The sequence below is a fragment of the Embleya australiensis genome (assembly GCF_051903075.1).
Lineage (GTDB): Bacteria > Actinomycetota > Actinomycetes > Streptomycetales > Streptomycetaceae > Embleya.
The window spans coordinates 3,497,442-3,610,610 of record NZ_CP182422.1 but is presented as its reverse complement, the minus strand read 5'-3'; the positions used below and the strand labels follow the sequence as shown (position 1 = coordinate 3,610,610).

Here is a 113,169-nt window from a genome sequence, read left to right as displayed (position 1 = left end):
GCGCACGATGACCGAGCGGGTCAGGATCGTGTCCGGCAGCGAGCCGAGCCCGGCGACGGCGACGGCGCAATACGAGGGGAACGCGACCACGGTCTGATTCGACCCGTCGCCCACGCACCGGTAGGTGACGCCGGACCGTCGGTGTCCTGCGTTGATCCAGCCGCGCAGTTCCTCGTTGTCCCCGGCCTTGGGACCGAACACGGTGTCGATCTCATCGAACAGGATGGTCGGCTTGCTCTCCCCGGCGGACACAGCACGAAAGAGCGCTGCGGCGGACGCGTTCACAGCGGGCATCGGGCTGGGCACGAGCGTTTCCACGATTTCCAACGCACGGGTTTTTCCGCTGCCAGGCTCGGGAGAGAGGAACGCGATGCGCGGCGTGGAGTCGAAGCACTCCAGCAGATGTGCGTGCGCGTCCCACAACGCCACGGCGACGAACGCCGCTTCAACCGGAAACACGTTGAACCGCCGGTGGAACGCCTCGACTTCGTCCAGCAACGCCGCGCCTTCCCCTCCCGGTTCGGGGGCGGACGGGATGCTCTTAAGGGTGGGGGTCTGGATGCTCATGCGGCCCTCGTGACGTTGTGGGCGATCGACCAGTTCAGTGCGCTGGTGATGGCCGGGACGCTCTCTCGCTCGGTCAGGCCGGCCCCCGATGCTCCCGCCTTAAGAGCGTCTTCGACCACACCGCGCGGCAGGTCGCCGGACGCCACGAACCGGCCCAGCGCCCGCGCGGCCCGAACGAGAGTCGCGTTACGCATGCCTTCCGGGGCACCGGCGACGTTCGCGGTCTCGTTGTGCAGCGCGGCGGCGGCGTAACCGGACCCGTGGTGGGCGAGCGGGATCGCCACCGGGCCGCGCCCGATCGGTGCGGGCCGCAGACGTTCGAGCAACCACGCCGGGAGCGGCACCGGTGGGACGTCGTTGACGACGCGGTACGAGGCGGCGCCGGTGACGCTGCCGGGAGCGACGACGTAGCCGCCGTGCGCGCGGGTGTCGATCTTCCACCCGAGCTTGCCGGTGCTGTTGCGCAGTTCGATTCCGTCGGGCGCGAGGAAGTACAGGTGTTGGCCGCCGCTCGCGGTGGCGACGGTGAACGTGCCACCGGGGTAGGGCTGTTCGGCCTGGGCAGCGAGCAGGTAGAGCACGTCGAACCCGTCGGCGACTTCCTGCTCGGCCCATTCGGCGGGCGGGGCGTCGGTGTCGGACTTGGGCTTGTCGAGGTCGACCACGACCAGCCCGGACGGACCGGTGGCGATGCCGACGTTGTACCGGCCGTGGTCCCAGCATCGTGCGATGCGGTCCGGGTCGGTGGTCGCCCGGTGCTCCCAGTCGCGCACCACGGGCGGCTTCTTGCTGCCGGGCGTGATGGGGAAAACGCTCCAACCGCGCCCGGCGAGCATGAGCGCGGTGGCCTTCAACGGGTTGTCGGCGGGCGCGGACGACCGTGCTTCCTGCCGGGCCGGTCCGGTGGGGGAGGCGGGTGCGTGGGTGGGGCAGAAGTAGCCGTGCATGTAGCGGCGCACTCCCTCGGTGGCCGGGCACGGGTCGGCCGACCAGCGCGAGCAAACCGCAGCGGGCTTGGTCGGCGGGTTCGGGAGGGGGCGGTTCGAGTGGGCATGGGCCATGCTGGGTGTCTCCTGCTTCCTGCTTGGGGTGTGGGAGCCCGGGGCGACCGGCGACTTGGCGGTAGACGGTCGCCCCGGGGCGGGGCTAGAACGGCGGTTCGTTGCTGTACTCGGTGCGCGGACGGCGCCCGTACGGGATGCGGATGCGCGGCCCGTCGTTGCACGGGCAGGCGACCATGTCGGGGTCTTCCGGATGGGTGGCGCTGCCTTCCCACCAGCCGCCTTCGCCGAAGCAGAGGTCACACTTCGGGTCGGCGCCGCGTTCGATGTGGACGGTGCGGTGGGCGCGGTAGATGAACCAGCGGCGGATGCGCACGCGGTGTGTGGTCTCCGTTCAGCCGATGGCGGATGCGAACGCGTCGACGGCGCCCGCGACGAACGTTCCGGTGGAGTTGCTGAGCGAGGCGGCGAACGCGGTCCCGGAGAGGTTGACTCCGGCGACGAACAGGCAGAACCCGGCGAGCTTCGGGGCCTTGTTGTTGGCGAGCAGGCCGAAGGCGGCGAGCAGGAGAATCAGGGGCAGGCCGATGGTGACGGTGGATCCACCGGCGGCGAGGGTGGTCATGTCGGTCTCCTGACGGGTGGTCGGAGCGCGGTTCAGCGGGTGCCGTCGGCGTGGATCCGGCGGGCGTGGTTGTGGATGCGGCGACCGATCCGCAGCCGGGCGCCGGTGCCCTTGCAGCGGCGGCACGGCTTGCGGATGCTGCGGCGCTTGGGCCTGCTCGGCGTGCCGTTCGCGGCCCGGCGCTTGTCCCGCCAAGAGATGTGGTTGCCGGTTCCGTCGCAGCGTCGGCACGGGCCGAACGGCGAGACGAGGCACAACAGGCTGTAACCGAGAGCGTAGGCGGCGACGGCCGCCGCGACGAGCATCGTGAGGGTCACGAGGTGCCTCCCAGAGGGGTTTTTGCTGGTTCCGGGCATGGCGGTGCTAGGGACTAGTGCTCTGGTCAGTGCGGGAATGGGTCGCTAGCGGGGTCGCTAGGTCTAGCAGGCGCCCCCGCTAGACCTAGCGACGAATCCGACTCAGTCCCCGGCGCGCTTCTCGTCACGCTTGGTGACAGCGGCGGCGATGTCGTCGCGGGTGATGCCGCGCCGGTTCGCGCCCTTCCCGCCGTCGATCGGGGTGCCCCAGACCTGCCCCGTCGCGATGCCGAACGGCTTGAGCGCGGTGGTCAGTTGTGCGGGCTTGGCCTTGCTGTCGAGCGTGGCCCACGGCCCGTAGACCTCCGGCCGCAACTCGGCGAGCCGGTCGACCACCAGTTCGTTCCACACCTTTACCTCACCCGGCTCGACCACGGCCAGCACGTCGGCGAGCAGGTCGTGAGCCGGTGTGCGATCGATCTCGGTGTTCTCTCCGGCGGCGTGTCCGGCGAGCGTTCCGGCGGCGATCCGCGCGGCGCGGGCGCGGGTGCAGATTGCTTCGGCCCCGGGGTTGTCGACGTAGAACGAGCGGCCGATCTGTGCTTCGGGACCGGCGCCCACCAGGTAGCCGATGCCTCGGTCCCTGAGCGTGAACGTCGACGCGCGCAGCCCGTTCTTGTAGGACGACGTGCCGAGGATCATGTCGTTCTCGGTCTGGCCCATGACCTTGAGGCAGAACCGGATGCCGACGTTCGCGCTGATCGCGGTGGGCAACGAGTCCTTGTCGGGGCGTTGGGTGGCCAGCAGGAGGATGATGCCCAGCGCCCGCCCGCGCTTGATGATCGCGGTGAGCTTGGTGTCGGCTTCCTTGCCGAACTTCTCGTGCGTGAACAGCTCTTGGCACTCGTCCACCGCGAGCACGAGCGGGTGCAGCCGCAGGCTCTTCCTGGCGGCGAGTTCCGGGGTGACCTTGTTCTCCGGGCACACATCGCGCGGCAGGCCGGAGATCACCTTTGCCCGGCGCTCAAGCTCGGTGTGGACGTAGCGGATCGAGTCCATCGTCCCGGCGATCGTGTCGTCGTCCGCGCCGGAGCCGTACGCGTGGGCGACCTGTTCGAGCGGCGACAGGTCGCCGGTGCCCTTGAGTTCCCACACGTGCAGCTCGGCGGTGGTGTCGAGTGCGGCGGCGAGCAGGGCGATGCGCAGGGCGAACGTCTTGCCCATGCCGGGCATCGCGCCGATCAGCATGTTCGCGTACATCAGGCTCATCAACACGACGCGCCCGCGCTGGTCCGTGGCGTACGGGATCGGGTCGAACAGCGACACCGAACCCGATGTCGCGAGTGGCCACACGGCGGGCGGAGCCTGCGACATGTCCTGATCCCCGACCCACAACACCAGCCGTCCGGCGTGCTGGTCGTATGCCGGTTCCGGCCACACGCAGCCCATCGGGCGGCGCAGGCCGGACGCGAGCCGGTCGCGTCGCTCGATGATGTCGACGGCCGTCACGCCGTACGGCAGGTCGATGTCAGCCCGCCACCCGGGCCCGTCGCGGGTGATCGGGGCGACGAACGCGCGCGGTCCCCAACCCTTGGCCACGGCCTTGTTGATCTCGGCGATCCCCAGCGCGCCGAGCGCCCGCAGCACCATGCCGCTCGACAGCTTCTCGGCCTGCGGCTTGACCACCGCAGGACCGATCACCGGCCGATCCTCCGGCGCACCCGCCCACCCCAACCCGGCCACCACACCGAGCAGGGTGACTACCAGCGCCCACGTCGGTCCGGCGAGCAGCAGCGCGGTGAGCAGGACACCGGCGGCGAGGACAGCCGCGGCGAGGATGGTCCCGCGCAGCCTCACCTTTCCGTCGCGGTGCTTGGCGAGCTTCAGGTACTCGGCCGCGTCCGCCTTGCGGACCGCTTCGGCGCGGACCGGGCGCCCGTCGGCGTCGGACACCCACCGCAACGCGCCACCCACCAGACGCGCGGCACCGAGCGGGGAACGCAGCGCGAGCGTCCCGGCGTAGACGGGGGTGCGCACCGCGTGGAACGCGAACACGTGCTTGTAATGGTCGAGCACCCACGCGCTCTGCTCGCCCAGCGCCTCACGCGAGCGCAGCCATACAGGGAGTACGTCCCGGCGCTGTTCGCCCCGAACGGATTCGCTCCACGTGGGGCGGCCCCGGCCGGGCGGGTCGACCGGTACCCGATCCTCGGTGTCCTCGTCCTGCTCGGCCCAGGTGTCGGTGTCGTCGTCCCGGTTGTGGTCGATCTCGGCGTCGGGGTCGGGGTCGACGGTGGTCTCGCGGGGGAAGGGGATCACCTCGCCGCCGGGCGGGGTGTCGTCGTCACGGGTCGATTCGTCGTCCTCGATGTCGGGACGGTCGAAGGTGTCGTGCGTCATGCTGAACCTCTCCTCTTAAGAGTGGAGAGCGGGCACCGGCGGAAGCTGCCAGGCGTGGCCGGTGCCCGCACGATCAAGCGGTGGCGCTGTACTCGAAGCCGTCCGCGCACGGCACGCACGCGCCGAGTCGGACGGAGATCACGTAGGTCTGTTCGATGCGACAGGCCGGGCACGTTCGGCGGGCGCGCATCGCTGCGGCGAGCGCCCGACGGCGGCCGACGGTCATCGGCCGCACCGTTCGGGCCCGGTCGACCCGGTACAGGTACGCGACCCGCAGACCACGCGCCCGGGACTGCCACATCAGTTGCGCGACCGGTTCCTGCCCGCCGGGCCGCAGCCCCTCGGTACGGAGCTGACGGCGGGTCATCAAGCCGTCGGGCGCGGCCCGCCACGGGTAGGTGGGGATGCCGTGGCGGGCGCCGGTCGGGTCCCAGAAGCGCGCCCGGAATCGGGCCATCAGCTCTCGGCCGCAGTGTCGGGGTCGACCACCAGGCGCAGCCCGGCGGCCGATCGCTCGGCCAGCAGCGCATCCCGCAGCGTGCGGCCCTTGGCCGACGAAGTGCGGACCGCCTTGCGCACCGCCTCACCGGTCAACCGGTCGACCGGCCAATCGGCCGTCACCTTCCTTGCCACGGTGAGGAGTTCATCGGTCGTGCGCGCCCGCTCGGTCGACTTCGCTGCCGTCGGGACCTTGCCGGTCGACCTGCGCGGACGCGCACCGGTCGACCGGGCCGCGCCCGACTCGGCCTTGTCGTTTTGAGATGAAATGCCCTGATCAGGGGTCGACTGGTCGGCGTCGGTCGGGTCGGTCGACCGGACCTTGCCGAGTAGTTCGGCGACCGGTCGCGCGGAGTCGAACGCGAGGATGAGCGCGTCCCGGACGGCCTTGTCGGAGTCGAGCACCGACCCGCCCGGAGCGATGTCGGCGAGCGTCGCGGTCGGGGTCTGGACCACCGACAACGCGACCGGTTCGATACCCGACTCGGGCGCGGCGGCGAGCAGTTCGCCCACCTGCCGAACCGCCTTGTGGTGACGCTTGAGCGTCCGGCGGGTCACCCCGGGGTCGGCCCCATGGATCGCCCGCCACGCGATGATCCATGCAGCGTCGTCGGTCAGTCCAGGCACGGACGCGAGCAGGTCGCGCATGCGCCGACTCACTCGCCGGAACCGCGCCGAGCGGTACAGCTCGGCCCGCAGTTGCGCGCCGGTCTTGCCGCTCGTGTGCTCGGTCCGGCTGTGTGCGTAGGACTCCCACAGCAGCACGCCGAGCATCGACGCGATCCCGAGCACGATGGCGAGCGGAACGCTCCGGTGAATCGTGTGGGCGACGTTCAGAGCAGCGGCGGCGAGCGCCGAGCCCCACGTGATCGCCCGGTAGAGCCCGGCGGGGCGACCGTCCTCGATCGCCCGGGAGGCCATTGCCGCCCCGGCCCACGCGGCGCCTTCCGACATCGCGGTCACCAGCACGGCGAGCGCGGGGTTCATCCCGAGCGCGAGATAGAACGACATCTGCGCGGGCCACGCCGTGCCCACCGACGCGACCATGATGGCGGTCACCATCACGAAGTCGCGCCGGGCGAGCACCGCGTCGAACCGCGTGCGCCACCGGCGGTTGCGCTCCGCGCGGGCAGCGGCCTTGTCCTGCTCGGCGCCCGCACGCTCGGCCCGCTGGGCGTCGCGCTGAACGGCGGCGATCCGCGCGGCGGCTTCCGCCTGCTTGAGCGCCGTTTCCGCCTGAACGGCCTGCGCGGCGGCCTGCGCTTCGGCGACCTTGGCCTTGTCGAGTTGTCGGCTGGCGCGCATCGAGTAGACGGTGTCGGTCATGACGTCACCCCCGTGACGATCAGGGCGGCGACGAACAGCCACCCGATGTGCCAGGACTGATCGAGCAGGTACGGAGCCTGCGGATCGCGCTCCCACCACGTGCCCTTGCCGACCCGCCGGGCCAATCCGGCGAGGGTGTGCCTGCGGTCCGCCCACCAGTGCGACAACGCGTCCACCACCAGGCCGACGACGACCGCGAACGGGTTCAGCGCCAACGCGAACACCAGCCACACGGCGGCGAGGAACACCACCTTGACCAGCGTCAACGACACGACGTGCCGCGCGGCCCAGAAGCGACCGGACCAACCGGCCGCACCCTTGCCCAGCGCCTCCCGATCCGACTGCACCCAGTGGTCACCCACCATGTGCGCGGCATACAACGCGAACCCGATGGCAGCGAACACGCCCGGATCGGCGCTCACGCGGCCCACCGCCGAGCAACGAAGCGACGACTCGGCATGACCAGCACCCGAGCGGACTCGCACAGCAACTGCTCGGCGTACTCGGCCAACTCGGGCTCCTCGCGCCGCAGCACGGTCAGGATGTCGCACGCGGCATCGACCCGGGCCGCCTGCTCCTCGGCGGACTCCCCGTCGACTCCGAGGAACAGTTCCGGGTCGACGCCCAGCGCCAACTCGGTGAACTCGAAGCTGGTCACGGCCAGACGGCCGTTCACAATGGTTCTCACGGTCGTACTCCCCATGTCGGAGTTGCGACCCACGGGGCGCTCGCCTTCCGGCAAGTCGTCGGGCGCCCCGGCACACGTCGGTGTGCCCCGTCTTCAGAGACGAGTGGCCGTGGCCCCCGACGCACCCGTCATGGCGCGCGCCGAGGACCAAAAACACTCGTTTCGATCTCGTTCGTCACTCTGTTGAGTTCTCAAGGACCGAGCTGTCCCGGCGCTTACGGGCGTACGGCCGAAGCCGTCTTCCCTGGCAGATCGCGTGTTCTGACGTGCATAGTTCTGTGGCTCACTGCTTCACTAGTGAGGCAGTGGTGTGACAGTAGCGCCACGGAGTGCGAGACCGCAATACCTCACTAGTGAAGTCGCCTAGGATGGCGTGCATGGCCATTGATCCGACCGACCCGCGCTCTCCGTCGCGGCAGATCGCTGACGAACTCAGGGAAGAGATCACGAGCGGGCGTCTGGCGCCCGGTGACGCGCTTCCCTCGGAAAAGATGCTGGTAGGACGCTTCGGAACGGCTCCGGCCACGGCGCGGCAGGCCGTGCGGCTCCTGAAGGAAGAGGGCCTTGTGGTCGCCGAGAGGGGGAAGGGCGTCTACGTGAAGCGGCAGCCGCCCACCATCCGACTCGGGTCCCACCGGTTCTCGCGCCAGACCCGCGCCGACGGCAAGGCGGCTTTCGAAGCCGAGATCGAGCGGCAGGGGTTGAAGTGGGGGCAGGAGGTTCTTGAGCTTGCCGACGTGCCGGCACCCGAGTGGATCGCCGAGTGGCTTGGCGTGGATGCAGGCGCCACGGTCTTCGTGCGCCGACGCCGCAACTGGGTGGGCGACACGCCGACTCAGCTTGCCGACAGCTACTACCGTCTGGACATCGTTGAAGACACGGCGATCCGGACGCCGGACACCGGACCGGGCGGCAGTTACGCCCGGCTGGAGGAGAAGGGGCTCACACTTGAGCGCTTCCGGGAAGAGATCCGAATCCGGATGCCCACACCGGCCGAGGTGCAGGGGCTGCGGCTCACTCCTGGGACGCCCGTCGCCGAGCTGCGGCGCATCGCCTTCGGGGCAAGCGGGCCGCTCGAAGTGCTTGAGTCCGTGGTGTCCGGAGACAGCCACGTGTTCTGCTACGAATTCGCCGCACCCGAGTAGACGGGAAGAACCTTGCAGGTCAGCCACATCAGTGAGCCGTCCCCCGGCGGCATCAACGATGACTATGTCGTGGCCAGCGAACGATTCGTCATCGTGCTCGACGGCGCGACCGCGAACGGCCTGGACACCGGTTGCATCCACGACGTCCCGTGGGTGGTGAGCCGGCTAGCCGCCCAACTTTCGGCCCGGCTCATCACGGACGACGGCGCACCGCTGAGCGAGATCCTGGCCGACGCCATCGCAGCCATCTGCGACCTTCATAGCGATACCTGCGACCTGTCCAACCCCAACAGTCCATCATCTACCGTAGCCCTGCTCCGCAACCGCAGCGGCTTGGTTGACTACCTCGTGCTGTGCGACTCCCCGATCGTGATCGAGACGACGTCGGGCGATGTTCGCCCCATCAACGACGACGCGACCGCGCACCTCCCGGGGTACACTCGCGAAATCCTCCAAGAGGTCCGTAATCAGCCGGGCGGTTTCTGGGTCGCGAGTACGAAACCAGAAGCAGCGAAGCACGCGGTCACCGGATCTGTTTCGGCAACCGACGTGCACCGTGTCGCGGTTATGACGGACGGCATTTCGCGCCTTGTCGAGCGATACGGATGGGGGTGGAGTCAACTCCTTGACGAACTTGAGACAGCTGGCCCTTCCGCCGTTGTCGCAGCAGTTCGGGAAGCCGAGCAGCAGACACCGACAGGTAAGTTCAGAGGCAAGCCACACGATGACGCCACCGTCGCATATTGCTCTCTCTTCGGCTTTGGAGAATGACGATGCCCGCGCTCCACTCCGTGAGCGTGGCCGGTGTCCTCGTTGACGAAGCGGGTCGTTGTCTGCTTATTAAGCGTCGGGACAATGGCGAATGGCAGGCCCCTGGCGGTGTGCTTGAATTGCACGAGACCATCGAGCGTGGTCTTGTGCGTGAGATGCGCGAGGAAACAGGGCTGGAAGTCGAGCCAATCGCTCTCACAGGGGTCTACAAGAACATGGCGCTGGGCGTGGTGGCCCTGGTCTTCCGCTGTCGAAACCTTGGTGGTGATCTTACCCTGAATGACGAAGTCAGTGACTTCCGATGGGCGCATCCTGCTGAGATGCCCAGTCTGATGCCTGAGGCATTTGCTGTTCGGATTTCAGATGCACTCGCAAAGGGGCCTGCTCCTGTGATCCGCGCTCATGATGGAAAGCAGTTGTTCTGAACTGTCGAGACCGTAAATGCTCGCGAGAGAAAGCGAGCGCTATTTGAAACCTTGCTGAGACCAAATAGCAATCCTATGAGATTTGCTCCATTGCGATCTTCAAAAACGGGTCAACGGATGGCGACCCTCTTAGCATGGCGCAGACATAATAGGTTCCCTCCGCCGGTACTTCGACTGGTGTTTGCGCGTTTTGATGAGCACGAGCAATTGCCGGAAGTGTTTCCAGTTCAATCCAGTTCGGCAATGGGGTATCTGAAAGGCGCTCTGGTAGGAATGATGCTATGAGCTCGATTCCTAGGGGATTGTACGAAAAAGTGCAGGAGCCACGCTCGGGCCCGTGATTGGAGCGGAACTCAAAATCGATGATAGGAGTCAATAGGCCGGATGTGCCCTTCAGAAACCACCACATCACCTCACGGTAGTCATCGCATTCGTCAAGTGTGGGCGGTTGTGCGCCATCGTGCTCGACCGAATTACGTAGGCGCCGTAGGCGTCGCAAGGTCCGCTGCTTAATGAAACCCCAGCTTTCCAGCAGTGCCAACCATCCGTGGCTTCTTGCGGTCGGATACTGGGAGAATCCGTAGATCGAATCTAGGTGCCCTAGGCGCGTATCCATGGCCCGCTTTAGAGCTAGTACTGCATCGATCCGATCATACTCATTCTGATTGTTGTCGAGGCGGTACTCCGCATGCTCGAAAGATTTATTAGAGCGCGCGATTAATTCTCGGTCGGCATCATTTATTGGGTGCCACCCGCATCCATCTACAGATATCTCGTTCAAGTCTCCGTCAAGCCACCATTGGCTAGCTTTCTTGGTCACACCGCAAGGATAGCCGGGGTTCTGTGAAGCTCGTCCGGCATTTATGGATGCTGACGTCGTGCGACCATTCGGTTCACAGAGGGCGGGTACATCGGACGGTCGAACACCCGTGTCAGTCACAGTGGTCTCAGTTGCGGTCTCATTCGTGGGCGTTCAGCGGCGTTCAGCGTGGCCCGGTCGGGGTGGTTCCGGGTAGGTGGGGAGGACCCTGGCCTGCGGCGGACGGCCGGACGCAGACCTCGAAAGCGTGTGATGGTGCAAGCTATCCGTGGGTTCAAATCCCACCGCTACCGCTCTTGTAAGACGAAGGCGCCATCCGGATTCCGGGTGGCGCCTTTGGCGTTTTCGGGGGCCTGGCGGGGCTGCCGCCCCTTTGGGGTGGGGCGGCAGCGGGGCTTCGGGTCAGCAGCCGGGGGTTTGGCTGGGCGGGGGCGGGGGTGGCGGGGACAGGATGGCCGCGGCGGCCTCCGGGGTGGCCAGGTCGGTCCACGCGTCGCCGATGGCCAGGTCCACCGAGCCGTCGGTGCGCTGGTCCTCCTTGTCGGTGGAGCCCGCGACCTGGGCGGCGACGACCTTCGCGGGGGTGGCGCCGGGGAAGCCGTGGCGGATTTCGGCGGTGGCCGCGATCGGCGCGTTCAGCGGGTCGTTGGTGACCTTGCCGATGGTGAATCCGCGCGTCTTGAGCGCTTCGGCGACGGTCTTGGCCAGGCCGGTGCGCTTGGTGGCGTTGTAGACGTTCACCGTGATCGTCTTGGGCTCGGGCAGGGGCGCGGCCTGGGTGGGCGGCGGGGCCGAGGCGGTGGGCGAGGGGCAGGCCGCGGCGGTGCCGCCGTCGTCGGACGTGAAGTGGTACACACCCCAGCCGGCGGTCGCCAGGACCACCAGGCCGACCACGATCGCGATCACCACGGGCATGCGTCGCCTGCGCCGCGTCATCCGCGGATACAGCTTGCCAGTGATCTTGTACTGGCCTCCCATGCCGCGGGGAGTGAGCATGCTCATCGGTGTGCCCCCGTCCTCCTCCTGCACGGCATGGCCGTGGTCCCGGTCGCCATGGAGTCGAGGTTAGCGCCGACCTGGCACCTTGCGTATCCGGGCACGGCCGTACTCGTGACGACCACCTGATCGGGCCGCCGAGGTTGCGTGCTCAGCCGAGTTCGAGCACGCGCGCGTGCAGCACCTGGCGTTGTTGGAGGGCGGCTCGGACCGCGCGATGCAGGCCGTCCTCCAGATACAGGTCGCCCTGCCATTTCACGACGTGCGCGAAGAGATCGCCGTAGAAGGTCGAGTCCTCGGCGAGCAGCGTGTCGAGGTCGAGTTGCCGCTTCGTCGTGATGAGTTGGTCCAGACGCACGGGCCGCGGGGCGATGTCGGCCCATTGCCGGGCACCCGACCTCCCGTGGTCCGGGTACGGTTTGCCGTCACCGATCCGCTTGAAGATCACAGGCTCAGCCTACCGGGATCGTGGTCCCCGAACCCCCACCCCGTGCCGAAGCGAGGGAGCGGCGTCGCGGATCGGGTCGGCTCGGATGGCCGATCCGCCGGGGCAATCGGGATATTTCTTGCGCTATCGGTGTATTCGCTTCCCGGATCCCGGTGAGCGGAGGAGCGCATGACCGAGCAGGACGACACCGTCGCGACCATCACAGCCGGGTACACCTTCACCGGACCCGCGGTGGAGTTGGGCGCCGTCGTCGTCGCGGGCACCGCGTACCCGCGGGCGGGGGTGCGTGTCCCGCTCGGGGTGCTCAACCGGCACGGGCTGGTCGCGGGCGCGACCGGCACCGGCAAGACCAAGACGCTGCAACTGATCGCGGAGCAACTGTCCGCGCAGGGCGTCCCGGTCTTCCTCGCCGACGTCAAGGGCGACCTCTCCGGCATCTCCGCGCCGGGGGAGCCCGGGGAGCGGGTCGCCGCGCGGGCGGCCGAGGTCGGTCAGGACTGGCAACCCGGCGGATGCCCGGCCGAGTTCTACGCGCTCGGCGGGATCGGTACCGGGGTGCCGATCCGGGCCACGATCACCGACTTCGGGCCGACGCTGCTCGCGAAGGTGCTGGATCTGAACGAGACGCAGGAATCCTCGCTCGGGCTGATCTTCCATTTCGCCGATCAACGCGGCCTGGAACTGGTGGATCTGAAGGACCTGCGCGCGGTGATCCAGTTCCTGACGGACGATCAGGGCAAGGCGGAGCTCAAGCGGATCGGCGGTCTATCCGCCGCCACCGCCGGGGTGATCCTGCGTGCGCTGATCACGTTGGAGAACAACGGCGGCGCGGCGTTCTTCGGCGAACCGGCCTTCGACACCGCCGATCTGCTGCGCACCACCTCCGACGGGCAGGGCGTGGTCTCGCTGCTCGAACTCGCGGCGGTACAGGACAAGCCGCAGTTGTTCTCCACCTTTCTGATGTGGCTGCTCGCCGACCTGTTCCACGATCTGCCCGAGGTCGGCGACCCGGATCGACCGCGCCTGGTCTTCTTCTTCGACGAGGCGCATCTGCTGTTCACGGGCGCGTCGAAGGCGTTTTTGACCGCGATCACCCAGACCGTGCGGCTGATCCGGTCGAAGGGGGTCGGGATTTTCTTTGTCACGCAGACGCCGCGTGACGTGCCCGCCGACGTGCTGTCCCAGTTGGGCAATCGGGTCCAGCACGCGCTGCGCGCCTTCACGCCGGAGGACGCGAAGGCGCTCAAGGCCACCGTGTCCACGTTCCCGCGCTCGTCCTACGACCTGGAGCAGGTGCTCACGCAGGCCGGCACCGGCGAGGCGGTGGTGACCGTGCTCGGCGAGAAGGGTGCGCCGACGCCGGTGGCCTGGACCCGGCTGCGGGCGCCGCGGTCGCTGATGGCGCCGATCCCGGAGGAGGCGATGCGGACGTTGGTGGCGAACTCGCCGCTGTTCCCCACGTACGGCACCGCCGTCGACCGCGAGTCGGCGTTCGAGAAGCTGACGGCAGCTCAGGCCCAGGCCCAGGCGCCCGCGGAACCCGCGGAGGCGTCCGAGCCCGACGAACCCGCGCGCGGGCGAGCCCGGGAGGAGAAGCCGAAGCCCGGGATGGTCGAGCAGATGATGGGCAACTCCGCGGTGAAGTCGATGTTGCGCTCGATGGGCACCCAGATCGGCCGGGAGATCACCCGCAGCCTGTTCGGCACCGCCCGCCGCAAACGCTGACGGGCGGGCCGACGAGGGGCCGGGTTCAGCGGCGCGGCATCTTCGCGAACGCCTCGATCCAGAAGCGCTGTTTGTCCACCGATTGGCCGACCAGATAGCTGGAGCGCAGCTTGGGCGGCAGGCCGGCGAGCAACTGCGCGACGGTGTCCATGTGTTCGCGCAGCTGGGACAACTCGGCGTTGGCCAGCACCTGGTGCACGATGTCGGTGTCGTCGGTGCCCTCGCCGGATTCCTCGTTGGCCGCGTCGAGTCGGCGTACCCATTCGTCGAGGTTGGCGGAGATGTCGCCGAGGCCGGTGGCCGGGTTCTCCGCGAACCTGGCTTCCAGGGCGTTCAGCGGCACGGGCGCGTATTCGCCGTCGCCGAGGTAGACCTTGGCCATCTCCAGCGGCAGGTCGCGTTGGTGCAGCTTGATCAGCCGCTCCAGGGTGCGCTTGGTGATCCAGTCGCGGCCCTCGTCGTCGATGTCGTTCTTCCACCACTCCAGTACCGTCTCGGCGACCGGGCCGTAGGTGGCGATCAACCACTCGTTGGCCGGGATGTCCTCGGGACGAATGGTCAGCGACGCGGTGAAGCGGGTGGCCTGGGCGATGTTGTTGCGCGAGACGAGCATCTTGCGGCCGAGGTGGTACGGCGGGTTCTGCAGGGCTATCTGGGCGCGCAGGCCGGGGATCGGGCGGCCGGCGATGGACCACTCCTGGGTGACCTCCATCAGCTTGGCGAAGGTGGACTTGTCCTTGGGCCGGTTGTATTCGTCCCAGACGATCACCTTGGCGCCGGGATCGGTGAACTTGGCCGCCAGCAGGTTCTCCAGCGAGCCGTCGGGGGTGGGCACGGGCGCGCACAGGTCCTCGACGTTGGTCACCGGCAGCGAGAAGTAGAGCGGGTCGTGGCCGAGTTCGGCGCGCACCACCTCGCGCACCACCTCGGTCTTGCCACAGCCGGGCGGACCCTGGATCAGCACCGACCAGCGGCGGTGGATCGCCTCGCGGACGATCCGGCGCACCGCGTCGGGGGTCTGGTCGGGGTTGCGCACGCCCAGGCCGGAGGCGATCCGGTCGAGCACCTCGTCGGTGCGGTCCGGGCCGGGGGAGCCGTCCTTCTTGGTCTCGGTCAGCGCCAGCCGCTCGCCGTTGACCAGCGGCAGCCCCCACACCAGCGGGAAGCCGGCCAGCGCGCAGTCGATCACGTGCTCCAGCGTGCGCGGGGACATCAGTTGGCGCAGCGCCGGGGACAGGCTGGTCCACACCTGGAAGACCTGGGTCAGGTCGGTGCCGGCGAAGCGCTCGGCGAGCTTGTAGCGCCACGCGGTGTCGGTCGCGGTGATCTTGACGGTGACCATGCGGTCCAGGATGGCCAGGTCGGTACGCCGGGTCGCGGTCTCGGCCAGCGACTCGTTGTCGGTGAGGAAGACGCCCACGCAGCCGAGTTCGCGCAGGTCGTGTTCGCCGAGCGTCCAGTTGCAGGCGATCTGCATGAGCTGGGACTGGATCGTCTCGCCCGCCTGCAACGCGTCGTCGATCAGCAGCACGAAGCGTTTCCCGGGCCGCAGTTGACGCATGATCAGCTGACGCAGCACCAGTTCGCCGGTGCGCGCGTCCCGGACGGGCGCGTTGATCAGCAGGTCGTCGGGGGTCAGGTTGGCGGCCGGGACGAAGACCAGGACCGTGTCCTCGTGCCGGTCCGGGATGTGGCTGAAGAACGTGGCGGTCTTGCCGATGCCGTGTTCGCCGAAGATCTGCCCGGTCTGGCCGAGGTCGATCATCGCGTCGATGAACTCCTCGAGCTTGGACACGCCCTTCCAGCCCTTGGGGCGCTCGGGAAAGGTGGCGGTGACCTTCCACTTGGGCTCGGACACGGGTCGGCCGGCGCGCGTGGTGTCAGCGGTGATCGTCATGGTTCCTTCCGGGGGCGGCCGCACGGCGTGCTGCCGCGGAGGGCTCTTCGGCCGGGGGCGTCGGTCGGCGCGGGCATCGGTCGGCGAGGTGTGTCGGCATCGGCGGCCCCGATCAGTGGTCGCCGGTGACGACGCGGTGACAGTCCATGGGCGGGTCGTGCCGCTCGGGCCAGTCGTCGCCGCCCTCGGTGATCAGCCAGATCCACTTGTCGGGGTCGGCGGGGGTGATCGGTGGCGCGTAGCCGTCGGTGAGCATCACCACCGCGTCCACCGATTCCTCGAACCGGCCCGATCCCTCGATCGCCAGCCGGCCCTCGACGTAGTCGGCGACGTTTTGGAAGTTCGTCCCGCCGCCGCCGAGCACCCGCTCGCCCGGCTTGAACGGCATCACCGTGCCGTCGAAGCTGAGCCAGTGCGTCTCCACGCCCTCGGCCTTGCCGACCAGTTCGGTCAACCAGCCCACCACGTGGTCGGGCATCGAGCCCGAGGTGTCGTAGGCGATCACCACGACCTTGGTGCGCTCCAGGCCGCGCCGGGCGAGCATCGGGTCGTGGCCCAGCGCCGCGAGCAGCGCGCCGCGCTTCTTCGGATACACCAGCCGCTCGCCCTCGCGCAGCTTGGACGCCAGCACGTCGACCAGCCACTGCTGCCACCACTCGACCCGACGGGTGCGCTGGGTCTCGCCGCGCAGGAAGCCGGCCCCCAGATCGCCCCAGAGCTTGGAGGTGCGGTCGGTGGCGCCGTCGGTGCGGGAGAGCAGGTCGAGCAGTTCCCGCCGGGCCAGCCGCTCGCCTCGCCGCGCCGCCAGCAGCACGCTGCGCAGCACCTCCGAGGCCACCCGGTCGACCGTCTCGCCGTCCATGCCGTCGTGGAGCCCGGTGCCCTCGCCCAGGATCACGTGTACGCACAGCGGGGGCGGTACCGGCGGGTGCTTCATGCGCTTGAGTTCGGCGTAGACGGTCGCGTCGGTGTCCACGAAGTCGTCGTAGGGCAGCGACTCCAGACCCTGGTCCTGTAGGTCCTTGACGTAGGCGCGGTGGATTTCGCGCGGGTCGATGCCGGTCGGCTCGCCGATCTGCGCGCCGGTGTCCGGGTCGACCCGCCGCACGATCGGCAGCGACGTGCGGCCGAGGCGGGTCATCGCGACGTGGTTGATGGTCACCTCGGCGGCGAGCGTGAACACCGGGTCGGCGCGCAGGTCGGCCTCGGCGAACAGGTGCCGCTGGATCAGGTGCCGTGCCTCGTGGAAGAGCACGAACTTGACGCCGTCCAGGCCCAGATCGCAGAAGAACCGCGGGTTGTAGAGCAGCAGGCAGGTGCCGTCGCCGGAGGCCATCACGGCGGCCGTGTCGATCGCGGTGGTCGGGATGTGGTGGTGGCACTTGGTGTACAACCACGAGGCGATGACCGACAGTTCCATGCCGAAGTCGAGCAGCGCCTCTTCCTTGAGCTTGCGGGCCCGCGCGATCACCTCGTCGTCGGCCGGTCGCCATGCCTCCAGCGCCCGACGGTCGGTCAGGCTCACGATCGGCGCCTGCGGGGCACGTTCGCCGTACGCCACGTCCGTCACCTCCCCTCGGTGTCCCTCGATGATCCCAGTGCCGACCGACACCCGCTCGGGTGGTCCGGACACCGCCGTCGGTTCCACATTGTGGGCCGCACCGGGGGCGAGGGTCAGGGGGTTTTCCCGCGTTCGCGCCTCACTCGGCGGCGATGAACTCGCGGACCCTCGCGACGAACTCGTCCTGCTTCTCGAACATCACCACGTGTCCGGAGTCGATCTCGACGTACGAGCTGCCCGCGATCGCGTCGTGCAGGGCCCGGCTGTGCTCCACCGGGATGGTGGCGTCCTGCGCGCAGCCGACGACCAGCGTCCGGGTCCGGATTCGCGGCAGCAGCGGACGGATGTCGAGGGCCACGTCGTAGTCCACGTGCCGCAGCGTGCCCGGGGTCGGCGTCATGTTCCGCGTCATCGCCTCGACCGCGTCGCGACCGATCGAGTTCAAAAAGCCCCGGCCGAAGCCGGTCATCGTGACGAACCGGGAGAACGACTCGGCGTCGGTGTCCCCGAGCCGGCGCCACAGCGCGAAGGTGTTGCGCAGGTATTCGTCGCCCTCGGTGTACGCCCACCCGGCGACCAGGATCAGCCGACGCACCAGGTCCGGCCGCAGCGCGGCGACCGCGGCGACCACGGTCGCGCCCATCGAGAAGCCGAGCAGGTCCACGGGGCCGAGGTCGGCGTCCTCGATCACCGCGATCACCTGGTCGGTCAGGATCTCGACGGTCAGCGCGCCGCCGTCGTCGACGGTGGCGTCGGTCCCGGACAGGTCCGGGGCGATGACCACCCGGTCCCCGTCGAGGAGGGGGATGGTCGAGCCCCAGTTCACCGGCGCTCCCACGGACCCGGTCCCGTGCACGAGCAGCAGCGCGGGGCCGGCGCCGGAACCGGAGACGGCGTAGTGGACCTGGGCGTCGGCGACCTTGACGACGGGCATGGCGAACTCCTTCACGAAACGGCGGGTGTCGAACGACGAACGGCCGGTGTCGAACGACGTCGGGCATCGGCTTGGACACCCGAACCCTGCCGCCGGGGCCTTCGGCCCGGGAGAGCATCGCCGACCCTGGGATCGGCGGTCCCAGTCTGGCGATGCGGCGATGCGCGACGATGGGCGCATGAAGATTGTTCGGGACCAGCTCGCCGACTTCCTGCGGCGCTCCCGGGAGCGGGTCTCGCCCCAGGAGGTGGGGTTGCCCGCCGGGCCTCGGCGGCGTACGCCCGGCCTGCGCCGGGAGGAGGTGGCGCAGCTCACCGGGATGTCGGCCGACTACTACATCCGCCTGGAGCAGGCCCGCGGGCCGCAGCCGTCCACGCAGATGCTCGGCGCGCTGGCGCGGGCGTTGCGGTTGAGCGACGACGAGCGGGATCACCTGTACCTGCTGGCCGGGCATCGCCCGCCCGCGGCGCTGACCGCCGGCGACGAGGTGGCGCCGGCGCTGCTGCATCTGCTGGACCAGATGGACGCCACGCCCGCGCAGGTGCTCGACGACCTCGGTGACGTGTTGGCGCAGAACGCGATGGCGCAGGCCCTGCTCGGCGGGGTGTGTACGGTCTCGGAGCACGGTCGCAACGTGGTGTGGCGGTGGTTTGCCGACGCCCGGCAGCGGGCCGCGTATCCGGCCGAGGAGCACGAGTACTACAGCCGTCTGCACGTGGCCGACCTGCGGGCCGCCGCCGCGCACCGGCCGGGCGACGCGGCGGTGACGCGGCTGGTGAGCCGGTTGCGCGAGGCAAGCGACGAGTTCGCCGAATTGTGGGATCGGCACGAGGTGGCGGTGCGGCGGCACAGCCGGATGCGGGTGCTGCACCCGGTGCTCGGTCTGGTGGAGGTGGACTGCCAGGTCCTGATCACCCCCGAGGACAACCGCCGAGTGGTGCTGTACACCCCGGCCCCGGGCGATGACCTGGCCGGTCGGCTGGCCCTGCTGCGCCGACCGGCGGGCGGCGACACCCTGGCGTTCGGCTGAGTCGGCGGCGGCCGGCCCGGGGTGGGCCGGGCCGCCGTCGAAGGGTCAGCGGGCGAGCAGCGCGTTGAGGTCGCCGTACGGGATCGCGTCGGCGAGGCCGGTGTAGGTGCCGCTGTCGTACAGCTCCCGCGCCGCGCGGCGGACCACCGCGTAGGCGGCCTCGGCGACGGCGGAGCCCAGGCTGACCCGGGCCACGCCGAGCCGGCCGAGTTCGGCGACGTCGGGGGCGCCGGGGCCGACCAGGATGTTGAGCGGGGCGGTCAGGGACGCGGTGAGCGCGGCGATGGTGGGCGGGTCGACCACGCCGGGGACGAAGATGCCGTCGGCGCCGGCGGCGAGGTAGGCGCTCGCCCGGTCGAGCGTCTCGCGCAGGCGGTCGGCGGGCTCGCCGGTGCCTCGGAGGTAGGTGTCCACCCGGGCGTTGAGGTAGAGCGGGACGTCGGCGGCGTCGGCGGCGGCCCGGGCGGCGGCGATGCGCTCGGCCTGGTCGGCGATCGGGCGCAGCGGTGTCGGGCCGCCGTGCGAGGCGTCCTCCAGGTTGATCCCGACGGCGCCGGCCGCGAGCACGCCGCGCACGGTCTCGGCGACGCCGTCCGGGTCGACGCCGAAGCCGCTTTCGATGTCCGCGGTGACCGGTACCTCGACCGCGGCCACCACGCGGGCGATCAGTTCGAGGGCCCGGTCGCGGCCGAGGAGGTCGCCGTCGGCGGCGCCCAGGCCCCAGGCGACGCCCGCGCTGGTGGTGGCCACCGCGCGGGCGCCGGCCTCGACGACCAGGCGGGCGCCGGCGGCGTCCCAGACGTTGGCCAGGGCGAGGGGCGCGGAACCGGTGTGCAGGGCGCGGAAGGTCAGGGCGGTGTCACGCGGGCTCGTCATGGCTCCACTCCATCAGCCCGACCGGGCCGCGGCCGGCGGTTTTCCGCCGGCATCCCCCTCGTGTGGTGGGTTGCCTATCGGGCCACGCGGGCGCAGATGTCGTCGGTGCCGCCGTGGAGCATGGTCAGGGTCTTGGTGCGGTCGGCGGTGATGTCCAGGATGTACACGCCGTCGATGGTGTAGACGCCGCGCGGCATGTTGCCGCCGTTCGCGCGGAAGGTGGTGAGTACGGGGCCGAGCGCCAGCCAGCGTTGGGAGCCGTCGAGGCGATAGTCGACGACGGCGCTGCCACCGGCGTCGGCGTCGAAGTGGGTGCCGGTGTCGGTGTTGGTCACCCGCATGACCAGGGGACCCTTGTACGCGACCCGTTTCGGGGTGCCGTCGGGGTGGGTTTTGAGGACCCGTTGCACCACCTCGTCGAGGATCGCCTCCGCGTGTACGGGGAAGTCGCAGCGGGCACCGGCCGGGTAGTCGAACGGCGGGGTGGGCGGGGCGGGTTCCCAGGCGGAGGGGGCTTCGGTCGTGGTCTCGGCCGCGGCCGGGGTGGGGTCGGCGGCCGATGCGGGTGCCGTTGCGGCGGTGCCGAGGAGGGCGGCAAGTACCGTCAGGGTGACGAAGGTTCGGCGCATGGGGTTCCTTTGCGAGGTGGGGTGCGGTCGACCCGCCCGATTCGGGGGCCGTCGCCCAGCCTCCGCTCCCGCGCTGACCGGATTCTCACCACGCGGGGCCGGTGGAGGTGGTCATGGAGTTTCGGTTGCTCGGTGCCTTCGAGGCGTGCCACGAGGGGCGGAGCGTGCTGGTGGGCACGCGCCGTCAGGAACGGCGTCTGCTGGCCCTGCTGCTCCTCGACGCCGGGCGCGTGGTGGGCACGGAGCGGCTGATCGACCTGATGTGGCAGGGGAGTTCGCCTGCCTCGGCGCGTGGCACGGTGCACACCTACATCGGTCGGCTGCGGGCCCGGCTCGCGCCGTACGGGCTGCGGGTGCGGACCCGGCACGGCGGTTACACGGTGGACGCCGACGCGCATGCCGTGGATGTGCGGGAGTTCCTGGACCTGGTCGGACGGTCGGGGCGCGCCGCGGATCCGGCGGAGCGTTTGAGGTGTCAGGATCGGGCGCTGGCGCTGTGGCGGGGGCCGCTGCTCGCGGATGTGATCGACGATCGGCTGCGCGGTCGGCTGGCCGGGCGGCTGGACGAACTGCGCGTGTCCGTGCTGGAACAGCGTGCCGAGGCTCGGCTCGCGATGGGGTTGCACGATCGGGTCCTGGCCGATCTGGCGCCGGTGGCCGACGAGTTCCCGACTCGGGAGCGGCTGGTGGCGGCCCGGATGACCGCGCTGAGTCGCGCCGGTCGGCGGGCCGAGGCGCTGGAGGCGTACCGGCGTACCCACAAGGTGCTGGTGAGCGAACTGGGCATCGAGCCGGGGGCGACGCTGACCACGCTGCACGAGCGCATCCTGCGCGGTGACCCGAGCCTGGATCGGCCCTCGGCGCCGGTGTACGCGGTGCGGGTCGGGGAGGAGTGGCTGCCCTGGAACACGAGCGGGGATCCGGCGCTGGAGTTCTGCAACACGTACGCGGGCTGGGGTGGCCCCGAGCGCCCGGGCGCGGACTGGTTGCGCGGCTACGCCACGCTCGCGGTGTGGACGGGGCATCTGGACCTGGCCGACGAGCGGCTGGTCGCGTGGCTGCGTCGGCGGGCGAAGGAGCGGCCCGACGAGGCCGCCGCAGCACTGGCGCGGGCGCGGGAGTTTCGGGCCGATCTGTACGCCTGCCTGACCGATCCGCAGGACGTGCGCGCGTTCAACGCGGTGGCCGAGACGGCTCGGGAGGCGGCCGGGGCGGCGGTGTTCCGGCGCGGCGAGGACGGGCTGGGGCGGTGGCGGTTGTCGCCGGCGGCGGGGTTGGCGCTGCCGATCTACGCGGTGGCCCGCAGCGCGGCCGAACTCCTGGCGGATCCGCGCCGGTTCCTCGTCCGCAGGTGTCCGGACGAGGCGTGCGGCTGGCTGTTCCTGGATGCGAGCGGGCGGCGTCGCTGGTGCAGCCTGGCGATCTGCGGCAACCGCTGTCGGGGCGCGCAGTGATCGTCGGCGGCCGGAACCGTGTGTGATGGCGGCGTTTCGGCTGGTGAGGGTGTTGCGGGATGGGGCCTGGGGGTGCGGTGGTGGGGCGCCGCGGTGTGGCGGTTCGCCCCTGAATTGCGCGTCGCCGGGGGCGGCGGGACGCTGGACGGGTAAGCCCTGCGGCGTTCGGCGAGTCCTGCAGGCCCGGCGGCGCCGGGGAATCGGCGCATGATTGCTTCCCGAGGGCCGGTCGGCGCGCGACCGGGCGGGTTCGCGGTCCGCGTCCCGTCAGGGAGATGGTCATGGACGGCAAAACTCTCGAAGACATGCGCACCGCGCTGCGCGGGCCGGTGATCGGGCCGCACGACGCGGAGTACGACGCGGCGCGCGGTATCTACAACGCGATGATCGATCGGCGTCCGGCGGCCGTCGTGCGGTGCACGGACGCGGCGGACGTGATGGCCGCGGTGGACTTCATCCGCGACCACGACCTCGAACTCGCGGTGCGCGGCGGCGGCCACAGCGGTGGCGGGCTGTGTGTGGCCGACGACGCGGTGACCGTGGATCTGCGGCCGATGCGCTGGGTACGGGTCGATCCCACCGGGCGCACCGCCCGGGTCGGCGGCGGCAGCCTGCTCGGCGATCTCGACCACGCCACGCACGCGTTCGGCCTGGGCACCCCCACCGGGATCATGTCGACGACGGGTGTCGGCGGGCTCACCCTGGGCGGTGGGCACGGCTATCTGACCCGCCGGTACGGGCTGACCGTGGACAATCTGGTGGCCGCGGACGTGGTGCTCGCCGACGGCGGCTTCGTGACCGCGAGCGAGAGTGAACACCCGGACCTGTTCTGGGCGTTGCGCGGTGGCGGGGGCAACTTCGGGGTGGTCACCTCGTTCCGCTTCCGGTTGCACGCGGTGAATATGGTGACCGGCGGCGTCACCGTGTGGCCGGCCGAGCGCACGCGCGAAGTGCTGCGGTGGTACCGCGAGTTCCTGCCGCAGGCGCCCGAGGAGCTGTACGGCTTCTTCGCGCTGCTGACGGTGCCGCCCGGGCCGCCGTTCCCGGAGGAGATCCACGGGCGCGCGATGTGCGGCGTGGTGTGGTGCTGGAGCGGCGATCCGGACGCGGCCGAGCGGGTACTCGCCGTGACGCGCGAACCCGGTGCGCCGGCCTTCCACTTCGCCGCGCCGATGCCGTACCCGGCGTTCCAGTCGATGTTCGACGAGCTGATCCCCGCCGGCCTCCAGTGGTACTGGCGCGGGGATTTCTTCGATCGCATCACGGACGACGCGATCGACGTGCACGCCGGGTACGCGGAGAACCTGCCGACGGCGCTGTCCACGATGCACCTGTATCCGATCGACGGGGCGGCGCATCGGGTGGATCGCGACGACACCGCGTGGGACTACCGGGACGCGGTCTGGTCCGGGGTCATCGGCGGTGTCGATCCGGACCCGGCCAACGCGGAGACGATTCGGCGGTGGTGCGTGGACTACTGGCAAGACCTGCATCCGCACTCGATGGGTGGCGCGTACGTCAACTTCATCGGTGAGGGGGAGGGCCACGATCGGGTCGAGGCGACGTATCGCGGGCACTACGACCGGCTGGCCGAGATCAAGCGGAAGTACGACCCGGGGAACCTCTTCCACGCGAATCAGAACATCGTGCCGGCGCGATAGGACCGGCTTTCGCGGATTCGGGCCGACGGGGGCGTCTGGGGGTGTGCCCTACCCCCGGGGTCCGGAATACCCGCTGGGCGCGGTCGTTTCCGGCGGCGAGGATGTGGTCATGACCCAGACGACCACATCATCCCCGGCGGCGGCCGTGCCGCGCGAAATTCCGCAGGAGCCAGGAGTGTTTCGGCTCTTTTTGCGCCGGCTCGGGTTCGTGCTGGGCGGGCTGCCGCTGGGTGTCGCCGCGTTCGTGGTCGGGCTCGGCGGGTTCGCGATCGGCGCGGTGGGCTCGGTCCTGGTGTTCGGGATCCCGGTCCTGGTCGGGGTGTTTGCCGCGGCCGGGTGGTTCGCCTCGGTGGAGCGGCGGCGGGTGGAGGCGGTGACCGGTCGGGCGCTGCCGCCGCACGGCTACCGGGCGTCGACGGGTACGGGCTTCAAGGCGTGGCTGCGCGCGCTGCGCGACCCGCAGTCCTGGCGCGATCTGACGCACGCGGTGGTGTCCTTCCCGCTGCGGGTGGTGGGCTTTTGCCTCGCGCTGACCTGGACCGTGGGCGGGCTGGGGGAGGTGCTGTATGCCGCGTGGTCGTGGCCGATCCCGCGCGACGAGGGCAAGCAGGGTCTGCTCGACCTGATGTTCGGCGTCTCGTCGCGGGCCGCCGACATCGCGTTCAACACCGGGATCGGTGTGGTGCTGCTCGCCACGGCGGCGCCGATGACGCGGGCGCTGGTGGCGATCCAGGCCGGACTGGCCCGGGTGTTGCTGACCAACGAGACGGCGGCGTTGCAGCTGCGTACCGAGCAGCTCGCCCAGGGTCGGCGCAGTGCGGTGGCGGCCGAGGCGAACACGCTGCGCCGGCTCGAACGGGACCTGCACGACGGGCCGCAGCAGCGGCTGGTGCGGCTCACCATGGACCTGGAGACGGTGGCCCGTCGGCTCGACGACGACCCCGACCGGGCCCGGCCGCTGGTCGCCGACATGATCTCGCAGAGCCACGAGGCGTTGACCGAACTGCGGGCGTTGTCCCGGGGGATCGCGCCGCCGATCCTGGCCGACCGGGGCCTGGTGCCGGCGCTGACCGCGGCGGCGGCGCGGTGTCCGGTCCCGGTGACGCTGACGGCCGAGTTGCCGGAGGGGCGGCGGTTCGCCCCGGCGGTGGAGAATACGGCGTACTTCGTGGTGACCGAGGCGCTGACGAACGTCGCCAAGCATGCCGGGGCCGAGCGGTGTCGGGTGCGGGTGCGGATGGACGAGCGGGCGTTGTCGGTGGAGGTTCGCGACGACGGGCGCGGCGGGGCGCATCCCGGCAAGGGACACGGCCTGGCCGGGCTGGTCGATCGGTTGGCCGCGGTGGAGGGTCGGCTCGACGTGGTGAGCCCGGTCGGTGGGCCGACCACGCTGACCGCGGAGATTCCGTTGAGTGGGGTGGGGGAGCGTTGATGCGGGTGGTGCTGGCGGAGGATTCGCTGCTGCTGCGGGAGGGCCTGGTGCGCCTGCTCGAGGAGACCGGCGCGGAGGTGGTCGCGGCGGTCGGCGACGGCCCGTCCCTGGTGGAGGCGGTGACCGCGCACCGGCCGGACGTGGCGGTGGTCGACGTCCGGATGCCGCCGACCTTCACCGACGAGGGCCTGCGGGCGGCCCTGCGGATCCGTCGCGAGGTGCCGGGGACGGCGATCCTGGTGCTGTCCCAGTACGTCGAGGAGAGCTACGCCGGCGACCTGCTGGCCGACGGCGGCGGCGTTGGCTACCTGCTCAAGGATCGCGTCTCCCGCCTGGACGAACTCTCCGACGCGCTCACCCGCGTCGCGGCCGGCGGTACCGTCCTGGACTCGGAGGTCGTCTCCGCCCTGTTCACCCGCCGCCGCGACGACCCACTGGCCGCCCTCACCCCGCGCGAACGCGAAGTCCTCGCCCTGATGGCCGAGGGCCGCCGCAACACCGCCATCGGCCGCACCCTGTCCCTCACCCAGGGCACCATCGAAAAACACATCTCCGCCATCTTCGACAAACTCGCCCTCCCCCCATCCGACGACGACCACCGCCGAGTCCTCGCAGTCCTCACCTGGCTCCGCACCAACCCCTGACCCTCGCGCGGCAACTCCCGAATGAGAATTGATCATTCCGGTACCGGTCGGGTGGCAACGGGCAACCTTGAAATGTCTTCGGATCCAGCGCGACGACGAGGGTCGGGTGGGGTTCGAGCGGCTTGCCTACGCCGGAGCGGTTCGGGCTCACTTCTGGGTCAACTTTCCCGACCTTCGGGATGGGGTGCGGGACTGGGTCGGTCATGGTGAACGGGGCACACGTTCCCTTTTTTCGACCCGAACGTTGCCGGGTTCACCACTACAGGGCGGCGGCGCCGCCGACTCCTGCGGCGCGCGAATGCCGAATCCCTCGGTGTTGTTCGACCGGCAGTACGAAACATCGGGTGGTTATGGGTTTCTGACAGGTTTCTGACATGGGGCGGCGAGGGTGGTTCGTGGGTGCCGGTTGGTGCTCGGATGGCTCCGCTGGTGGCGGATTTTGTCGAGGAGTGCCTCGCGTATGGCGATATCCACTCGTGTTCGGCGTAGTGCCGGAGTGTTTGGGTTCTGTGTGGTTTTGTCGGCCGTGCCTGCCGCCGGATCGGCTGCGGGTGCGGCGACGGTTGCGCCGCGGGTGCCTGGTGTGACGACCGCGCAGGTCATGCCGCATCTTTGGGCGTTGCAGGCGATCGCGGATCGCAGTGGTGGCCATCGGGCGAACGGCACGGTGGGGTTTCGGCGGTCGTTGGCGTATGTGAAGGGGGTTTTGGACGAGGCGGGCTTTCGGACCAGTCTTCGGCCCTTCACCCACAACGGCACCCTCGGCTACAACCTCGTCGCCGACTGGCCGGGCGGCGACCCGAACCACGTCGTACTCGTCGGCGCCCACCTCGACAGCGTCGCGACCGGGCCCGGGATGAACGACAACGGCTCGGGCGCGGCCGCCGTGCTCGCCGCCGCCGTCGCGATGGCGAAGTCGGGCGAAGCACCCCGGAGCCACCTGCGGTTCGCGTGGTGGGGCGCCGAGGAGGAGGGCCTGGTCGGGTCGAAGGCCTATGTACAGCAGCTCTCCCCGGCCGAGCACCGGAAGATCGACGTCTATCTCAACTTCGACATGACCGGCACCAAGAGCGTGCAGCAGTGGCTGGTCGTCCACGACGACCCCCGGGCCACGGACGCGTTCGAGACGTACTTCGCGGCCAAGGGCCTGCCCACCTTCGACATCGGCATCGGCGGCTCGGACCACGTGTCCTTCAACGCCGCCGGCATCCCGGTCTCCGGCTTCACCAGCGGTGTCGGCGATTGTTACCACAAGGCCTGCGACCGCATCGAGAACGTGGACCCCGAGACCGAGACGGTCAGTGCCAACGCCGTCCTCGCCGTGACCCGGCAACTCGCCGCCCGCTGAGCACCGGCCGCTCGACCGCTTGGCTACTCGGGGGCTTGGCCACCCGACCACTCGACCACGTCTGGGAGCCGGACAGTTGCGCATCGCACGTACAAGCCACCGCCCCTCCGTTCCTGCCGTTCTCCTCGCGGCCTGCGCGCTGCTGACGGCCGTGCCCGCCTCGGCCGCCGCCGGCCCCGGCGGCGGATCCGGTGTGGGCGACCCGTACTTCCCCGACGACGGCAACCCCGGGTACGACGTCCTCGACTACGACGTGCGGGTTGCCTATGACCCGGCCCGCCCCGACCACCTCTCCGGCGACACCACCGTGACCGCGACGGCCACCGGTCGGCTCGACCGCTTCAACCTGGACCTGGAGGGCTTCGAGGTCGCCTCGGTCACCGTCGACGGCAAGCCCGCGAGATCCTTTTCCCGCAGCGGGGCCCACGAGTTGGTGATCACCCCGGCCCGGCGGATCGCCAAGGGCACGAGGTTCGCGGTACGCGTGCGCTACTTTGGCAAGCCCGTCGGCGAGAGTTGGCACCGCCTGCCCGACGGCGCGGCGAACGTCACCGGCGAGCCGCACTCGGCCACCGCCTGGTATCCGGCCAACGACCACCCGTCCGACAAGGCGACCTTCCGGCTCACCGCGACCGTCCCCGAGGCGTGGACGGTGATCGGCAACGGCCGCCCGGGGCCCACCACTTCACCGGGCAAAGGGCTGAAGACGTACCGCTGGTACGAGGACAGTCCGCTCACCACGTACGTCAGCACCATCGCCATCGACAAGTTCACGGTCCGCACGTCCCAACTTGCCGACGGCACGCCGGTGATCAACGCGTACAGCCCCGGCATCCCGATCGACCCCGCGGCCGAGGCCCAACTGCCGGAGATCATCGACTTCCTGGCCTCGAAGTTCGGCCCGTACCCCTTCTCCTCGGCCGGAATCCTCGCGGTCAACGGCGACCCCTCCGCCCCGGGCAAGTCCGGCGCGATCGAGACGCAGAGCCGCCCGACATTCATCGGCCCGCCCTTCGACAGTTCGCTGGTCCACGAGTACACCCACCAGTGGTTCGGCAACAGCGTCTCGTTCACCGACTGGCGCGACGGCTGCCTGGCCGAGTGCGTCGCCCAGTACGCCAACCAACTCTGGGACGAGCATGGTGGTGCCGACCTGGACACCGGCTTCTACCCGGCCATGCTCGAACAGAGCCGAAACGACCCGGAGTTCTGGTCCACGAAGCTGTACGACCCGGGCCAGGGCCGGGAGCTCGACGGCGCGTTGTACTTCAAGGGCTCGATGATGATGCACGCGCTACGCCGAACCGTCGGCGACACGGCCTTCTTCGACACCCTGCGCCGATGGCAACAGGCCCACCGCAACGGCAACGCCTCCTGGCCCCAATTCGAGGCGCTGGCCCGGCACATCGCCCCGAACCACGACCTGACGGGCTTCTTCGACGCCTGGGCCCACGGCACGATGGCCCCTGCGGACAAGTACCTCTACCCGGGCACCCTCGGCCCCTTGAAGCCGAACCGGCCCTGAACCGAGCGGCTTTCGGACGAGCCGAGGTAGGCCAGGACGGCGAGCACGCGGCGGTTGGTGTCGTCGTCGGGCGGGAGGCCGAGCTTGGTGAGGATGTTGCGGACGTGCTTGCCGACGGCCGGTTCGGAGATGTCCAGGACGCGCATGATCGCGGCGTTGGACAGGCCTTCGGCGATCAACGCGAGGACCTGGCGTTCGCGCGGGGAGAGCGCGGCGACGGGTTCGGCGCGGCGGCGCAGGAGACGGGTGACGACCTGGGGGTCGACGGCGGTGCCGCCCGCGGCGACGCGACGCAGGGTGGCGGCGAAGTCCTCGACGTCGACGATGCGGTCCTTGAGGAGGTAGCCGATCGCGCGTCCGCCGCCACCGGCGAGCAGTTCGGCGGCGCCGTCGGGCTCGATGTACTGGCTGAGGACGACGATCGGCAGGGCCGGGAACGTGGCGCGCAGCGCGAGTGCGGCGCGCAGGCCCTCGTCGGCGAACGCCGGGGGCATGCGGACGTCGGTCAGTACGAGATCGGGGACCCGCTCGTGGACGGCGGCGGTCAGTGCCGCGCCGTCCGCGACGGCGGTCACCTCGAAGCCGAGGCGCTCAAGGAGTCCGGTGAGGCTTGCCCGGAGCAGGACGGTGTCCTCGGCCAGGATCAGGCGCAGCGGGTTCACCGGTCGTCCTCCTGTGGATGGGGCGGGCACGGGATCGTCACCCGCACGAGGGTCGGCCCGCCCGGTGGACTGGACACCCGGATCGTGCCGTCGACGACCGCGACCCGGTCGGCGAGCCCGGTCAGCCCGGTGCCGTCGGCGAGGCGGGCGCCGCCGCGTCCGTCGTCCTCGACGTCGACGGTCAGCCGGCCGTGCCGTACGCGGGCGGTGAGCCGGATGTTGTCGGCCGCGCTGTGGCGGAGCGCGTTGGCCAGCGCCTCGGCGGCGGCGAAGTACGCGGCGGTCTCGACCGCTCGCGGTGGGCGGTGCGGCAGGTCGATGTCCGTGCCGACGGGCAGCGGGCAGAACTCGGCGAGTTCGTACAGGGCCGCGCCCAGCCCCCGGTCGGTCAGCACCTGGGGGTGGATGCCGCGGATCAGTTCGCGCAGGTCGGCCATCAGGGTCTTGGCCTGGTCGTGCGCCCTGGCGACGGCCTGACCCGCGGGGGAGTCGGCGGGCAGGTCCATCCGGGCGAGGCCCAATTGCAGGGTCAGGCCGAGGAGTTGCTGCTGGGCGCCGTCGTGCAGGTCGCGTTCGATGCGGCGGCGCTCGGCGGCGAAGCCGTCCGCGAGGCGGGACCGGGAGCGGGTGACCTCGACGAGGCGGGTGGCGAGCGGGTCGGGGCGGGGCTCGACCAGGGTCCGGGACAGGGCGGCCTGCGCGCGGACGAGGGTGGTGAGAACCACGAGGCCCAGGACGCCTGCGGCGAGCCCGGCGGCGCAGTACGGAAGCGCGTCGGGGACGCTGTGCGCGTGGCCGATGCCGAGCGCCACCGGGCCGCCGCTGCTGCGCGCGACCACGAGCGGCGCGGCGAGCCATACCGGGCTCAGCACGGCCCAGGTCGCCGCGAGCAGCACCAGCCCGGGCCCGGCGACGGCGACCAGGTACCCGGCGGCGACCTCGCGCCAGGCGCGGGCCGTGGTGTACCTCGCGCGGAATCGAACGGCGCGGGGGCTCGGCTCGGGCTCGGGCTCGGCCGGCTCGGCCGGCGCGGATGCCAGTACGCGCAGCCGGCGGCGTTCCAGGGCGGCCAGCGGAGCCGCGGCCAGGGGCGCGACACCGACGGTCAGGAGGATGCCGAACAGCAGGAGCGCCGCCCGGCGGACGGCGTCCGCCCACGAGGAGATGTCGGTGGGCCGGGTGCACGCCATCAGCACCGGCGTCGCGAATGTGCCGAGGACGACCAGGGCGAGGAGGCCGACGGGCAGGCCGAGGGCGAGGTAGGCGAGCCCGCGTCGCAGCCGTCGCAGCCGTCGCCGCAGGCCCGCGCCGGCGCTGCTGTCGGCAGGCGCATCGTCGGCGGTCGCGCGGCCCCCGGACCGTCGGCTGCGGAGCAGGGCGGACGATGGCACGGCGGTCCTCTCGTGATCGTTGGCGGCGGCGCACAAACCGTACCTACCGAGCCGTCGAGCGCGCCTGGCCTTCCGGTCGCGCGCCCGGCGGCCGTCGACGCGGCTCGCGCGGTTCGAACGGCCCGCTGCGACGGACCGTGGCCCTCACGTACGCGCCCCGGCGACTCGCACCGGCCGCTCCCGCGTCGCCTTCCGCGTGGTCACCACGGCGGCCACCACCGTCACGGCGAACGCGCCCAACACGGTGGTCGCCACCATGCCCCACGGCACCACCACGATCGCCGTCCCCGTCGCGGCCGCCGTGCTCCTGGCCGTGCCGGCCATCCCCGCCGCCGCGACGAGACCGCCGAGCAGGAGGCCGATCGTGGTCACGGCACAGGCTTCGACGAGCGCCATCCGTACCACCTGCGGGCGTTCGAGGCCGCCGAGCCGGACGACCGCGAACTCGGTGCGGCGTTCGGCCGTGGCGATGACCAGCGCGTTGACCACGCCGATCAGGGCGTAGACGCCCGCGAGTGCGAGCAGTACCGCGAAGATCTTGTCGTTGCCGTCCTGCTGCGCATCGGCTCTGCCCTGCGCCCATCGCGCCACGCTGGTCGACGTGCCGAGACCCGCCGCGCGGATCCGCTTCGCGACCTCGGCGACGGACACGCCCGGCGCGACCGTCAGTACGGATTCCGCCGGCGCGGCGGCGACGAGGTCGGCGGGCAGCGCCTCGCGCGGAATCAGGAACTCGTCGCCGATGTCCAGCGTTTCCGGCAGTACCGCGACCACTCGCAGGGTGCGCTCGTGCCCCGCGACGTCGACGCTCACCGTGTCGCCGACGCGCGGGGGACGGTAGCCCTCGGCGGGCACCGCGGAGCCGACGGCCACGGTGTCGCCGCGCAGGTCCGCCAGCGAGCCGGACGCGGGCGCGAGCGTACGGGCCCGTGCGTAGGCGGCCGGGTCGATGGCGATCACCCGCTCGTCGAAGACGTGCGGCCGGGCGGCCCCGGGGCCGTCCCGGCGCACCTCGGCGGTCACGGGCACCGGTACGGTCAGCCGGGTCGACACATCCGCGACGCCCGGGATCCCCGCCAGCCGCGCCGCCCGCGCGCCGTCCGCCGACGTGACGACGAGGTCGCCGCGGGTGAGTTGTTCCTGCTCGACACCGATCGACCGCGCCAATACCCCCAACGCGCCCGACAATCCGAGGACGAGCGAGACAAGGGTGATCAGCGGCGCCGCGACGGCCGCGTTGCGACGCGCGCCGTCGCGGATGTTCGCCTCGGCCAGCGCACCCAGCGCGCTGCGCCGCAACATCAGCCCGAACACCCGTGCCACGAGCGGCACGACCAGCGGAGCGAGCGCCGACAGCGCCACCGCGCCGACGACCGCGAGCGCCATCGCGATGGTGACCGCGCCGATCATGTCGGCGGCCTGCGCACCGACGGCGAGCACGATCGACAGGGCCAGGCACGACAGGCCGATGCACCACCGGCCCGGCGTCATCACGCGAGCCGCCGCGCCGGTGTCGTGCATGGCCTCCAAGGGGCGGATGCGCCCCGCGCGCCGAGCCGCGTTCCATGAGCCGAGCAGGGCGATGCCGGTTCCGGTGGCGCCCGCGACGAGTACGGCCTTCCAGTCCCAGTACGTCGGTCGGAACCCGGCCGGCACGAAGCCGACGTGTTCCAGCAGTCGTACCTGGACCCACGTGGCGATCAGCCCCAGCGGAGCGCCGCACAGCGCACCGACGACACCCAGCAGCAGCGACTCGGCCGCGAGCAACCGCCGCACCTGGCCGCGGCCGCCACCCAGCACGCGCAGCAGCGCGAGGTCCCGACGACGTTGGGCGACCGCGAACGCGCAGGTCGAGCCGACGACGAAGATCGCGAGGAACACCACGAGCGGGACCTGAAGCCCCATCAGCATCGCCGCGCCGACGAAGCCTTCGCGCATCTCGTTGCGTTCGGCGTGCGGCAGGTCGGACGGGATGACCGGATCGGACACCGACATCAACACCAGCAGCGAGGCCTGGACGAGCGCGACGCCCAGCGCGATGGCGACCAGCGCCCCCGCGAACAACTGCTTGCGGTCGCGCAGTGTGCTCCAGGAGAGCGTGAACATCGGCTCACACCTCCAGCGACACGAGGCGATCGGCGATGTGCCGCGCCGACGGTCGCTCGATGCGATCGACCACCCGCCCGTCCGCGAGGAACACCACGGTGTCGGCGGCCGCGGCGGCGACCGGATCGTGCGTGACCATGACGATCGTCTGTCCCGCGTCGTCGCACATGTCCCGCAGCAGCCCCAACACGGCTCGGGCGGACGCCGAATCGAGCGCGCCCGTCGGCTCGTCCGCGAACAGCACCCTGGGCCGGGTGACCATCGCCCGCGCCAGCGCGACGCGCTGCTGTTGCCCACCCGACAATTCGCGGGGACGATGCCGCCCCCGGTCCGCGAGCCCGACGTCGGCGAGCGCGGACCGGACGTCCTCGCGCCGCATCCTGCGCCCCGCCAGCCGCAGCGGCAGCGCCACGTTCTGTTCGGCGGTCAGGGACGCGACCAGGTTGAAGTTCTGGAACACGAACCCGACCGTGCCGCGCCGCAGTCGGGTCAGCCGCCGGTCGTCCGCGTCGGTCAGGTCCTCACCGAGGAGGGTGACGCGACCCGAGTCGACCGTGTCGAGCCCGGCTGCGCAGTGCAGCAGCGTCGACTTGCCCGATCCCGACGGCCCCATCACCGCGACCCAGGCGCCAGCCGCGAGCGACAGGTCCACACCGTTCAGCGCTCGCACCCGCGCGTCGCCGTTGCCGTACCCGCGCACCACCTGCCGCATCTCCAGGACCGGTACATCGGGCCGCGCCGCACCGGGCCGTACCGGCTCCGAACCCCTCGGCGCGTACTCCACTTCGCCACCCGTGCCGCCCACTTCGTCCTCCCGGCCCCGCTCGCCGCCACGGTTCGGGCGGTATTCGAAGTCCATCAGCACGGGCGGCCGGGGGCACTCCGGGAGGCAGGCGGATCCCGGGTATCCCTAGGCATACCCGGGGTACCGACGGTCCGCGTTGCCGATGCGTCGGCGTTCCCGCCGCCGTACTACCGGTGCGCGCCGTGCACGATCAGCGCCCAGGCCAGGCAGGCGAAGGCCGCCGTGTGCAGGAGCGCGCGGACGATGTTCCAGGTGACCCACGTGCCCTCGAACTCCGCGCGGATCGCGGCCGATTGCCCGGCCCGGTCGGGACCACCGGCCTGCGCGAGTCGGTTGTTGAGGGGCACGTTGACGCCGGCCGTGACCACGAAGGCGACCAGGTACAGCGCGAGGGCCGCGAGCACCCAGGGCAACACGGGCCGACCCTGGTCGCGCCAGGCCTGGACGGCGGCCAGACCGAGGAGGGGGATCGTGCCCATGAACGGAAGCATGAAGACCGGGTTGAGGATGGCCTTGTTGATGCCCCGCATCGCCTCGACGAACGTGTGGTCGGACGACCGGCCGAGACCCGGCATGACCGAGTAGGAGAAGGCGGCGAACAGTCCGGCCATCAGCCCCGCGGTGACGAGGGCGGTGAGCAGCACACCGGTCTGCAGGTGTTCCATGGCGCGTCCTCCTGGTTGCGAGTCACCTCGACGACGCGGCCACGAGGCCGTCGCCGCAGGTCAACCATCGGATCCCGGGCGGATCGCCGGCAACGCCCATTTCCGCAAGGCGCGTTAACCCGACGGTTAACGCCCGGCAGTCTCGCCGGCAAGTCTCGCCAGTCCGCTACGGCGCGCCATGTGAGCTGTGCGACGCATTCCTTGCAGAGCGCCTATTACAGCGCCGCTGCCGGCGGGTGCGTCTCGGACAACCCCACGCCGGTACACGTGAGCGCGCATCCGGTTCGGTCACGTCGCCTGGGCGAGCCGGACGGCGTCGGGGCCGGCCGGGAAACGCAGTTGGCCGGTCGTGTCGTGGGCGGCGCGCCAGACCGTCTCGGCGACGTCGCTCTCCTGGGTGAACAGATCCTGGCCGGTGAAGTCGGCCATGGCCTTCCTTGCGAACGGCGCGTAGGGCGGCGGGACCAGCTCGTCCAGTGGCCCGCCGTCCATGGCCCTCCCCGCGAAGTTCGTCGTCAGACAGGCGCCCGGCTGGACCGTCTTGGCCCGTACACCGAAGGGTGCGAGTTCGAGCGCGAGGGACGAAGTGAACCCCTCGACGGCCGCCTTGCTCGCCTTGTAGACGGCCGAGAGGGGCATGTGGCCCAGCACCACGCTGGAGGTCACATTGACCACCACGCCGGATCCGCGCTCGCGGAACTGGGGCAGTACCGCCTGCGTTGTGGCCATCACGCCGAACGTATTGGTCTCGAAGACCTCCCGCACGCGGGCCATCGGGGTGCCCTCGAACACGCTGATCGAGGGGATGCCCGCGTTGTTGACCAGGGCGTCGATCGGCCCGGCGGCCTCGAGCGCGGTGGTGATCGTGTCGGGCTTGGTCACGTCCAGTTCGACGATGCGAAGCCGGTCCGACTCTGGCAGGACATCCGGACGCCGGCTTCGCATCGTCGCGATGACGTTCCACCCCTGCGCGTGGAAGTGGAGGGCGGTCGCGCGGCCGTACCCGGACGAGGTCCCGGTGATCAGAACGGTGTTCATGCTGTGCCCCTTGCGATGCGGTGGGATCCGCGAACCGGAATGTTCATTCCTGCTCGGCGGGGGTTTCAGTGATCCCATTGAATCGCTCTGAACTGGGAAAACAGTAGAACTATCCTCGCCCCTCCTTACACGATTCTCCCATTCTGTGCGACCGCACTCAGGGCATGACGCTTGCCGGGCCGCAGGCGGCGTCCCGCAGGCGGACCGCGTCCCGGCCCGGAGGCGCGCCGAACCGGCGGCGGTATTCGCGGCTGAACTGCGACGGGTTGTCGTAGCCGACGCGCCGGCCGACCCCGGCGACGTCGCCCGGGTGGGTGGCCAGCAGCAGCCGCGCTTCCTGTAGCCGGATCTGCTTCTGGAACTGGATGGGGCTCATCGCGGTCACCGCCTGGAAGTTGCGGTAGAACGCGGAGGCGCTCATGCCGGACAGGCGGGCCACGTCCTCGACCCGGAAGGGCTCGGCGTAATGCTCACGGATCCAGCGTGCGGCATGTGAGACATGACTGAGGCCGCTGTCGGCGATGCCCAGTTGGCGCACCGTCGCACCCTGCTCGCCGGTGATCACACGCCACAGGATCTCGCGTTTGACCAGCGGGGCCAGCACGGCGCGGTCGCGGGGTTCGTCGAGCAGGCGCAGCAGCCGGACCACCGCGTCCAGGAGGGCGGGCGGGGCATTGCTGACGGCGATCCCCGACGGCGGGCCGCCGCCGGTGCGGGGCATGTCTCCGGGGCCAGCCTCCAGCAGGAGCTCGGCAACGGCGGACGGTTCGAGAACGAGCCCGAAACCCAGCGCCGGGCGGCCGGGGTCGGCCTGGGTGAACTGTCCGGTGACCGGCAGGTCGACGGAGGCGACCAGGTACTGCCCCGGGCCGTACTCGTAGACCCGGTCGCCCAGCGCGAGCCGTTTGGCGCCTTGGGCGATGACCGCCAGGACCGTGCCGGACATGGAGGGCGCGGGCGGGTCGGGCCGGTCGACCTTCGAGATCAGGACGCCGTCGACGGCGGTGGTCCAGTCGGGTCGGGCGTGCCGGGCCAGCAGGTCGCGGAACTCATCGAGGGGCATGCGCCCATTTCAGCAGCAACGCGCGGTAGTACTCCCGGAGTCGCGAGGATCATGCAAGAGCGCGAGAGAATCGTTCTAACATTCCCGCAGGTCAGGGGCATTGAATGGAAGCAGTCCACTCCACTGAAACGAAGAAGGCTCCCCATGATTGCCAACTACGGATTCAACGCCACTCTGACCGCCGCGCCCGGAATGGGCGACCGGCTGGTCGCTCTGTTGTCGACCGGCCTGGACGAGGGCAGCCCCGGCGCGAGCGAGCACTGCGTCGTCTACCTGGTCTCGCGTTCCGCTTCCGACCCCGACGTCGTACACGTCACCGAGGGATGGACCACCGAGGAGGACCACCACCGGACGTTCGCCGGCGAGGCCGCCCAGGCGATCGTGGCGCGGATCGGCGGACTGCTGGCCAAGGAGCCGGAGAACACCGACTACGTCCCGGTCTGCGGCAAGGCCGCCTTGTAGGCCCCGGGGTGGCCGCCCCGGCGCCTGCCGAGGCGGCCCTCACCCCACCCGAAATCCCCGCCCGAACGCCCCCGCACCATCCCGCGAAAGACCGACGACCATGACCACAGCGCGCCCCGCCCTGGACCCCGAACTTCGCGACCTGCTCTCCGAGATGCCGCTGATGTCCGAGCTGACCATGGAATTGCTCGCACAACTGCGGCAGTACCCCTCGACGCCCGTCGAGTCCCTGCTCGCCGACCGGCGGGTCGACCGGCGCGAGGTCACCGTGCCCGCCAAGGACGGCACTCCGATACCCCTGTCGGTCTTCACCCCCGGGAGCGCCGACCGCACCACCGCCGCGCCCTGCGTGTACTGGATCCACGGCGGCGGAATGGTGATGGGTGACCGCTTCTCGCAGATCGACATTCCGCTGGAGTGGCTCGACGCGTTCGGCGCGGTCGTGGTGTCCGTGGACTACCGGCCGGCGCCCGAGGCCACCGGCACCGTCCCCGTCGACGACTGCTACCAGGGACTGCTCTGGGTGGCCGAACACGCCCAGGAACTGGGCGTCGATCCCGCCCGGATCATCGTCGCGGGAGCCAGCGCGGGCGGTGGCCTGGCGGCCGGCGTCACCCTGCTGGCCCGCGACCTCGGCACTCCGGCGATCGCCGCGCAGATACTGACCTGCCCCATGCTCGACCACCGCAACAACAGCACCTCCAGCCGCCAGTACTCCGGCGGGCCCGGCGTCTGGACCCGCGAGATGAACGACTTCGGCCGGCGCTGCGTTCTCGGCGACCTCACCGATGACGACGTGCCCGCGTACGTCTCACCCTCGCCGGCCGACGATCTCTCGAACCTGCCGACCACCTACATCGACACCGGCTCCGCCGAAGTGTTCCGCGACGAGGACACCGACTACGCCACCCGGATCTGGGCGGCCGGCGGACAGGCCGAACTCCACGTCTGGGCAGGCGGCTTCCACGGCTTCGACGCCCTGTACCCGCAGGCGCACATCTCGGCCACGGCCCGCCGCACCCGCACCGACTGGCTCGCCCGGCTCCTGCACGCCGCATAACGCCGCAACCCGCAGCGCCGCCACCGCGCCCGCCACCGCCTCGGCACACGAAGGCCAGGCACGGAAGCGAGGGCCAGATGCGCCGCAACCAGACCAGAACCGAGACCCACAACGACGTTGCCCCCGGCCGCAGGGCGACCGGGGGCAACGTTTTGCCTGTTCAGGCCGGCGGAGGATACGAGATTCGAACTCGTGAGGGGTGAACCCAACACGCTTTTCAAATGTTCGTCTGGGGGTCGGGGCCCAGCCGGGGGCGTCCTGACCTGCGGCGGAACCGGTGGCTGTGGAGGTTTCGGACGGTGCTGAACGAAGGTGAATGCAACCAGAACTGCAACCATGGGATTCCAGCCGCTGCTCACCCCCTGCGCCAGGGCCTGAGCAGATCCTCTGAGCCGTACGCCGCCTGGAGCCCGGAACAGCTGACTCCGTTGCGGGGGACCGCGATCAGCGGTACGGGCTCGTCGGTGATCGCCGCCCGGTGCTTGTGCAGCGCGGCCAGGTCGTGGCTGTCGGACCCGGAGTTCTCCAGCCACTTGACCGAGCCGAGAAAGAGCAACTGCTTGGCTACCGGCTGCCGATCGGCGCGCCCACCAGGTCGATTTCCACGTGATTGCCGCGGGTCCAGTAGCCGCCGATCGCCGAGGTGGCGGGCAGGAACTCGTCATGCAGGAGGCGGGCGAGAGATTCCCGGACCATCGGCTCGACAGCACGTCCCCGCCAACTCGTCCACTGCTCCTTGATCCAGCTCAGAGTGAGATCCCCGCGCATTCGCTCGATCTCCGCCATGTGCGGATCCAGAAACGCGAGCCAGAACCGCAGGTAAGGGTCGGCCACCCGGTAGCGGCGCTCCCTCGACGGCCGCAGTGAGAGCGGCAGCTCGGTGGCCACGACACGTTTCTCGGTCAGGACATCAGTGGCCCGGGTGAGAGTGGTGTGGGCGATGCCGCCCGCGGCACGCGCGATGTTGGTGAAGGTCCGCTCCCCGCTTCCGATGGCCCGCAGGACCTCCCTGCTCATCGCCTGCGGTGGAAACTCGGCGGCCAGTGAGCGCTCGGCCGAGACCAGCAGCGCCCCGAGGCTGCCGTACTCGGGGTCCTCCAGATAGAGCTTCCACAGGGCGCGCTCACTGCGGGCGATCCTGGGACCGTGACCGGCCTTGCGCATGGTGCGGAAGAGCGTGTCGACATCGGTCCACTCACTGGGTGCACAGTCGGACAGGGCCGCGCCGGCCTGGGCTCGGCGCGGCTTGACGGCGGTGAGGACGTTCGCCGCGCGTTGGCCCTTGATCGCTTCGACCCGGGAGAACTCGTCGATCACGCCGCGGCTGAGCCAGCGCCGCCACAGCAAGGGCGAGCGTGTCGTGTGCCGGTTTGGTCAGCGCCGCCCTGCCGCGTGCGGTCAGTGCGAGTTTTCCGGAGGTGAGTTCGGCGAGTCCGCCGGCCTGGAGCAGCAGCGGCCAGGCGAAGGACGCGATCGGCTCCTCGGCGTAGAAATCGCCGCCGTCGAGTGCTTCCGCAACCGCCTTGACCGTCGCCGCGGACGGGCGGAGCGTCTTCTTACTGCAGCGCAGCCGGCCTGCCGCGCACAGCTGGAGCACCGCCTTCAGGTGGCCTGCGCCTCGTGCTCGATCGTGCGTACCCGCCGCTCGTCGTGGTTGCCGGTCACAGAGACCCCGTCCCCACGACGTAGTCGTAGTCGCCCGCGCCGCAGGTGCGCTCCAGCGTGCGTACGATCTTTTGGGCGTCGTCGCGTGGGCCGTTGATGTAGAACGGCTTCCCCTGGCGACCGAAGCCGATTCGCGGGGCGGCCGGGCCGGGCTCGCCGAGGTGTACGGAGATCTGTGCGAAGTCCGGCGCGGGCTCGAAGCCGAGGGCGCGGGCGTAGGCCACACCACCGTGCACGATGCTCTGCGCCTGATCCAGGCTGATCCGCAGCGGAGGCCGGCCGAACGCCCGGTAGTAGTCGCGTACGTAGGCGTCCAGCGATCCCCCGCCCATCACCTGTGGGCCGCCGGTGTCCTTGACGCCGAGGCAGTAGACGTCGACCAGGAACCCGCAGACGGTGACCCGGCTGGCCCGCTCCTGGCGGGCGATCAGGACCTGGGCGAAACCGGCGGCCTCGGGATCCCCGGCGCCCTCGGCGTCGGCGCGCGCCCAGTCGGGGGCCTCGGACAGCTCCAGGTCCGTGCTCCAACCGGCGTTCACCCAGCAGCCCACCGCCGGGCGCTCGGCCGGCTCGGCCGTGGTCTGCTGTTCGTGGGCCACCTGGCGCACCAGCGCGCTCGCCCGGGCCGGTTTCAGCCCGAGGGCCCGCGCGATCTGCTTCGGTCCGCTGCCCTTCTCCCGCAGCGACCGTACCTGGTACAGCAGTTGAGCATCGTCGTCGTGCACGGGGCCATTGTGCCGCAGCGCCGGGGCGTCAGACGCCGGGATCGGCTGTTCCCGTTGTCCCCGGACGGGGGACGTGCGTGGGCATGCGGGCCCGATCCGGGCGTTTCCCGGCCGCCCGTCCGTGCCGGGGAAGGCGTTCCCGTACGGGTGAGACGGCTACCTGCGGCCCCGCCGCTCCGTAAAGTCGGGGCGAGGCGGCACGGCCGTGGGAACAGGGAGGGCGCAGCGATGGCCAAGAGTGCGAGGGAGCGGCTGGGGATGCTGCTGGGCGGGTCGAAGGCGGCGGAGTTCAGCGCCCGGCTCGAAGCACCGGCCGACGGTGTCGGCCTTGAGGTGGCCGGGGTCGGACCGGTGCGCCTGCCGCTGCGTGCGCCGCAGGTGAAGAAGCTCATCGCGGTGGCGCGTCCGGCGCTGTTCGGCCGGGGGGAGGACACCCTGAGCGACAGCAGTGTGCGCGACACGTGGCAGATCCCGCCGGGCCAGGTCACGCTGGGCGGCCCGGCCTGGCCGACGCTGCTCGACGGCGCGCTGGAGTACTTCCGGAGCGAGCTCGGGCTGCCCACCCGGAGCAGGCTGAGGGCCGAGCCGCACGCGCTTCTCGTGTACGGCAAGGGGCAGTTCTTCCTCCCCCACCAGGACTCGGAGAAGGACGACGCCATGGTGGGCACGCTGGTGCTGTCGCTGCCCTCGGCACACACCGGCGGCGAGCTGGTCATCGGGCACGCCGGGCAGAACCGGACCTACCGTGCGTCGAAGACGGAGCTGAGCCTGGTGGCCTTCTACGCCGACTGCCCGCACGAGGTGACACGGGTCAGGAGCGGCTACCGGGTGACCCTCACGTTCAACCTGCTGGTCGAGCGAGGGGCCCCGGAGCAGGAGTCCGGCCCGCTCGACGACATTGCGCACTGCCTGGAGCAGCACTTCAACGCTCCGGCCAGGCCCCGCTATGGCGGCCAGGACCTCGATCCGCCCCGTCGGCTTGTCTACCTGCTCGATCACGAGTACACCCAACGGGGTCTCGGTTGGGACCGGCTCAAGGGCGCCGACGCGGAGCGTGCCGCGCTGCTGCGCGCCGCGGCGACCCAGGCGGAGTGCGAGGCCGTACTCGCCCTCGCCGAGGTGAAGGAGACCTGGGACGCCAATCCGGCCGGGTACGACCCCTGGGACGACTACGGCTACGACGACGAAGAGGAGGACGAAGACGGAGAGGGAGAGGGCGCAGCCGCGGTCGAGGCCGCTGGTGCCGACGAGGACTACGAGCTCGGCGAGCTCATCGACGACGAGATCACCCTCGGCTGGTGGACCGGTCCGGACGGCGCCGGCGGCGAGCAGATTTCGCTGTACGTCCGCGACTACGAGAGCTGCGCCAGTACCCCGAGCGCGGACCTGAAGCCCTATGACTCCCAGTACGAGGGCTACATGGGCAACTACGGCAACACGCTGGACCGCTGGTATCGGCGGGCCGCAGTCGTGGTGTGGCCACGAGAGCGGGCCTTCGCGGCGCGCGGCGAGGCCGGATCGCGGTGGGCACTCGAGGAACTGCAGGCCCGTATCACGACGGGTGACCAGGAGAGCGCACGCGCCGCGGCCGAGTCCCTCGCACCGTTCTGGAAGGGCAGTGGCGTACAGCCCGGGCAACTGGGGAGCGCGCTGCGGGTGGCCGAGGGCCTTCAGACGCCCGGGACCGCCGCGATGCTCCTTGAGCCGTTCCGGATCGACGCGCTCACTCCGGAACACACGGGCGGCCTGGCCGCGGTGGCGAAGCGGTACGGCGTCCCCTGGCTGGGCCAGGTCACCGAGGGCTGGTTCGGTGGCGCGCACAGCCACTTCGAGGAACACCGGTACGGCTGGACCGAGCGGCTTCCCCGGCTGTGCGCGGCGCTGTGCTCCGCCGGGAGTCCGGAGGTGGCCCAGCTGCTGTCGACCGGGGCCTGGACCCAGGTGGACGGTGAGCTGCGGCTGTGGACCGAAACCGGGCCGGCCGAGATCCGCCGCGCGCGGTTGGAGCGGCTGAGCCTGCCGCTGCTGCGCATCCTGGAAGCGGCCGACGCTCGGCTGCGCGGCCGGATCATGGCGGCGTTGCGTTCCTGCCCGGACACGGTCCTCGAGTGCCTGCTGCCGATGCTGAGCCACGCGGCGCGGGAACAGACGGAGTGCGAGCCCCGGGCAGCGGGGCTTGCGGCGGTGGCACGGGAGTGCGGGGACCGGCTCGGCGCGCTCGCGCGACGGGTGCCACGCGCCGCAGACGACTGGTCGGTGGCGTGGACCGGGTGCGGCTGCGATCTGTGCGGCACCCTGGGTGCCTTTCTCGGCTCCCGTTCGCGGCGGACGCTGGAGTGGCCGCTGGCGAAGGACGGGCGGCGGCACGTGCACAGCAGGATCGACGCGGCCGAGTTGCCTGTGGACCATCGGACCAGGCGGCAGGGACGTCCGTACACGCTGGTGCTGACGAAGACCGAGGAGCTGTTCTCGCGCGAGCGGGCGATCCGTCGTCAGGCCGGAGCCGACCTGGCCTGGTTGGCCTCGACATGGAACCTTTCCGGCGAGGCCGGAGTCGACACGAGGCCGTGACACGAAGCGCCGGGCGCGGGAGTGGCGCCGGTGAAGGCCGTCAAGGCGTCCGGCGAGGCGAACTCCTCCCAGCCGCCGCCGACCGCGAGAAACCCCGCGCCCAGGACGGCGCCGATGCCGGGGACGCTCTGGACTGTCAGCGAGTTCGTGTGCGCGAGCCCGGCCTTCGACGAGTCTGTCCAACTCGGGGATCTACTCGTTGAGGGCCATCACTTTCCTGGCCGGGGTTGGTGACCACTGCGTTGTCCACACCGCTGAGGACCGTCAGCTGAGCGTGTGGGTCCTGGCCGTCGGCAACCGCCGCGACATCCACAGCCAGGTTCCGCAGGACCTCCGCAGTGCAGGTCGGTGCCGACTGCCCGCAGCGGGTGACGGGCGTGCGCCTGCTTGCCCGTCGAGATGTCCTTGATGTCGCCTGTAAATGCAACCAGAACTGCAACCAGCGCACACCGAAGAGCCGAGCCGCATTCGCGGCTCGGCTCTTCGTTTTCGCCTGTTCAGGCGGCTGCGGAGGATACGAGATTCGAACTCGTGAGGGTGTGAACCCAACACGCTTTCCAAGCGTGCGCCCTAGGCCACTAGGCGAATCCTCCGTGCGGAAGCTTACAGGAGGTCCGTGGGTGCTCGCGCACCCCTATTCGAGTGGGGGTGGGATGCAGTGAACCCCCCGTGCACCCGGCAGAGCCTCCCTATCCTTGCTGCCTTCCGGCCCTGGGGAGGTTCAGGAGGGATACCGCCGCACGGGGGGTCCGGCGCCTACAGTACCCGACTCGGGGTGGGGTTCGGGTACGGGCGGGGGTGGTGGGGGTGGTCGGGCGTTCCGCGTCTGTCGTTCGGCCCGGCTATCGTCGGGGGCGTGTCGCTCGCCCTCTACCGTCGCTATCGACCCGAGACCTACGCAGAGGTCATCGGGCAGGAGCACGTGACGGAACCCCTGATGCAGGCCCTGCGCAATAATCGCGTCAATCACGCCTACCTCTTCAGTGGGCCGCGGGGGTGTGGCAAGACCACCAGTGCGCGCATTCTCGCCCGGTGTCTCAACTGTGAGCAGGGGCCTACCCCGACGCCCTGTGGCGAGTGTCAGTCGTGTCGGGATCTGGGGCTCGGTGGGCCCGGCAGCATCGACGTGATCGAGATCGACGCGGCGTCGCACGGTGGTGTGGACGACGCGCGCGACCTGCGCGAGAAGGCGCACTTCTCGCCGGTGAGTTCGCGCTACAAGATCTACATCATCGACGAGGCGCACATGGTCACGTCGGCGGGCTTCAACGCGTTGCTCAAGGTGGTCGAGGAGCCGCCGGAGCACCTGAAGTTCATTTTTGCCACCACCGAGCCGGAGAAGGTCATCGGGACCATTCGGTCCAGGACGCACCACTATCCGTTCCGGTTGGTGCCGCCCGGCGTGCTGCGCGATCACCTGGCGTCGGTGTGCGAGGCCGAGGGGATCAAGGTCGAGCCGACCGTGCTGCCGCTGGTCGTGCGGGCGGGGGCCGGCTCGGTCCGGGACTCGATGTCGGTGATGGACCAGTTGCTGGCGGGGGCCGCCGACGACGGGGTCACCTATGCGATGGCCACCTCCCTGCTCGGATTCACCGACCGGTCGTTGCTGGACGACGTGGTCGAGGCGTTCGTCGCGCAGGACGGCGGGGCCGCGTTCGAGTTGGTCGACCGGGTGATCGAGGGGGGCTACGACCCGCGCCGGTTCGTGGCCGACCTGCTGGAGCGGCTGCGCGACCTGGTGATCCTGGCCGCGGTGCCCGACGCGGCCGACAAGGGCCTGATCGATGTGCCGGCCGATCAGTTGGCGAGGATGGTCCGGCACGCCGCCGAGTTCGGCCGGGCCGGGCTCACCCGGGCCGCGGACATCGTCAACACCGGGCTCACCGAGATGCGCGGGGCCACCGCGCCGCGGCTGCAGTTGGAGCTGATCTGCGCCCGCGTCCTGCTGCCCGCCGTGGACTCCGGTGAGCAGGGTCTGCAGACGCGCCTGGAACGCCTCGAGCGCCGCGTCTCCGTCGGCGGCCTCCCCGCCGCGCCGGCCGCGCCCGCCGGCCCGGAGCCCGCCCGCGCCGACGCGCCCGCGCCCGCCGCCCGACAGCAGGCCGCCGCCCCGGCGCCGCCCCAGGCCCCGCCCCCCGTACAACAGCCGCAGCAGCAGCCCCAACACCCGCAGCCCCAACAGCCCGGCGCCTGGCCCCAGGCTCGCGCCGCCGGCTCCGGCCTGCCCCCCGCCCAGGGCCGCCCGCCGGCTCCCCAACACCCGCAGCCCCAGCAGCCCCAGGCCCAACAGCCCCAAACCCAGCAGCCCACACCCCAGGCACCCCCCGCCCCCGCCGGCGACCTGACCCGCGTCCACGAGATGTGGCCGCAGATCCTCGACGCCGTCCGAGCCCGCAACCGGGTCGCCTGGATGATGCTCCAGACCGTCACCGTCGCCGGCTTCGACGGCACCACGCTCACCCTCGCGTTCGAGCAGGCCGGCACCCGCGAGGGCTTCCGCAGCAGCGGGCGCGACGAGATCGTGCGCCAGGCCGTCCTGGACGCGTTCGGCCTCGACTGGCGGATCGACTGCGTCGTCGCCGGCGAGGGCACCGCCGCCCCCACCCACCGCCCGGCCCCCGCACCGACCCCGACCCCGATGCCCCCGGCCGACCGGCAGCCCACCGCCCCGGCCGCCCCCGCGCCCGGCGCCTGGCCCGGCACCCCGCCGCCGGCGCCCGCGAGCACCCCCGCCCCGCCGCACGCCCCGACCCAGGCCGCGACCCAGCCCCGCCCCGCCACCCCCTCGCCGCAGCCGCCCGCCCGCCCGCAACCCCAGCAACCCCAGCAGCCCCAACAGGCCCCACCCCCGCCGCCCCCCGAACCGGACTTCGACATCCCCGAGGACTTCGGCCGCTACGACGACGAGGACCTCGCCGACGACGGCGGCCAGTCCACCCACGAACTGCTCGCCCGCGAGCTGGGCGCGACCATCATCGACGAGTCGCCGACCACCTGACCCGGCGAACCGTGCCGTCGCCGCGCGTCCGCCCCGCCCGGAGCCGTAGGCTCGACCGCAGGACGGGCACGCTGAAGCGGGCCGCCCGAGGCGGTGCGAGGCCGCGTGCGAGCGACGAAGGGTGTCCAGGTGTTTCCCGGTGGTGGCCAGCCCGACATGCAGCAGCTGCTGCAGCAGGCGCAGAAGATGCAGCAGGACCTGATGGCGGCGCAGGACGAACTCGCCCGCACCCAGGTGACCGGGAGCGCCGGTGGCGGCCTGGTGACCGCGACCGTATCCGGGGCCGGCGAGCTGCTGGCTCTGGAGATCTCGCCGTCCGCGGTGGATCCTGAGGACACGGAGACCCTCGGCGACCTGATCGTCGCCGCGGTGCGCGACGCGAACCGTGCCGCCCTGGAGATGCAGTCCCAGCTGATGGGCCCGCTCGCCCAGGGCATGGGTGCCGGCGGCCCGCTGGGCCTGCCCGGCATGTGAGCCGGATCCGCCCGACCGAAAGCCGAACCCACCGACAAGAACCCACCGACAAGAACCCACCGACAAGAACCCACCGACAAGAACCCACCGACAAGAACCCATCGACAACGAATCCACCGACGAACCCATCGACAAAAAACGAGCCCGACGAACCCACCGACAACGAACCCACCCACAACCAGAGCGAGCAGGGAGACGGTAGGTGTACGAAGGCGTCGTACAGGACCTCATCGACGAGCTGGGCCGACTGCCCGGTGTAGGGCCGAAGAGCGCGCAACGCATCGCCTTCCACCTCCTGGCGGCCGACCCGGCCGACGTCCGGCGCCTCGTGCACGCGCTCACCGAGGTCAAGGACAAGGTGCGGTTCTGCGTCACATGCGGCAACGTGGCGGAATCGGAGCAGTGCCGAATCTGCCGCGATCCGCGACGCGACGTCGCGGTGATCTGCGTGGTCGAGGAGTCCAAGGATGTCGTGGCGATCGAGAAGACCCGCGAGTTCCGGGGCCGCTACCACGTGCTCGGCGGCGCGATCAGCCCGATCGAGGGTGTGGGCCCCGACGACCTGCGGATCCGTGAGCTGATGACCCGGCTCGCGGACGGCACGGTGACCGAGTTGATCCTGGCCACCGACCCGAACCTGGAAGGAGAGGCGACCGCGACGTATCTGGCTCGCCTGTGCAAGCCGATGGGTCTGCGGGTGACCCGGTTGGCCAGCGGGCTGCCGGTGGGGGGCGACCTGGAGTACGCCGACGAGGTCACGCTCGGGCGTGCCTTCGAGGGGAGACGACTGCTCGATGTCTGACGACCTGAACGAATTCACCAGTGAGATCGCCGACCAGATCGACAGCTTCGTCCTGGCCGTCACCGAGGTGGCCAAGGGCGAGGAGCCGGAGCAGGCGGTGTCGATGCTGCTCCTGGAGGTCTCGCAGCTGATGCTCGCGGGCGGCCGGCTCGGCGCGATCGCCGACGTGGTGCCCGACGACCGATTCGAACCCGACTCGGGCCCGGACCCCGACGTCGACGCGCTGCGCTCGGCGCTGTCCCGGCTGCTGGAGCCGATCGACGTCTACTACGAGGTCTTCGACCCGTATGTGCCCAAGTCCAAGCCGGTCGCCGCGCGGCTGTCCGACGACGTCGCCGACGTGGTCGCCGACCTCGCGCACGGGCTCGCCCATCACCGGGCCGGGCGCGACCGCGAGGCGCTGTGGTGGTGGCAGTTCTCGTACCTGTCCAACTGGGGCGCCACCGCGAGCGCCGTACTGCGCGCGCTGCAGTCGGTGGTCTCGCACGCGCGGCTGGACGATCCGATCATGGAGAGTCTGGACCCGGCCGGACAGGCGCTGGCCGACGAATTGGTCGACGAACTCGCCGAACAGCTCGACGAGGCCGTGGTCCTCGGCGGCCCGCACACCTGAACACCACCCCTGAACGCGGACAAACGCGCAGCCGCAACCAGCCCGCGCACGGGGGGAGTCCCACCCCGGGCCCGGCGTACGGCGGCCGCCGCCACCCCGGCGCCCCGACATGGGCGTTCGGTTCCGACTGCCCGCTTAGTGATACGTACGTCTCACAATGTGAATAAAGCTTTGACCACTGTGCGGCCTAGTTAGACTGAGCCGACCGCACAGATATCAAGCGAGGAGCGCACGTGGGCCTTGTCGTGCAGAAGTACGGCGGCTCCTCCGTCGCCGATGCCGAGGGCATCAAGCGCGTGGCCAAGCGAATCGTCGACACCAAGAAGCAGGGCCACGAAGTGGTCGTGGTGGTGTCCGCGATGGGCGACACGACGGACGAGCTGATCGATCTGGCGCAGCAGGTGAGCCCCATCCCTTCCGGGCGCGAGCTCGACATGCTGCTCACCGCGGGTGAGCGGATGTCGATGGCGCTGCTGGCGATGGCGATCAAAAACCTGGGCGTCGACGCACGGTCGTTCACCGGCAGCCAAGCCGGTGTGATCACCGACGCGGTCCACAACAAAGCGCGCATCATCGATGTGACGCCGGGTCGGATCCGCTCCGCGCTCGACGAGGGCGCGATCGCGATCGTGGCCGGATTCCAGGGCGTGTCCCAGGACACCAAGGACATCACCACGCTCGGCCGCGGCGGCTCGGACACCACCGCCGTCGCGCTGGCCGCCGCGCTCGACGCCGAGGTCTGCGAGATCTACACGGACGTGGACGGCATCTTCACCGCCGACCCCCGCGTGGTGAAGAAGGCCCGGAAGATTTCCCGGATCAGCTACCAGGAGATGCTGGAGCTGGCCGCGAGCGGATCCAAGGTGCTGCACCTGCGGTGTGTGGAATACGCCCGCCGCTACGACATGCCCGTGCACGTGCGGTCGTCCTTCTCGGGACTCGTCGGCACTTGGGTGACGGATGAACCCGAAGGGGACGACATGGAGCACGCGATCATCTCCGGGGTCGCCCACGACACCAGCGAAGCGAAGATCACGGTGGTCGGGGTCCCGGACAAGCCGGGCGAGGCGGCCAAGATCTTCCGCCTGGTGGCGGACAACGAGATCAACATCGACATGATCGTGCAGAACGTCTCCGCGGCCTCCACCGGCCGCACCGACATCTCCTTCACGCTGCCGATGTCGGACGGCCAGAACGCGATGACCGCGCTGACCAAGGCCCAGGCCGAGATCGGCTTCGAGTCGCTGCGCTACGACGACCAGATCGGCAAGATCTCGCTGGTCGGCGCCGGCATGCGCTCGCACCCGGGCGTGACCGCCAAGTTCTTCGAATCGCTCACCGGCGCGGGGGTGAACATCGAGCTGATCTCGACCTCCGAGATCCGGATCTCGGTGGTCTGCCGTGCCGACGGCGTTCCGGCCGCCGTGCAGGCCGTGCACACCGCGTTCGGCCTGGACGACCAGTCCGGCGAAGCCGTCGTCTACGGAGGTACCGGCCGATGACCCGCAAGGACAAGCCCACCCTGGCCGTCGTCGGCGCCACCGGCGCGGTCGGCACGGTGATGCTCGAACTGCTCTCCACCCGCCAGGACGTGTGGGGCGAGATCCGCCTGATCGCGTCGGCGCGCAGCGCGGGCAAGAAGCTCGTCGTGCGCGGCGAGGAGGTCGAGGTGATCGCGCTGAGCGAGGAGTGCTTCGACGGCGTCGACGTCGCGATGTTCGACGTGCCCGACGAGGTCTCCGCGCACTGGGCGCCGATCGCCGCGAGCAAGGGCGCGGTCGCGGTGGACAACTCCGGCGCGTTCCGGATGGACCCCGAGGTCCCGCTCGTGGTGCCCGAGGTCAACGCCGCCGCGGCGCGCGTACGGCCGCGCGGCATCATCTCCAACCCGAACTGCACGACGCTGACCATGGTCGTCGCCCTCGGCGCGCTGCACGCCGAACTGGGCCTCAAGGAGCTGGTGGTCGCCTCGTACCAGGCCGCCTCCGGCGCCGGTCAGCCCGGTGTCGACGCGCTGCGCGAGCAGATCGCCAAGGTCGCCGACAGCCGTACGCTGGGCACCCAGCCCGGCGATGTGCGCCGCGCGGTGGGCGACTTCGGCCCGTTCCCGGCGCCGCTCGCGCTCAACGTGGTGCCGTGGGCCGGCTCGCTCAAGGACGACGGCTGGTCGTCCGAGGAGCTGAAGGTCCGCAACGAGTCCCGCAAGATCCTGGGTCTGCCCGACCTCAAGGTGCACACGACCTGCGTGCGCGTCCCGGTGATCACCACGCACTCCCTCGCGGTGCACGCCGTGTTCGAGAACGAGGTGTCGGTGGCCCGGGCGCACGAGATCCTGGACGGCGCCCCCGGCGTCGTGCTGTGCGACGACCCGGAGAACGGCGAGTTCCCGACGCCGGCCGACGTGGTCGGTACCGACCCGACCTGGGTCGGCCGGGTGCGTCGTTCGATCGACGACCCGTTCGCGCTGGACATGTTCATGTGCGGGGACAACCTGCGCAAGGGCGCGGCGCTGAACACCGCCCAGATCGCCGAGGTCGTCGCCGCCGAGCTGACCGAGCGCGACTAGGCCCGTCCGCGAACCGACGCGGCAGCCGGCGCTCCCCGGGTGGGGACGCCGGCTGCCGTGCGTGCGGCTGCGGGTCGTGACCGCCGCCGCCACGGCAAGCGCGCCACGAGCCTCTCCGCCACGAACCTCTCCGTAGCGGACGTTTCCGTCACGAACCTTTCCGCAACGGACCGTCCCGTCGCGGACGTTCCCCGCCCCGAGTAGCTGACTGCATGTCATCCGGCCCACTACGGTGGGCGGACGCGTGGCTGAAGCCGACGACCGTCCCCGGATCGCAGGCGCATACAACCTTCCCGGGGGGTCGGGTGTCCAACAGTCGTGGCAGAAATGGTCGTGAGGGTGGAACCGGTGCTGCGCCCGGTTCGCATGCCCGTGGTCGGTGCGCTGGAACCGGACGTTTCGGGAGCTTCCGTGTCCTCTGACGCGGGCGTCTCCATCGACGTCCTCACCGAGACCTACCGCGCGCACTATGGTTCGTTGTTGCGCTTGGCTTCCCTGTTGCTCGACGACACCGATTCGTGTGAGGACGTGGTGCAGGAGTCGTTCGTCCGGGTGCACACCGCCCGGCACCGGTTGCGCGAGGCCGACAAGACGCTGGCCTACCTGCGGCAGACCGTGGTGAACCTGTCCCGGTCGACGCTGCGGCGGCGGATCATGGGCATGCGGCTACTCTCCAAACCGGAACCGAACTCGACGAGTACCGAGGACGGTTCGCGACACGTAGCGGAACGCGACGTGCTGGTACGGGCGTTGCGCGAATTGCAACGGCGGCAGCGGGAAGTGATCGTGCTGCGCTATTACGCTGATCTGACAGAGGCTCAGGTGGCCGATCTGCTCGGGCTGTCGGTCGGCTCGGTGAAGGCGTACGCCTCACGCGGACTGGAAGCCCTCCGGGCCCGGATGGAGACGCCGTGAAGAACGACCCGGGGACCCTCGGTCCCGACCCCGACGACCTCGCGGCAGAGGTACGCCGGCGGCTGCACCAGGCCGTGTCCGACGTGCAGCCCGCGCCGGACGCCCTCGACCGGCTGCGCGCCGCCGTGCCCGCCCGCCGCAGACAGCGTCGGATGGCCACGCTCGGCGCCGCAGGGCTGGCCGCGGCGATCCTGATCGGCACGCCCGTCCTGCGCACCGCGGTGACCGACGGCGACGACTCCAGGTCGAATGTCGGCGGTGTCCGCTCGTCCTCGTCGTCGGTCAACGCGACCGAGCCGCTGCCGGGGCCGAGCGAGGGGGTCAGCGCGGGCCTGCCGGGCGCCGGGCAGACCCATCCCGCCTCCCGGGGCAGCAGTCCCACCAGCGGGTCAGGTTCCTCGATCGCGCCCAGCAGCGGGCAGAGCGCGGGCACCGGGACGGGGCAGAGCACGCCGCCGTCGTCGAGCGCGTCGCCGAGCGAGTCGGCGCCGCCGGTCAAGCCGCCGCCCGCGTGTCGGACCGTCGACATGTCCGGGGAGGAGGCGCGGTTGGGCCCGATCCGTGCCGACGGGCTGGCGTACGGCGTGCTCCAGGTGCGCAGCAACGCGGCCAAGGAGTGCGTGGTGACCGGCCCCGGCGTGGTCGTCGTGGTCTCCCCGCCCGGCAATCCGATCGTGCAGGTGACGGTGGTCCAGGCGCCGAGCCCGGACGCCGCGACCGCGCTGCCGGTGCCGTCCTCGTCCGCCCAGGGCATCACGCTGCGACCGGGGCAGGCGTACGAGTTCCAGTTCGCGTGGAAGCCGCAACCCCCGGGCGCGGACGGCACGTGTGCCGCCGACGCGCCCAAGGCGCCGGTGCCCGCGCTCGGCTACGCGCTCGCCGCCAACGACTTCAACGTGGCCAAGGTGCCGCTCACGCCGACGTGTGGCGGCACCGTGTACCGCACCGACATCTACCGGACCGGGGAGTACGCGCGCGTGGGGTGAGACCCGGGATCGGCCCCCGTCGGCGGACGGTTACCGTTGGGGGGTGTACCGGTTCCTGCTCCAGCCGCGCTGGCTGGTCTTCCACGTGATCGTGCTCGTCGCGGTCCCGGTGTGCGCGGCGCTGGGATTGTGGCAGTTCCACCGCTACGGCGAACACAAGCGGAGCGGGGACGGCGGCGAGAAGGTGTCGGTGGCGCCCGCGGTGCCGCTCGCCGAACTGCTGCCGCCGGGCGCCAGGGTCGAGGGCGGTGCGCGCGGCCGCGCGGTCACGGTGACCGGGAGCTATGACCCGGCACACCAGCTGGTGGTGCCGGGGCGGCGCCACGACGGGCGCACCGGGTCGTACGTGGTCACCCCGCTCCTTGTGGCCGGCGCGCCCGCGGTGGTGGTCAACCGGGGCTGGGTCGAGGGCGCGACCGTGCCCGTGCCGCCCGCTGGCACGGTCACCGTCACCGGTCGACTGGAGTGGTCGGAGGCCGAGCACACCTCCGACGTGGATCGGGTCACCGACCTCAAGCCGGGGCAGTTGTCCATGATCAGCACGCCCGAACTGGTCAACGTGCTGCCCTATCCGCTCACCGACGGCTTCATCGCGCTGACCGCGCAGACCCCGGCCGCCGACTCGGCCGCGCTGGTGCCGATGCCGCCGGCCAAGACGTCCGGGGGCGGCGGCATCTCGGGGCGGGCGTGGCAGAACCTCGGTTACACCGCGCAGTGGTTCGTGTTCGCCGGTGCCGCGGTGTTCGTGTGGTGGCGCGTGGTGCGTCGGGAGGCGGACGAGCGCGCGGAAGAGCAGGAGACGAAGCTCCTCGCGGAGCTGGGCATCGAGACGTGAGCGCCGTCGGGACCCGAGCGCCCGGGCGGGCGCACCGGTCCTGCCGGCCGGCGCGGGCCGAGGTGATCGGCCCGCGCTCGCGGCGACCTACGCGGGGTTGCGCACCGGCAGGCCGATGACCCCGTCGACGAAGGCGAACTCCTGGCGCATCTGCCGGATTCGCTCCTCGACGACCAGCGAGCCGTGGCCCGCGTCGTAGCGGTAGACCTCGTGCGGCTTGCCCAGCTGTGCCAGCCGCTCGACGTAGTTCTCGATCTGCTTGATCGGGCAGCGCGGGTCGTTCTCGCCGGCGCTGATGTACACCGGCACCCGGACCTGCTCGACATAGGTCAGCGGCGAGGAGGCGGCCCAGCGCTCCGGGACCTCCTCGGGCGAGCCGCCGAGCAGCGTGCGGTCCATCGCCTTCAGCACGTCCATCTCGTCGTGGTAGGCGGTGACATAGTCCGCCACCGGCACCGCGGCCAGGCCCAGGGCCCACGCCTCGGGCTGCACGCCCAGACCGAGCAGGGTCAGGTATCCGCCCCACGAGCCGCCGGAGAGCACGATGCGCTCCGGGTCGGCCAGGCCCGACTCGACCGCCCACTCGCGGACCGCGCCGATGTCCTCCAACTCGATCAGGCCGATCCGCACCCGCAGCGCGTCGGTCCATTCCTTGCCGTAGCCGGTCGAGCCCCGGTAGTTGACCCGGACCACCGCGAAGCCGTGGTCGACCCAGGCCGCGACGTCGGCGGCGAAGTGGTCGCCGTCGTGCGCGGTGGGCCCGCCGTGGATGTTGAACACGGTCGGGAACGGGCCCTCGCCCACCGGCTTGGACACCAGCGCGTGCACCCGGCCGCCGGGGCCCTCGACCCACGCGTCGGTGACCGGGACCGATCCGGGCGGGCGTTCGCCGGGCGGGGTGAGCAGCACGCCGCCCGCGGTCGAGCGCAGTTCGGCGGGGGTCGAGCCGCTGGACCAGTGGTATTCGACGCTGCCGTCGGGGCGCGCGCCGGAGCCGCCGATGGTGCCGGGCGGGGTGTCGATTCGGGCGAGTTCGCCGCTGTCGAGGTCGTAGCGGTACAACTCGGAACGCCCGTGCTGCTCATGGTCGACCAGCAGCGCGCGGCCGTCGGGATACCAGTCGGCGGACAGGTCGCCGGGCAGCCCGAGGTCGAGTTCGGTCTCGGTGCCGGTCAGCGGCTCCCACACCAGCACCTCGTCCCGGCCGCGCCGCTGGTGCACGACCAGCAGGCGCTGGTCGCCGGCGACGGGGGAGAAGCCCATCGAGGACAGGTCGGAGTCCGGTCGGCCCCCTTCGGGACCGTCGTGCAGGTCGGCGACCGGCGTGCCGTCCAGGCGCAGTACGCGCAGTGACGAGCGCATCGCGTCGCCGTGCTCGTTGTGGGCGATGACCAGGTGCGTGCCGTCCTCGGACAGCCCCGACAACCAGGCCGACTCGGCGTGCCGGTACACGGTCACCGGCTCGGCGCCGGGACGTACGACGTGGATCGAGGAGCCCTCGTCGTCGCTCATCCGGCCGACCACCACGGTGCCGTCCATGGCGAGGCCGAGCCCGCCCGGGTAGGACGGCGCCAGGCCGGGCACGGCCGGCTCGTCCGGACCGCCGTCGAACGGCTGGCGCATCCAGATCCCGAACTCGTCGCCGTCGGTGTCCGCGAACCACCAGATCCAGTGCCCGTCGGGGCTGATCCGGGCCGACGCGGTGCCGTTGGGCCGGTCGGTCACCCGGCGCTGCTCGCCGGTGACGCGGTCCCACGCGTACACCTCGAACGTGCCGGAGGCGTTGGAGACGAAGACGGACTTCGCGGGCGCGTGGTCGGCCCAGCGCGGCAGGCTGATCCGAGCCGCCCGGTAGCGACGTTCCCAGGCGGGGACGGTCGGGGTGGACTCGGCGATCGACGGTGTGGTCTCGACGGTGTCGGCGGCGGTGTTCTCGGGAGCGGGCATGTCGCAATTCAACTACGCCCGGCCCCGATTGTGTTCCGTCACCGACAGGCACCGTTTGACTCCGAACAGGCGTGCGTATCCGGGGCGTGCGGCGAACTCGGCGTACGACCAGATGGCCGGCCGGCCGACCTCCCGACACAGGTGCAGTACCCGATCCGGGCCCAGATGCACTCCGACGTGTGCGGCATAGCCGGGATCCCGATCCGGGCGCGGGCCGGCGTCGAACAGGATCAGGTCCAGCGGCGCGGGTTCGGTGACCCGCACGGTCGCGGTGTCGTCGGCCCACAACTCGGACGAGCGCAGTGGCGGGACATGCAGGCCATGGTGGGCGAGAAAGGCGTACGCGTACAGCTGGCAATTGGCGCCGGCGCTCAGGTCACCGTCGGCGACGGTCTGCGGGTGTCGGGCGTAGACGTATGGGACGTCCCGAAAGCGGGGCGGGAGGGCGGACAGTGACAGAGAGACGGCTGGTGACGAACGGTCAGGGGTGTCGGGCATGCTTGGGATCCAACCCGAGCGAGACCGCGAGTTCCACCAGCGTCATCGCGAACAGCACCACGAACACGGCGGTGTAGTTGCCGGTCAGGTCGTGAATGGTGCCGAACACGATCTGAAGCGCGGCGGCGATCGGGTAGCCGATCAGGAATGTCATTGCGGACAACCGGCCGGCCGCCGCCGGGCTCGGCGCGAAGCGGACGAGCATCACCAACATCAACGGGAACGCGCCGCCGAGCGTCAGGCCGAGCAGCGCGATGGTGGGCCATGGCGCGAGATCCGGCGCGAACGCGAGCAGGCCCAAGCCTGCCACCGCCCCCGCGACGGTGACCGCGAACAACGGCCGGGGGTCGGTGAAGCGGTCCGCAAGCCCTCAAGCCTCTCACCGCGGCGACCTACGAAACGGCCGTCCGCCTCTACATCGTCCCCTTCCTCGGGACGAAACGCGTCGACAAGCTCAACGTGCGCGACGTCCGCGAGTGGCTCAAGAAGCTCTCCACCACCTGCCAATGCTGCGCACAGGACAAGGACGAACGCCGCCCGCCCGCCCGAGCGTCGCCGCTGCTGCGCGATCGGCAAGTGCTGTGAACGGACCCTGTCCAAGCGCTCCGTCGCCGACGCCCGCACAGTGCTCCGTAGCGCCCTTACCTACGCGATCAGCGAGGAGATGATCTCCCGCAACGTCGCCCAACTCGTCAAGATGGCCAAACGCCGTCCCCCGCAAGGTCATCCCCTGGTCGGCCGACGAGGCGAGCCGCTTCCTCGAATCGGCCCGCGCGGAACACGACCCCCTTTACGGGGCCTACGTGCTGATCCTGGTCCTCGGTCTGCGCAAGGGCGAGGTCCTCGGGCTGCGCCGGCAGGACGTGATGCTCGACCGAGGAGAGATCCTCATCGAACAACAACTCCAGCGCGTGCGCCGCCGGTTGCTGCACTCCGAGGTCAAGACCGACGCGTCCGAGGCGGTACTCCCGCTACCGGACGTGTGCCGGGCGGCGCTCTTTCTGCGCGAAAAGAGTCGCGACGCTCACAAGCTCGCCGCCCGCGAGCTGTGGACGGAATCCGACCTCGTCTTCACCACCAAGTACGGCACGCCCATCGAGCCGCGCAACTTCAACCGGCGCTTCGAGTTCCGCTGCCAGCGGGCCGGCGTGCGGCTCATCCGTGTCCACGACACCCGCAAGACGTGCGGCACACTCCTGGCCGCCTTGGACGTCCACCCGCGCGTGGCGATGCAGATCCTTCGCCACTCGCAGTTCGCGGTGACGATAGAGATCTACACCCAGGTCCCCTCCGAACAGACCCGTAACGCGCTGAAGAAGCTCGGTGCGTCGCTCGACGGCAGTTCTGCTGATCCGGCGTCAGTGGTTCACGAGGGTGGATCGCCTTACCGGGCCACTGAGGGAGGCAGCCGGCAACCATAGCTGTTGCCGTGTCTTGCGAACGCCCTGTCTGGTCGATGACGACCGACACGGCGTTCGCGAGCGTTCGGCTCGGCGCAGGTCTGGCGGGAAGACCTCGTTTCCCGTGGATCCATGGTCCTTGCTCTGGCCTGAGAGTCGTAGAGCCTTTGTTGAGAGTCCGCGTGCCTGGTTGAGCCTGCACGCTCACCGAGTTAGGCCCGCCCACGAGGTCTCGACCTCGTCGGCGGGCCTAACGTCGCTTCAATCCTCTCGGTTTGTTACGAGTTGGCTCTCGTCTGTCGGTAGCAGCCGATAGCGACACTCGCCGATGTGAAGGCCATCAGTGCGCACAGCCCCCAGCTCCCGTTTGAGGCCAAGAGCACCGCAATGGCCAACGCGATGGCTGATATCGGCTCCCAGATCAGCCACAGCTTACGTGAGCGATTTTCCTGTTCCGCTGTCATCCACGGCACCTTTCCGACCACAAGTACGGTGGAACGACGAACTTGATTCCGTTCGACCATGGCCATTTGGCCCCGGACACCTGAATCGCAACGCAGTTCCCGCGAGCTGAAGCGTAGGCCGCGGTGGCCGAGATGTAGAACAGGTAGATCTCCAGGATGGTCAGAACCCGGCCTAGGATGCGAGCAACCCACTTCCACTTGCCACCGGCATACCACAAGGCGTTGAAGATCGTTCCGCTTGCCCACGCCAGCCATGAGGTCTCGTTGCGATTCAGATGCACGGTGAACCACCACACCGGCGAGAAGAAGTTGAACGACGAGCTTCCCTTCGAATAGGTGCCAGCGGTATCCGTGGCATTGCTCGGATCTGCGCCGACATAGTCGTACGCGCTCGCCGACCCGCCAGGGACCGGGTCGGTCTGGAGAAAGCGCCCGGAGCCCGGCTCGTACACACGCACGCCCATGAGCAGAGCACCTGTCGGATCATCCGTTGCCCGGACCGCGCCACCCAGCCAGCCGTATCGAGCCGCGCTTTGACCGACCCGAGCAACCCCGTACTCGTCGTAGTCGAGCACGGTCGGCGTGACGGCGGTGTCCAGCGGCAGGTAGACGGTCGCGTCGTCGTGCAGGTTCATCAGCGTGAGCAGTACGCCGCCCGTTTTGCCGGTGACCGCGTCGAAGCTCCCGGTGGGCCCGCTCACGTTACGAGTGAGGTCGCCGGTGGTCGGGTTCGTACGAGAATCGGTCTTCGGTATAGGATCTTGATTGTTGCGGGCCGCGAATGCGGTTCCGGCGCCGGTAAGTAAGGATGCGCCCATTGCCCCGGCGGTGACGATCGCGATGGCTCGCGAGGTTACCCATGGCCGGGATGATTGTCCTGCCCGATTCGGGGCAGCACGAAGTCTGCGTGTGTACACGCATAGTCCCCTCCAGCAACGCGATCGCCATGATCACGCTTTGGCCGGCCTAGAAAGACGCACGGCGATCAAACAGACTAGATATTGCGGATAAAGCACCCGAATGGCCATGACCGTTGATCTTGTCGCATGATAAAGGTCACTTGCGGGACCCCGGTTATGGCTTCGATGATGGTGTGAAGAGTTCAGCAGGCCTTCGGCTGACTCCCCGGGAGCGGAAGGCGGCCTTCCATGGCCCGTGGGTTCATTTGGACCGAGCCATTGAGACGACCGCTCCAAAACCAATCCCCGGCATTGCGGTGCGTTTCGCCGATGTCTTGAGCCGTGGACCCTAAGCCTGCGACCTGCGAGACAGCCGCCGCGACCTGAGCATCGTCGGCCGCGAGACTGACACTGTCGCCACGCGCGATTTTGACCGTCAACTTGCCGACAGGCTCGGTGCGTTTGTCTTCGGATGCGGTCGCCCAGCGGTCAGCGAGGGTCGCTTGCAGCCGGCGTGGTTGCTCTACTTTCGTGCTGGCAACGTGCCAGAGGCCCCATCGGAATCATCCGATAGGGCCTCTGACCTGGGTCGGGGTGGCGGGATTTGAACCCACGGCCTCTTCGTCCCGAACGGTGTTCGTTGGCCCGACTACCAGCCACCGGCTGACGAACGGCCTGGGCGCCTCTCCTTGTTCGGTCCGCCGACGTCCGCGAGAGTCCTCGGTTGTTCGCCGTGGATGGCTCCCCGCTTGGCTCCCCGGGGAGCCAAGCGGGCAACGATCTTTCTCCTAGACGAACTCGTACTGAAGCTCATACAGGTGGCCGGCCTTGGCCATCACCGTGACCTCGATCGGCCGGTCGTTGTCGCTGTAGACCACGCGGAGGGTGCGCAGGATCGGGAGGTCACTGGGCAAGCGCAGCGCCTCATACTGCTGTTGGGTGGGCACGCGCGCGGACACTCGATCGACGGTGAGCCGCGGCGGATAGCCCATGTCAGCGAGGAGCGTGGGCGTGCCGCCCCGGATCTTCCGAGGCTCGGCCATCACGGTTCCCCGGGCCAGTTCGAGCGGGTAATAGGACGTGACCAGCTCGACAGGGTCCCCGTCGTGCATGAGGAGTTGACGACGCATGACCGCAGTTCCGGTCTCACCCAACTCCAGGCACGCAGCCACATCACCAGGCGGGCGCACTTCGGCCACATCCAAGAGCTGGATGCTGCCCCGCTTGCCCTGCTTACCCGCCTCTGTGAGCCATCGGTACGGCTTGCCCGCCTCCGCCGGTTGTCCGAAGTCGGCCGGTCGCACCGTCTCTTGGTGATGCTCGCGAACGGTCACTGCGGCGCCCGCTCGGCCGACGACCAAGCGCTCGTCCTTCAGCACCTGTAGAGCCTTCTGGACAGTTGCGTTCGACGCGTCGAAGCGCTCCTTGAGTCGCTGCGTCGAGGGGAGGCTCGCGCCAGGCTCAAGGTCGCCGGACATGATTTCGTCGCGTAGATCGGCAGCGATGCGCTCATGGAGCGGTCGCCGGTCGAAGGCGTCTTCATCCGCCTTGGGCATGTCAGCCAATCCTCATCTCGTAGCGGAGTCGCTGGGTTGTTGCCGGGAAGACCGAGACGTCGACCTGGAAGGGCTCACCAGCGGCGCTCAAGGTGACTCGAACCAGGCGCAGAACCGGATCGCGTGGGCCCAGCGTGAGAACCTCCCGCTCTGTCGCGTCCGGCATGCGGGCGCTGACTTCTTCCTTCACCAGGTGACCGGTATGGCCGAGGTTGGCCAACAGTGTCACCGAGCCACCGGGAATCTTGGCGGTGTCGGCCAAGCCTGTCCCATGCGCGATGTGCGGCGGGTAGTAGGTGTTCGTCAGCTCGGTGGCCTCACCGTCGAGATAGATGACCCTCCGTCGCTCGACGACGAGAGCGCGTTCCGGCATGCCGAGGAGCTTGGCGACCTCCCCCGGCGCGTCCACATCACGAGCGTGGATGATCCGCTGAGTGCCCGTGCGCCCCTGAGCAGCGGTTTCCTCGCTCCAAGCGTCCCGCTGGCCCTTGTCGCGCGGCTTCACGTACGGCGTGGATACGTGCACCCACTCGTTCCCGTCCACCGGATCTCCTTGATCGCCCGAGGTGGCAAACCTTGCTGCTTTACACAGTAAGCGCATCGGTCGAGATCTGAACCTTGCCACCTTTCGCGAAAGGCAGTACGGTCATCTCAAGCCGAGGAAATCGGGGATGGCGGTACCACCGTCTGCCTGTCTGTCGGCTCGTTCGCAGCTAGGCCGAGCGGAACTCGGAAGGCGGCTTGTCCCCGCGCGCCGAGAGTCCGACGTGACCGAGTGGTCCTTGAGAACTCAACAGAGTGAACGAGATCAACGAGTGATTTTGGTCCTCGGCGCGCTGTACGTCGGCGCGTCGTGGGCCATGGCCACTCGTCTTTTCGGGACGAGGCACACAGATGTGTGCCGGGGCGCCCGCTTCCGGCAAGTCGTCGGACGCCCCGTGGGTCGTTTCTCCAGTAGAGGGAGTACGACCATGAGAGACATTGTCGTTGGTCGCCACGCGGCCACGGTCGCCGAGTTCGCCGAGTTGGCGTTCGGTGTCGATTGGCTCCTGTTCGATGGGAAGCCCGGTGAGACGGCGGAGGAGGAGGCGGCGCGCCTGGAGGCGGCGCGGGACATCCTCTCCGACTTGTGGGGGACGGATCGCGAACTCGCCCGCCACGTCGAGCGGCTGCTGAGTGCTTTGTCGGTGGTGGACGCGGGGACGTGGGTGTGCGCGGAGATGCTGGCGCTTTCGTCCGCCCCGGTCGGCCTGGGACAGCGGCGCGTCGACACTGCGGAGTGTGAAGGGGCGTGGGCGGCGTGACGCCTCGGGAGTTGGTGGTGTGGCCGATCGCGCACATGCCGCGGTGGTCGCCGAGTGCGAACACCCTCGGCCTGGCCCGCCGGGCGCTGGCCGCGGTCGGGTTCCGCGTGTTGACGGCGGCGCCGGCCCTGATCGCGTCCGTCGGGGGTGTCGGTTCCGCGTTCGTGGCGGGTTCGCTCGTCTCCGGGCTGTGGGTCGTGCCGGTGGCGATGGCGACGTTGGTGGTCGCGTCCACCGTGCTGGAGCTGTTCCTGATCGCGTCGCCGAGGGGTCGGCGGAGCGTGCGGGACCGGTGCACGGTGTGGGCCCACGGGGTCGACGAGTGGGCGCGGGGTGCCCGGTCCGGGCGTCCGGTTGGGGAGTTCGCGACGCGAGCGGCGTTGGTGGAGGACTTCGTGGATCGTCACGGTCCCTCGGATGGGTGGCCGGCGGAGACGTGGGCGGAGTTCACGCACCGTCTGGAGCATGCCGTGTCGGTGGGTGTGCGATGACCGGTTCGTGGTTCCCGGCCGGGGGTCGGGCAGGTGGCAGGGTGACGTTCAAGGCGCTCCTGTCGTGTCGCAACGGACGTTGGCGTGTGGTCGTGCCGGTGTCGGGTTTGGTGCGCGACTGGCCGAGGCACTACTTCGCGCACGGTTCGGCGGTGCCGACGATGGCGGAGCGTTCACGGGCGTTGAACGCGCTCGGGTTCGTGTTCACGGACGGCGCCGCGTGGGACTGGATGGAGGACGCGGATGTGCCCGGTGACGACACGTCGCCGGTGCGGCTGACTGCGGCGATCGACGTCCGGTCGGCGGGCGGTGAGGGCTCGTGAACGCCGCTCAACTGCGTTCGGCGGAGCGGGCGCTGAACGTGGGTTCGTGGCTGATCGTGGCCGGCGCGATGCTGTATTCGGTCCTGACGGTCACCCCGCTGGCCGCCGCGCATACCCCGGCGTGGTGGGCGTGGACGGCGCCGATCCTGCCGTTGGTGGTCGATGCCGCGGTGGTGATCGTGGTGCGCCTGGATGCCGCGCTGGCCCGTGTGGGCGGGCACGGCGGTGGGTGGCCGATCGTGCTGCGGTGGATGACGGGCCTGATGACCCTGCTCCTGAACGTCGCCGACAGCGCGTTGCGCAGGGATCCGGTCGGGGTCGCCGTGCATGCCGTGGCGCCGCTCCTGCTGATCGTCACGGCGGAGACGGGATTGGCGTACCGGCGGGCGATCACCGCCGCTCAGGTCGCGCTGAACGAGCGTGAACGGGCCGAGCGTGAGGAACGCGAGCGGGCCGCGGCCGAGCGCCGGGCCACTGCCGAGCGGGCACGTCGCGAGGAGCGTGAGCACCACGCGGCGGTGGCGCGTGAACAGCGTGAGCACGAGGCCCGGTTGGCGCGTGAGCGGGTGGAGGCGGCCGAGCGTGCGCTTCGGGAGGAGCGTGAGGCGGAGCGGGCTCGGGAGCGGGCCGAGGCGGCCGAGCGTGAACGCCGTGAACGCGAGCGTGAACAGCGCGAACGCCAGGCCGCCGAACACGCCGCTCGCGAGCGTGCCGAGCGGGAACGGGCCGAGCGGGATCGAGCCGAGCGTGAACGCCGGGAGCGGGCCGCTCTGTTGGCGATCGACTCGGCCGAGGGGAAGTTGTCGGAGGAGCGGGCGCGGGCGGTGGTGCGGGCCGCGTTCCAGGAAGGCCACCCGGTGCGGGCCGCGGCCGAGTTGTGTGGTTGGTCGGTGGGGTGGGTGTCCGCCCGCTATCTGGAGTTGCGTGAGGACCGGGCCGCATGAGCCGGCCCCCGATCGTCGGCGCCGACCTGTGGTCGGCGGTGGCGACCCGCGAAGGCGGCACCTGTGGTTGCACCGGCCGGTGCGGACGGCGCCACGCCGACAGCGGCGGGCGGTGCGATCGGCACGACGGCCTGATCGTCGGCCCGCGTGACCTGTCCGTCTCGCTCGCGGTCGCGGTTGGGTTGCCGGCCGCGGACCTGACGACTTGGTGCGAACGCTGCCACCGGCCCGCCGTGACCGCCGCGACGAAGGCCGCCGCGGTTGCGCGTGCCGAGCGCGTCGAGACGGACGCGCTGTTCTGACCGGCTCCTCTCACTCCCGGACCCGCGATCGGCGGTCCGGGTGTGGGGGAAGCGGGGTCAGCCCCGCTCGAATCCATTCACCCATGCTCACGAGGGAGGGGCCCGATGGCCCAGCAGCGGCGTAGGAGTACGGCCCAGGATGTCCTGGGTGATCCGGAGTTCGTGACGAACAAGAGCATTCGCGACTACTGCAACGGCGGGCGGTTGTTCTGCCGTGACGGGTCGCTCGAACTGGCCATGGCCGCGGAGGAGTTGTACGCGGTCCTGTCGCAGATCGCCCCGGTGGACGCCCTGCTTGCCGGGCGTGCCGGGCGGAAGCGGGCGAAGGACACGTCCAAGCACCTGATCATCGCGGCGGAGGCGTTGAAGTACGCGGCCGGGTCGATGGCGAAGGCGTACGCGAGCTTCCAGAAGAACTACGCGGCCGAGTTGCAGGCCGCGGGGGTCAAGTCCAAGCCGGTCAAGCCCGCGTTCAAGTTCGAGGCGTAAAGGAGGAGAGGCATCGTGGCGAGGAAATCCAGGCGTTCGCGGGTGACGGCGGCGGTGGCCACCGCCCCGCTCGATCAGGCCGCCAAGCACCTGACCAGCCGCGCGGCACCGTTGTTGCCGCCATGGATGGTCGCGGCGGGGCTGACGATCCCGGCGGCGCTGGCACACGACACGATCGGCACCAACCCTGCCGCCACCGCCCTGATCGGCGCGGCCGGTGCGGGCATCACCGTCGCGGCCTGGTCGGAGGCGTCGAAGCGCTCCCCGCGGCTTCGGGCCATGGCGACGGTGTCCACCGGCGCGGCCAGTGCCTATCTGACGGCCGCGACCGTGGCCGGGCCGACGTCGCCGAACGTCGCCCTGCTTCAAGCACTCGGCGGGGGCACCCTCGCGCTGTGGTGGAATCTTCGCCACGCCCTGCGCAACAGCGGCGCCGAGAGCGTGAGCGACGGCCTGTTCGAGATGGTGGGGCTCGCCCGTACGCAGGTGGTCAAGGGTGAGGTGGTCGCCGGTGAGGTGAGCGCGGAACTCCAGCTTCCCCGGGGTGAGATGGTGCCGGACGACGTGCAGAAGCGGATTCCGCAGATGGCGTCCGCGCTGGGGACATCGCCCGGGGCGATCCGTGTCACGCCGAACCGGGACGACCACTCCCGGGTGACGTTGTCGGTGACGCCGGTGGATCACCTGCGCAAGTCCGTGCTCTACCCCGGACCTTCTCTGCCGGGCCAGTCGATCGCCCGCCCGATCCGCCTGGGCGTCTACCAGGACGCGCAACCGTTGGAGTTCTGGTTGCCGGGCACCGAGGACCGCGACAACCCTCGCCCGCTCTCCCACCTGCTGACCACCGGCATGAGCGGATCCGGCAAGTCCGGAAGCCTCAAAGTGCTGCTGACCGAGGCGATGACCCGCTCCGACGCGGTGGTGTGGTTCGCGGACCCGTCCAAGGGCAGCCAGAGCATCGGCGCCATCCAGGGCGGCCTGGACTGGTGCGAGACCACACCGCAGGGCGTGAGCGCGATGCTCGACGTGCTCCCGATCGTCGTCAAGGCCCGCGCGGACCTCCTCGGGCGCCTGGGCTACGCCCAGTGGGAACCGGAGTGCTGGACCAAGCACCGGATCCCGCTCCTCCTGATCCACTTCGAGGAGTCCGCCGACGAGGCGGTCGCCGATCACCCGAACGTCGTCCCGGTCGCCCAACAGGCCCGATCCACCGGAACCGTCCTGTCGTTCTCCCTCCAACGCGCCTCGTTCACGGGCATCTCCACCGAGGTCCGCGCCCAGTTCGGGACATCCCTGATCTTCGGCGTCAAGGACGACGGCGACGCCTTCACCCTGGACGGCGCGGCCAAGGACGCCGGGGCATCGCCCGAACAGTGGGCGGCCGAACGCCCCGGGATGCTCTACCTCCAGGCCCCGGGCGTGGACCGCGAACGCTGGCCCGTGCCCGCGCGAGCGTTCCGCCTGCCCGAGGACGAACAGGTACGGAGCCTGATCGCCGCCTACGCCGTGGTCCGCCCCAAGGGCGTGGACGCGGCCACGGCAAAGGCCGCCGGACCCCGCTACGCGGCCTACAAAGCCCGCGCCGTCCGCAGGGGTGGGGAAGAGTCCACCGGCCCGGGGCCGTTGCGGACCGCTCTCGCCGAACACCCGCGCGTGCCCATCCACCCGGACGAAGCGGAGATCGTGGAAAGCGAAGCCGCGGACGACGAAACCGAGTTCGAGGGCGCCGGGCGGCCGTACGAGGTCGACCACGAAAGCGACCTGGACGCGCAGGCCGATCCCGACAAGGAGCTTGAGGAACCCTCCCGGGTGATGCAGGTGTCCGAGCCGGAGTTCGCGAGCGGTCGCTCCACCGAGGACGCGCTCGCCGAGATGGCGACCATCCTGGACGAGTTGCGGGCGCGGGGTGAGGCGGTGTGCGCGCCCAAGGACTTCCCACGGGCCCGCGTCGGACGTCACCGCAGTTGGGTCTCGCGTCGCCTCGCCGAGTGGGCGGACGACGGCCGGGAGGTCGCCGAGAACCCCGGCGGACAGCTCGGATCCTGGCTCATCATCCCCCGCGACGACACCGTTGAGGACTACGCCGCGTAGCCGTGCGGCGGGGTGTGCGCACGTGTGCGGAAGCCGTGCGCACGCCTGTTGCCCTCGCGCGCACGCGCGCGCGTTGACCAGCACTTTCGCCCGTGCGCACACCCGCACGCGTGCGCACGTCCACACCCGCACACCACTACACACAGTTACCGATGGGGGCAGACGTGTACGACGATGAAGACGGGTTCGAGGACTGCGGGGGTGGGCCTCCCGACGAGTGGTGCGGTGCCTGCGATGCCTGCCGTGAGGCGATCGGAGACGGCATCGAGCACGACGTGGAGACCGGCGCGATCACCGAGGCCGAGGCCCGGGACGCGCACTGGCTGAACGGCACGTGGGATGACCGGGACGACTGACTCGGCCGCTCCCCATGGCCCCGGACGCACATCCGGTCCGCGGTCGTGGAGGACGGCCGACCGGCCGCCCGCTGTGCACTCCCACCCCATTCAAGAGGTACCCGTGACCGTCTACGTGGACGAGATCACCGACCACACCCACGCGGCCAGGCTCAAAGGTCTTCGCCACACCCACTGGTCGCACCTGACCGCCGACACCCGAGACGAGTTGCACGCGTTCGCGCAGCGGCTGGGTCTCAAGCGGAGCTGGTTCCAGAACGCGACCAACCACCGCTGGCACTACGACGTCGTGCCCTCGAAGCGGGCTCTGGCGATCCGTCTCGGCGCCGTGGCGATCGACCGCTACCGCCTCGCCGAACTCATGGCCGAGCGCCGCGCCGCCGAACCGTCTCGCTGAATCCGCCCCCGGGGCGACCGTCTTTCCGCCAAGTCCGGCGGTCGCCCCGGGCCCAACCCGAACCCCATAAGGACCCGGAAGGGACCCCCAGCATGACAAACAATCACGCGCGGATCATCCGCACCTGCCAAGGCAGCGGGTACGAGTGGTACACCGCCCGCTGCTCGCGTGGGCTCAGGAGCGTGCGACCGCGGCTGTTGGACCTGTTCTGCTGCGCCGGCGGCGCGACCCGCGGCTACCAGCTGGCCGGGTTCCACGTCACCGGCGTCGACATCGCCGAGCAGCCGAACTACTGCGGGGACGCATTCGTCCGCGCGGACGCGATCGAGTACGCCGAAGCGCACGCCGCGGACTTCGACGTCGTCCACGCCTCCCCACCGTGCCAGGACGCGTGCTCGCTCACCAAGGGCACCAACCGCGGACGCACCTACCCGCGGCTGATCGCACCCACCCGCGACGCTCTCACCGCGGCCGGTGTGCCGTTCGTCATCGAGAACGTCGCCGGCGCCGAACTGCGCAGGGATCTGCGGTTGTGCGGGGAGATGTTCGGCCTCGCCGTCATCCGTCACCGCTACTTCGAGGTTCACGGCTTCACCGTCACCGCACCGGCGCACCGGCCGCACCGCGGACGCGTCGCCGGCATGCGCCACGGCGAGTGGTTCACCGGCCCGTACTTCGCCGTCTACGGCGACGGCGGGGGCAAGGGCACCGTCGCCCAATGGCAGGCAGCCATGGGCATCGACTGGACCGACGTCCGCCGCGAACTCGCCGAAGCCATCCCACCCGCCTACACCCACCACATCGGCACCGACCTCATCGACGCGCTCACCACACGCACCCGAGAGGAGACGGCCGCATGAACCCGCCCCTCACGTCCGACGACGAAGACGTCACCGACGAGGTCAACCGTCTGATCGCGGAAGCCCGCGTACACGTGTTCACGGATCGCGCGCTGCTGTTCGTTCGGCCCGACGACACGGACAAGGCCCTCGCCATCATCTACACCGAGTTTGGCCCGTTCCCGCCCGGCACGGCCTTGACGGAGCGGATCGAACGGGCTGCCCGCAAGTGGGGCCTCTCGTGACCGGCCACCTGCACACCGCTCTCATGCTGGCTGCCTCCGGCCTGCCGGTTCTGCCCCTGCGGGCGGGCAAGGTCCCGTTCGGGAACTGCCCCGCCTGCACGGGCTCGGCCTGCGGCGGCCGACCGAACATGAAGACCGCCGGTCCCTGCAAGTGCCCGCGCGTGTGCCACGCGTGGGCCGCCGCGACCACCGACCCGACCGTCATCGCGTCCTCGTCGTGGGTGTGGTCCTGGGCGCGGGCGGTCGCGGTCGCCTACCACCCCGGCGGCGCCGGATACACCGTCGTGGACCTGGACAACAGCGACGCAATCGAGTGGGCCCGTACGGCCCTGCCCGCCACCCGGGTCGTGCCCACCACCCGCGGGGAGCACTGGATCTACCGGGGCGCCACCCGATCCGCGAATCACGTCCGCCCCGGCGTGGACATCAAATCCCGCATGGCCTATGCCCGTTGGCTCGGCCGCGGCACCGGCCACACCACCGCACTGCCCTCGGCCGTCCGGGCGCTCCTCGAACGGCACAAGCAAGAGTCCACGCCCCCGCGCGGCGGAGTGGACTCTTCCCCACCCGCACCGACACCGGCCGGGTGGGATCGAGCCGTCGCCACCGGGTGCCGCCACACCGAGCGCTACGTCCAAACCGGATTCGAACGCGGACTCGCCATCGTCCGCAGCCACACCAAAAGCGGCGCCGGATCCAGCGCATACGGCGTCGCCCGATTCCTCGCCAAACAGCACACCCGATGCCCCGGCCCGTGCGGACTCGACGCTCTGGCCGAGGACATCGTCACGGCCGCCGTCGCGGTCGGCGTGCCTGAGCCTTACGCGCGCCGCGCCGTCCGCAACGGACTGCACACAAGCGCCTGAACCACCCCACCTGCACACCAGCCACCCGAGGAGGGTCGCTCCGCCATGGCCGAGTTCCACATCGAGTTCAAGGACGCCGCAGGCAACAAACGCGGCAGCCGCTTCTTCAGCGAACCGACCGACACCCACGCCCTGACCACCGGACGCAAGCTCCTCACGTCCGAACACCGCAGCGACAAGCGCATCGTGCTCGGCACCGTCTCCCGCCGCGTCCTGTTCCCCAACCGCGCCAAGGAGATCGCCGACCTGAAGGTCTGACACCACCCCGGGGCGGCCGACGAGTCACCGAACCCGCCGACCGCCCCGGACCCGTGACAACGATCCACCAGCGACAGGAGAACCACCGCATGGCCGACACACCGCCCACGATCGACGGGGCCGAACTGCTCGACGAGGTCGAGCGGTTCCACCGCAGGTTCAACGTGTTCCCCACCGAGGCCGCCTACGTCGCCGTCGCCCTGTGGGACGCGCACGCCCACCTGATCGACGCGTTCGACGGCACCGCCCGCCTGGCGTTCCTGTCCCCGGAACCGGGATCGGGCAAGTCCCGCGCGCTGGAGATCGTGGAGACCCTGACCCCGAACGCCGCGATGACCGTCAACGCGTCCGCCAACGCCCTGTTCCGGCTCGTGGAGGCTTCCCACGGCATGCCGACCCTGCTCTTCGACGAAATCGACACCGTCTTCGGCCCCAAAGCCGGAGACAACGAACCGGTCCGAGGATTCCTCAACTCCGGCTACCGGCGCGGCGGCGCGGCCCTGCGCTGCGTCGGGGACGGCTCGAACCAGGTCGCAGGCTGGTTCTCCTCGTACTGCGCCGTCGCCATGGCCGGCCTGGGCTCGTTGCCGGACACGATCCTGACCCGCTCGGTCATCATCCGCATGCGCAAGCGCGCCCCGAACGAGAAGGTCTCGCCCTACCGGCGCCGCCTCCACGAGAAGGAGGGACACGTCCTGCGGGACCGACTCGCCGAATGGGCCGACACCGTCCGCGACGCGGTCGCCGACGCCTGGCCGGAGATGCCCGACGGCGTCACCGACAGGCCCGCCGACGTGTGGGAACCCCTGCTCGCCGTCGCCGACGCGGCCGGAGGCCACTGGCCCACCCGCGCACGCGCCGCATGCGTCGACCTGGTCAACGCCGCCCGGGACGGCGACGAGGCATCCGTCGGAATCCGACTGCTGACCGACCTGCGCGACCGGGTCTTCCGCGGCGCCGACCGCATGCCCACCACCGCCATCCTCGAAATGCTGCTCGCCCTCGACGACGGACAGTGGGCCGACGTGGACGACAAGCCCCTCACCTCCCGCATGCTCGCTCGACTGCTCGGCCGGTACGTCACCCCCGCGAACAAGCCCATCAAGCCCCGCGTCATCCGAACCGCCTCCGGAACCCCCAGGGGCTACTACGCGGAAGACCTCACGGACGCGTGGATGCGGTACTGCCCTCCCCCACCCCCGGAAATGCGCAACATCCGCAACACCGCAACATCGCAGGTCAACAGGGATGAATTCGTTGCGGATGGCCCGTAGGCATCCGCAACACCGCCCGCGAAAGCGCCACACCCGCGCGCCGAACGCCGGGCCGAAGCAGCGCCGGACAGGTGCCGCCGCACCCCGCGTGTGGCGGCACCTATCCGCAACACAACCGCTATCCGCAACAAATCCGAGCCTGTGACCTGCGGTGTTGCGGTGTTGCGCATGTTGCGGATCTGGGAGGTAGGGGGACGGCGGCACAGCGCGCTGTCGTTCCTCGACCTAACCGACATCGATCGCTCCGACCTGGAGTCGCCATGTCCACGATCGCCCCGCCTCGACTTGAACCCGTGTTCTACCGCGTCCCCGAAGCCGTGAAGCTGCTCGGCCTCGGCCGGACCGTCGTCTACGAACTCATCCGCACGGGCCGACTGCGCACTGTCAAGGAAGGCCGCGTCCGACTGGTTCCGGTTGCCGCCATCGCTGAATACAGCGCGCTCTTGGAGCGCGAAGCGGAGCAGGCCACCTGCTGAACCGATCCCCTGTCTGTCCATGGAGCCGCGTCCTTGGGGCGCGGCTCCTCCCGTTGAAAGGCCGAGACAGCAGATGACCGAGGCGTCGAAGCGCCCTCGTAAGGCCGGGAACGGCGAAGATTCGATCTACTGGGATGCCTCCAAGAACAGCTACGTCGGCGCGATCTCCCTCGGGTTCGCGCCATCCGGCAAGCGGCTCCGTCCCAAGGTGTACGGCAAGACTAAAACGGAGGTCCGCGCGAAGATCCGCGACCTGCGCAAGGAACTGGAGACGGGGGTCAAGGCTCCGGCCAACTACACCGTGACTGACGCGGTACAGGACTTCTTGGGTCGGGGGCTGAAAGGCCGCGATACGAAGACCGTTGACAAGTGTCGGAGCCTGGCGGAGAACCACATCACGCCGTTCCTGGGCAAGGCGAAGCTGAAGGCCCTGACGGCGGATGACGTCGATGACTGGCTGGATAATCGAGCGGACGTGCTGGCGACGCGGTCGCTGCGTGAGGTTCATTCGGTGCTCCGGCGCGCGATCCTCCACGCTCAGCGCAGAGACAAGGTGCTCCGTAACGTCGCCGAACTGGTCACGGTTCCGGAAGGTCGGGCCGGGCGGCCCAGCAAGGCGCTGACCTTGGAGCAGGCGAAAGCGGTCCTGACAGCCGCGAAAGCCTCACGCCTTCATGCGTACGTGGTCGTGTCGCTCCTCTTGGGCGTGCGCACTGAAGAAGCGCGCCCGTTGACGTGGGCGCACGTCCACCTGAACCCGGCGAACGATGCGCCGCCGCACATCGAGGTGTGGCGGTCCGTCCGCAAGCACGGTGATACCAAGACGCGCAAGAGCAGGCGCACCCTGGCCGCGCCGCAACAGGTCGTGGATGTGCTGGAAGACCACCGCGTGAGGCAGGGGTGGGATCGCCTCGCAGCGAAGGACAGGTGGAAGGAGCACGATCTCGTGTTCGCGTCCTCGGTCGGCACACCGCTCGACGCCTCACACGTCCGCCGTGACTTCCGGGCAATCGTGAAGCGGGCCGGATTGGCGCCGGAGTGGACGCCCCGAGAACTCCGGCACAGCTTCGTGTCGTTGCTGTCGGACCACGGCATCCCCTTGGAGGTGATCGCCCGGGTCGTCGGTCACAGCAGCACAGCCACGACGGAGGCGGTCTACCGCAAGCAGCTCCGACCGGTGATCACGGAAGGCGCCGGAGCCATGGACGCCATCTTCACCGAGGGTTCCGGAGTCGCCGAGAACGATGGAGGGGAGGAGCGCCGAACGGTCTGATCATTCCCCGGTGGCCCCCTGTTTGGCTCCCGGGCATGAAGAAGGGGCACCCGCGATGCTGCGGATGCCCCTTCTTACCTGGGTCGGGGTGGCGGGATTTGAACCCACGGCCTCTTCGTCCCGAACGAAGCGCGCTACCAAGCTGCGCCACACCCCGATGCTGCGCGTTCAGCTTAGCGGGTCGGGGGGCTGAGGCGAAATCCGGTTTAGCGCGGGGGCGCGGAGGGGGTGCCGGCGGTGGACTGACGGGGGGTCAGGGTGAGGAGGGTGGCCTCCGGGGGGCAGGCGAAGCGGAAGCGGGCGTAGCGGGAGGTGCCGCAGCCGGCGGAGACGTGGAGGTAGGCCTCGCGGTCGGCGGACAGGTGCTTCGAGAGGCCCTTGGCGCGTTTGCGGTCGAGGTCGCAGTTGGTGGTCAGGGCGCCGTAGAAGGGGACGCAGACCTGGCCGCCGTGGGTGTGGCCGGCGATCACCAGCGGGTAGCCCTCGGCGGTGAAGGCGTCGAGAGCGCGCAGGTATGGCGCGTGCACCACGGCCAGCGAGATGTCGGCGCTGCGGTCGGGGCCGCCGGCCACCTGCTCGTAGCGGTCCCGGTCGATGTGCGGGTCGTCCAGGCCGACCAGCTCGATGTCCAGGCCGTCCACCTTGAGCCGGCCGCGGGCGTTGTTGAGGTTCGCCCAGCCCGCCGCGTCGAAGCCGTCGCGCAGGTCGGTCCACGGGTTCTCCCGGCCGAGCCGGCGGGTGCCGTCGTCACGACGCAGGTAGCCCGTGGGGTCCTTGGGGCGCGGGCCGAAGTAGTCGTTGGACCCGAACACGTACGCCCCGGGCCGACCGAGCAGCGGGCCCAGCGCGTCCAGCGTCTCCGGCACCGCCTCCGGGTCGGACAGGTTGTCGCCGGTGTTCAGCACCATGTCGGGGTGCAGCGCGTCGAGGCGGCGCAGCCACTCCTGCTTGCGGCGCTGACCGGACACCATGTGGATGTCGGACACCTGCAGGATCCGAACCGGCCGGGCGCCGCGCGGCAACACCGGCACCTCGACCCGGCGCAGACGGAACGAACGGGCCTCGTAGGCCGCCGCGTAGGTGAGGCAGGCGGCCCCGGTGGCGGCTACGGCTAGGGGAAAGGCTGAACGCGGTCGCATCCCTCCATGCTGGCAGAGCCGGCCGATGCTCGGCAGTCTCGGCGGCGCACCCGACGTCGCGGAACGGCGGTCGGGCCCGGGCGAGAGTGGTCGGGACGCGCTCCGAGCGCGGTAATTCGGTACGGGCACACCGGTCACGGCTGCGACACTTGACCCCATGAGCACCCTCAAGAGCCGTTTGCAGAGCGACCTGACCGCGGCCATCCGGTCCCGTGACGAACTGGTCTCCTCGACGCTGCGCCTCACCCTGACCGCGATCACCAACGAGGAGGTCGCGGGCAAGACCGCCCGCGAACTGTCCGACGACGAGGTGCTGAAGGTCATCGTGCGCGAGGCCAAGAAGCGTCGCGAGGCCGCCGAGGCCTTCGCGAACGGTGGCCGGACCGAGTCCGCCGCCCGCGAGCGTGCCGAGGGCGAGGTCCTGGCGGCCTACCTGCCGGCGCAGTTGTCGGACGACGACCTCCGCGCGATCGTCGCCGACGCCATCGCGCAGAGCGGCGCCGCCGGCCCGCAGGCGATGGGTCAGGTCATGAAGGTGGTCCGCCCCAAGATCGGCGACCGCGCCGAGGGCGGCCGGATCGCCGCCGAGATCAAGAGCCAGCTGGCCGGCTGACCACATAGAGCCGACCACACAGGCCAGACCACACAGAGCCGACCGCACAGGCCCGACCACACAGGCCCGACCACACAGGCCCGACCACACAGGCCCGTCCACACCGGGCGGACTGCACAGAGCCGGTCCCGCGCCCGACCCCGGGCACACCCGCCCGACCCCCGCTCCACACGCCGACGGTGGTGCCCCCGAACACATCGGGAGCACCACCATCGACATTTCCACGAGCGATCACGAGCGATCACGAGTGACTACGGGCGATCACGAGCGCCTCCCGTGATCACCCCCACTCAAAACCCCCCGAAATCCCCACCCCCGATGTCCCCCGTGCTCGGCGGCCGAGTGTGCCCCGGCGGCCGCGGCGTCTCCGGAGGCTTGGTGGCACCGCCTCCGCCCGTGGGCGGCGTGGTCGGCAGCGTCACCGGCGGAGTCCACGGCGTCCATGGCGGGCGGGTGTTCCCGCCGCCCGGCGGCCGGTTCTGGTCGCGCGGGTTGGGCTTGCCGTCGTCCGGCTTCTTGTTGGGATCGGGCTTCGCCGGGATCGCGCCCGGGGGCGGGGCGGCGAAGTCCGGCGCGTCCACACCCTTGAGCGCACCCGACATGGCGCTCTTCCAGATCGGTCCGGGGACCTGTCCGCCGTAGACCTTCTCGTACGTGGTCCCGGCGATCTTGATGTCGACCATCTCGACATCGTTCTTGGCGCCACCGATCCACACCGCGGTGGACAGGTTCGGCGTGTAGCCGACGAACCAGGCCGCCTTGCGCTCGTTGGTGGTGCCGGTCTTGCCCGCGTTGTCGCGGTCCTTGAGGCCGGCCTGGGTGCCGGTGCCGTCCTCGACCACACCCTTGAGCAGGGCGTTGATGGTGTCCGCGGTGGACTGCTTCATCACCTGCTTGCAGCCCGCCTGGGGGACGGACAACTTGGTGCCGTCGAGCTTGGCCACCTCGGTGACCGCGATCGGCGTGCAGTAGACCCCGCGGCTGGCGAACGTCGCGTAGGCCGCCGCCATGTTCATCGGCGCGATGGTGTTGGCGCCGAGCGTCATGCTGGGCACCTGCTTCAGTGCCTGGCCGTTGCCCTGGTGCACACCCATCTGATCGGCCAGCGTCGCGATCGGACACAGCCCCACGTCCTTGGACAGCAGGACGAAGTAGGTGTTGATCGACTTCTCCAGCGCGGTCTGCATGTTCCAGGTGCCGGTCTCGCTGCGGCTCTCGTTCTGCGGTTGATAGGAGGCGTCGCGAGTCGATTCGCCGCAGGTGCGGAACTTCTCCTTCCGCATGTCGATGTCGTAGCCGGTGGAGTATTCCTGGTCGACCTTCATCCCGTTCTCCAGCGCCGCCGCGGCGGTGATGGGCTTGAACGTGGACCCGGTCTGGAAGCCGTACGTCGAGCCGCCCATGTTGTGGTCGACCGAGTAGTTGAGCGTGGTCTCGTAGTCGCCGAACCCGTACGGCCGGCTCTGCGCCATCGCCTTGATCTTCCCGGTGCCCGGTTCGACCATGACGACCGCGTCGGCGACCGGGTCCTTTTGCAGTACGCCCTTGGTCGCGGCGGTGTAGGCCGCCTTCTGGGCCTTTCGGTCCAACGTGGTGGTGATCCTCAGGCCGCCCTCGCGCCACATCTTGTCGCGTTCGTCCTTGTTCGCGCCGAACGCCGGGTCGTTCTTGACCACCCGTTCGACGTAGTCGCAGAAGAACGCGGCACCGTCGATCTGGTCGGCGGTGATGCAGCCATTGGGCAGCGGCTGGGTCTTCAGGTTGAGTTCGGTCGCCTTGGCCGTGTCGGCCTCGGCCTGGGTGATGACCTTCACCTCGGCCATGCGCTGCAACACGACGTTGCGCCGATCCCGCGCGGCGTTCGGATAGCCGATCGGGTCGTACGCCGACGGCGCCTGCACCACGCCGGCCAGGGTGGCCGCCTCGGGCAGGGTCAGGTCGGCGGCGTGCTTGCTGAAGTAGCGCTGCGACGCGGCCTCGACGCCGTACGCCTGGCGGCCGAAGAAGGTGATGTTGAGATACCGGGTGAGGATCTCGTCCTTCGACAGCCGTTGCTCCAGGCCGATCGCGTACTTCAGCTCCTTGATCTTGCGGGAGACCTCCTGGGCCTGGGCCTTGGCCACCTTGGCCGGGTCGTTGCCGGCCTCCTCCACGAAGATGTTCTTCACGTACTGCTGGGTGAGGCTGGATCCGCCCTGCTTGGATCCGGTGCCACCCGACTGCTGGTTGCGCAACAGGGCACGCAGGGTGCCCTTGAGGTCGATCGGACCGTGCTCGTAGTAGCGCGAGTCCTCGATCGCCACGATCGCCTGACGCATGATCGGCGCGATCTGGTCGAAGTTCCTCAGGATGCGATAGCGGTCGTAGACCATCGCGAGCTGGTTGCCCTCGGAGTCGAGGATGTACGACGGCTGCGAGAGGAACGGTTGATCCAGATCGCCGGGCAGGTCGTCGAAGTTTTCCGACGCCGCCTTCGCGGACAGGCCGAGGCCGCCCACGAACGGCAGCGCGACTCCCGCGACCAGGGCGCCGGCGAGGATGCTCGCACCCACGAACGCGGCGAACCGTCCCACGAAGCCCAGCGGGGATCGTGGACGGTACGAACCGCGTTTCGGGCGAGCCGAGCCGGAGGAAGTTCGGGCCATGGGCGACAGCCTACGTGCCGAAACACCCTACGCGGCGAAGGGACTTCGCCTAAGCTGGCGGAGCAGCCGGGGGATTCGTGTCATCACGCATTTCACTCTTTGGAGTGAAAGCGGCCGGATGTCGGGTCCTGCTGCCGTCTCTCGTGCCTCCGACGTGCCCTCTTCTGAGTGAAGCCCGGACCCAAAGCGCAAGAGCTTTCACCCGGACGGGTGGGTCCATATTTGCGCATAGTCCTTCCGGGCCATCGATGACTGCCCGCGCAGGGGCTGTTGCGCGTGCCCAGGGTTTCGTACCGTCCTGCTTGGCATCGGGAATTCCCGGCGCCGCCGTTGGGGGAGCCTCGAAAATCGGGAGAGGACGGCACCAGCATGAGCTGGGTTACCGACTGGAGCACGCAGGCCGCCTGCCGGAGTACCGATCCGGATGAGCTGTTCGTGCAGGGGGCGGCGCAGAACCGCGCCAAGGCAGTGTGCACCGGATGTCCGGTCCGCACCGAGTGCCTGGCCGACGCGCTGGACAACCGGGTGGAGTTCGGCGTCTGGGGCGGCATGACCGAGCGGGAGCGGCGCGCGCTGCTGCGCCGCCGGCCGATGATCACCTCGTGGCGTCGGCTCCTCGAGACCGCGCGCGAGGAGTACGAGCGCGACATCCACGGAGACGAGGAGTTCCGGGTCGCCGGCTGAACACGTGTCGGCACACGTGGCGCAACACGTGTGGACGACCCGAGGTCGGCACCTTCGACACCGCCGCATCCGCAAGCAACGCCATCGCGCGCGCACGTCACCGCCCGCCGGGGCCGGGAGTCAGGCCCGGGTCCCGGCGGGGTGGTGACGAGACGTCGGGCGGTGGGTCACCGCGGTCCGGATCACCCGGGCCCGCGGGTCCGGCCCGGCCGCGAGGTCAGCCGGAGCCCAGGCTCTCGCCGATGACGCGCAGACCCGCCAGGTCGTGCACGTCTCCGGGCAGCGCCGGGACCTCGGTCACCCGTACCTCGGGGTGGATCGACGTGAAGCGGGTCCGCATGCGCTCCTCGCGGTCGATCACCCGCAGCCGCTCGGCGTGCAGCGTGAGCAGTCCCGCGACCAGCCGCAGATCGGCGGGCTGCGGTGCGTCGTCGGCCGAATCCCCGTCGCCGGGGTCGTCGAGGTCGTCGGCCCGCTCGGTCAGCGACTCCGCCGCCGCCAGGCTCCGCTCCGCGGACAGCCGCCCCGCGCTCGTGGCGTGCACCCGGTTGAGCACCAGGCCGGCCAGCGGCATGCGCTCGGTGCCGAGCCGGTCGACGAAGTACGCGGCCTCGCGCAGCGCGTCCTTTTCCGGCGCGGCGACCACCAGGAACGAGGTGCCCCGGGCCTGGAGCAGCTTGTAGGTCGCGTCGGCCCGCTTGCGGAAGCCGCCGAAGGTGGTGTCGAGCGCGGCCACGAAGGTCTGGATGTCGGTCAGCAGGTGGGCGCCGACCACCTTGCTCAGCGCGCCGGTCATCATCCCCATGCCCGCCGACAGGAACTTCAGCGCGCCGCGTCCGCCGACCTTGGCGGGGGCGGACAGTATCCGGATCAGCCGGCCGTCCAGGAACGAGCCGAGACGCTGGGGGGCGTCCAGGAAGTCGAGGGCGGAGCGACTCGGCGGGGTGTCCACCACGATCAGGTCCCACTCGCCGGTCGCGTGCAACTGGCCCAGCTTCTCCATCGCCATGTATTCCTGCGTGCCGGCGAAGCTGGAGGACAACGACTGGTAGAAGGGGTTGTCGAGGATCTGCTGCGCGCGCTCGGGGTCGGCGTGTTGTTCGACGATCTCGTCGAACGTGCGCTTCATGTCGAGCATCATCGCGTGCAGGCTGCCGCCCTTGGTCTCGTCGACGTCGACGACCCGTCGGGGCGTGTTGTCCAACTCGGTCAGCCCCATCGACTGGGCCAGTCGGCGCGCCGGGTCGATGGTCAGCACCACCACGTCGCGACCACGTTCGGCCGCGCGCAGCCCGAGCGCCGCGGCCGTGGTGGTCTTGCCCACGCCGCCGGAGCCGCAACACACCAGGATGCGGGTGCCCGGGTCGTCGAGCAGCGCGTCGATCTCCAGCCTGTTCATGCCATCCCCTGCTCGCGCAGCGCTTCGGCGAGGCGGTACAGACCGCCCAGATCCATCCCGTCGGCCAGCAGCGGCAGTTCGTAGACCGGCAGATCCAGGCCGCGGACCAGGGCCCGGCCGGTGCTCTCCAACTCGATCCGGCTCGCGTGCTCGTCGGCTTCGCCGAGCAGCGAGGCGACCAGCGGCCGGGTGGGCTTGATCCCGCCGGCGAGCAGCCCGGCCTCGAGCAACTCGGGCGTCAGCCGCCGGCCGGTGTCGCTCTCGTCCTCGGCCTGGAGCGGCGGGCGGGCCATGTTGATCACCACACCGCCGGTGGGCAGGCCCGACGCGCGCAGTTCGGCGACACCGTCCACGGTCTCCTGGACCGGCATCTCCTCGAGCAGGGTGACCAGGTGCACCGCGGTCTGCGCCGAGCGGATCACCCCCATCACCGCCTCGGCCTGGGTGTGGATCGGACCGAACCGGGCCAGCCCGGCCACCTCGGTGTTGACGTTGAGGAAGCGCGCGATGCGCCCGGTCGGCGGCGCGTCCATCACCACCGCGTCGTAGGCGAACGCCCCCTGCACCCGCCGCCGGGCCGACTCGCACGCCTTCCCGGTCAGCAGCACGTCGCGCAGACCGGGCGCGATGGTGGTGGCGAAGTCGATCGCGCCCAGCTTCTTCAGGCCCTTACCGGCCCGGCCCAGGTGGTAGAACATGTCGAGGTATTCGAGCAACGCCTCCTCCGGGTCGATCGCGAGCGCGTACACCTCGCCACCACCCGGGGCGACCGCGATCCTGCGGTCCTCGTAGGGCAGATGCGGACAGTCGAAGAGCTGCGCGATGCCCTGCCGTCCCTCGACCTCGACCAGCAGCGTGCGCCGCCCGCCGGTGGCCAGCGCCAGGGCGAGGGCGGCGGCCACGGTGGTCTTGCCGGTGCCGCCCTTGCCGCTGACCACGTGCAGGCGCACGCCCTCCCAATCGGCGTCGCCGTCGGTCGTGCGTGCGCCCGCCGGCCACGTGGTCACGGCAGCCGCCCGGCGGGACGGGGCGGCGCGCTCGGCTCGGGGCGGCGGCATGCCCGGATCCCTGCCCTCGAAGGCTTGCGCCATTCGGCCGCACGCGTGCAACCACCGGACCCGTGTGACCTCGCACCCAAACTCACGAGTCGAGCCTAACCACCCGCTCCCCGCCCGGTCGGAGGTGATCCCCCCGGGGTGACCCGCGTCACGTCACCGTCGACCGAACGGCGTAGCGCGCTTCCTTGTACGCCCCCGTCTCCAGGATGTCCCCGAGCACCCGCGCGGCCTCGACCACGTCGGCGTGTCCGATGTAGAGCGGGTTGAAGCCGAAGCGCAGCACGTCCGGCGGTCGCACGTCGCCGATCACCCCGCGGTCGATCAGCGCCGCCATCACCGCGTGCGCCTCGGAGTGGCGCACCGCGACCTGGCTGCCGCGCCGCGCGTGTTCGGTCGGGGTCAGCGTCTCCAGGCCCAGGTCGCCCACGCACGCGATGAACAGGTCGGTCAGCGCCAGGCCCTTGGCCCGCACCTCGGCCATGGACACCCCGTCGTAGGCGTCGAGGGCGGCCTCCAGGGCGAGCATGGACAGCAGCGGGGGCGTGCCGATCCGGGCCCGCTCGATGCCGGGCGCCGGGGCGTAGCCGGCCTCCATGCCGAACGGGTTCGCGTGCCCGTGCCAGCCGGTCAGCGCGGGCTCGAACGCGGCGATGTGCCGCTCGGCGACGTAGACGAACGCAGGCGCGCCGGGCCCGCCGGACAGGTACTTGTAGCCGCACCCCACCGCGAGGTCCACCTCGTGCGCGTCCAGGTCGATCGGGAACGCGCCCGCGGAGTGGCACACGTCCCACAGGGCCAACGCACCGGCGGCGTGCGCGGCGGCGGTCAGGCCGGGCAGGTCGCGCAACTCGCCGCTGCGGTAGTCGACGTGGTTGTACGCGATCACCGCGATCGTGTCGCCGTCCGCGCGCAACACCTCGGCCGCCTCGCCGACCGGCACCCGGCGCACCTCGGCACCGAGCAGGCCGGCGATCGAGTCGGCCAGGTAGAGGTCGGTCGGGAAGCTGTCCGGGTCGGCCAGCACCACGGTGCGCCCCGGGCGCAGCCGCAGCGCGCCCGCGATCGCGTTGAAGATCTGTACCGACGTCGAGTCGCCGCAGACCACCCGGCCGGGCGCGGCGCCGATCAGCGCGCCGATCCGGTCGCCGATCCGCGCGGGCGCGCCCCACCAGTCGTTGGCGTTCCAGGACCGGATCAGGTCCGTGCCCCACTGCCGGTGCACCGCGTCCCGCAGCGCCTCGGGTACGCCGGCGGGCAGCGCGCCGAGCGAGTTGCCGTCGAGGTAGATCACACCCTCCGGCAGCAGGAACCGCTGGCGCACGTGCGCCAGCGGATCGGCGGCGTCGAGCGCCGCCGCGGTGGTGCTCCGCCCGGCCGCGAGGCCGGCGGTCGAGCGTTGGTCCGCCGAATCGTCGGCGACCGTGTTCAACGAGGAATCCGACATGCTCCACCAGTCTTTCGATGAATCAGGACTTCGATGGTTCGACCAAGGTGCGCATGGTCCACAACTCGGGAAAAACGCGCACGCGTACGGTCTGTGCCAACCAAGAAGCACCGGCCGAACCGCCCGTTCCCGGTCGGTTCCCCAGCGCTCGCAGTGTGGCGGCCAGATGCCGCTCGCGCCAGCGGGTCCAGCGCTCGGAGATGTCGGTCAACACCTCGCCGAGAGCGACCAGATCGCGCACCCCGTCGGTGTAGGCGCCCGCCCACGCGCGTTCGACGTCCTCCGTCGGCTCGTAGGGCCGGCTCGGGTCGGACCGCCCGCTCGCGGCCTCGCACAGGCCCCGCCGGGCGAGCAGGTCCAGCGCGTGGTCGTACAGGCTCGGCGCCCGCAACGCCCGATCCAGTTCCGCGTGCACGTCCGGGGTGCCCACGTAGCCCCGCAGCACCCCCGCGCGCTTGATCCCGAGCAGGAACTCCAGGTGCCGGTACAGGTACGACTGGAAGCCGGACGCCTCGCCCAACTCCTCGCGGAACGCGCCGAACTCGCCGGGGGTGAGCGTGGCGAGCAGGTCCCACGTGGACACCAGCACGTCCAACTCGCGCACGCTGCGCCGCAGCGTGTCGGTCGCGCCCGCCACGTCGTCGGCGTCGAGCCGCTCGCCCGCGATCGTCCATTCGTGCCGGAGCAGCGCGAACAACAACTCCATCACCTGGGACGCGATCAGGAACGACATCTCGGCGGGCACGTCGGTGCGGGTGCGCTGGAGGGACAGCAGGGTGTCGAGTCTCGCGTAGTCCGCGTAGGGGATCGCGCCGGCCGGTCGCACGTTTGGCGGGTGGACGCCGTGCGCGGGTTCGTTTCGGGGCGTCGGTGCGCCGATCGCCATGCGTCCACCTCTCGCGCCGGGCCCGCCGGGGGCCGGTCGGGGAGTGCCCACATGCAATCGTGCGACGGCTCGGTTGGGAATGGGCGTCGAACCTCGGAACGGCCGATTCGGTTTACGCTCGCAACGTGTCGGACGACATACCCTCACGATCGTGAACGGAGGGCGAACATGGACGCGATCGACCGCAGACTGCTCGCCGAACTGCAACGCGACGCCCGGACCTCGCTCAACGAACTGTCCCGGCGGATCAACCTCTCCGCGCCGGCGGTGGCCACCCGGGTGCGCCGACTCGAACACAGCGGCGTGATCACCGGCTACCACGCGCACGTGGACCCGGCGGCGGCCGGCCGCGGCGTGGTCGCCCTGGTCCGGATGAACTGCTACGGCCCGGGCTGTCTGCTGCGCCGCGACGCGGACACGGTGCGCGAATGGCCCGAGGTGCTCCAGGTGCACCGGGTCACCGGCGACGCGTGTTGCCTGCTGATGGTCGCGGTCGCCACCATGGTCGACTTCCAGGTGCTCATCGACCGGCTCGCCGAGCACGGCAAACCCTCCAGCACGATGGTGTTGTCCTCGCCGGTGGCGTGGCGCCCCGTCGAACCGCCGGACGTGTCGGTCTAAAGTCTGGACCCATGACGAAGTGGGAATACGTGACCGTCCCCCTGCTGGTGCACGCGACCAAGCAGATTCTGGACAACTGGGGCGACGACGGCTGGGAACTCGTCCAGGTGGTGCCGGGTCCGAACCCGGAGAGCCTGGTGGCCTACATGAAGCGGGCGAAGCAGGTGGCGGCGTGAGCGAGGTACACCCCGAACAGCGCATCACCGACCTGGGCCTGACGCTGCCCGGCGTGGTGCCCCCGGTCGCGGCCTACGTGCCCGCGGTCCGCACCGGCAATTACATCCACACCTCCGGCCAGCTGCCGATGATCGAGGGCAAGCTGCCCGCGACCGGCAAGGTCGGCGCCGAGGTCACCGCCGAGGAGGCGAAGGAGCTCGCGCGGCAGTGCGCGCTCAACGCGCTCGCGGCGGTCAAGGCCGAACTCGGCGACCTCGCGCTGGTGCGCCGGGTGGTCAAGGTGGTCGGCTTCGTGGCCAGCGCCCCCGACTTCACCGGGCAGCCCGGCGTGATCAACGGCGCCAGCGAACTGCTCGGCGAGGTCTTCGGCGAGGCCGGCCGGCATGCGCGCAGCGCGGTCGGCGTGGCGGTGCTGCCGCTCGACGCCCCCGTCGAGGTGGAGATCCTCGTCGAGGTGGTCTGACCCGAACGGCGCGCGTCCCCGCCGAGGTACGCACGGAGCGGACCCGCACCCGAAAGGGGCGGGTCCGCTCGGTTTCGGGGGGTCAGGGATGGAACTTGACTCGGTCAGGCGTACGATCCGGCGCATGGCCGAAACGGGGAGTACGCAAGCCGGGAGCGCCCAGCCGGGCATGCCCGCGTCCTGGACCGAGCGGGCCCGCGCGATCATCGCCGGCGAGGCCGAACCGGTGCCCCCGCGCCGCGCGGCGACCGTGGTGCTGCTGCGCGACCGTCCCCGAGGGCCCGAGGCGTACCTGCTGCGCCGGCACACCACGATGAAGTTCGCGGCCGGGATGTACGCCTTCCCCGGCGGCGGGGTCGACCCCCGCGACGCGGACCACTCGCCCGCCTGGGCCGGACCCGAACCCGCCGAGTGGGCCGAACGGCTGGGCACCACGGTCGCCGAGGCCCGCGCGATCGTGTGCGCGGCGGTCCGGGAGACCTTCGAGGAATCCGGCGTGCTGCTCGCCGGGCCCGACCCGACCACCGTCGTCTCGGATACGACCGGCGCCGACTGGGAGGCCGACCGCGCCGCGCTGGTGGCCCGCGAGCGCACCTTCACCGAGTTCCTGGCCGGCCGCGACCTGGTGCTGCGCTCCGACCTGCTCGGCGCGTGGGCGCGCTGGATCACCCCGGAATTCGAGGACCGGCGCTACGACACGTGGTTCTTCGTCGCCGCGCTGCCCGCCGGCCAACGCACCCGCGACGTCTCGGGCGAGGCGGACCGGGTCACCTGGGCCCGCCCCGCCGACGCGCTGGCCCAACACCGCGCGCAGGAGATGGCGATGTTGCCGCCCACCATCGACACGCTGCGCCACCTGGCCGAACTCGCCGACCCCGCCGCCGCGCTGGCCGCCGCCGCGGACCGCGAGATCAGCCCGATCATGGCGCGGGGCCGTTTCGACGGAGACCGCCTCGTGCTCGAATGGCCCGGCATCGCGGACCCGTTCGGTCTGCGCTGACCCCGCGTCGGTGCCCCGGGGGCCGATACGCGACGATCCACTGTTCGGTCCCGGGCACCCGAGGTACAGGATGGCGACCATGAACGCACAGCCCCTGCCCGGCAACCCCCGCACGAGCATCGGCGGACCCGCGAGCGCGCGGGTGACCTGTCTGCTCGCGCCCAACCCGAGCGTGATGTCGCTCGACGGCACCAACACGTGGATCGTGGCCGAGCCCGGCGCGGACACCGCCGTGGTGATCGATCCGGGCCCCGACGACGAGGGCCATCTGCGCGCGATCGTCGCCGCGGTCGAGGCCGAGGGCCGCCGGGTGGGCCGGATCCTGCTCACCCACGGCCACCCCGATCACTCGGCGGGCGTGGCGGGCCTGAAGGCGCTCACCAACGCGGTGGTGCACGCGGTCGACCCGCAGTGGCGCTACGGCGGCGAGGGCCTGATCGACGGGCAGGTGATCGACGACGGCGGGCTCGATCTGCGCGTGCTGGCCACACCCGGCCATTCGGGTGACTCGGTGTGCTTCGTGGTGGCCGAGGACCGGTTCGTGATCACCGGCGACACCGTGCTCGGCCGCGGCACCACCGTGGTCGCGCATCCCGACGGCCGCCTGAGCGACTACCTGGACTCGCTGCGCCGGCTGCGCGCGCTGGCCGAATCCGGCGAGATCACCGCCGTACTGCCCGCGCACGGCCCGATCCTGGACGACGCGGCCGGCGTGCTCGACTTCTACCTGGCGCATCGGGCGGCCCGGCTGGCCCAGGTCGAGGCCGCGGTCGCCGCGGGTGACACCACCGCCGAGGAGGTCGTCCGGCGGGTCTACGCCGACGTGGACCGGGACGTGTGGTGGGCCGCCGAGTTGTCGGTCCGCGCCCAGCTGGAGTATCTGGCCGAGCGCACCGACGCCTGAGCGCACCGCAGCCCGAACGACCGTGGGCCCGCCGACGGCGGGCCCACGGGTCGATGTGTACGAAGTGCTAGCGCGAGCGGCGCGACAACCGCTCGACGTCCATCAGGACCACCGCACGCGCCTCCAGCCGCAGCCAGCCCCGGCTCGCGAAGTCGGCCAGCGCCTTGTTGACCGTCTCCCGCGAGGCGCCGACCAGCTGGGCCAGCTCCTCCTGGGTGAGGTCGTGCGCCACGTGGATGCCCTCGTCGGCCGGCACGCCGAACCGGCGGGACAGGTCGAGCAGCGCCTTGGCCACGCGGCCGGGCACGTCGGAGAAGACCAGGTCGCCCAGGCTCTCGTTGGTCCGCCGGAGCCGACGGGCTATCGCCCGCAGCAGTGCCGCGGCGACCTTGGGCCGACCGGTCAGCCACGGCTGCAGGTCGGAGTGGCCCAAGCCGAGCAGCCGCACGTCGGTCAGCGCGGTCGCGGTCGCCGTACGCGGTCCGGGGTCGAACAGCGACAACTCGCCGAACATCTCGCCCGGGCCGAGCACCGCGAGCATGTTCTCCCGGCCGTCGTTGGAGCTGCGGTGCAGCTTGATCTTGCCCTCGATCACCACGTAAAGCCGGTCGCCCGGGTCACCTTCGTGGAAGAGCGAATCCCCGCGCTCGAGCCCGACCTCCGTCATGGAGGCCCGCAGCTCGGCGGCGTCCTCATCTTCGAGCGCCGCGAACAGCGGAGCCCGCTGCAAAACGTCGTCCACGAGGTTCCTCCTAGGCCGGCCTGGTCGACACCAATGAAGCCGGACGGTCAAACAGTGCGATCGGTCACAGTCTGACGCACCGGTACCCGCAATCATCACGCGGGGTGGCCTGGATCACGAACGGGCGGATCCACAGTAACCGGACATGTCGCTCCTGTGATCGAGCGTGTGCGGACTGCTCGACCGTAGTGCCCGCACATCTGCGTACTCTGGCCGGGTGTCGAGCAACGTGACGGAGCCCGCGCCGCGCGGGTCGCGGAGCACCGCGAAGGTCGTGAAAGCCACAAAAGCCGGGAAGGGCGAGTCCCGCCTGGCTCTGGTGCGCCGTGCGCGCCGGATCAACCGCGAACTGGGCGAGATATACCCGGGCGCGCACTGCGAACTCGACTACGGCGACGCGTTCCAGTTGCTGGTCGCCGTGGTGTTGTCCGCGCAGACCACCGACCGCCGGGTCAACACGGTCACCCCGGCGCTGTTCGCCCGCTTCCCCGACGCCGCCGCGATCGCGGCGGCGGAGCCCGCGGAGTTGGAGTCGATCATTCAGCCGACCGGGTTCTTCCGGGCCAAGACCCGCTCGGTACAGGGCCTGGCCCAGGCGCTCCTGGACCGCTACGCCGGCGAGGTGCCGGGGCGGCTCGCCGACCTCGTCACCCTGCCGGGGGTCGGCCGCAAGACCGCCAACGTGGTGCTCGGCGAGGTCTTCGACGTCCCCGGGATCACCGTCGACACCCACTTCGGGCGACTGGCCCGCCGCTTCGGGTGGACCACCGACGACGATCCGGTCCGGATCGAGAAGGAGGTCGGCGCGCTCTTCCCGCGCCGCGACCTGACCCTGATCTCGCACCGGGTGATCTTCCACGGCCGCCGGGTGTGCCACGCCCGCCGGCCCGCCTGCGGGGCGTGCGCGATCGCGCCGCTGTGTCCGGCCTACGGCGAGGGCGAGACGGACCCGATCAAGGCCCGGGCCCTGCTCAAGTACGAGATGGCCGGACAACCCGGCCAACGGCTCAAGCCGCCGGCTAAACCGGTGCTGGCCCAACCGACCGAGCAGGCCGAGCCGACGCAGGACGCACCGAAAGCACCGCAAGACGAGGGGGACGCCGGGTGACGCAGACCGGGACCGGGATCCAGACGTGGGCCGAGGCCGACCTGCCGGAGTGGCTGCGCCCGGTGGCGCGCACCGCCCGGTCGGTCAGCCCCGAACAGCTCAGCCGCTTCCTGCCGCCCGCCGAGGGCGGCCGGCGCTCCGCCGTACTGATCCTGTTCGGCGAGGGCCCCGAGGGACCCGATCTGCTGCTGCTCCAGCGTGCCGCGACGCTGCGCTCGCACGCGGGCCAGGCGGCCTTCCCCGGCGGCTCGGTGGATCCGGGCGACGACGGGCCCGAGGGCACCGCGCTGCGCGAGGCGCAGGAGGAGGTCGGGCTCGACCCCGCCGGGGTGCGGATCTTCGGCCGACTGCCCGATCTGTACATCCCGGTGAGCAACTTCGTGGTCACGCCCGTGCTCGCCTGGTGGCATCGGGAGAGCGAGGTGGCCCCGGGCGCGCCGGAGGAGGTCGCGCGGGTGTTGCGGGTGTCCATCGCCGAACTCGCCGACCCGGCCAACCGGGTCCGGCTGCGGCATCCCGGCGGCCACCTGGGACCGGCGTTCGAGGTGCAGGACCTGGTGGTCTGGGGCTTCACCGCGGGGCTGATCGACCGAGTGCTGCACCACACCGGCTGGGAGCGGCCGTGGGACCCCCGGCGTGAGATCACCCTGTCCGACGCCGAGGACCGACTGGCCCGGCGCGGCTTCGACCCCTACGAGGAGACCGCCTCCGAACCCGAGGCCCGGGACTGATCGGCGCGCAGGCCCTGTCCGACGGATTCCGGCGCGGCCTCGGCGGCATCGATACGACGCCCCGCCGGCCCCGGCGGGGCAGCGCGCCGGCGGGGTGTCGACAGGGGCTGTGTACGGCTGTGTCACCGGTGTTCGACGAACCGGCACGGCTGCGGACAGCGCGGGCTCGCACGTGAGAACGTGAGCGCGTGAATGTCCTGGACCTGTTGCTGCTCGCCGCCGCGGTGGCCTTCGCCATCTCCGGATACCGGCAGGGCTTCATCGTCGGCGTGCTCTCGTTCCTGGGCTTCATCGGCGGCGGCGTGTTCGGCATGTGGCTGGTGCCCTCGCTGCTGAACCGATTCGAGCCGGGGCTCGGGCCCTCGATCGCGGCGATCTGCGTCGTGCTCGTGCTGGCCACCGCGCTCCAGGCGTTGACCACCGCGGCCGGCAACCGGCTGCGCCGCCGACTCACCTGGCGACCGGCGCGCCTGGTGGACGCGGCGGGCGGCGCGATCGTGAGCGTGTGCGCGCTGTTGATCGTGGTGTGGCTGATCGGCTCCTCCGTCGCGGGCGCGTCGATGCCCACCGTCTCGCGGGAGGTGCGCTCGTCCCAGGTGCTCGGCGGTGTGCAGAAGGTGTTGCCCCGGGGCGCGGACACGTGGTTCTCCTCGTTCGGCAACCTGCTCGACCGCAACGGCTTCCCGCAGGTGTTCAGTCCGTTCGTGCGCGAGGACATCCCGCAGGTGCCGCCGCCGGACCCCAAGTTGTTGTCGATGCCCGCGGTCCGGGAGAGCCAGGACAAGATCGTCAAGATCGTCGGCACCGCGAAGAGTTGCGGCAAGGTGATCGAGGGCTCCGGCTTCGTCTACGCGCCGCAGCGGGTGATGACCAACGCCCACGTGGTCGGGGGGGTGCGCAAGCCGAACGTGCAGATCGGCGGCGAGGGCCGGGAGTACCCGGCGGAGGTCGTGCTCTACGACTGGAAGCGCGACATTGCCGTGCTCAAGGTGCCCGGACTCAAGGCCACCCCACTGCTGTTCGAGCCCAAGGTGGAGAGCGGCGCGGACGCGATCGTGGCCGGCTTCCCGGAGAACGGCGGCTTCCACGTCGAGGCCGCGCGCGTGCGGGCCCGGATCCAGGCCGGCGGTCCGGACATCTACAAGCGCGGCACGGTCAGTCGCGACGTCTACTCGCTCTACGCGAAGGTCCGCCAGGGCAACTCCGGCGGACCGCTGATCTCGCCGAACGGCAAGGTCGCCGGGGTGATCTTCGCCAAGTCGCTCGACGACGAGTCCACCGGATACGCGCTCACCGTCGAGGAGGTCCGCGCGGACGCCGAAGCCGGGGCGGTCGCCGACCGCCCCGTGGACACCCAGAGTTGCGCGATGTGACGTCGAACCGACGGGCCGCCGGAGCGCGGCGGCTCGTGACCGGTCAGCGGGGGAAGCGCAGACGCAACGTCAACCAGCGCGCTCGCCGGCGCAATATCCCCATCAGCCCCGGGAAATGATCCCCCCGGTCGGCAACCGCGCCGGCCGGCGCCCCTCGCTCGTGCTCGAACCCTTGGGTACCGGTGGTGTGGATCTCAACCATGAGGGTCTCTGCCGTCTCCGACCGGGTGTCCCCGGCCCCCGCCGCCATGCTCGGAGCGCTGTACGTCCGGCTCATACGGGGGCGCCTACCCGGGCCACCGACGGCGTAATCGCGCCGCCCGCCGGGCCGGAAACGATTCCCGAGCCCACTCGGGGCGATCTGTACGGAAGTGTCGGATATGCCCATCGAGATCACACAACGAAGGCCCGAAAGCGCTGTCGGAACTTCAACGCTCGGGTTCCGGATCCTTCAACCAGCCCAGCAGTTCCTCGGTGAACATCGCGGGTTGTTCCTCGTGCGGGAAGTGCCCGACGCCGTCCAGCAGTCGCCAGCGGTACGGCGCCTCCACGTAGCGCCCGGAACCGGCCGCGGTGCGCGGCAGGATCACCGGGTCGAGGGCGCCGTGCAGATGCAGCGTGGGCACCTCGACGGGAGCCTTCATCCGGGTCGAGTACTGGATGCCGTCCGGGCGCGGGATGGAGCGGATCAGCCACCGGTAGTGTTCGGCCGCGCAGTGCGCGGTGCCCGGCACCAGCATCGCCTGGCGATAGCGGGTGAACGACTCGTCCACCGGCCGGCCCGGCGCCGACCACGCGCGCAGCATGTCGCCCACCATCGCCGCGTCGTCGCGGATCAGTTGCCGCTCGGGCACCCACGGCCGCTGGAAGCCGAAGATGTGCGAACTCGCCGCCATCTGATGACGGTCCGTCAGCAGCGCGCCGCGCAGTCGCCGGGGGTGCGGCATCGACACCGCGACCAGTCGGCGGACCACCTTGGGCCGCAACACCGCGGCGGTCCACCCCAGATAGGCGCCCAGGTCGTGGCCGACCACGATCGCGTCCGGCTCGCCGAGCGAGCGGATCACCCCGGTCACGTCCAGGGCCAGGGTGATCGGGTCGTAGCCGCGCGGGGTGCGGTCGCTGCCGCCGTAGCCGCGCAGGTCCATCGCGACCGCGCGATAGCCGGCCCGGGCCAACGCCTGCATCTGATGCCGCCAGGTCCACCAGAACTGCGGGAATCCGTGCAGCAGCAGCACGACCGGTCCCTCGCCCGTCTCGGCGATGTGGAACCGCGCGCCGTTGGCGGCGATGTCGCGGTGCGTCCAGGGCCCGGCCACGTTGACCACGGTGCTCTCGGGAACCGTCATGCCGAGCAGGGTTGCACACTCGCGATCGCACTCCCGTTTCCGCGCCCGCTTTCCCCGGCCCGGGCGCGCCGCGCGGTCAGCCGACGTTCTTGAGCGTGTTGATCGTGTCCTGGGTGGTGGTGATCGTGCGCTCCGGCGGCCGCACCTTCTTGAACGACACGATCCCGTAGTACCCGAGCCCGCCCGCGAGCAGCAGGTAGAAGCCGCCGACGATCAGGAAGCTCCACGCCACACCCAGACCCAGGGCGTGGATTCCGTACACGACCGCGAAGCTCAGGAAGACGAACGCGAACACTCCGACGAAGGCCGCCGCGCCGAACGCGCCGCCGCCCTTCGCGACGTTGACCACGCTGACCTTGACCTCGCTCTTGGCGAGCGCGATCTCGCTGCGGACCAGGGTGGACATGTCCTTGCTGGCGGACGAGAACAGCTCGCCGAGGGATCGTTGCGCGTCGACGGGCACGTCCTGGGCCGGGGACCTGTCGGTGCCTGCCATGGTCACTCCTCGTACCGGTATGGATAAGCCGAACCCCGATCATGCCCTGCTGCGGTGATGCGTATCCACCGGGGCACGTCGTACGAGTGTTTCGGATGGGAAACGAAGCAATCCGGACTACGCGAGCTTGTCCCGGCGCAGCCTGTCGGCGTCCGTTTGATACACGTCGGGGATACCGTCGCCGTCGTCGTCGCGGTTCTCCTCGGCGCACAGCCGGGCGTAGGTGTTGTTCCGTATCCGCAGTACGACCGTGGCCGCCGCGGCGGACAGCACCGAGCCGACCAGGACCGCGGCCTTCGCCTGTTCGGTCAGCATCGGGTCGTCGGTGAAGGCGAGTTCGCTGATCAGCAGCGACACGGTGAAGCCGATGCCGGCCAGCATGGACATGCCGAACACGTCGGGCCAGGCCAGGTCGTCGCTGAGTTGGGCCCGGGTGAACCGGGCGACCAGCCAGGTGCCGACGAAGATGCCGACCACCTTGCCCGCGATCAGGCCGAGCAGGACGCCGAGCGTGGGCCGATGGGTGAACACGTCGCCGAGCACCGGTCCGGAGACCGCGACACCCGCGGACAGCAGCGCGAAGATCGGCACCGCCAGACCGGCGGAGACCGGCCGGACCAGGTGCTCGACGTGCTCGGCCGGCGAGGTGCGCTCGTCCCGGTCCGGAACCACCCGCATCAGCAGGCCCATCGCCACCCCGGCGACCGTCGCGTGCACCCCGCTCTCGTGCATCAGCGCCCAGGTCACCACCGCGAGCGGTACGTAGAACCACCAGCCGCGCACCCGCCGGCGCTGGAGCAGCCAGAAGACCACGAGCAGCGCGAACGCCCCGGCCAGGGCCAGGAAGTTCACCGAATCGGTGAAGAAGATCGCGATGATCAGGATCGCGCCCAGGTCGTCCACCACGGCCAGGGTGAGCAGGAACGAGCGCAGCGCGGACGGCAGGCTGGTGCCGATCACGGCGAGTACGGCCAGCGCGAAGGCGATGTCGGTCGCGGTGGGGATGGCCCAGCCGTCCGGCGAGCCGCCGCCGGCGTTGACCGCGAAGTAGAACAGCGCGGGGGTGAGCATCCCGCATCCGGCGGCGACCACCGGCAGGATCGCCTGGGCCGGATTGCGCAGGTCGCCGACCACCAACTCGCGCTTGAGTTCGATGCCGGCCACGAAGAAGAAGATCGCGAGCAGTCCGTCGGCGGCCCAGGTGCTCAGCGACAGGTCGAGGTGCAGCGCCGAGGGGCCGAACCGGAAGTCGCGCAGGTCCTGGTAGGCGTCGCTCCACCCGGTGTTCGCCCAGACCACCGCGACCACCGCCGCGATCAGCAGCAGCGCGCCGCCGACCGTTTCGGTGCGCAGCGCGTCGGCGATGAAATTCCGCTCGGCCAGCGTGGACGGACGCCGAAAGAACTTGTTGCGTGGTGCGGACTCGGCACCCACGGGACCTCCAGGTCGGCTGCGGCTCGCGGGCGTATACCGCCCTGCGAAAACGACAAAACAGCGCCGACCAGACTTCCCGGCATGTCTCCCGACGGGGGAGACCCACGACGCGGGAGCGGTCCGACCCGGACCCGGTCCCCATCAGTGTATCGACAAGATTTTCGATTCCGCCGAACCGATCCGGGCCACGGCGGGCATCATGACCCGCCGCGGGCGGCAACACGAGGGCCCCGCACCGAGGTTGCGCTCGGTACGGGGCCCTCGTGTCGCGGCGGGTCGCCGGTCGGTCAGTCCTGTCGGCGCGTCGGCAGCGCGTTCTCCTCGACGGACAGCGCCCGGTTCGCGGCGGGCTTGTTCGGCCCCTGCGCGGCGGTGACGATCGAGTTCCAGTCCGCCGGGGTCTGGCCCACACCCAGTCCCTGGAGCTTGGCGATCACCGCGGGGTCCTGCCCCTCGAGCCAGTCGGTCAGCTGACGGAACGTCACGCAGCGTACGTCGGCCTTGGTGCAGACCGAGGTCACCGTGTCCCGGACGGCGTTCATGTAGATGCCGCCGTTCCAGTCCTCGAAGTGATTCCCGATGAACAGCGGAGCGCGGTTGGTGGTATAGGCGCGCTGGAATCCGTTCATGTAGAACTCGTGGGCCTCTTTCTCCCACGCGTCCTTCTTGGACGGGTCGTATTTACCGTGCCGCTGCCCCTGCTCGTACATGATGTTGTAGTCCATGGAGAGCTGCGACTTGTTCGGGTCACCCGGCCACGGCAGCGACTGCAGCGGGAAGTCCCAGATCCCGGTCTCCTTGCCGCGCTTGGGCCACATCTGAAGACCGCCGGGCGAACTCGCGTCGTAGCGGAAGCCCATCTCCTTGGCCGCCCGCATCAGGTTCGGCTGGCCCTCCAGGCACGGCGCGCGGCCACCGATGAGTTCCTTGCCAGGTGCGTAGTCGAACGGCAGCGGCGGAAGGTCGGCGTAGCCGGTGTTGGTCTTCCAGTTCTGGACGAATTTCACCGCCTGCTCGGTTTCGTTCTTCCAGTCGTCCGGGCTCCAACTCTTGCCGCTCGTGGCGCTGTTGCAGAAGTGGCCGTTGAAGTGCGTACCGACTTCGTTGCCCTTGAGCCAGACCTCGCGCATCTGGATGATCGTGTTGCGCACGGTTTCGTCGGACATGAAGTTGATGTCCGACTGACCCGCGGTGTGCTTCGGCCCGGTATACATAGCTTTCTTCGTCTTCGGGAGCGTGTAGATACCGCTCAGGAAGTACGTCATCTGGGCCTTGTTCGCCTCGGACACCTTCAGGAATTGCGAAACCAGCTTGTTGCCGTCCTCGGCCGCGCCATCCCACGAGAACACGACGAACTGCGGCGGTTTCTCCCCCGGCTTGAGCTTCTCCACCTTGGGCTGGTTCGGCTGGGGACCGGTGTCGGCGGTCGAGCCGTCACCGATCGGTTTGACCGGACCCCTCGGTTTGTCCGATTCCTTACCCGGATCGCTCGGATTTCCGCTGCCAGGGTTCTTTGCAGAGGAGTTGCCGGAATCTTTCCCGTCCTTTGCGAAAACCACGAAACCGATAGCGGCCAGGACTGCGACAACGACGAGCACCGCAGCGCCGCGGACAGTTCGCACAGTTCACCTCTTCCCATGGACATGCCGGACCGGGCTGTATTCCCTATCGATACATACGCACGCCGGGGTCACCCGGTTGCGTGCGTCCCCGGTCCGCTTCCCCGCGTACCCGGGCCGGGATCCATCGGATCGTCCGGGGCGCGTGAGCGCGGACACATCACCGTACGGGGCGTCGGGCCCCGGAAGCGATCCGGCGTCACCCTCCGGTCACGGGTCGGCGCGGAACTCGATCCGCCCGCCGTACATGCCCATCGCACAGGTCCAGTCGACCGTCCCGGGGCGCGGTACGCCCAGGTCGATCGTGGTCTCGCCGGTCACCGGCAGGACCTGCTGCCGGTCGCGCCCGGGCAGCACGAAGCCCCGGGTGCAGCCGGTGGTGTGGTCGGTGCGCAACACCAGGACGGTGGGTACGCCGGCCCGGGCCAGCGCGCGGGCCGGGTGGTAACCCTCGTTCGCCACCCGGACGGTGACCCGCTGTACGCCGTCGGCCCCCGTGCTCGCCGCCGCGTGGTCGACCGCGCCGCGGGCCGCCGGGGTCCACCAGCCGGCCAGACGCAGTCCGGAGCCGACCGTCCACGCGGCCACCACGAGCACCAACACGCCCAGGGCGGTGGTCAGTCGCCCACGCAGCACGCGCCCCGACGCGCCGACCAGCAGACCCAGGACGGTGAACAGCGGGATGGTGCCGAGGACGAAACCGGTCAGGATCGCGGCGCCGCCGAGCGCGTTCCGCGAGGTGACGGCGACCAGTTCGGCGCCCAGCGTCACCCCGCACGGGACGAACACCGTGGCCGCGCCCAGGAGCAGCGGGCCGCGCCCGGCGCCGCGGGCCGAGCCGCGCGGCAACAGCCGACCCACGCCGGGCACGCCGAGCATGGCCAAGCCGAACAGCACCATCAGCGCGGCGGCGAGGAGCATCAGGACCGCCCGGGTGCTCGGCGCCGGTTGGATCGCGCCGCCGAGCAGGCCGAGCAGTGCGCCCAGGACGGCGTGGGCGACCAGCTTCGCGCCCAGGAAGGCGGCCAGCGCGCGGGGGAGCGGGCGGCGCATGGGGGAGGCGGCGCAGTCGGCGGCCTGGGCGGCCTCGACGGATTCGGCGGGTCCGGCGCGATCGGCGGGCCCGGTGGTCGAGGTCGCCCCGCACGGGCGAACCGCGCCGACCAGAAGGCCGCCCTGGACCGCCGCGCAGGACGCGCCGCCCGCGGCGAACCCCGCGCCGAGCCCGGTCGCGAACAGCGTGAGCACCTGCACGGCACCACCCCCACTCCGGGGAGATTACGGGCCATCACACACAGTGTGGAAGGTGCTCGGTGTGAAACATCTGTTTCACCCATATGGGTGCACATTTTACGTTCCGAAAAGGATAGCCTTACTGTGACGAGATAAACACTTAGGGTTAAGTTGGCCTATCCGGCCCGAATACTCTTCTTTCGACCCGCGCGCCGCCACCCCTGCGGCAGCCATGCCCGCCATGACATGACTGACATGACTGACCCCGGAGGACACGGACATGCCCGTTGCCCCTGTCACCACGCCCGCGCCGGTTTCCAGGGCCGCGTCCGCGCGGGCCGATCTCGGCGCCTCGCTGGTGGTTTTCCTGGTCGCCGTGCCGCTCTCCCTCGGCATCGCGCTCGCGGCCGGCGCCCCGCTCGGCGCCGGCATCATCTCGGCCGTGGTCGGCGGCATCGTGGTCGGTCTGCTCGGCGGCGCGCCGCTCCAGGTGAGCGGCCCCACCGCGGGCCTGACGGTGATCGTGGCCGGTCTCGTACAGAACTACGGCTGGCGGGTGACCTGCCTGGTCACCGTCGGCGCCGGCCTGCTGCAGATCCTGCTCGGCGTGGCCAGGGTGGCCCGGGCCACCCTCGCCCTGTCGCCGGCCGTCGTACACGGCGTCGTGGCCGGCATCGGCGTGGTGATCGCGCTGGCCCAACTGCACGTGGTCCTGGGCGGCGCGCCACAACGATCGGCCTGGGAGAACCTGCGCGAACTGCCCCGTCAGATCGCCGACCTGCACACCCCCGCGGTCGCCGTCGGGGTGATCACCCTGGCCCTGCTGCTCGGTTGGCCGCTGCTCGGCCGACTGCCCGGTCGCGGCGCGGCGTTGCGCCGGGTGCCGGCGCCGCTGGTCGCGGTCTCGGCGGCCACCGCGTGCGCGAGCGTGCTGCACCTGGACGTGGCCCGGGTGGACCTGTCCTCGGTCGTGTTCACCACCCCGGTACTGCCTCCGTCGGGCGCGTGGGGCGCGATCGTGGTCGGCGCGGTCAGCGTGGCGCTGGTCTCCGGGATGGAGTCGCTGCTCTCGGCCGCGGCGGTCGACCGGCTGCACGACGGGCCGCGAGCCCGACTCGATCGCGAACTGATCGGCCAGGGCGTGGGCAACGTGGTCTCCGGTGCGATCGGCGGCTACCCGGTCACCGGCGTGGCGATCCGCTCGGTGACCAACGTGCGGGCAGGCGCGGTCACCCGGGCCGCGACGATCCTGCACGGGGTGTGGGTGATGGTGTTCGTGGCCCTGCTCGGCGCGCTCGTCGAGCGCATCCCGCTGGCGGTGCTGGCCGCCCTGGTGATGGCGGTCGGCCTCCAGATGGTCAGCCTCGCGCACATCCGGCACGTACACCGCCACCGCGAATTCCCGGCGTACGCCGCGACGATCGCGGGGGTGATCCTGGCCGGGGTGCTCCAGGGTGTGCTGCTCGGCGTGGTGGTCGCGGTGTGCACCGCGCTGTACCGGCTCAGCCGCAGCACCGTGCGGGTCCACCCCGGCGACGGCGTCCTGCACGTGGAGGTGCACGGCTCGCTCACCTTCCTGTCGGTGCCGCGACTGTCGCGCGTGCTCGCCAAGTTGCCGCCCGGGGAGCACGTGGTGGTGGACATGACGGTGGACTACCTCGACCAGGCCGCGTTCGAGGCCGTGCACTCGTGGCGCGCCGGCTACCTCGCGCGCGGGGGTCGGGTGGACATCGAGGAGATCCACGACGGTTGTTACGAGCGGGCCGCGGGCGGCACCCCGGGGCCCCGGCGGTCCCGACTGACCCCGTCGCCGCGCTGGTTCGCGCCGTGGTGGCACTGGCAGCGCGCGTGTCCGCGCGAGGACGGCACCGCGTCCCAGGCCCTGGTGGCCGGTGCCCGCGAGTTCCGGCAGCGCACCGCGCCCCTGGTCCAGCCGTTCCTGGAACGCCTCGCGCTGGAGGGGCAAAAACCCGCGCAACTGTTCATCACCTGCGCCGATTCGCGGATCGTGCCGAACCTGATCACCGCGAGCGGTCCCGGCGACCTGTTCACCGTGCGCAACGTCGGCAACCTGGTGCCGCCCGGCGACACCGCCCGGGTCGAGCCGGGCACGGGCGACGCGTCGGTGGGCGCGGCCATCGAGTACGCGGTGTCGGTGCTCGGGGTGCGCAGCATCACCGTGTGCGGGCACTCCGGGTGCGGGGCGATGAAGGCGCTGCTCGACAAGGTCGGCACGGTGCCCGACGCCGGATCGGGTCCCGGTGCCACGCCGCACCTGGACCGCTGGCTGCGCCACGGCGACGCGTCGCTGGCCCGCTTCGCCGCCGAGCCCGCGCCGACCGTGACCGGTCATACCGTGCCGCCGGTGGAGCAGTTGTGCCTGACCAACGTGGTCCAGCAACTGGACAACCTGCTCGACCACACGGTGGTCGCGCAGGCGGTGGCGGCGGGCCGGCTGCGGTTGTTCGGGCTCTACTTCGACCTCGCATCCGCGCAGATGTACCTCTACGACGCGGTGCGCGGCGACTTCGGTCCGGTGGACGCGGAACGGGCCGAGTCCGGGGCGCTCCCGCAGGCCGTCCCGACGAGCGCCGAAGATCACACTTTTCCGGCGCTCAATCCCGGATAGCCGGCCCGCATGCTCGCGCGGTCGGCCACGATGCACGCTGTGCATCGGAGTGGTCTAAACCAATCTCCGTGCTCCTCTTGCCGGCTCGGGCCGGTCCCTGATGAGCTACGGCAGAGAAGAGACCGCAGCCGCACGGAGGAGTACGCGTGAGCAACGCAGACCGGAACACGGGAGACAAGGCCGGCGAGGCACTGTCGAACCTGCTGCGCGAGGAGCGCCGCTTCGCACCTCCGCCCGCGCTCGCGGCCGACGCCAACGTCAAGGCCGACGCGTACGAACGGGCGGAGGCCGATCGGCTCGGCTTCTGGGCCGAGCAGGCCCGGCGGCTCGACTGGGCGGTCGAGCCGCAGGAGACGCTGGACTGGTCGACACCCCCGTTCGCGAAGTGGTTCGCCGACGGCAAGCTGAACGTGGCCTACAACTGCGTCGACCGGCACGTCGAGGCGGGCCACGGCGACCGGGTCGCGATCCACTTCGAGGGCGAGCCGGGCGACACCCGCACGCTCACCTACGCCGACCTCAAGCGCGAGGTCTCCAAGGCGGCCAACGCGCTGACCTCGCTGGGCGTCGAGGCCGGCGACCGGGTGGCGATCTACCTGCCGATGATCCCGGAGGCGGTGATCTCGATGCTCGCGTGCGCGCGCATCGGCGCCCCGCACTCGGTGGTCTTCGGCGGCTTCTCCGCGGACGCGGTCTCGTCACGTGTCACCGACAACGACGCGCGGATCGTGATCACCGCCGACGGCGGCTACCGGCGCGGCAAGCCGTCGGCGCTCAAGCCCGCCATCGACGAGGCCCTGACGTCCTGCCCGGACGTGCGCAACGTGCTGGTCGTGCGGCGCACCGGCGGCGACGTCGCGTGGACCGAGGGCCGCGACATCTGGTGGCACGACCTGGTCGACGCGCAGTCGGAGGAGCACGAGCCGCAGCCGTTCGACGCCGAGCACCCGCTGTTCATCCTGTACACGTCGGGCACCACCGGTAAGCCCAAGGGCATCCTGCACACCTCCGGCGGCTACCTGACCCAGGCGAGCTACACCCACCACGCGGTCTTCGACCTCAAGCCCGAGACCGACGTGTACTGGTGCACCGCCGACATCGGCTGGGTCACCGGGCACTCCTACATCACCTACGGCCCGCTCTCCAACGGCGCCACCCAGGTCATGTACGAGGGCACACCCGACACCCCGCACCAGGGCCGCTGGTGGGAGATCGTGGCGAAGTACGGGGTCACCATCCTGTACACCGCGCCCACCGCGATCCGCACGTGCATGAAGTGGGGCGACGACATCCCCGCCAAGTTCGACCTGTCCTCGCTGCGCATCCTGGGCAGCGTCGGCGAGCCGATCAACCCCGAGGCGTGGATCTGGTACCGCGAGCACATCGGCGCCGGGAAGACCCCGATCGTGGACACCTGGTGGCAGACCGAGACCGGCGCGATCATGATCAGCCCGCTGCCGGGCGTCACCTCCACCAAGCCGGGCTCCGCGCAGCGCGCGCTGCCGGGCATCTCGGCCAAGGTCGTCGACGACACCGCGACCGAGGTCGGCAACGGCGGTGGCGGCTACCTGGTCCTGGACCGGCCGTGGCCGTCGATGCTGCGCACCATCTGGGGCGACGACCAGCGGTTCAAGGACACCTACTGGTCGCGCTTCGAGGACCTGTACTTCGCCGGCGACGGTGCGAAGAAGGACGACGACGGCGACATCTGGCTGCTCGGCCGGGTCGACGACGTGATGCTCGTGTCGGGCCACAACATCTCCACCACCGAGGTCGAGTCGGCCCTGGTGTCGCACCCCAAGGTCGCCGAGTCGGCGGTGGTCGGCGCGACCGACGCGACCACCGGCCAGGCGATCGTGGCGTTCGTGATCCTGCGCGGCAGCGCCTCGGAGTCGGCCGAACTGGTCGCCGAACTGCGCGAGCACGTCGGCAAGGTGCTCGGCCCGATCGCCAAGCCCAAGCGGATCCTGCCGGTGGCGGAGCTGCCCAAGACCCGCTCCGGCAAGATCATGCGCCGCCTGCTGCGCGACGTGGCGGAGAATCGCACGCTCGGCGACGTCACCACGCTCACCGACTCGTCGGTGATGGACCTGATCTCGTCGCAGCTGCCGTCGGCCCCGACGGAGGACTGAGCGGGACGGAGTGGATGCGGGGCGGTCCGTCACTGGTGGGCGGGCCGCCCCGCGTCGTCGGGATCGGGGCTGCGGGCCGGGGCTTCGGGTCGCGCTTCGGACGGGGCGTTTGGGCCGGGCGTTTCGGGTCGGTGTTTCAGACCGGTGCGGACATTGCCTGCGGGCCGAGTACGAACCCCGAGTCGACCTGCTCGGCCAGGTCGACGCCGGTCTTCGCGTTGGCCCAGCCGCGTGCGTTGCGCAGGTGGAACTCGACCATCTGCGCCGTGTATCGCGCCCAGTCGCGGCGTTCGAAACCGGCGTCGGCGGCCTGCACCAACTCGTCCAGCGCGGCCCGGTTGGCCGGTTCCAGGCTGTCGAAGTCGGGGGAGTGGCCCTTCTCCAGGGCCCGTACGTAGTCGGACTGCACGGTCCAGGTGAGCAGGTCGTCGCCGACGTGCTCGCGCAGGAACTCGACGTCGTCGGGGCCCTGGACCTTGTTGCCGACCACCGCGAGCGCGACGCCCCAGTCGCGGGCGTAGTCGCGGTATTGCCGGTAGACGCCGACGCCCTTGCGGGTCGGCTCGGCGACCAGGAAGGTCAGGTCGAACCGGGTGAACAACCCGGAGGCGAACGAGTCCGAGCCGGCGGTCATGTCGACCACCAGATACTCGCCCGCGCCGTCGACGAGGTGGTTGAGGTACAACTCCACCGCGCCGACCTTCGAGTGGTAGCACGCGACGCCGAGATCGGACTCGGCGAACGGCCCCGTCGCCATCAGCCGCAGTCCGGGCAGTCCGGGCACCTCGCGCGCGCACGCCGCGTGGATCGGGTTGTCCTCGGTGAGTCGGATCAGCCGCGAACCCCGGCCCGGCGGGGTGGTCTTGACCATCTGCTCCGTCGAGCCGATCCGCGGGTTGTCGCCGCGCAACCAGTCCTTGATCGTGGGCAGGCGGGCGCCCATCGCGGGCATCGCCGCCGCGGCCTGCTCGTCGAGGCCGAGCGCGGCGCCGAGGTGCTGGTTGATGTCCGCGTCCACGGCGACCACCGGGCGGCCGGCGGCCACCAGATGCCGGATGAACAACGACGAGAGCGTGGTCTTGCCGCTGCCGCCCTTGCCGACGAAGGCGATTTTCACGGCCTCTCCCTTGATATATGAGTTTGACAATCGTTTTCGATAGGATCATCCGTTGCGGACCGTGATCACGTCAAGTCGGAAAGTAGTCGAAGCGTCGGCCGGCGGGTCGTCGACCCCGCGCGGGTGCGGCCGGGCTCGGCGCGGGCCCGTGTCGCGGGCCATTCCCGGCCCGGCGTAGGGTCGCTCGGGTGAGCACCGCAACCGATCCCCTCGCCGCCCTCGCGCTCCTGCCCGGCGTGCCGGAGTCCGTCGAGGACACCCGCACTGCGGTGGACCGGCTGCTCGGCCACCGCACGATGCGCCGCCGCAGCATGGACATCAGCGCCGAATCCGCGCTCCGTGGCGCGCGGGCCAGTGCCGCCCTGGAGGGCGTCGACTGGTCGCTGGAGGAGATTCGCCGGCGGACCGACTACTCGTCCTCGCGCGACGACGGCGGTGCGGTGGTCGCGGGCGCGCTGCGGCTGTCCGCCGAGATCGGCACGCTCCTCGGCACCTGGGGGCACAGTCCGCTCCAGGTGCTGGCCCGGCTGCACGTGGTCGCCGCGGCCGACGCGGTGCCCGCCGAGGCGCTGGGCCGGCCGCGCCGGGACGACGAGTCCTCGGCCGGGCAACCTCCGGCGGACGAGGTGGCGGCCCGCCTCGACGGATTGTCCCGACTGCTGCTCGCGCCGTCCGCCGCGCCCGCCGTCGTGGTCGCCGCGGTCACCCACGGGGAGATCCTGAGCCTGGCCCCGTTCGGCTGGGGCAACGGGCTGATCGCCCGCGCCGCGCAGCGGATCGTGCTGATCACCCGGGGCCTGGACCCGAAGGGCGCGGCGGTGCCGGAGGTCGGCCACCTGGAACTGGGCGTGGACGCCTACGCCGAGGCGCTGCGGGCGTACGAGAGCGGTACCGCCGAGGGTGTGGCGACCTGGATCCGGCACTGCGCGGAGGCGATGACGTTGGGTGCGCGCGAGAGCGTCGCGGTGTGCGAAGCGGTGATGCGCGGGATCTGACGGCCGGCGGGGGTGTTCGGCCGGGGGCGGCTCGGGTGGGCCCGGCGCGGTTCGCTGCGGGGTGTTTCGGGTTCGGACGTACGAGACGGCGGCGCCCGTGAGGACGCCGCCGCTTTGTCACTCCCGCCGAGGTATCAGGCGTGTACCCGTTATGACGATCGGCCCCGGCATGCGCATCCACGGGGGGAAGAACATGCAGGTTGTCCGACGCGTTCGGCCCCTACGAGGGTCGGTCGCACGTGGGTTCCCGGCGGTCGTGCTCGATCCGTCCCGGCCACCCGGGTGAGCGGGGGCCGTACGGGCCGTTGGTCCCTTTTCTAGTGCGTTGCCGAGAGGAGGGGAACCCCTGACCCAAGATCTTTACTTTCGGCCTTTGTCGGATTTGCTCCGCTGTCGATGATCGTCGGACGCCGCGGCGGCCCTGCCTTCCGGTCAGCGGCGCTTCCTGGCGAGGTACCAGACGAAGCCGGCCGCGGTGGCGCCCGCGCCGATCGCGGTCGCGGCGAGCACGGGGCGCGAGGGTACCGAGAGGCTGGGCACCCGCTGGCGCAGCGCCACGGGGCGGCTGAAGACCAGTACGGGCCACCCGCGGGCGGTCGCCTCGCGACGCAGGCCGCGATCCGGGTTGACCGCGTACGGGTGGCCGACCTCCAGGAGCATCGGCAGGTCGGTGATCGAATCGCTGTACGCGTAGCAGGAGGTGAGGTCGTAGCCCTCGGTGCGGGCCAACTCCTTGACCGCCGCGGCCTTGTTGGGCCCGTACGCGTAGAAGTCGATCTCGCCGGAGTAGTGGCCGTCCTCGACCACCATCCGGGTGGCCACCACGCGGTCCGCACCGAGCATGTCGCCGATGGGCTCGACCACTTCGGCCCCGGAGGAGCTGACGATGACCACGTCGCGGCCGGCCGCGTGGTGTTCCTCGATCAGCGACGCGGCCTCGTCGTAGATGATCGGGTCGATCATGTCGTGCAGGGTCTCCGCGACGATCTCGCGCACCTGCTGCACGTCCCAGCCGCGGCACAGCGCGGACAGGTATTCGCGCATGCGCTCCATCTGGTCGTGATCCGCGCCGCCGACGAGGAAGACGAACTGGGCGTAGGCGCTCTTGAGGACGGAGCGGCGATTGATGAGTCCGCCGTGGTAGAAGGATCTGCTGAACGCCAGCGCACTGGACCTGGCGATGATGGTCTTGTCGAGGTCGAAGAAGGCTGCTGTCCGCTTCGGCGCCTGGGTTTCCACAGTTCACGAGGATAAGGGCAGCCATTCGGCGTAAACTCCGCGTCGTGGGTTTGCTAGAGAACCCCCTCGGGTACATCCTGGAAGTCACGGATCGTTCGCGACCGTGCTAACCCGGTCCGACTCCTCCCCCCCCGAGTCGGCCGCGGAGACGACCCCCGCTCTCCCCCCCGGCGGGGGTCGTCGCTTGTCCGGGGGGCTTTTTTGCGTCCCGATGCGGGTGGGCGCGGGGTTTTTGGTTCGGGTGGTCGCCGGGGTGGTGATCCCCGATGCGGGTCGGTTCCCTCGTGATTGTCGGCGGTTGTTTGGCGTTGCGGGTCGTTGTGGGGAATCGGGTGGGGATCTCGGAGTTGGGGGTGGGCGGGGCCGGGGTCTGGGTCGTGCCGTGGGGTGGGTGGGGGCGGGTGGGCGCGAGGCTTCGCGGGGGTCGGTGGGGGTGCGTGGGGGTCCGTCGGGGGGCGGGCCTTGTGGTCGGGGTTGGGCCGGGGGTGGCGTCGGAATGGCTCGGGTGTCCCTCACACGAGTGAATCCATAATCCACAGTCGCGGGCTTGTCCACAGGTGGGAACCACCCGCTCGGCGGAGCGCGCGATCGCCGCGACGGTTGGGGTCAGTTCCCGGGAGGGCCGGTTCGGCCGGACCTCCCCGACCCCTGGAGGTTCCGTGGCAGCGCTTTCCCCACCTCGGCCGGCTCGTCCGCTCCTGGTGACCGGCGATCCGGCCCTGCTCGACGAACTCCTGCGGCTGTGCGCGGTGGCCGGGATCGAGCCGGAGGTGCAACCGGACGCGGGCGCGGCGCGGGCCGCGTGGCCGGGGGCGCCGTTGGTGATCGTCGGCGACGACGTGACGCCGGGGTTGGCCCGGTGCGGGCTGCCGCGCCGCGAGGACGTGGTGCTGATCGGCGACGACCTGGACGACGGCGACGTGTGGCGGCGGGCGGTGGACGTCGGCGCGGACCACGTGGTGTTCCTGCCCGACGCCGAGCACTGGATCGTGGATCGATTGGGCGATGTGGCCGAGGGCACCGGGCCCGACGCGCACACCATCGCGGTGCTGGGTGGGTGCGGCGGCAGCGGGGCCAGCACGCTGGCCTGTGCGCTCGGGGTGGCGGCGGTGCGGACCGGACTGGTCACCGCGCTGGTGGACGTGGACCCGCTGGGCGGCGGCCTCGACGTGCTGCTCGGCGGCGAGGACGAGAGCGGGCTGCGCTGGTCCGATCTGGCGAGCGCGCGCGGGCGGATCGACGGGGGCGCGCTCTCCGATGCGCTGCCGCACCTGCACGGGTTGACCGTGTTGTCCTGGGACCGGGACAGGCCGCCCGCGATCCCGCCGGAGACGGTTCGCTCGGTGGTGCGGGCGGTGCGCAGACGGCACGACGTGGCGGTGCTCGACGTGCCCCGGCATACCGACCCGGGGGCGGCGGAGGCCCTGCGGTTGTGCGACACGGGGCTGTTGGTGGTGCCGGCCGAGGTGCGGGCGCTGGCCGCGGCGGCGCAGGTGGCGGCCCGGGTGGGGCCGATGGTGCGCGATCTGCGGGCGGTGGTGCGGCAGCCGAGTTCGTCGGGGCTGACCTCCGAGGCGGTCGTGCGGGGCTTGGGGCTGCCGCTCGCGGGGGAGTTGCGGCCGGAGGCGGGATTGGCGGCGGCCACCGAGCGGGGTGATCCGCCGGGGTTGCGCACGCGCGGGCCGTTGGCCCGGTTCTGTCGCGACTACCTCGCGGGCAATCCGGCCGGCGTGGCGCGGGAGGCGGCGTGAGCGCGCGCGAGGTGCCGCCGATGCCGCCGTTTCCGCCGCCGGGCGCGCCGCCGCTGCCGCCGCGGGGCGTGCGGTCGGGCCGGGTGCCGCAGCCGCCGCCGTGGCCGGTGCCGGCGCCGCCGGTCGGGGGTACCGGGGTCTTCTCCGCGCCGCCGCCGCGACCCGTCGCGGTGCCGGTCGCGGCGGCCGGTCCGGTGGTTGCTCCGGCGCCGGATCCGGAGTTGGTCGAGGCGGTGCGGGCGCGGTTGGCCGCCGGTGGGCACGAGCCGACGCCCGCGGCGGTGGCCGCGGCGCTGCGGGCCGAGGGGCGGGTGCTCGGCGAGGCGGCGCTGCCGGAGCTGGTTCGGGCGCTGCGGTCGGAGATCGCCGGGGCCGGGCCGTTGGACGTGCTGCTGCGCGACCCCGAGGTGACCGATGTGCTGGTCAACGCGCCCGACGAGGTGTGGATCGATCGGGGCGCGGGCCCGCAGCGCACGGCGGTGACCTTCGCCGACGACGCGGCGGTGCGGCGGTTGGCCCAGCGGTTGGCGAGCGGGGTCGGGCGGCGGTTGGACGACGCCTCGCCGTATGTGGACGCCACGCTCGCCGACGGTGTGCGGCTGCACGCGGTGTTGCGGCCCGTGGCGGTGCGGGGTACGTGCCTGTCGTTGCGGGTTCCTCGGCGTACCTCGCTCGGGGTGGCCGACCTGGTGCGGGCCGGCTCGTTGTCGCCGGCCGCGGCCGAACTGCTGTGTGCGGTGGTCTCGGCGCGGGCCGCGTTCCTGGTCTCGGGCGGCACCGGTTCGGGCAAGACCACGCTGCTCGGGGCACTCCTCGGGTGTGCGCATCCGGCCGAACGGCTGCTGCTCGCCGAGGACTCGGCCGAACTGACGCCGCGTCACCCGCATGTGGTGCGGCTGGAGTCGCGGCCGGCCAACGTCGAGGGTGCGGGCGAGGTGACCCTGCGCGATCTGGTCCGCCAGGCCCTGCGGATGCGGCCGGACCGGCTCGTGGTCGGCGAGGTGCGGGGGGCCGAGGTGGTGGAGTTGCTCGCGGCCCTGAACACCGGGCACGAGGGCGGCTGCGGCACGGTGCATGCGAACTCGGCGGCCGATGTGCCTGCGCGGTTGGAGGCGTTGGGGGCGTTGGCCGGGCTCGGTCGGGGTGCGGTGCACAGCCAGGTGGCGGCGGCGCTCGATCTGGTCGTGCATGTGGTGCGCGAGCGCGATGGGTTGCGGCGGGCGGCCGAGGTCCATGTCCTGGAACGGGACACGGCGGGCTGGGTGCGACCGGTCCCGGCGGTGAGCTTCGAACGCGCCGGTGGCTGCCGCCCGGGACCGGGCCACGGCAGGTTGGCCGCACTGCTGGCCGGGTGGTGGCGCGGGTGACGACGGCCGCGCTGGGCGGCGGCTTTGGGGGCGGCGGCCTTGGGCGGCGGCGGGTCGGCCCGACTCGGGTGTCCTCAAGCGCCGGACGGGCTGGGTTGGGTTGCGTTGGCCGGTTTGGGCGGCGGTTCCTGGGCGCCGGCGGTGGGTGTCCTCAAGCGCCGGACGGGCTGGAGGCGGTTGCGTTCGGCGGTTTGGGTGGCGGTTCCGGGGGGCCTGCGGTGGGTGTCCTCAAGCGCCGGACGGGCTGGGTTGGGTTGCGTTGGCCGGGTTGGGCGGCGGTTTCCGGGCGCCGGCGGTGGGTGTCCTCAAGCACCGGACTGGCTGGAGGCGGTTGTGTTCGGCGGTTTGGGTGGCGGTTCCGGGGGGCCGGCGGTGGGTGTCCTCAAGCACCGGACTGGCTGGAGGGGGTTGTGTTCGGCGGTTTGGGTGGCGGTTCCGGGGGGCCGGCGGTGGGTGGCCTCAAGCGCCGGGCGGGCTGGAATTTGGTTGCGTTTGTCGGTCCAGGTGGTGGCTTCCGGGTGCCTGCGGTGGGTGTTTTCGAAGGGCCGGACGGCTGGGGGGTCCTGGGCGGGCGGGGTGGGGGCGGTGTGGTTGTTGACGGTTTGGGGTGGGGTGGCTCGGTTGTGTGCGGCGTCGGGGGCGGTGGGCGTCGAGCGGGTGGGTTGGTCGGGGTGGTTTGAGTGGGTGCAGTGGTGGGTGTTGCCAGGGCGGTGTGGTGTTGAGGGGGTGGGTGGTTGGGGGTGGGCGTTGAGCGGGTGGGGGTGATTTTTGTGGCGATTCGGTGGGGGTGGGGTGGGTGATTTTGGTGGTGGTGGGGGCGGTTGGGGTTGGTGGGTTGGTGTGGTGGTCGATGGCTCGGGTGGGGCCTGGGCGGTTGGCTGGGGTGTTGGGGGTTTCGGGCGGGGGGTCGGGTGGGTGGTGGGTGGCTTGGGTGGGGGTGGTTGGGCGGCATCGGGTCGTTGCGGCGGTGTTGGCTGCGGGGGGCTTGGCGGGTTTGGGGTTGGGGTCGGTGGTGCCTGTGCTGGTGGCTTTGCCGGGGGCCTGGGTGGTGCGGCGGCGGCGGGATCGGGCCTGGCGCGAGCGGGACGCCGGGGCGGTGCGGTGTGGCGTGGTGCGGCTGTGTGCGGCGCTGGCGGGGGAGTCGCGGGCCGGGCGCACGCCGGCGCAGGCGTTGGCCGCCGCAGCGCATGCGGTGGACGGGCCGATCCTGGCGGTGGTGGGCGAGGCGATCGGGACCGCCCGCGTGGGTGGCGACGTGCCGGACGCGCTGGATCGCGCGGCGGCCGTGCCCGGGGCGGCCGGGCTGCGTCGGATCGCCGCCTGCTGGCGGATCGCGACCGGGCGAGGCGCCGGGTTTGCACCGGCCCTGGAGCGGATCGCGGCGGGCCTGCGGGCCGAGGAGGACGCGCACGAGGAGGTGATCGCCGAACTCGCCGGGGCCCGCTCGACCGCGCAGGTCCTGGCCGGGCTGCCGGTGTTCGGTCTGTTCCTGGGTAGCGCCCTGGGCGCTCGGCCGGTGGAGGTGTTGTTGCGCACGCCGGCCGGGATCGGGTGCCTGTGCGCGGGGCTGACCCTGGTGGTGGTCGGTCTGGAGTGGACCGATCGCCTGGTGACCCGAGCCGGTCCGGTGCCGGGATGAGCGCGGCGGCGGTGCTCGTGGCGGTCGTCGCGGCGGCGGGCGGCGCGGCCGGCGCGGTGCGGGGGCGGGGGCGGGGGCCGGAGCTTCGCCGGCCGTCGGCGCGGGGGCGGGATCCGGCGCTCGGTCGGCGGGCCGCGGCGGGGCTTGGCGGGGTGGCGGTGTTCGTGCTGCTCGGCGGCTGGCTCGGGGGTGTGGCCGGGCTCGTGGTGGCGGTCGTCCTGGATCGGCGGCTGACCGGCCTGGAGTCGCGGTCCGGACGGGCGCTGCGGGATCGGCTGCGAGCCGATCTGCCGCCTGCGGCCGACCTGTTCGCGGCGTGCCTGGTGGCGGGCAGTACACCGGCGGACGCGGCCGAGGCGGTCGCGCACGCGGTCGGCGGGCCGCTGGCGGGCCGACTGCGGCCGATCGTGGCCTCGTTGCGGCTCGGCGGCGACCCCGGACGGTGCTGGTTGGGGCTGACCGACGATCCCGTGCTCGCGCCGCTGGGGCGGGTGTTGGCCCGGGCGGCGACCGGTGGTGTGCCGGCGGCGGTTCTGGTCGCCGGGATGGCCGACGAGCAACGGGCCGAGCAGCGCCGGGCCGCGACGTCGGCCGCCCGCCGGGTGGGGGTGCGCGCCACCCTCCCGCTCGGATTGTGCTTCCTGCCCGCCTTCCTGCTGGTCGGGGTGGTCCCGATCGTGATCGGGCTGGGCACGTCGCTGCTGCGGGCGGGGTGAGTCGGTGGGTGTGTCCGAAGTGCACATTTTTGTGAGTGCTTCATGCAGGTTTCATGTGGATCCGTATCGATGAGGGGGACTCATGCGCATGTCGATTTCGAACGCACGTCGGGTGTGGTCGTGGCTGCGTGTCGACACCGGGATGACCACCGCGGAATACGCGGTCGGCACGGTCGCCGCGGTGGCGTTCGGCGCGGTGTTGTTCAAGATCGTGACCAGTCCGGGGGTCGCCGCGGCGCTCGCCCGGGTGATCACCAAGGCACTCGATGTCTCGTTCTGAGGCTCGTGCGGGGCGGGGGCTTCGTGCGGCGGACGGATTCGTGACCGCGGAGACCGCAGTGGTGTTGCCGGTCCTGGTGGTGTTGACCGCCGTGTTGACGGCCGGGATCGGGGCCGCCACCGCGCAGATCCGCTGTGTGGACGCGGCGCAGGCGGGGGCGCGGGCGCTGGCGCGGGGCGAGTCGACCGAGGTCGCGGTGGCGCGGGCCTCGGCGGCCGGGCCGGCCGGTGCGCGGACGGGGGTGTCCGGCGGGGACGGTCTGGTGCGCTTCCGGGTGGCCGCCGAGGTCGGCGTGCCGGGTGCGGCCTGGGCCGGGGTCACGTTCCACGTGGAACATACGGCGGTGGCGGCCGTCGAGGCGGAGGCGCCGCCGTGAGGGGAGGCCGGTCGGGTCAGGAGGGCTCGGCCACACTGTGGGTACTTGCGTTCGCGCTGGTCCCGATGTGCGCGGCGGCGTTCGTCTTCGCCTTCGCCGGCGCGGTTGCGGCCCGACACCGCGCCGGTGCCGCCGCCGACCTGGCCGCGCTGGCTGCCGCGGCCCGATCCGCCGCCGGGTCCGGCCCCGACGAGGCCTGCGCCCTGGCCCGCCGAGTGGCCCGAGCCCAGCACACGGACCTGACGAGCTGCCGGCTCACCAACGGCTTCGCCGAGGTCCACGTATCGACCCCCACCCGAATCGGCAAAGCCCAAGCCACCGCCCGAGCCGGCCCGACCGTCCCCACACCCCCACCAGAACCCCCCAAACAGCCCTTAACCACCACCCCGCCCACCTCAAAAGCCCCCACCACCCCAAGCGACCCCCGCAGGCCCGACCCAACCCCGCCGGACCCCACATGGCACAAGCCGACCCCACCCGCCCGGCCGGCTCGTCCCACCCGCCTGACCCTGCCCGGAGCTTTGCCCGACCCCGTCCGCCCGCCTCTGTCCGCCCGCCCCTGTCCGCCCGGCCCGTCCTGCCCGGCGCGCCCGCCCGCCCAGCCGGCCCTGCCCGGCGCACTCACTCGCCTGGCCCTGCCCGGCCTGTCGGCCCGACCTGCCGGTGGCGTCTCGTCCGCCCGGTGCGTTCCGCACGCCTGGGGGACCCGGCCACCCCTCTCGCCTTGGCTGCCCGGATCGTCCCGTGCTCCTGCTCTCCGGGCTTTGCTAACCCTTCGGGTTGCTTGTCCCCTCCGCCTCCCGTAGTAGCGCGTCCAGGAGGGCGATTGAGGCCGGCTTGTTCAAGGGCTGGTTGCCGTTGCCGCATTTGGGGGACTGGATGCAGCTTGGGCAGCCGTGGTCGCATTCGCAGGAGGCGATGGCCTCCCTCGTTGCGGTGAGCCACGTGTCGGCGGTGACGTAGGCGCGTTCCGCGAAGCCGGCGCCGCCCGGGTGGCCGTCGTAGACGAAGACGGTCGGCAGGCGGGTGTCGGGGTGCAGCGATGTGGAGACCCCGCCGATGTCCCAGCGGTCGCAGGTGGCGAACAGCGGCAGCAGGCCGATCGAGGCGTGTTCGGCGGCGTGTGCGGCGCCGGGCAGGTCGGCCGGGTCGATGCCCGCCTCGGCGACCTGCTCGGGCGTCACCGTCCACCACACGGCGCGCGTGCGCAGGCTGCGCTCGGGCAGGTCCAGCTTGTGCTCGCCCAGCACCTCGCCGGTGATGATCCGCTTGCGTTGGAAGGAGACCACCCGGCCGGTGACCTCGACCGAGCCGAAGTGCAGGCGGGCCGCGCCCCACTCCCGGCTGCGCACGGTCTCCAGGATCCGGATCTCGGTGACCTCGCGCGCACTGGTGGTCCAGTCCGGATTCGCCGGCCGCACCAGCGCCACACCCTCGTCGAGGTCGAGCTCGCGGACCAGGTACGTGTCCCCTTGGTGCAGGTGCACCGCCCCGGGGTGCACCGCCGAGTGCGCGGCGGGCGCGTCGACCGTGCCCAGGATGCGGCCCGTGTCCTGCTCCACCACCCGCACCGCCGGGCCGCCCGCGCCGCGGATGTCGGTCAGGTCGGTGGCTCGCTCCCGGCTGGTCCAGTACCAGCCCGTGGACCGCCTGCGCAGCAGCCCGCGCCGTTCCAGACCCGGCAACAACTCGGCGGCCACCGGCCCGAACAGCTCCAGGTCCTCGTCGGTCAGCGCGAATTCGGCCGCGGCTGCGCACAGGTGTGGGGCCAGCACGTACGGGTTGTCCGGATCGAGCACCGTCGCCTCGACCGGCCGATCGAACAGCGCCTCGGGATGGTGCACCAGGAACGTGTCCAGCGGATCGTCCCGCGCCACCAGCACGGCCAGCGCCTCCTGCCCGGCCCGTCCCGCGCGCCCGGCCTGCTGCCACAGCGAGGCCCGGGTGCCGGGATAGCCCGCGATCAACACCGCGTCCAGCCCGGAGATGTCCACGCCCAATTCGAGCGCCGTGGTCGCGGCCACCCCCAGCAGGCTGCCGTCGTGCAGCGCCCGCTCGATCGCCCGCCGCTCCTGGGGCAGGTAGCCCGCGCGATAGGTGGCCACCCGGTCGGCCAACCCCTCGTCCACCCGGGCCAGGTGGTCCCGGGCGATCACCCGGACCACCTCCGCGCCGCGCCGCGAGCGCACGAACGCCACCGTGCGCACCCCGTCGAGCACCAGGTCGGTGAGCAGATCGGCGGTCTCGGCCGTCGCGGTACGCCGTACGGGCGCGCCGTGTTCACCCTCGTGGCCGGTCAGCGGCGGCTCCCACAGGGCGAATACCAGTTCGCCGTGCGGCGAGCCGTCCTCGGTCACCGCGACCACCGGCGCGCCGATCAACCGCTCGGCCGCGACGGCCGGATCGGACACCGTGGCCGACGCCAGGATGAACACCGGCTCCGATCCGTACCGGCGACACACCCGACGCAAACGCCGGATCAACTGGGCCACATGCGAGCCGAAAACACCGCGATAGGTGTGGCATTCGTCGATCACCACGTAGCGCAGCGTGCGCAGGAAAGCGCCCCACGAGCGGTGCCCGGGCAGCAGCGCGCGGTGCACCATGTCGGGATTCGTCAGGACGTACGACGCGTGCGCGCGCACCCACTGGCGGATCTCCACCGGGGTGTCACCGTCGTACGTGGCGGTGCGGACACGCCCGAGCGCGGGGTTCGCGGCGCGCAACTCCTCGACGGCGCGCGCCTGATCCGAGGCCAGCGCCTTCGTCGGAGAGAGGTAGAGTGCGGTCGCACCGCGCCCGCTGGGCGCGCCCGCGCCCTCGAACAGGGTCGTGAGAACCGGCAACAGATAGGCGAGGGACTTGCCCGAGGCGGTGCCGGTGGCGATCACGACCGAGCGGCCCGATGCCGCAACAGAGGCGGCGCGGGCCTGATGTTCCCACGGCAGTTCGATACCCGCGCCGCGAAACGCGTCGCCCACCTCCGGCCGAACCCAGTCGGGCCAGGCCGAGGTGACGCCTTCGCGAGCGGGTATGCGCCGGACGTGCGTCACTCGTTCGGGTCGATCCCGACCCGCCATAAGGCGGCCGAGAAGACCTTCCGGGGGGCGTGTACTGGGCTGCATCGGGCACCAGTGTTACATCCAATGTCGCGGGATTCATCGTCCCCTAGTGCCCATAAGTGGTTGAATGCCTTGGCGGCTGCCGATCCATGGGGGGCGACCGCTCAAGAGCAAGGTGCTGGAGGATCCGTGGACTTGTCCCTGTCGACCCGAACCGAGGGCGGTCGTACGATCGTCGAGGTGGGCGGCGAGATCGATGTATACACCGCACCCAAGCTGCGCGAGCAACTGGTGGAACTCGTCAACGAAGGCCAGTTCCACCTGATCGTCGACATGGAAGCAGTCGACTTCCTGGACTCGACCGGGCTCGGTGTGCTGGTGGGCGGCCTGAAGCGGGTGCGTGCCCACGAAGGGTCGCTGCAGCTGGTGTGCACTCAGGAGCGCATCCTGAAGATCTTCCGCATCACCGGCCTGACCAAGGTCTTCCCGATTCATCCGTCGGTGGCCACGGCCATCGAGGCGTCCGACTGACCGACCGTACGTCCTGACCGGACGCACATCGCACCCGCGCGGATCCGGGCGGGTGCACGCACGGCTGGGGGAACGAACCATGGCCATCGTCGAGCTGCGCTTCAGCGCGCTGCCCGAACACGTCCGCACGGCGCGGCTCGTCGCCGCCGCCGTGGCGCGGCGAGCGGGGGTTGCTGAGACGGTGCTCGACGAGGTGCGCCTCGCCGTCGGCGAGGCGTGTTCCCGAGCCGTCGGGATGCACCGGAGCCGGGCGGACGACGACCGCCCGGTCACGGTCACCCTGGACGACGGCAACGGCCGCTTCTGTATCGAGGTCAACGACGGCGTACCGCAGCCGGCGTTGACCGAGGCGGGCCTCGCGGAGGGGGCCGGGCTGGTGCCCGACCTGTCCGCGAACGGCT

110 protein-coding genes, 2 tRNA genes, 1 other RNA gene and 2 pseudogenes (2 of these 115 running past the window's edge) are annotated in these 113,169 nt (G+C 70.9%); 63 read left to right on the top strand and 52 right to left on the bottom strand.

Annotation, left to right across the window (positions count from 1 at the left end; genetic code table 11):
• The 10 genes from ACMXN5_RS15395 to ACMXN5_RS15350 all read right to left on the bottom strand — a co-directional run.
• On the bottom strand, nt 1-567 hold the 5' end (the start) of the coding sequence (locus tag ACMXN5_RS15395) for a DUF3631 domain-containing protein (protein WP_439675752.1). It extends 624 nt beyond the left edge of the window; 567 of the gene's 1,191 nt are visible here — the first part of the coding sequence; its start codon is at nt 565-567; its stop codon lies off the left edge, out of view.
• Nucleotides 564-1,628, bottom strand: coding sequence for a bifunctional DNA primase/polymerase (locus ACMXN5_RS15390; protein WP_439675751.1), 1,065 nt, complete (start codon nt 1,626-1,628; stop codon nt 564-566). The genes ACMXN5_RS15395 and ACMXN5_RS15390 overlap by 4 nt, the downstream gene beginning before the upstream one ends.
• Nucleotides 1,629-1,713: 85 nt before the next feature.
• Nucleotides 1,714-1,944: a hypothetical protein gene (locus ACMXN5_RS15385; protein ID WP_439675750.1), complete on the bottom strand. Its 231-nt coding sequence runs from the start codon at nt 1,942-1,944 to the stop codon at nt 1,714-1,716.
• Between the two features lie 18 nt (nt 1,945-1,962).
• Complete coding sequence (locus ACMXN5_RS15380; protein ID WP_439675749.1) at nt 1,963-2,193, bottom strand: hypothetical protein; 231 nt, start codon at nt 2,191-2,193, stop codon at nt 1,963-1,965.
• A gap of 32 nt (nt 2,194-2,225) precedes the next feature.
• Nucleotides 2,226-2,510 (bottom strand): hypothetical protein, encoded by a 285-nt coding sequence (locus tag ACMXN5_RS15375; protein ID WP_439675748.1) that lies wholly within the window; start codon nt 2,508-2,510, stop codon nt 2,226-2,228.
• Between the two features lie 141 nt (nt 2,511-2,651).
• Entirely contained in the window at nt 2,652-4,889 is a 2,238-nt protein-coding gene (locus ACMXN5_RS15370) for a cell division protein FtsK (RefSeq protein ID WP_439675747.1), read from the bottom strand.
• A gap of 73 nt (nt 4,890-4,962) precedes the next feature.
• Entirely contained in the window at nt 4,963-5,346 is a 384-nt protein-coding gene (locus ACMXN5_RS15365; RefSeq protein ID WP_439675746.1) for an RRQRL motif-containing zinc-binding protein, read from the bottom strand.
• Entirely contained in the window at nt 5,346-6,713 is a 1,368-nt protein-coding gene (locus tag ACMXN5_RS15360; RefSeq protein WP_439675745.1) for a hypothetical protein, read from the bottom strand. The genes ACMXN5_RS15365 and ACMXN5_RS15360 overlap by 1 nt, the downstream gene beginning before the upstream one ends.
• The gene (locus tag ACMXN5_RS15355) at nt 6,710-7,135 is read right to left on the bottom strand and encodes a DUF3307 domain-containing protein (RefSeq protein WP_439675744.1); all 426 of its coding nucleotides are present in this window, start codon (nt 7,133-7,135) and stop codon (nt 6,710-6,712) included. Before ACMXN5_RS15355 ends, ACMXN5_RS15360 begins: the two co-directional genes overlap by 4 nt.
• Nucleotides 7,132-7,401 (bottom strand): hypothetical protein, encoded by a 270-nt coding sequence (locus ACMXN5_RS15350; RefSeq protein WP_439675743.1) that lies wholly within the window; start codon nt 7,399-7,401, stop codon nt 7,132-7,134. Before ACMXN5_RS15350 ends, ACMXN5_RS15355 begins: the two co-directional genes overlap by 4 nt.
• A gap of 377 nt (nt 7,402-7,778) precedes the next feature.
• On the opposite strand from ACMXN5_RS15350, the gene ACMXN5_RS15345 reads away from it, so the two are divergent.
• The 3 genes from ACMXN5_RS15345 to ACMXN5_RS15335 are packed head-to-tail and all read left to right on the top strand — an operon-like array spanning nt 7,779 to nt 9,742.
• Nucleotides 7,779-8,546, top strand: a complete 768-nt coding sequence (locus tag ACMXN5_RS15345; RefSeq protein ID WP_439675742.1) for a GntR family transcriptional regulator — start codon at nt 7,779-7,781, stop codon at nt 8,544-8,546.
• A 12-nt stretch (nt 8,547-8,558) separates the two neighbouring features.
• Nucleotides 8,559-9,317, top strand: a complete 759-nt coding sequence (locus ACMXN5_RS15340) for a protein phosphatase 2C domain-containing protein (protein WP_439675741.1) — start codon at nt 8,559-8,561, stop codon at nt 9,315-9,317.
• Nucleotides 9,318-9,343: 26 nt separating this feature from the next.
• Nucleotides 9,344-9,742, top strand: coding sequence for an NUDIX hydrolase (locus tag ACMXN5_RS15335; RefSeq protein ID WP_439675740.1), 399 nt, complete (start codon nt 9,344-9,346; stop codon nt 9,740-9,742).
• A 73-nt stretch (nt 9,743-9,815) separates the two neighbouring features.
• Here ACMXN5_RS15335 and ACMXN5_RS15330 read toward each other — a convergent pair whose 3' ends face one another.
• From ACMXN5_RS15330 to ACMXN5_RS15320, 3 genes are all read right to left on the bottom strand, one after another.
• A complete protein-coding gene (locus ACMXN5_RS15330) occupies nt 9,816-10,562 on the bottom strand; it encodes a hypothetical protein (protein WP_439675739.1) in 747 nt (248 codons plus the stop codon).
• Between the two features lie 402 nt (nt 10,563-10,964).
• Complete coding sequence (locus ACMXN5_RS15325) at nt 10,965-11,558, bottom strand: LytR C-terminal domain-containing protein (RefSeq protein ID WP_439675738.1); 594 nt, start codon at nt 11,556-11,558, stop codon at nt 10,965-10,967.
• 151 nt (nt 11,559-11,709) lie between these two features.
• Nucleotides 11,710-12,006, bottom strand: a complete 297-nt coding sequence (locus ACMXN5_RS15320; protein WP_020556786.1) for a type II toxin-antitoxin system VapB family antitoxin — start codon at nt 12,004-12,006, stop codon at nt 11,710-11,712.
• A gap of 168 nt (nt 12,007-12,174) precedes the next feature.
• On the opposite strand from ACMXN5_RS15320, the gene ACMXN5_RS15315 reads away from it, so the two are divergent.
• Nucleotides 12,175-13,731 carry a helicase HerA-like domain-containing protein gene (locus ACMXN5_RS15315; RefSeq protein WP_439675737.1) on the top strand — a complete coding sequence of 519 codons (1,557 nt, stop codon included), beginning with the start codon at nt 12,175-12,177 and terminating at the stop codon, nt 13,729-13,731.
• Nucleotides 13,732-13,756: 25 nt separating this feature from the next.
• On the opposite strand, the gene ACMXN5_RS15310 is transcribed toward ACMXN5_RS15315, so the two are convergent.
• From ACMXN5_RS15310 to ACMXN5_RS15300, 3 genes are all read right to left on the bottom strand, one after another.
• The gene (locus ACMXN5_RS15310) at nt 13,757-15,628 is read right to left on the bottom strand and encodes an AAA family ATPase (RefSeq protein ID WP_439675736.1); all 1,872 of its coding nucleotides are present in this window, start codon (nt 15,626-15,628) and stop codon (nt 13,757-13,759) included.
• Between the two features lie 112 nt (nt 15,629-15,740).
• The gene (locus ACMXN5_RS15305) at nt 15,741-17,189 is read right to left on the bottom strand and encodes a DUF2201 family putative metallopeptidase (protein ID WP_439675735.1); all 1,449 of its coding nucleotides are present in this window, start codon (nt 17,187-17,189) and stop codon (nt 15,741-15,743) included.
• Between the two features lie 139 nt (nt 17,190-17,328).
• A complete protein-coding gene (locus tag ACMXN5_RS15300; protein ID WP_439675734.1) occupies nt 17,329-18,123 on the bottom strand; it encodes an alpha/beta fold hydrolase in 795 nt (264 codons plus the stop codon).
• Nucleotides 18,124-18,301: 178 nt separating this feature from the next.
• Between ACMXN5_RS15300 and ACMXN5_RS15295 the strand changes: the two genes are divergently transcribed.
• Nucleotides 18,302-19,153, top strand: a complete 852-nt coding sequence (locus ACMXN5_RS15295) for a helix-turn-helix transcriptional regulator (RefSeq protein ID WP_439675733.1) — start codon at nt 18,302-18,304, stop codon at nt 19,151-19,153.
• A gap of 45 nt (nt 19,154-19,198) precedes the next feature.
• Here ACMXN5_RS15295 and ACMXN5_RS15290 read toward each other — a convergent pair whose 3' ends face one another.
• Both ACMXN5_RS15290 and ACMXN5_RS15285 read right to left on the bottom strand, forming a co-directional pair.
• Nucleotides 19,199-20,029, bottom strand: coding sequence for an isocitrate lyase/PEP mutase family protein (locus tag ACMXN5_RS15290; protein ID WP_439675732.1), 831 nt, complete (start codon nt 20,027-20,029; stop codon nt 19,199-19,201).
• Nucleotides 20,030-20,103: 74 nt separating this feature from the next.
• A complete protein-coding gene (locus tag ACMXN5_RS15285; RefSeq protein ID WP_439675731.1) occupies nt 20,104-20,658 on the bottom strand; it encodes a hypothetical protein in 555 nt (184 codons plus the stop codon).
• A gap of 113 nt (nt 20,659-20,771) precedes the next feature.
• On the opposite strand from ACMXN5_RS15285, the gene ACMXN5_RS15280 reads away from it, so the two are divergent.
• The 6 genes from ACMXN5_RS15280 (at nt 20,772) to ACMXN5_RS15255 (ending at nt 28,722) form a co-directional block, all read left to right on the top strand.
• Nucleotides 20,772-22,112 carry a BTAD domain-containing putative transcriptional regulator gene (locus ACMXN5_RS15280; protein ID WP_439675730.1) on the top strand — a complete coding sequence of 447 codons (1,341 nt, stop codon included), beginning with the start codon at nt 20,772-20,774 and terminating at the stop codon, nt 22,110-22,112.
• A gap of 281 nt (nt 22,113-22,393) precedes the next feature.
• On the top strand, nt 22,394-23,773 hold the full coding sequence (locus ACMXN5_RS15275; RefSeq protein WP_439675729.1) for an FAD-binding oxidoreductase: 1,380 nt from the start codon (nt 22,394-22,396) through the stop codon (nt 23,771-23,773).
• A gap of 109 nt (nt 23,774-23,882) precedes the next feature.
• Nucleotides 23,883-25,205, top strand: a complete 1,323-nt coding sequence (locus ACMXN5_RS15270) for a sensor histidine kinase (RefSeq protein ID WP_439675728.1) — start codon at nt 23,883-23,885, stop codon at nt 25,203-25,205.
• Nucleotides 25,205-25,849, top strand: coding sequence for a response regulator transcription factor (locus tag ACMXN5_RS15265; RefSeq protein WP_379998751.1), 645 nt, complete (start codon nt 25,205-25,207; stop codon nt 25,847-25,849). The genes ACMXN5_RS15270 and ACMXN5_RS15265 overlap by 1 nt, the downstream gene beginning before the upstream one ends.
• 583 nt (nt 25,850-26,432) lie before the next feature.
• A complete protein-coding gene (locus tag ACMXN5_RS15260) occupies nt 26,433-27,197 on the top strand; it encodes a M20/M25/M40 family metallo-hydrolase (RefSeq protein ID WP_439675727.1) in 765 nt (254 codons plus the stop codon).
• A gap of 76 nt (nt 27,198-27,273) precedes the next feature.
• Nucleotides 27,274-28,722, top strand: coding sequence for a M1 family metallopeptidase (locus ACMXN5_RS15255; RefSeq protein ID WP_439675725.1), 1,449 nt, complete (start codon nt 27,274-27,276; stop codon nt 28,720-28,722).
• On the opposite strand, the gene ACMXN5_RS15250 is transcribed toward ACMXN5_RS15255, so the two are convergent.
• From ACMXN5_RS15250 to ACMXN5_RS15220, 7 genes are all read right to left on the bottom strand, one after another.
• Nucleotides 28,680-29,366, bottom strand: a complete 687-nt coding sequence (locus ACMXN5_RS15250; RefSeq protein ID WP_439678014.1) for a response regulator transcription factor — start codon at nt 29,364-29,366, stop codon at nt 28,680-28,682. The genes ACMXN5_RS15255 and ACMXN5_RS15250 overlap by 43 nt on opposite strands.
• A gap of 14 nt (nt 29,367-29,380) precedes the next feature.
• Nucleotides 29,381-30,775, bottom strand: a complete 1,395-nt coding sequence (locus ACMXN5_RS15245) for a histidine kinase (protein ID WP_439675723.1) — start codon at nt 30,773-30,775, stop codon at nt 29,381-29,383.
• A gap of 144 nt (nt 30,776-30,919) precedes the next feature.
• A complete protein-coding gene (locus tag ACMXN5_RS15240; protein ID WP_439675721.1) occupies nt 30,920-32,881 on the bottom strand; it encodes an FtsX-like permease family protein in 1,962 nt (653 codons plus the stop codon).
• A gap of 4 nt (nt 32,882-32,885) precedes the next feature.
• The gene (locus ACMXN5_RS15235; protein WP_439678013.1) at nt 32,886-33,593 is read right to left on the bottom strand and encodes an ABC transporter ATP-binding protein; all 708 of its coding nucleotides are present in this window, start codon (nt 33,591-33,593) and stop codon (nt 32,886-32,888) included.
• A gap of 260 nt (nt 33,594-33,853) precedes the next feature.
• Nucleotides 33,854-34,351 (bottom strand): anthrone oxygenase family protein, encoded by a 498-nt coding sequence (locus ACMXN5_RS15230; RefSeq protein ID WP_439675719.1) that lies wholly within the window; start codon nt 34,349-34,351, stop codon nt 33,854-33,856.
• Nucleotides 34,352-34,639: 288 nt separating this feature from the next.
• Nucleotides 34,640-35,389 carry an SDR family oxidoreductase gene (locus ACMXN5_RS15225; RefSeq protein WP_439675717.1) on the bottom strand — a complete coding sequence of 250 codons (750 nt, stop codon included), beginning with the start codon at nt 35,387-35,389 and terminating at the stop codon, nt 34,640-34,642.
• Nucleotides 35,390-35,546: 157 nt separating this feature from the next.
• A complete protein-coding gene (locus ACMXN5_RS15220; RefSeq protein ID WP_439675716.1) occupies nt 35,547-36,452 on the bottom strand; it encodes an AraC family transcriptional regulator in 906 nt (301 codons plus the stop codon).
• Between the two features lie 144 nt (nt 36,453-36,596).
• Here ACMXN5_RS15220 and ACMXN5_RS15215 point away from each other — a divergent pair, with 144 nt between their 5' ends.
• Both ACMXN5_RS15215 and ACMXN5_RS15210 read left to right on the top strand, forming a co-directional pair.
• On the top strand, nt 36,597-36,914 hold the full coding sequence (locus ACMXN5_RS15215; RefSeq protein ID WP_439675715.1) for a putative quinol monooxygenase: 318 nt from the start codon (nt 36,597-36,599) through the stop codon (nt 36,912-36,914).
• A 100-nt stretch (nt 36,915-37,014) separates the two neighbouring features.
• Complete coding sequence (locus tag ACMXN5_RS15210; protein WP_439675713.1) at nt 37,015-37,974, top strand: alpha/beta hydrolase; 960 nt, start codon at nt 37,015-37,017, stop codon at nt 37,972-37,974.
• Between the two features lie 355 nt (nt 37,975-38,329).
• Here the strand turns inward: ACMXN5_RS15210 and ACMXN5_RS15205 are convergent.
• Nucleotides 38,330-39,048, bottom strand: a pseudogene (locus ACMXN5_RS15205) (DUF234 domain-containing protein); the annotation flags it as partial.
• A gap of 587 nt (nt 39,049-39,635) precedes the next feature.
• Nucleotides 39,636-40,364, bottom strand: a complete 729-nt coding sequence (locus ACMXN5_RS15200; RefSeq protein WP_439675712.1) for a hypothetical protein — start codon at nt 40,362-40,364, stop codon at nt 39,636-39,638.
• Nucleotides 40,365-40,592: 228 nt separating this feature from the next.
• Between ACMXN5_RS15200 and ACMXN5_RS15195 the strand changes: the two genes are divergently transcribed.
• Nucleotides 40,593-42,935: a 2OG-Fe(II) oxygenase gene (locus ACMXN5_RS15195; protein ID WP_439675711.1), complete on the top strand. Its 2,343-nt coding sequence runs from the start codon at nt 40,593-40,595 to the stop codon at nt 42,933-42,935.
• On the opposite strand, the gene ACMXN5_RS15190 is transcribed toward ACMXN5_RS15195, so the two are convergent.
• From ACMXN5_RS15190 to ffs, 3 genes are all read right to left on the bottom strand, one after another.
• Nucleotides 42,857-43,039 carry a hypothetical protein gene (locus ACMXN5_RS15190; protein WP_439678012.1) on the bottom strand — a complete coding sequence of 61 codons (183 nt, stop codon included), beginning with the start codon at nt 43,037-43,039 and terminating at the stop codon, nt 42,857-42,859. The two genes, ACMXN5_RS15195 and ACMXN5_RS15190, sit on opposite strands and share 79 nt — an antisense overlap.
• A 404-nt stretch (nt 43,040-43,443) precedes the next feature.
• Nucleotides 43,444-43,528 (bottom strand) — tRNA-Ser (locus ACMXN5_RS15185).
• 61 nt (nt 43,529-43,589) lie between these two features.
• Nucleotides 43,590-43,689: signal recognition particle sRNA small type (ffs, locus tag ACMXN5_RS15180), an RNA gene on the bottom strand.
• A gap of 102 nt (nt 43,690-43,791) precedes the next feature.
• On the opposite strand from ffs, the gene ACMXN5_RS15175 reads away from it, so the two are divergent.
• From ACMXN5_RS15175 to ACMXN5_RS15135, 9 genes are all read left to right on the top strand, one after another.
• Nucleotides 43,792-45,933 carry a DNA polymerase III subunit gamma and tau gene (locus ACMXN5_RS15175; protein ID WP_439675709.1) on the top strand — a complete coding sequence of 714 codons (2,142 nt, stop codon included), beginning with the start codon at nt 43,792-43,794 and terminating at the stop codon, nt 45,931-45,933.
• A 129-nt stretch (nt 45,934-46,062) separates the two neighbouring features.
• Nucleotides 46,063-46,407 (top strand): YbaB/EbfC family nucleoid-associated protein, encoded by a 345-nt coding sequence (locus ACMXN5_RS15170; protein ID WP_078976477.1) that lies wholly within the window; start codon nt 46,063-46,065, stop codon nt 46,405-46,407.
• Between the two features lie 202 nt (nt 46,408-46,609).
• Complete coding sequence (gene recR / locus ACMXN5_RS15165) at nt 46,610-47,209, top strand: recombination mediator RecR (RefSeq protein ID WP_379998800.1); 600 nt, start codon at nt 46,610-46,612, stop codon at nt 47,207-47,209.
• A complete protein-coding gene (locus ACMXN5_RS15160) occupies nt 47,202-47,822 on the top strand; it encodes a DUF5063 domain-containing protein (RefSeq protein WP_395798480.1) in 621 nt (206 codons plus the stop codon). The genes recR and ACMXN5_RS15160 overlap by 8 nt, the downstream gene beginning before the upstream one ends.
• 233 nt (nt 47,823-48,055) lie before the next feature.
• Nucleotides 48,056-49,324 carry an aspartate kinase gene (locus ACMXN5_RS15155; RefSeq protein WP_126639165.1) on the top strand — a complete coding sequence of 423 codons (1,269 nt, stop codon included), beginning with the start codon at nt 48,056-48,058 and terminating at the stop codon, nt 49,322-49,324.
• Nucleotides 49,321-50,388, top strand: coding sequence for an aspartate-semialdehyde dehydrogenase (locus ACMXN5_RS15150; protein ID WP_395798478.1), 1,068 nt, complete (start codon nt 49,321-49,323; stop codon nt 50,386-50,388). The genes ACMXN5_RS15155 and ACMXN5_RS15150 overlap by 4 nt, the downstream gene beginning before the upstream one ends.
• A 327-nt stretch (nt 50,389-50,715) precedes the next feature.
• Nucleotides 50,716-51,303 (top strand): SigE family RNA polymerase sigma factor, encoded by a 588-nt coding sequence (locus ACMXN5_RS15145; protein ID WP_439675708.1) that lies wholly within the window; start codon nt 50,716-50,718, stop codon nt 51,301-51,303.
• A complete protein-coding gene (locus ACMXN5_RS15140; protein ID WP_439675706.1) occupies nt 51,300-52,289 on the top strand; it encodes a hypothetical protein in 990 nt (329 codons plus the stop codon). Before ACMXN5_RS15145 ends, ACMXN5_RS15140 begins: the two co-directional genes overlap by 4 nt.
• A 43-nt stretch (nt 52,290-52,332) precedes the next feature.
• Entirely contained in the window at nt 52,333-53,124 is a 792-nt protein-coding gene (locus ACMXN5_RS15135; protein WP_439675704.1) for an SURF1 family protein, read from the top strand.
• 87 nt (nt 53,125-53,211) lie between these two features.
• Here the strand turns inward: ACMXN5_RS15135 and ACMXN5_RS15130 are convergent, their stop codons facing one another.
• Genes ACMXN5_RS15130 through ACMXN5_RS15120 form a run of 3 tightly spaced genes read right to left on the bottom strand, consistent with a single transcriptional unit; the run spans nt 53,212 to nt 55,879 of the window.
• Nucleotides 53,212-55,071 carry a S9 family peptidase gene (locus ACMXN5_RS15130; RefSeq protein WP_439675703.1) on the bottom strand — a complete coding sequence of 620 codons (1,860 nt, stop codon included), beginning with the start codon at nt 55,069-55,071 and terminating at the stop codon, nt 53,212-53,214.
• Nucleotides 55,072-55,083: 12 nt separating this feature from the next.
• Nucleotides 55,084-55,569 (bottom strand): cell wall hydrolase, encoded by a 486-nt coding sequence (locus ACMXN5_RS15125; protein ID WP_439675701.1) that lies wholly within the window; start codon nt 55,567-55,569, stop codon nt 55,084-55,086.
• A complete protein-coding gene (locus ACMXN5_RS15120) occupies nt 55,553-55,879 on the bottom strand; it encodes a hypothetical protein (RefSeq protein ID WP_439675700.1) in 327 nt (108 codons plus the stop codon). The genes ACMXN5_RS15125 and ACMXN5_RS15120 overlap by 17 nt, the downstream gene beginning before the upstream one ends.
• Nucleotides 55,880-56,028: 149 nt before the next feature.
• Between ACMXN5_RS15120 and ACMXN5_RS15115 the strand changes: the two genes are divergently transcribed.
• On the top strand, nt 56,029-56,154 hold the full coding sequence (locus tag ACMXN5_RS15115) for a hypothetical protein (RefSeq protein ID WP_439675699.1): 126 nt from the start codon (nt 56,029-56,031) through the stop codon (nt 56,152-56,154).
• A gap of 140 nt (nt 56,155-56,294) precedes the next feature.
• Nucleotides 56,295-56,990 (top strand): site-specific integrase, encoded by a 696-nt coding sequence (locus ACMXN5_RS15110; protein ID WP_439678011.1) that lies wholly within the window; start codon nt 56,295-56,297, stop codon nt 56,988-56,990.
• Between the two features lie 439 nt (nt 56,991-57,429).
• Here the strand turns inward: ACMXN5_RS15110 and ACMXN5_RS15105 are convergent, their stop codons facing one another.
• From ACMXN5_RS15105 to ACMXN5_RS15095, 3 genes are all read right to left on the bottom strand, one after another.
• The gene (locus ACMXN5_RS15105; protein WP_439675697.1) at nt 57,430-58,134 is read right to left on the bottom strand and encodes an RHS repeat-associated core domain-containing protein; all 705 of its coding nucleotides are present in this window, start codon (nt 58,132-58,134) and stop codon (nt 57,430-57,432) included.
• A gap of 986 nt (nt 58,135-59,120) precedes the next feature.
• Nucleotides 59,121-59,888, bottom strand: coding sequence for a GntR family transcriptional regulator (locus ACMXN5_RS15100; RefSeq protein ID WP_439675696.1), 768 nt, complete (start codon nt 59,886-59,888; stop codon nt 59,121-59,123).
• A 1-nt stretch (nt 59,889) separates the two neighbouring features.
• Nucleotides 59,890-60,432 carry a GntR family transcriptional regulator gene (locus ACMXN5_RS15095; protein WP_439675695.1) on the bottom strand — a complete coding sequence of 181 codons (543 nt, stop codon included), beginning with the start codon at nt 60,430-60,432 and terminating at the stop codon, nt 59,890-59,892.
• Nucleotides 60,433-60,859: 427 nt separating this feature from the next.
• Between ACMXN5_RS15095 and ACMXN5_RS15090 the strand changes: the two genes are divergently transcribed.
• From ACMXN5_RS15090 to ACMXN5_RS15015, 16 genes and pseudogenes are all read left to right on the top strand, one after another.
• On the top strand, nt 60,860-61,192 hold the full coding sequence (locus tag ACMXN5_RS15090; RefSeq protein ID WP_439675694.1) for a hypothetical protein: 333 nt from the start codon (nt 60,860-60,862) through the stop codon (nt 61,190-61,192).
• Nucleotides 61,189-61,683 (top strand): hypothetical protein, encoded by a 495-nt coding sequence (locus tag ACMXN5_RS15085; protein WP_439675693.1) that lies wholly within the window; start codon nt 61,189-61,191, stop codon nt 61,681-61,683. Before ACMXN5_RS15090 ends, ACMXN5_RS15085 begins: the two co-directional genes overlap by 4 nt.
• Before the next feature lie 41 nt (nt 61,684-61,724).
• Entirely contained in the window at nt 61,725-62,006 is a 282-nt protein-coding gene (locus ACMXN5_RS15080) for a DUF6303 family protein (RefSeq protein ID WP_439675692.1), read from the top strand.
• Nucleotides 62,003-62,950 carry a DUF2637 domain-containing protein gene (locus ACMXN5_RS15075; RefSeq protein WP_439675691.1) on the top strand — a complete coding sequence of 316 codons (948 nt, stop codon included), beginning with the start codon at nt 62,003-62,005 and terminating at the stop codon, nt 62,948-62,950. The genes ACMXN5_RS15080 and ACMXN5_RS15075 overlap by 4 nt, the downstream gene beginning before the upstream one ends.
• Nucleotides 62,947-63,252, top strand: a complete 306-nt coding sequence (locus ACMXN5_RS15070) for a hypothetical protein (protein WP_439675690.1) — start codon at nt 62,947-62,949, stop codon at nt 63,250-63,252. Before ACMXN5_RS15075 ends, ACMXN5_RS15070 begins: the two co-directional genes overlap by 4 nt.
• A gap of 105 nt (nt 63,253-63,357) precedes the next feature.
• Nucleotides 63,358-63,741 carry a plasmid transfer protein TraA gene (gene traA / locus ACMXN5_RS15065; RefSeq protein ID WP_078975770.1) on the top strand — a complete coding sequence of 128 codons (384 nt, stop codon included), beginning with the start codon at nt 63,358-63,360 and terminating at the stop codon, nt 63,739-63,741.
• Nucleotides 63,742-63,756: 15 nt separating this feature from the next.
• Complete coding sequence (locus ACMXN5_RS15060; protein WP_439675689.1) at nt 63,757-65,832, top strand: hypothetical protein; 2,076 nt, start codon at nt 63,757-63,759, stop codon at nt 65,830-65,832.
• A 164-nt stretch (nt 65,833-65,996) separates the two neighbouring features.
• A complete protein-coding gene (locus ACMXN5_RS15055; protein WP_439675688.1) occupies nt 65,997-66,188 on the top strand; it encodes a hypothetical protein in 192 nt (63 codons plus the stop codon).
• Between the two features lie 103 nt (nt 66,189-66,291).
• The gene (locus tag ACMXN5_RS15050) at nt 66,292-66,585 is read left to right on the top strand and encodes a DUF4031 domain-containing protein (RefSeq protein WP_439675687.1); all 294 of its coding nucleotides are present in this window, start codon (nt 66,292-66,294) and stop codon (nt 66,583-66,585) included.
• A gap of 92 nt (nt 66,586-66,677) precedes the next feature.
• A complete protein-coding gene (locus ACMXN5_RS15045) occupies nt 66,678-67,445 on the top strand; it encodes a DNA methylase (protein WP_439675686.1) in 768 nt (255 codons plus the stop codon).
• A complete protein-coding gene (locus ACMXN5_RS15040) occupies nt 67,442-67,669 on the top strand; it encodes a hypothetical protein (RefSeq protein ID WP_439675685.1) in 228 nt (75 codons plus the stop codon). The genes ACMXN5_RS15045 and ACMXN5_RS15040 overlap by 4 nt, the downstream gene beginning before the upstream one ends.
• Nucleotides 67,670-67,692: 23 nt before the next feature.
• The gene (locus ACMXN5_RS15035; protein ID WP_439675684.1) at nt 67,693-68,535 is read left to right on the top strand and encodes a DNA primase; all 843 of its coding nucleotides are present in this window, start codon (nt 67,693-67,695) and stop codon (nt 68,533-68,535) included.
• Nucleotides 68,536-68,580: 45 nt separating this feature from the next.
• On the top strand, nt 68,581-68,793 hold the full coding sequence (locus ACMXN5_RS15030; protein ID WP_439675683.1) for a hypothetical protein: 213 nt from the start codon (nt 68,581-68,583) through the stop codon (nt 68,791-68,793).
• A gap of 89 nt (nt 68,794-68,882) precedes the next feature.
• A pseudogene (locus ACMXN5_RS15025) lies at nt 68,883-70,064 on the top strand (DUF3631 domain-containing protein); the annotation flags it as partial.
• Between the two features lie 263 nt (nt 70,065-70,327).
• The gene (locus tag ACMXN5_RS15020; protein ID WP_439678010.1) at nt 70,328-70,543 is read left to right on the top strand and encodes a helix-turn-helix domain-containing protein; all 216 of its coding nucleotides are present in this window, start codon (nt 70,328-70,330) and stop codon (nt 70,541-70,543) included.
• A 73-nt stretch (nt 70,544-70,616) separates the two neighbouring features.
• On the top strand, nt 70,617-71,816 hold the full coding sequence (locus ACMXN5_RS15015; RefSeq protein WP_439675682.1) for a site-specific integrase: 1,200 nt from the start codon (nt 70,617-70,619) through the stop codon (nt 71,814-71,816).
• A gap of 83 nt (nt 71,817-71,899) precedes the next feature.
• On the opposite strand, the gene ACMXN5_RS15010 is transcribed toward ACMXN5_RS15015, so the two are convergent.
• Both ACMXN5_RS15010 and ACMXN5_RS15005 read right to left on the bottom strand, forming a co-directional pair.
• Nucleotides 71,900-71,973 (bottom strand) — tRNA-Pro (locus tag ACMXN5_RS15010).
• 49 nt (nt 71,974-72,022) lie between these two features.
• On the bottom strand, nt 72,023-72,955 hold the full coding sequence (locus tag ACMXN5_RS15005) for a metallophosphoesterase (RefSeq protein WP_379998868.1): 933 nt from the start codon (nt 72,953-72,955) through the stop codon (nt 72,023-72,025).
• A gap of 157 nt (nt 72,956-73,112) precedes the next feature.
• Here ACMXN5_RS15005 and ACMXN5_RS15000 point away from each other — a divergent pair, with 157 nt between their 5' ends.
• Entirely contained in the window at nt 73,113-73,568 is a 456-nt protein-coding gene (locus ACMXN5_RS15000; RefSeq protein WP_439675681.1) for a GatB/YqeY domain-containing protein, read from the top strand.
• Nucleotides 73,569-73,858: 290 nt separating this feature from the next.
• On the opposite strand, the gene ACMXN5_RS14995 is transcribed toward ACMXN5_RS15000, so the two are convergent.
• Entirely contained in the window at nt 73,859-76,213 is a 2,355-nt protein-coding gene (locus ACMXN5_RS14995; protein WP_439675680.1) for a transglycosylase domain-containing protein, read from the bottom strand.
• A 369-nt stretch (nt 76,214-76,582) separates the two neighbouring features.
• Between ACMXN5_RS14995 and ACMXN5_RS14990 the strand changes: the two genes are divergently transcribed.
• Nucleotides 76,583-76,897, top strand: coding sequence for a WhiB family transcriptional regulator (locus ACMXN5_RS14990; protein WP_020554910.1), 315 nt, complete (start codon nt 76,583-76,585; stop codon nt 76,895-76,897).
• Nucleotides 76,898-77,114: 217 nt separating this feature from the next.
• Here the strand turns inward: ACMXN5_RS14990 and ACMXN5_RS14985 are convergent, their stop codons facing one another.
• The 4 genes from ACMXN5_RS14985 to ACMXN5_RS14970 form a co-directional block, all read right to left on the bottom strand.
• The gene (locus ACMXN5_RS14985; protein WP_439675679.1) at nt 77,115-78,296 is read right to left on the bottom strand and encodes an ArsA family ATPase; all 1,182 of its coding nucleotides are present in this window, start codon (nt 78,294-78,296) and stop codon (nt 77,115-77,117) included.
• Nucleotides 78,293-79,354: an ArsA-related P-loop ATPase gene (locus tag ACMXN5_RS14980; RefSeq protein ID WP_439675678.1), complete on the bottom strand. Its 1,062-nt coding sequence runs from the start codon at nt 79,352-79,354 to the stop codon at nt 78,293-78,295. Before ACMXN5_RS14980 ends, ACMXN5_RS14985 begins: the two co-directional genes overlap by 4 nt.
• 148 nt (nt 79,355-79,502) lie before the next feature.
• Entirely contained in the window at nt 79,503-80,798 is a 1,296-nt protein-coding gene (gene kynU, locus ACMXN5_RS14975) for a kynureninase (protein WP_439675677.1), read from the bottom strand.
• Nucleotides 80,799-80,820: 22 nt separating this feature from the next.
• Nucleotides 80,821-81,684 carry a tryptophan 2,3-dioxygenase gene (locus tag ACMXN5_RS14970; protein ID WP_439675676.1) on the bottom strand — a complete coding sequence of 288 codons (864 nt, stop codon included), beginning with the start codon at nt 81,682-81,684 and terminating at the stop codon, nt 80,821-80,823.
• Nucleotides 81,685-81,852: 168 nt separating this feature from the next.
• Here ACMXN5_RS14970 and ACMXN5_RS14965 point away from each other — a divergent pair, with 168 nt between their 5' ends.
• From ACMXN5_RS14965 to ACMXN5_RS14945, 5 genes are all read left to right on the top strand, one after another.
• On the top strand, nt 81,853-82,305 hold the full coding sequence (locus tag ACMXN5_RS14965) for an Lrp/AsnC family transcriptional regulator (protein ID WP_379998882.1): 453 nt from the start codon (nt 81,853-81,855) through the stop codon (nt 82,303-82,305).
• Nucleotides 82,306-82,316: 11 nt separating this feature from the next.
• Complete coding sequence (locus ACMXN5_RS14960) at nt 82,317-82,481, top strand: DUF4177 domain-containing protein (protein WP_170222226.1); 165 nt, start codon at nt 82,317-82,319, stop codon at nt 82,479-82,481.
• Nucleotides 82,478-82,945, top strand: a complete 468-nt coding sequence (locus ACMXN5_RS14955; RefSeq protein ID WP_439675675.1) for a RidA family protein — start codon at nt 82,478-82,480, stop codon at nt 82,943-82,945. The genes ACMXN5_RS14960 and ACMXN5_RS14955 overlap by 4 nt, the downstream gene beginning before the upstream one ends.
• 124 nt (nt 82,946-83,069) lie before the next feature.
• Nucleotides 83,070-83,945, top strand: a complete 876-nt coding sequence (locus tag ACMXN5_RS14950) for an NUDIX hydrolase (RefSeq protein ID WP_395798438.1) — start codon at nt 83,070-83,072, stop codon at nt 83,943-83,945.
• Nucleotides 83,946-84,024: 79 nt separating this feature from the next.
• Nucleotides 84,025-84,849, top strand: a complete 825-nt coding sequence (locus ACMXN5_RS14945) for an MBL fold metallo-hydrolase (RefSeq protein ID WP_439675674.1) — start codon at nt 84,025-84,027, stop codon at nt 84,847-84,849.
• 67 nt (nt 84,850-84,916) lie between these two features.
• Here the strand turns inward: ACMXN5_RS14945 and ACMXN5_RS14940 are convergent, their stop codons facing one another.
• Nucleotides 84,917-85,591 carry a Crp/Fnr family transcriptional regulator gene (locus ACMXN5_RS14940; protein ID WP_078976497.1) on the bottom strand — a complete coding sequence of 225 codons (675 nt, stop codon included), beginning with the start codon at nt 85,589-85,591 and terminating at the stop codon, nt 84,917-84,919.
• 217 nt (nt 85,592-85,808) lie between these two features.
• Here ACMXN5_RS14940 and nth point away from each other — a divergent pair, with 217 nt between their 5' ends.
• From nth to ACMXN5_RS14925, 3 genes are all read left to right on the top strand, one after another.
• The gene (gene nth / locus ACMXN5_RS14935) at nt 85,809-86,699 is read left to right on the top strand and encodes an endonuclease III (protein ID WP_439675673.1); all 891 of its coding nucleotides are present in this window, start codon (nt 85,809-85,811) and stop codon (nt 86,697-86,699) included.
• Nucleotides 86,696-87,430, top strand: a complete 735-nt coding sequence (locus ACMXN5_RS14930; RefSeq protein WP_439675672.1) for an NUDIX hydrolase — start codon at nt 86,696-86,698, stop codon at nt 87,428-87,430. Before nth ends, ACMXN5_RS14930 begins: the two co-directional genes overlap by 4 nt.
• 188 nt (nt 87,431-87,618) lie before the next feature.
• On the top strand, nt 87,619-88,803 hold the full coding sequence (locus tag ACMXN5_RS14925; RefSeq protein ID WP_439675671.1) for a MarP family serine protease: 1,185 nt from the start codon (nt 87,619-87,621) through the stop codon (nt 88,801-88,803).
• A gap of 428 nt (nt 88,804-89,231) precedes the next feature.
• On the opposite strand, the gene ACMXN5_RS14920 is transcribed toward ACMXN5_RS14925, so the two are convergent.
• The 5 genes from ACMXN5_RS14920 to ACMXN5_RS14900 all read right to left on the bottom strand — a co-directional run bounded on the left by ACMXN5_RS14920 (nt 89,232) and on the right by ACMXN5_RS14900 (nt 94,955).
• Nucleotides 89,232-90,152 (bottom strand): alpha/beta fold hydrolase, encoded by a 921-nt coding sequence (locus tag ACMXN5_RS14920; protein WP_439675670.1) that lies wholly within the window; start codon nt 90,150-90,152, stop codon nt 89,232-89,234.
• Between the two features lie 76 nt (nt 90,153-90,228).
• Entirely contained in the window at nt 90,229-90,648 is a 420-nt protein-coding gene (locus ACMXN5_RS14915; protein ID WP_395798428.1) for a phage holin family protein, read from the bottom strand.
• Between the two features lie 117 nt (nt 90,649-90,765).
• On the bottom strand, nt 90,766-92,082 hold the full coding sequence (nhaA, locus tag ACMXN5_RS14910) for a Na+/H+ antiporter NhaA (protein ID WP_439675669.1): 1,317 nt from the start codon (nt 92,080-92,082) through the stop codon (nt 90,766-90,768).
• A 287-nt stretch (nt 92,083-92,369) separates the two neighbouring features.
• Nucleotides 92,370-93,704, bottom strand: a complete 1,335-nt coding sequence (locus ACMXN5_RS14905) for a hypothetical protein (RefSeq protein WP_439675668.1) — start codon at nt 93,702-93,704, stop codon at nt 92,370-92,372.
• 207 nt (nt 93,705-93,911) lie between these two features.
• The gene (locus ACMXN5_RS14900) at nt 93,912-94,955 is read right to left on the bottom strand and encodes an urease accessory protein UreH domain-containing protein (RefSeq protein ID WP_439675667.1); all 1,044 of its coding nucleotides are present in this window, start codon (nt 94,953-94,955) and stop codon (nt 93,912-93,914) included.
• A gap of 259 nt (nt 94,956-95,214) precedes the next feature.
• Between ACMXN5_RS14900 and ACMXN5_RS14895 the strand changes: the two genes are divergently transcribed.
• Together ACMXN5_RS14895 and acs are read left to right on the top strand one after the other, a co-directional pair.
• Nucleotides 95,215-97,563, top strand: a complete 2,349-nt coding sequence (locus ACMXN5_RS14895; protein ID WP_439675666.1) for a SulP family inorganic anion transporter — start codon at nt 95,215-95,217, stop codon at nt 97,561-97,563.
• Nucleotides 97,564-97,709: 146 nt separating this feature from the next.
• The gene (acs, locus tag ACMXN5_RS14890; protein WP_439675665.1) at nt 97,710-99,695 is read left to right on the top strand and encodes an acetate--CoA ligase; all 1,986 of its coding nucleotides are present in this window, start codon (nt 97,710-97,712) and stop codon (nt 99,693-99,695) included.
• A gap of 136 nt (nt 99,696-99,831) precedes the next feature.
• Here acs and ACMXN5_RS14885 read toward each other — a convergent pair whose 3' ends face one another.
• Nucleotides 99,832-100,812 carry a nucleotide-binding protein gene (locus tag ACMXN5_RS14885; protein ID WP_439675664.1) on the bottom strand — a complete coding sequence of 327 codons (981 nt, stop codon included), beginning with the start codon at nt 100,810-100,812 and terminating at the stop codon, nt 99,832-99,834.
• Nucleotides 100,813-101,000: 188 nt separating this feature from the next.
• On the opposite strand from ACMXN5_RS14885, the gene ACMXN5_RS14880 reads away from it, so the two are divergent.
• Nucleotides 101,001-101,807: an oxidoreductase gene (locus ACMXN5_RS14880; RefSeq protein WP_439675663.1), complete on the top strand. Its 807-nt coding sequence runs from the start codon at nt 101,001-101,003 to the stop codon at nt 101,805-101,807.
• Nucleotides 101,808-102,239: 432 nt separating this feature from the next.
• Here ACMXN5_RS14880 and ACMXN5_RS14875 read toward each other — a convergent pair whose 3' ends face one another.
• Entirely contained in the window at nt 102,240-103,046 is an 807-nt protein-coding gene (locus tag ACMXN5_RS14875; protein WP_395798412.1) for an HAD family hydrolase, read from the bottom strand.
• Between the two features lie 659 nt (nt 103,047-103,705).
• Between ACMXN5_RS14875 and ssd the strand changes: the two genes are divergently transcribed.
• The 7 genes from ssd to ACMXN5_RS14840 all read left to right on the top strand — a co-directional run bounded on the left by ssd (nt 103,706) and on the right by ACMXN5_RS14840 (nt 109,981).
• Nucleotides 103,706-104,797, top strand: a complete 1,092-nt coding sequence (ssd, locus tag ACMXN5_RS14870) for a septum site-determining protein Ssd (protein WP_439675662.1) — start codon at nt 103,706-103,708, stop codon at nt 104,795-104,797.
• A complete protein-coding gene (locus ACMXN5_RS14865; RefSeq protein WP_439675661.1) occupies nt 104,794-106,164 on the top strand; it encodes a TadA family conjugal transfer-associated ATPase in 1,371 nt (456 codons plus the stop codon). Before ssd ends, ACMXN5_RS14865 begins: the two co-directional genes overlap by 4 nt.
• Nucleotides 106,165-107,173: 1,009 nt before the next feature.
• Nucleotides 107,174-107,803: a type II secretion system F family protein gene (locus tag ACMXN5_RS14860; protein WP_439675660.1), complete on the top strand. Its 630-nt coding sequence runs from the start codon at nt 107,174-107,176 to the stop codon at nt 107,801-107,803.
• Entirely contained in the window at nt 107,800-108,519 is a 720-nt protein-coding gene (locus tag ACMXN5_RS14855; protein WP_439675659.1) for a type II secretion system F family protein, read from the top strand. Before ACMXN5_RS14860 ends, ACMXN5_RS14855 begins: the two co-directional genes overlap by 4 nt.
• An 88-nt stretch (nt 108,520-108,607) precedes the next feature.
• Nucleotides 108,608-108,799, top strand: a complete 192-nt coding sequence (locus ACMXN5_RS14850) for a DUF4244 domain-containing protein (RefSeq protein WP_395798402.1) — start codon at nt 108,608-108,610, stop codon at nt 108,797-108,799.
• Between the two features lie 40 nt (nt 108,800-108,839).
• Nucleotides 108,840-109,175 (top strand): TadE family type IV pilus minor pilin, encoded by a 336-nt coding sequence (locus ACMXN5_RS14845; protein ID WP_439675658.1) that lies wholly within the window; start codon nt 108,840-108,842, stop codon nt 109,173-109,175.
• Complete coding sequence (locus tag ACMXN5_RS14840) at nt 109,172-109,981, top strand: Rv3654c family TadE-like protein (RefSeq protein WP_439675657.1); 810 nt, start codon at nt 109,172-109,174, stop codon at nt 109,979-109,981. Before ACMXN5_RS14845 ends, ACMXN5_RS14840 begins: the two co-directional genes overlap by 4 nt.
• On the opposite strand, the gene ACMXN5_RS14835 is transcribed toward ACMXN5_RS14840, so the two are convergent.
• A complete protein-coding gene (locus ACMXN5_RS14835; protein ID WP_439675656.1) occupies nt 109,943-112,300 on the bottom strand; it encodes a DEAD/DEAH box helicase in 2,358 nt (785 codons plus the stop codon). The two genes, ACMXN5_RS14840 and ACMXN5_RS14835, sit on opposite strands and share 39 nt — an antisense overlap.
• 126 nt (nt 112,301-112,426) lie before the next feature.
• Between ACMXN5_RS14835 and ACMXN5_RS14830 the strand changes: the two genes are divergently transcribed.
• Together ACMXN5_RS14830 and ACMXN5_RS14825 are read left to right on the top strand one after the other, a co-directional pair.
• Entirely contained in the window at nt 112,427-112,768 is a 342-nt protein-coding gene (locus ACMXN5_RS14830) for an STAS domain-containing protein (protein WP_078976516.1), read from the top strand.
• Between the two features lie 79 nt (nt 112,769-112,847).
• A protein-coding gene (locus ACMXN5_RS14825; protein ID WP_439675655.1) for an ATP-binding protein crosses the window boundary here: on the top strand, nt 112,848-113,169 show its 5' portion. 146 nt of this gene lie beyond the right edge of the window; only the first 322 of its 468 coding nucleotides appear in the window; its start codon is at nt 112,848-112,850; its stop codon lies off the right edge, out of view.

Coding starts and splice junctions, on each gene's coding strand:
- ACMXN5_RS15390 (WP_439675751.1), bottom strand. CDS start 1,628: ATGGCCCATGCCCACTCGAACCGCCCCCTCCCGAACCCGCCGACCAAG.
- ACMXN5_RS15380 (WP_439675749.1), bottom strand. CDS start 2,193: ATGACCACCCTCGCCGCCGGTGGATCCACCGTCACCATCGGCCTGCCC.
- ACMXN5_RS15370 (WP_439675747.1), bottom strand. CDS start 4,889: ATGACGCACGACACCTTCGACCGTCCCGACATCGAGGACGACGAATCG.
- ACMXN5_RS15365 (WP_439675746.1), bottom strand. CDS start 5,346: ATGGCCCGATTCCGGGCGCGCTTCTGGGACCCGACCGGCGCCCGCCAC.
- ACMXN5_RS15360 (WP_439675745.1), bottom strand. CDS start 6,713: ATGACCGACACCGTCTACTCGATGCGCGCCAGCCGACAACTCGACAAG.
- ACMXN5_RS15345 (WP_439675742.1), top strand. CDS start 7,779: ATGGCCATTGATCCGACCGACCCGCGCTCTCCGTCGCGGCAGATCGCT.
- ACMXN5_RS15325 (WP_439675738.1), bottom strand. CDS start 11,558: ATGCTCACTCCCCGCGGCATGGGAGGCCAGTACAAGATCACTGGCAAG.
- ACMXN5_RS15315 (WP_439675737.1), top strand. CDS start 12,175: ATGACCGAGCAGGACGACACCGTCGCGACCATCACAGCCGGGTACACC.
- ACMXN5_RS15310 (WP_439675736.1), bottom strand. CDS start 15,628: ATGACGATCACCGCTGACACCACGCGCGCCGGCCGACCCGTGTCCGAG.
- ACMXN5_RS15300 (WP_439675734.1), bottom strand. CDS start 18,123: ATGCCCGTCGTCAAGGTCGCCGACGCCCAGGTCCACTACGCCGTCTCC.
- ACMXN5_RS15295 (WP_439675733.1), top strand. CDS start 18,302: ATGAAGATTGTTCGGGACCAGCTCGCCGACTTCCTGCGGCGCTCCCGG.
- ACMXN5_RS15290 (WP_439675732.1), bottom strand. CDS start 20,029: ATGACGAGCCCGCGTGACACCGCCCTGACCTTCCGCGCCCTGCACACC.
- ACMXN5_RS15285 (WP_439675731.1), bottom strand. CDS start 20,658: ATGCGCCGAACCTTCGTCACCCTGACGGTACTTGCCGCCCTCCTCGGC.
- ACMXN5_RS15280 (WP_439675730.1), top strand. CDS start 20,772: ATGGAGTTTCGGTTGCTCGGTGCCTTCGAGGCGTGCCACGAGGGGCGG.
- ACMXN5_RS15275 (WP_439675729.1), top strand. CDS start 22,394: ATGGACGGCAAAACTCTCGAAGACATGCGCACCGCGCTGCGCGGGCCG.
- ACMXN5_RS15270 (WP_439675728.1), top strand. CDS start 23,883: ATGACCCAGACGACCACATCATCCCCGGCGGCGGCCGTGCCGCGCGAA.
- ACMXN5_RS15265 (WP_379998751.1), top strand. CDS start 25,205: ATGCGGGTGGTGCTGGCGGAGGATTCGCTGCTGCTGCGGGAGGGCCTG.
- ACMXN5_RS15240 (WP_439675721.1), bottom strand. CDS start 32,881: ATGTTCACGCTCTCCTGGAGCACACTGCGCGACCGCAAGCAGTTGTTC.
- ACMXN5_RS15235 (WP_439678013.1), bottom strand. CDS start 33,593: ATGCGGCAGGTGGTGCGCGGGTACGGCAACGGCGACGCGCGGGTGCGA.
- ACMXN5_RS15230 (WP_439675719.1), bottom strand. CDS start 34,351: ATGGAACACCTGCAGACCGGTGTGCTGCTCACCGCCCTCGTCACCGCG.
- ACMXN5_RS15225 (WP_439675717.1), bottom strand. CDS start 35,389: ATGAACACCGTTCTGATCACCGGGACCTCGTCCGGGTACGGCCGCGCG.
- ACMXN5_RS15220 (WP_439675716.1), bottom strand. CDS start 36,452: ATGCCCCTCGATGAGTTCCGCGACCTGCTGGCCCGGCACGCCCGACCC.
- ACMXN5_RS15215 (WP_439675715.1), top strand. CDS start 36,597: ATGATTGCCAACTACGGATTCAACGCCACTCTGACCGCCGCGCCCGGA.
- ACMXN5_RS15210 (WP_439675713.1), top strand. CDS start 37,015: ATGACCACAGCGCGCCCCGCCCTGGACCCCGAACTTCGCGACCTGCTC.
- ACMXN5_RS15195 (WP_439675711.1), top strand. CDS start 40,593: ATGGCCAAGAGTGCGAGGGAGCGGCTGGGGATGCTGCTGGGCGGGTCG.
- ACMXN5_RS15160 (WP_395798480.1), top strand. CDS start 47,202: ATGTCTGACGACCTGAACGAATTCACCAGTGAGATCGCCGACCAGATC.
- ACMXN5_RS15150 (WP_395798478.1), top strand. CDS start 49,321: ATGACCCGCAAGGACAAGCCCACCCTGGCCGTCGTCGGCGCCACCGGC.
- ACMXN5_RS15145 (WP_439675708.1), top strand. CDS start 50,716: ATGGTCGTGAGGGTGGAACCGGTGCTGCGCCCGGTTCGCATGCCCGTG.
- ACMXN5_RS15130 (WP_439675703.1), bottom strand. CDS start 55,071: ATGCCCGCTCCCGAGAACACCGCCGCCGACACCGTCGAGACCACACCG.
- ACMXN5_RS15125 (WP_439675701.1), bottom strand. CDS start 55,569: ATGCCCGACACCCCTGACCGTTCGTCACCAGCCGTCTCTCTGTCACTG.
- ACMXN5_RS15100 (WP_439675696.1), bottom strand. CDS start 59,888: ATGCCCAAGGCGGATGAAGACGCCTTCGACCGGCGACCGCTCCATGAG.
- ACMXN5_RS15090 (WP_439675694.1), top strand. CDS start 60,860: ATGAGAGACATTGTCGTTGGTCGCCACGCGGCCACGGTCGCCGAGTTC.
- ACMXN5_RS15070 (WP_439675690.1), top strand. CDS start 62,947: ATGAGCCGGCCCCCGATCGTCGGCGCCGACCTGTGGTCGGCGGTGGCG.
- traA (WP_078975770.1), top strand. CDS start 63,358: ATGGCCCAGCAGCGGCGTAGGAGTACGGCCCAGGATGTCCTGGGTGAT.
- ACMXN5_RS15045 (WP_439675686.1), top strand. CDS start 66,678: ATGACAAACAATCACGCGCGGATCATCCGCACCTGCCAAGGCAGCGGG.
- ACMXN5_RS15040 (WP_439675685.1), top strand. CDS start 67,442: ATGAACCCGCCCCTCACGTCCGACGACGAAGACGTCACCGACGAGGTC.
- ACMXN5_RS15035 (WP_439675684.1), top strand. CDS start 67,693: ATGCTGGCTGCCTCCGGCCTGCCGGTTCTGCCCCTGCGGGCGGGCAAG.
- ACMXN5_RS15030 (WP_439675683.1), top strand. CDS start 68,581: ATGGCCGAGTTCCACATCGAGTTCAAGGACGCCGCAGGCAACAAACGC.
- ACMXN5_RS15020 (WP_439678010.1), top strand. CDS start 70,328: ATGTCCACGATCGCCCCGCCTCGACTTGAACCCGTGTTCTACCGCGTC.
- ACMXN5_RS15015 (WP_439675682.1), top strand. CDS start 70,617: ATGACCGAGGCGTCGAAGCGCCCTCGTAAGGCCGGGAACGGCGAAGAT.
- ACMXN5_RS15005 (WP_379998868.1), bottom strand. CDS start 72,955: ATGCGACCGCGTTCAGCCTTTCCCCTAGCCGTAGCCGCCACCGGGGCC.
- ACMXN5_RS15000 (WP_439675681.1), top strand. CDS start 73,113: ATGAGCACCCTCAAGAGCCGTTTGCAGAGCGACCTGACCGCGGCCATC.
- ACMXN5_RS14995 (WP_439675680.1), bottom strand. CDS start 76,213: ATGGCCCGAACTTCCTCCGGCTCGGCTCGCCCGAAACGCGGTTCGTAC.
- ACMXN5_RS14990 (WP_020554910.1), top strand. CDS start 76,583: ATGAGCTGGGTTACCGACTGGAGCACGCAGGCCGCCTGCCGGAGTACC.
- ACMXN5_RS14985 (WP_439675679.1), bottom strand. CDS start 78,296: ATGAACAGGCTGGAGATCGACGCGCTGCTCGACGACCCGGGCACCCGC.
- ACMXN5_RS14980 (WP_439675678.1), bottom strand. CDS start 79,354: ATGCCGCCGCCCCGAGCCGAGCGCGCCGCCCCGTCCCGCCGGGCGGCT.
- kynU (WP_439675677.1), bottom strand. CDS start 80,798: ATGTCGGATTCCTCGTTGAACACGGTCGCCGACGATTCGGCGGACCAA.
- ACMXN5_RS14970 (WP_439675676.1), bottom strand. CDS start 81,684: ATGGCGATCGGCGCACCGACGCCCCGAAACGAACCCGCGCACGGCGTC.
- ACMXN5_RS14965 (WP_379998882.1), top strand. CDS start 81,853: ATGGACGCGATCGACCGCAGACTGCTCGCCGAACTGCAACGCGACGCC.
- ACMXN5_RS14960 (WP_170222226.1), top strand. CDS start 82,317: ATGACGAAGTGGGAATACGTGACCGTCCCCCTGCTGGTGCACGCGACC.
- ACMXN5_RS14950 (WP_395798438.1), top strand. CDS start 83,070: ATGGCCGAAACGGGGAGTACGCAAGCCGGGAGCGCCCAGCCGGGCATG.
- ACMXN5_RS14945 (WP_439675674.1), top strand. CDS start 84,025: ATGAACGCACAGCCCCTGCCCGGCAACCCCCGCACGAGCATCGGCGGA.
- ACMXN5_RS14920 (WP_439675670.1), bottom strand. CDS start 90,152: ATGACGGTTCCCGAGAGCACCGTGGTCAACGTGGCCGGGCCCTGGACG.
- ACMXN5_RS14915 (WP_395798428.1), bottom strand. CDS start 90,648: ATGGCAGGCACCGACAGGTCCCCGGCCCAGGACGTGCCCGTCGACGCG.
- ACMXN5_RS14895 (WP_439675666.1), top strand. CDS start 95,215: ATGCCCGTTGCCCCTGTCACCACGCCCGCGCCGGTTTCCAGGGCCGCG.
- ACMXN5_RS14855 (WP_439675659.1), top strand. CDS start 107,800: ATGAGCGCGGCGGCGGTGCTCGTGGCGGTCGTCGCGGCGGCGGGCGGC.
- ACMXN5_RS14850 (WP_395798402.1), top strand. CDS start 108,608: ATGTCGATTTCGAACGCACGTCGGGTGTGGTCGTGGCTGCGTGTCGAC.
- ACMXN5_RS14835 (WP_439675656.1), bottom strand. CDS start 112,300: ATGCAGCCCAGTACACGCCCCCCGGAAGGTCTTCTCGGCCGCCTTATG.